Source organism: Cytobacillus sp. FSL R5-0569, from assembly GCF_038007265.1.
In the GTDB taxonomy this organism is placed as follows: Bacteria; Bacillota; Bacilli; order Bacillales; family Cytobacillaceae; genus Cytobacillus; species Cytobacillus kochii.
The window spans coordinates 3,748,642-3,863,146 of sequence record NZ_JBBOWW010000001.1 but is presented as its reverse complement, the minus strand read 5'-3'; the positions used below and the strand labels follow the sequence as shown (position 1 = coordinate 3,863,146).

129 protein-coding genes, 1 riboswitch and 1 other annotated feature (2 of these 131 running past the window's edge) are annotated in these 114,505 nt (G+C 36.4%); of the genes, 90 read left to right on the top strand and 39 right to left on the bottom strand.

Going from position 1 to position 114,505, the window contains the following annotated elements; genetic code table 11:
• The 8 genes from MKX78_RS19585 to MKX78_RS19550 form a co-directional block, all read left to right on the top strand.
• A protein-coding gene (locus MKX78_RS19585; RefSeq protein WP_341052018.1) for an HK97-gp10 family putative phage morphogenesis protein crosses the window boundary here: on the top strand, positions 1-65 show its end. Its footprint begins 292 nt before the window's first position; the window shows 65 of its 357 coding nt (coding positions 293-357); its start codon lies off the left edge, out of view; the stop codon is at positions 63-65.
• Positions 66-73: 8 nt separating this feature from the next.
• Positions 74-460, top strand: a complete 387-nt coding sequence (locus MKX78_RS19580; protein ID WP_341052016.1) for a hypothetical protein — start codon at positions 74-76, stop codon at positions 458-460.
• A gap of 11 nt (positions 461-471) precedes the next feature.
• Positions 472-975 carry a phage major tail protein, TP901-1 family gene (locus MKX78_RS19575; protein WP_341052014.1) on the top strand — a complete coding sequence of 168 codons (504 nt, stop codon included), beginning with the start codon at positions 472-474 and terminating at the stop codon, positions 973-975.
• Positions 976-1,005: 30 nt separating this feature from the next.
• The gene (locus tag MKX78_RS19570; protein ID WP_341052012.1) at positions 1,006-1,383 is read left to right on the top strand and encodes a tail assembly chaperone; all 378 of its coding nucleotides are present in this window, start codon (positions 1,006-1,008) and stop codon (positions 1,381-1,383) included.
• A gap of 62 nt (positions 1,384-1,445) precedes the next feature.
• Positions 1,446-1,736 carry a hypothetical protein gene (locus MKX78_RS19565; RefSeq protein ID WP_341052009.1) on the top strand — a complete coding sequence of 97 codons (291 nt, stop codon included), beginning with the start codon at positions 1,446-1,448 and terminating at the stop codon, positions 1,734-1,736.
• A gap of 209 nt (positions 1,737-1,945) precedes the next feature.
• Positions 1,946-4,330 carry a phage tail protein gene (locus MKX78_RS19560; protein ID WP_341052007.1) on the top strand — a complete coding sequence of 795 codons (2,385 nt, stop codon included), beginning with the start codon at positions 1,946-1,948 and terminating at the stop codon, positions 4,328-4,330.
• Positions 4,331-4,346: 16 nt separating this feature from the next.
• The gene (locus tag MKX78_RS19555; protein ID WP_341052005.1) at positions 4,347-5,132 is read left to right on the top strand and encodes a distal tail protein Dit; all 786 of its coding nucleotides are present in this window, start codon (positions 4,347-4,349) and stop codon (positions 5,130-5,132) included.
• Between the two features lie 11 nt (positions 5,133-5,143).
• On the top strand, positions 5,144-5,386 hold the full coding sequence (locus MKX78_RS19550) for a hypothetical protein (RefSeq protein ID WP_341052004.1): 243 nt from the start codon (positions 5,144-5,146) through the stop codon (positions 5,384-5,386).
• On the opposite strand, the gene MKX78_RS19545 is transcribed toward MKX78_RS19550, so the two are convergent.
• Positions 5,367-5,618, bottom strand: a complete 252-nt coding sequence (locus tag MKX78_RS19545; RefSeq protein ID WP_341052001.1) for a hypothetical protein — start codon at positions 5,616-5,618, stop codon at positions 5,367-5,369. The two genes, MKX78_RS19550 and MKX78_RS19545, sit on opposite strands and share 20 nt — an antisense overlap.
• Before the next feature lie 70 nt (positions 5,619-5,688).
• On the opposite strand from MKX78_RS19545, the gene MKX78_RS19540 reads away from it, so the two are divergent.
• The 8 genes from MKX78_RS19540 (at position 5,689) to MKX78_RS19505 (ending at position 13,064) form a co-directional block, all read left to right on the top strand.
• The gene (locus tag MKX78_RS19540; protein WP_341051999.1) at positions 5,689-9,792 is read left to right on the top strand and encodes a phage tail spike protein; all 4,104 of its coding nucleotides are present in this window, start codon (positions 5,689-5,691) and stop codon (positions 9,790-9,792) included.
• A complete protein-coding gene (locus MKX78_RS19535) occupies positions 9,789-10,196 on the top strand; it encodes a hypothetical protein (RefSeq protein WP_341051996.1) in 408 nt (135 codons plus the stop codon). The genes MKX78_RS19540 and MKX78_RS19535 overlap by 4 nt, the downstream gene beginning before the upstream one ends.
• On the top strand, positions 10,193-10,432 hold the full coding sequence (locus MKX78_RS19530; RefSeq protein ID WP_341051995.1) for a hypothetical protein: 240 nt from the start codon (positions 10,193-10,195) through the stop codon (positions 10,430-10,432). The genes MKX78_RS19535 and MKX78_RS19530 overlap by 4 nt, the downstream gene beginning before the upstream one ends.
• A 31-nt stretch (positions 10,433-10,463) precedes the next feature.
• Positions 10,464-10,736: a hypothetical protein gene (locus MKX78_RS19525; protein WP_191813058.1), complete on the top strand. Its 273-nt coding sequence runs from the start codon at positions 10,464-10,466 to the stop codon at positions 10,734-10,736.
• Entirely contained in the window at positions 10,729-10,968 is a 240-nt protein-coding gene (locus MKX78_RS19520) for a phage holin (RefSeq protein WP_341051992.1), read from the top strand. Before MKX78_RS19525 ends, MKX78_RS19520 begins: the two co-directional genes overlap by 8 nt.
• Positions 10,969-11,021: 53 nt before the next feature.
• Entirely contained in the window at positions 11,022-11,903 is an 882-nt protein-coding gene (locus MKX78_RS19515) for a M15 family metallopeptidase (RefSeq protein WP_341051990.1), read from the top strand.
• 255 nt (positions 11,904-12,158) lie between these two features.
• The gene (locus MKX78_RS19510; RefSeq protein ID WP_341051987.1) at positions 12,159-12,740 is read left to right on the top strand and encodes a hypothetical protein; all 582 of its coding nucleotides are present in this window, start codon (positions 12,159-12,161) and stop codon (positions 12,738-12,740) included.
• A gap of 24 nt (positions 12,741-12,764) precedes the next feature.
• Positions 12,765-13,064 (top strand): hypothetical protein, encoded by a 300-nt coding sequence (locus MKX78_RS19505; RefSeq protein WP_341051985.1) that lies wholly within the window; start codon positions 12,765-12,767, stop codon positions 13,062-13,064.
• A 48-nt stretch (positions 13,065-13,112) separates the two neighbouring features.
• Here MKX78_RS19505 and MKX78_RS19500 read toward each other — a convergent pair whose 3' ends face one another.
• Positions 13,113-13,304 carry a hypothetical protein gene (locus MKX78_RS19500; RefSeq protein WP_341051983.1) on the bottom strand — a complete coding sequence of 64 codons (192 nt, stop codon included), beginning with the start codon at positions 13,302-13,304 and terminating at the stop codon, positions 13,113-13,115.
• 141 nt (positions 13,305-13,445) lie between these two features.
• Between MKX78_RS19500 and MKX78_RS19495 the strand changes: the two genes are divergently transcribed.
• Complete coding sequence (locus tag MKX78_RS19495; protein ID WP_341051981.1) at positions 13,446-14,129, top strand: hypothetical protein; 684 nt, start codon at positions 13,446-13,448, stop codon at positions 14,127-14,129.
• A 329-nt stretch (positions 14,130-14,458) separates the two neighbouring features.
• Here the strand turns inward: MKX78_RS19495 and MKX78_RS19490 are convergent, their stop codons facing one another.
• Positions 14,459-14,788, bottom strand: coding sequence for a YolD-like family protein (locus MKX78_RS19490; protein ID WP_341051979.1), 330 nt, complete (start codon positions 14,786-14,788; stop codon positions 14,459-14,461).
• Between the two features lie 105 nt (positions 14,789-14,893).
• Between MKX78_RS19490 and MKX78_RS19485 the strand changes: the two genes are divergently transcribed.
• Together MKX78_RS19485 and MKX78_RS19480 are read left to right on the top strand one after the other, a co-directional pair.
• Complete coding sequence (locus tag MKX78_RS19485; RefSeq protein WP_341051977.1) at positions 14,894-15,118, top strand: hypothetical protein; 225 nt, start codon at positions 14,894-14,896, stop codon at positions 15,116-15,118.
• Entirely contained in the window at positions 15,111-15,332 is a 222-nt protein-coding gene (locus tag MKX78_RS19480) for a LexA family protein (RefSeq protein WP_341051975.1), read from the top strand. The genes MKX78_RS19485 and MKX78_RS19480 overlap by 8 nt, the downstream gene beginning before the upstream one ends.
• 10 nt (positions 15,333-15,342) lie before the next feature.
• Here the strand turns inward: MKX78_RS19480 and MKX78_RS19475 are convergent, their stop codons facing one another.
• Positions 15,343-15,552: a helix-turn-helix transcriptional regulator gene (locus MKX78_RS19475; protein WP_341051973.1), complete on the bottom strand. Its 210-nt coding sequence runs from the start codon at positions 15,550-15,552 to the stop codon at positions 15,343-15,345.
• A 169-nt stretch (positions 15,553-15,721) separates the two neighbouring features.
• Between MKX78_RS19475 and MKX78_RS19470 the strand changes: the two genes are divergently transcribed.
• The 4 genes from MKX78_RS19470 (at position 15,722) to MKX78_RS19455 (ending at position 19,781) form a co-directional block, all read left to right on the top strand.
• Complete coding sequence (locus tag MKX78_RS19470; protein ID WP_341051971.1) at positions 15,722-17,050, top strand: FtsK/SpoIIIE domain-containing protein; 1,329 nt, start codon at positions 15,722-15,724, stop codon at positions 17,048-17,050.
• Positions 16,998-17,567 (top strand): replication-relaxation family protein, encoded by a 570-nt coding sequence (locus MKX78_RS19465; protein ID WP_341051969.1) that lies wholly within the window; start codon positions 16,998-17,000, stop codon positions 17,565-17,567. Before MKX78_RS19470 ends, MKX78_RS19465 begins: the two co-directional genes overlap by 53 nt.
• Positions 17,564-17,980: a hypothetical protein gene (locus MKX78_RS19460; RefSeq protein WP_341051967.1), complete on the top strand. Its 417-nt coding sequence runs from the start codon at positions 17,564-17,566 to the stop codon at positions 17,978-17,980. Before MKX78_RS19465 ends, MKX78_RS19460 begins: the two co-directional genes overlap by 4 nt.
• A 712-nt stretch (positions 17,981-18,692) precedes the next feature.
• Positions 18,693-19,781, top strand: a complete 1,089-nt coding sequence (locus tag MKX78_RS19455) for an N-acetylmuramoyl-L-alanine amidase (RefSeq protein WP_341051965.1) — start codon at positions 18,693-18,695, stop codon at positions 19,779-19,781.
• A 124-nt stretch (positions 19,782-19,905) separates the two neighbouring features.
• On the opposite strand, the gene MKX78_RS19450 is transcribed toward MKX78_RS19455, so the two are convergent.
• Positions 19,906-20,460 carry a TetR/AcrR family transcriptional regulator gene (locus MKX78_RS19450; RefSeq protein ID WP_307318389.1) on the bottom strand — a complete coding sequence of 185 codons (555 nt, stop codon included), beginning with the start codon at positions 20,458-20,460 and terminating at the stop codon, positions 19,906-19,908.
• Positions 20,461-20,577: 117 nt separating this feature from the next.
• Here MKX78_RS19450 and MKX78_RS19445 point away from each other — a divergent pair, with 117 nt between their 5' ends.
• Positions 20,578-21,375 (top strand): SDR family oxidoreductase, encoded by a 798-nt coding sequence (locus tag MKX78_RS19445; RefSeq protein WP_322910431.1) that lies wholly within the window; start codon positions 20,578-20,580, stop codon positions 21,373-21,375.
• A 66-nt stretch (positions 21,376-21,441) separates the two neighbouring features.
• Here the strand turns inward: MKX78_RS19445 and MKX78_RS19440 are convergent, their stop codons facing one another.
• A complete protein-coding gene (locus tag MKX78_RS19440) occupies positions 21,442-22,746 on the bottom strand; it encodes a lysine N(6)-hydroxylase/L-ornithine N(5)-oxygenase family protein (protein ID WP_341051960.1) in 1,305 nt (434 codons plus the stop codon).
• A 159-nt stretch (positions 22,747-22,905) separates the two neighbouring features.
• Here MKX78_RS19440 and MKX78_RS19435 point away from each other — a divergent pair, with 159 nt between their 5' ends.
• The 11 genes from MKX78_RS19435 (at position 22,906) to MKX78_RS19385 (ending at position 35,165) form a co-directional block, all read left to right on the top strand.
• A complete protein-coding gene (locus MKX78_RS19435) occupies positions 22,906-23,052 on the top strand; it encodes a lmo0937 family membrane protein (RefSeq protein WP_157733904.1) in 147 nt (48 codons plus the stop codon).
• Positions 23,053-23,407: 355 nt separating this feature from the next.
• Positions 23,408-24,376 (top strand): ABC transporter substrate-binding protein, encoded by a 969-nt coding sequence (locus MKX78_RS19430; protein WP_095372003.1) that lies wholly within the window; start codon positions 23,408-23,410, stop codon positions 24,374-24,376.
• Between the two features lie 4 nt (positions 24,377-24,380).
• Entirely contained in the window at positions 24,381-26,366 is a 1,986-nt protein-coding gene (locus MKX78_RS19425; protein ID WP_307318385.1) for an iron ABC transporter permease, read from the top strand.
• Positions 26,367-26,688: 322 nt separating this feature from the next.
• Positions 26,689-27,534: a DUF72 domain-containing protein gene (locus tag MKX78_RS19420; protein WP_095372005.1), complete on the top strand. Its 846-nt coding sequence runs from the start codon at positions 26,689-26,691 to the stop codon at positions 27,532-27,534.
• Positions 27,535-27,595: 61 nt separating this feature from the next.
• Positions 27,596-27,898 carry a YunC family protein gene (locus MKX78_RS19415; RefSeq protein WP_095372006.1) on the top strand — a complete coding sequence of 101 codons (303 nt, stop codon included), beginning with the start codon at positions 27,596-27,598 and terminating at the stop codon, positions 27,896-27,898.
• A gap of 124 nt (positions 27,899-28,022) precedes the next feature.
• A riboswitch (Lysine riboswitch) is annotated at positions 28,023-28,207 on the top strand.
• 172 nt (positions 28,208-28,379) lie between these two features.
• The gene (locus MKX78_RS19410; RefSeq protein WP_095372007.1) at positions 28,380-29,951 is read left to right on the top strand and encodes a Na+/H+ antiporter NhaC family protein; all 1,572 of its coding nucleotides are present in this window, start codon (positions 28,380-28,382) and stop codon (positions 29,949-29,951) included.
• 478 nt (positions 29,952-30,429) lie between these two features.
• On the top strand, positions 30,430-31,617 hold the full coding sequence (locus tag MKX78_RS19405) for an ABC transporter substrate-binding protein (RefSeq protein WP_095373607.1): 1,188 nt from the start codon (positions 30,430-30,432) through the stop codon (positions 31,615-31,617).
• A gap of 241 nt (positions 31,618-31,858) precedes the next feature.
• Complete coding sequence (locus MKX78_RS19400; RefSeq protein WP_095372008.1) at positions 31,859-32,734, top strand: branched-chain amino acid ABC transporter permease; 876 nt, start codon at positions 31,859-31,861, stop codon at positions 32,732-32,734.
• A 5-nt stretch (positions 32,735-32,739) separates the two neighbouring features.
• Entirely contained in the window at positions 32,740-33,681 is a 942-nt protein-coding gene (locus MKX78_RS19395; protein ID WP_095372009.1) for a branched-chain amino acid ABC transporter permease, read from the top strand.
• 1 nt (position 33,682) lies between these two features.
• Positions 33,683-34,474 carry an ABC transporter ATP-binding protein gene (locus MKX78_RS19390; RefSeq protein ID WP_095372010.1) on the top strand — a complete coding sequence of 264 codons (792 nt, stop codon included), beginning with the start codon at positions 33,683-33,685 and terminating at the stop codon, positions 34,472-34,474.
• The gene (locus MKX78_RS19385) at positions 34,461-35,165 is read left to right on the top strand and encodes an ABC transporter ATP-binding protein (protein ID WP_095372011.1); all 705 of its coding nucleotides are present in this window, start codon (positions 34,461-34,463) and stop codon (positions 35,163-35,165) included. Before MKX78_RS19390 ends, MKX78_RS19385 begins: the two co-directional genes overlap by 14 nt.
• 108 nt (positions 35,166-35,273) lie before the next feature.
• On the opposite strand, the gene MKX78_RS19380 is transcribed toward MKX78_RS19385, so the two are convergent.
• Positions 35,274-36,206: a M23 family metallopeptidase gene (locus tag MKX78_RS19380; RefSeq protein WP_341052797.1), complete on the bottom strand. Its 933-nt coding sequence runs from the start codon at positions 36,204-36,206 to the stop codon at positions 35,274-35,276.
• A gap of 251 nt (positions 36,207-36,457) precedes the next feature.
• Between MKX78_RS19380 and lipA the strand changes: the two genes are divergently transcribed.
• On the top strand, positions 36,458-37,378 hold the full coding sequence (lipA, locus tag MKX78_RS19375; RefSeq protein WP_095372012.1) for a lipoyl synthase: 921 nt from the start codon (positions 36,458-36,460) through the stop codon (positions 37,376-37,378).
• A 55-nt stretch (positions 37,379-37,433) separates the two neighbouring features.
• Here lipA and MKX78_RS19370 read toward each other — a convergent pair whose 3' ends face one another.
• A complete protein-coding gene (locus tag MKX78_RS19370) occupies positions 37,434-38,018 on the bottom strand; it encodes a YhcN/YlaJ family sporulation lipoprotein (RefSeq protein WP_095372013.1) in 585 nt (194 codons plus the stop codon).
• 158 nt (positions 38,019-38,176) lie between these two features.
• Between MKX78_RS19370 and MKX78_RS19365 the strand changes: the two genes are divergently transcribed.
• Complete coding sequence (locus MKX78_RS19365) at positions 38,177-38,452, top strand: YutD family protein (protein ID WP_095372014.1); 276 nt, start codon at positions 38,177-38,179, stop codon at positions 38,450-38,452.
• A gap of 44 nt (positions 38,453-38,496) precedes the next feature.
• Here MKX78_RS19365 and MKX78_RS19360 read toward each other — a convergent pair whose 3' ends face one another.
• Together MKX78_RS19360 and MKX78_RS19355 are read right to left on the bottom strand one after the other, a co-directional pair.
• Positions 38,497-38,754: a hypothetical protein gene (locus tag MKX78_RS19360; RefSeq protein ID WP_251163570.1), complete on the bottom strand. Its 258-nt coding sequence runs from the start codon at positions 38,752-38,754 to the stop codon at positions 38,497-38,499.
• Positions 38,755-38,846: 92 nt separating this feature from the next.
• The gene (locus tag MKX78_RS19355) at positions 38,847-39,113 is read right to left on the bottom strand and encodes a DUF3055 domain-containing protein (RefSeq protein WP_095372016.1); all 267 of its coding nucleotides are present in this window, start codon (positions 39,111-39,113) and stop codon (positions 38,847-38,849) included.
• Between the two features lie 160 nt (positions 39,114-39,273).
• Between MKX78_RS19355 and MKX78_RS19350 the strand changes: the two genes are divergently transcribed.
• Positions 39,274-39,711, top strand: coding sequence for a DUF86 domain-containing protein (locus MKX78_RS19350; protein WP_341052795.1), 438 nt, complete (start codon positions 39,274-39,276; stop codon positions 39,709-39,711).
• A gap of 11 nt (positions 39,712-39,722) precedes the next feature.
• Entirely contained in the window at positions 39,723-40,490 is a 768-nt protein-coding gene (locus tag MKX78_RS19345) for a TIGR01457 family HAD-type hydrolase (protein ID WP_095372017.1), read from the top strand.
• A 214-nt stretch (positions 40,491-40,704) separates the two neighbouring features.
• Here MKX78_RS19345 and MKX78_RS19340 read toward each other — a convergent pair whose 3' ends face one another.
• Positions 40,705-41,205, bottom strand: a complete 501-nt coding sequence (locus MKX78_RS19340; RefSeq protein WP_095373610.1) for a phosphatidylglycerophosphatase A family protein — start codon at positions 41,203-41,205, stop codon at positions 40,705-40,707.
• A gap of 186 nt (positions 41,206-41,391) precedes the next feature.
• On the opposite strand from MKX78_RS19340, the gene yutH reads away from it, so the two are divergent.
• The 7 genes from yutH (at position 41,392) to thrB (ending at position 49,341) form a co-directional block, all read left to right on the top strand.
• Positions 41,392-42,411, top strand: a complete 1,020-nt coding sequence (yutH, locus tag MKX78_RS19335; protein ID WP_307318367.1) for a spore coat putative kinase YutH — start codon at positions 41,392-41,394, stop codon at positions 42,409-42,411.
• A 245-nt stretch (positions 42,412-42,656) separates the two neighbouring features.
• Positions 42,657-43,619 (top strand): 2-hydroxyacid dehydrogenase, encoded by a 963-nt coding sequence (locus MKX78_RS19330; protein WP_341051956.1) that lies wholly within the window; start codon positions 42,657-42,659, stop codon positions 43,617-43,619.
• A gap of 294 nt (positions 43,620-43,913) precedes the next feature.
• Complete coding sequence (locus MKX78_RS19325; protein WP_095372019.1) at positions 43,914-44,483, top strand: DeoR family transcriptional regulator; 570 nt, start codon at positions 43,914-43,916, stop codon at positions 44,481-44,483.
• 30 nt (positions 44,484-44,513) lie between these two features.
• Positions 44,514-45,845 (top strand): PepSY-associated TM helix domain-containing protein, encoded by a 1,332-nt coding sequence (locus tag MKX78_RS19320; RefSeq protein WP_307318366.1) that lies wholly within the window; start codon positions 44,514-44,516, stop codon positions 45,843-45,845.
• A 207-nt stretch (positions 45,846-46,052) separates the two neighbouring features.
• A complete protein-coding gene (locus tag MKX78_RS19315; protein WP_307318364.1) occupies positions 46,053-47,351 on the top strand; it encodes a homoserine dehydrogenase in 1,299 nt (432 codons plus the stop codon).
• Positions 47,348-48,412 carry a threonine synthase gene (thrC, locus tag MKX78_RS19310; RefSeq protein WP_095372022.1) on the top strand — a complete coding sequence of 355 codons (1,065 nt, stop codon included), beginning with the start codon at positions 47,348-47,350 and terminating at the stop codon, positions 48,410-48,412. Before MKX78_RS19315 ends, thrC begins: the two co-directional genes overlap by 4 nt.
• Positions 48,409-49,341 carry a homoserine kinase gene (gene thrB, locus MKX78_RS19305; RefSeq protein WP_341051952.1) on the top strand — a complete coding sequence of 311 codons (933 nt, stop codon included), beginning with the start codon at positions 48,409-48,411 and terminating at the stop codon, positions 49,339-49,341. Before thrC ends, thrB begins: the two co-directional genes overlap by 4 nt.
• A 25-nt stretch (positions 49,342-49,366) precedes the next feature.
• Here thrB and MKX78_RS19300 read toward each other — a convergent pair whose 3' ends face one another.
• On the bottom strand, positions 49,367-49,606 hold the full coding sequence (locus tag MKX78_RS19300; RefSeq protein WP_095372024.1) for a NifU family protein: 240 nt from the start codon (positions 49,604-49,606) through the stop codon (positions 49,367-49,369).
• Positions 49,607-49,760: 154 nt separating this feature from the next.
• Here MKX78_RS19300 and MKX78_RS19295 point away from each other — a divergent pair, with 154 nt between their 5' ends.
• A complete protein-coding gene (locus MKX78_RS19295; RefSeq protein ID WP_095372025.1) occupies positions 49,761-50,084 on the top strand; it encodes a YuzD family protein in 324 nt (107 codons plus the stop codon).
• Between the two features lie 70 nt (positions 50,085-50,154).
• On the opposite strand, the gene MKX78_RS19290 is transcribed toward MKX78_RS19295, so the two are convergent.
• Positions 50,155-51,681: an AbgT family transporter gene (locus tag MKX78_RS19290; RefSeq protein ID WP_307318358.1), complete on the bottom strand. Its 1,527-nt coding sequence runs from the start codon at positions 51,679-51,681 to the stop codon at positions 50,155-50,157.
• Positions 51,682-52,037: 356 nt separating this feature from the next.
• On the opposite strand from MKX78_RS19290, the gene MKX78_RS19285 reads away from it, so the two are divergent.
• Positions 52,038-52,646, top strand: a complete 609-nt coding sequence (locus MKX78_RS19285) for a hypothetical protein (protein WP_340976339.1) — start codon at positions 52,038-52,040, stop codon at positions 52,644-52,646.
• Between the two features lie 882 nt (positions 52,647-53,528).
• Here the strand turns inward: MKX78_RS19285 and MKX78_RS19280 are convergent.
• The 3 genes from MKX78_RS19280 to MKX78_RS19270 form a co-directional block, all read right to left on the bottom strand.
• Positions 53,529-54,701 carry a hypothetical protein gene (locus MKX78_RS19280; RefSeq protein WP_322910424.1) on the bottom strand — a complete coding sequence of 391 codons (1,173 nt, stop codon included), beginning with the start codon at positions 54,699-54,701 and terminating at the stop codon, positions 53,529-53,531.
• A 271-nt stretch (positions 54,702-54,972) separates the two neighbouring features.
• On the bottom strand, positions 54,973-55,716 hold the full coding sequence (locus MKX78_RS19275; RefSeq protein WP_322910423.1) for a GNAT family N-acetyltransferase: 744 nt from the start codon (positions 55,714-55,716) through the stop codon (positions 54,973-54,975).
• A gap of 533 nt (positions 55,717-56,249) precedes the next feature.
• A complete protein-coding gene (locus MKX78_RS19270) occupies positions 56,250-57,317 on the bottom strand; it encodes an NAD(P)/FAD-dependent oxidoreductase (RefSeq protein ID WP_095372031.1) in 1,068 nt (355 codons plus the stop codon).
• A gap of 262 nt (positions 57,318-57,579) precedes the next feature.
• On the opposite strand from MKX78_RS19270, the gene MKX78_RS19265 reads away from it, so the two are divergent.
• Positions 57,580-57,810, top strand: a complete 231-nt coding sequence (locus tag MKX78_RS19265; protein WP_224938063.1) for a DUF1450 domain-containing protein — start codon at positions 57,580-57,582, stop codon at positions 57,808-57,810.
• 122 nt (positions 57,811-57,932) lie between these two features.
• On the top strand, positions 57,933-58,295 hold the full coding sequence (locus MKX78_RS19260; protein ID WP_322910422.1) for a HesB/IscA family protein: 363 nt from the start codon (positions 57,933-57,935) through the stop codon (positions 58,293-58,295).
• A gap of 185 nt (positions 58,296-58,480) precedes the next feature.
• Here MKX78_RS19260 and MKX78_RS19255 read toward each other — a convergent pair whose 3' ends face one another.
• The gene (locus tag MKX78_RS19255) at positions 58,481-59,470 is read right to left on the bottom strand and encodes an NAD(P)/FAD-dependent oxidoreductase (RefSeq protein WP_322910421.1); all 990 of its coding nucleotides are present in this window, start codon (positions 59,468-59,470) and stop codon (positions 58,481-58,483) included.
• Positions 59,471-59,901: 431 nt separating this feature from the next.
• On the opposite strand from MKX78_RS19255, the gene MKX78_RS19250 reads away from it, so the two are divergent.
• The 13 genes from MKX78_RS19250 (at position 59,902) to MKX78_RS19190 (ending at position 72,462) form a co-directional block, all read left to right on the top strand.
• A complete protein-coding gene (locus MKX78_RS19250; RefSeq protein WP_095372035.1) occupies positions 59,902-61,116 on the top strand; it encodes an NAD(P)/FAD-dependent oxidoreductase in 1,215 nt (404 codons plus the stop codon).
• 74 nt (positions 61,117-61,190) lie between these two features.
• On the top strand, positions 61,191-61,679 hold the full coding sequence (locus tag MKX78_RS19245; RefSeq protein ID WP_095372036.1) for an NUDIX domain-containing protein: 489 nt from the start codon (positions 61,191-61,193) through the stop codon (positions 61,677-61,679).
• Between the two features lie 164 nt (positions 61,680-61,843).
• Positions 61,844-61,966 (top strand): YuiA family protein, encoded by a 123-nt coding sequence (locus tag MKX78_RS19240; RefSeq protein WP_233435202.1) that lies wholly within the window; start codon positions 61,844-61,846, stop codon positions 61,964-61,966.
• Positions 61,967-62,140: 174 nt separating this feature from the next.
• On the top strand, positions 62,141-62,797 hold the full coding sequence (locus tag MKX78_RS19235; protein WP_095372037.1) for a GntR family transcriptional regulator: 657 nt from the start codon (positions 62,141-62,143) through the stop codon (positions 62,795-62,797).
• A 704-nt stretch (positions 62,798-63,501) separates the two neighbouring features.
• Positions 63,502-63,897: a thioesterase family protein gene (locus tag MKX78_RS19230; RefSeq protein WP_095372039.1), complete on the top strand. Its 396-nt coding sequence runs from the start codon at positions 63,502-63,504 to the stop codon at positions 63,895-63,897.
• Between the two features lie 12 nt (positions 63,898-63,909).
• Entirely contained in the window at positions 63,910-65,046 is a 1,137-nt protein-coding gene (locus MKX78_RS19225; protein WP_322910420.1) for a Leu/Phe/Val dehydrogenase, read from the top strand.
• A 14-nt stretch (positions 65,047-65,060) separates the two neighbouring features.
• Positions 65,061-66,122 carry a pyruvate dehydrogenase (acetyl-transferring) E1 component subunit alpha gene (pdhA, locus tag MKX78_RS19220; protein ID WP_095372041.1) on the top strand — a complete coding sequence of 354 codons (1,062 nt, stop codon included), beginning with the start codon at positions 65,061-65,063 and terminating at the stop codon, positions 66,120-66,122.
• A gap of 2 nt (positions 66,123-66,124) precedes the next feature.
• Positions 66,125-67,141, top strand: coding sequence for an alpha-ketoacid dehydrogenase subunit beta (locus MKX78_RS19215; protein ID WP_233435203.1), 1,017 nt, complete (start codon positions 66,125-66,127; stop codon positions 67,139-67,141).
• 18 nt (positions 67,142-67,159) lie between these two features.
• The gene (locus MKX78_RS19210) at positions 67,160-68,368 is read left to right on the top strand and encodes a dihydrolipoamide acetyltransferase family protein (protein ID WP_322910419.1); all 1,209 of its coding nucleotides are present in this window, start codon (positions 67,160-67,162) and stop codon (positions 68,366-68,368) included.
• Positions 68,369-69,793 (top strand): dihydrolipoyl dehydrogenase family protein, encoded by a 1,425-nt coding sequence (locus MKX78_RS19205; RefSeq protein WP_322910418.1) that lies wholly within the window; start codon positions 68,369-68,371, stop codon positions 69,791-69,793.
• A gap of 200 nt (positions 69,794-69,993) precedes the next feature.
• Complete coding sequence (locus tag MKX78_RS19200) at positions 69,994-70,317, top strand: YuiB family protein (RefSeq protein WP_224938003.1); 324 nt, start codon at positions 69,994-69,996, stop codon at positions 70,315-70,317.
• A gap of 116 nt (positions 70,318-70,433) precedes the next feature.
• Entirely contained in the window at positions 70,434-71,339 is a 906-nt protein-coding gene (locus MKX78_RS19195) for a nuclease-related domain-containing protein (RefSeq protein ID WP_340976273.1), read from the top strand.
• Between the two features lie 424 nt (positions 71,340-71,763).
• Complete coding sequence (locus MKX78_RS19190; protein ID WP_224938001.1) at positions 71,764-72,462, top strand: 3D domain-containing protein; 699 nt, start codon at positions 71,764-71,766, stop codon at positions 72,460-72,462.
• 34 nt (positions 72,463-72,496) lie between these two features.
• Here MKX78_RS19190 and MKX78_RS19185 read toward each other — a convergent pair whose 3' ends face one another.
• Together MKX78_RS19185 and MKX78_RS19180 are read right to left on the bottom strand one after the other, a co-directional pair.
• Positions 72,497-73,291, bottom strand: a complete 795-nt coding sequence (locus MKX78_RS19185) for a cobalamin-binding protein (RefSeq protein WP_307318173.1) — start codon at positions 73,289-73,291, stop codon at positions 72,497-72,499.
• A 19-nt stretch (positions 73,292-73,310) separates the two neighbouring features.
• Positions 73,311-73,787, bottom strand: coding sequence for a divergent PAP2 family protein (locus MKX78_RS19180; protein WP_095372049.1), 477 nt, complete (start codon positions 73,785-73,787; stop codon positions 73,311-73,313).
• Between the two features lie 206 nt (positions 73,788-73,993).
• Between MKX78_RS19180 and MKX78_RS19175 the strand changes: the two genes are divergently transcribed.
• Positions 73,994-75,496, top strand: a complete 1,503-nt coding sequence (locus tag MKX78_RS19175) for a leucyl aminopeptidase (protein ID WP_095372050.1) — start codon at positions 73,994-73,996, stop codon at positions 75,494-75,496.
• Positions 75,497-75,735: 239 nt separating this feature from the next.
• A complete protein-coding gene (locus MKX78_RS19170) occupies positions 75,736-77,052 on the top strand; it encodes a Na+/H+ antiporter family protein (protein WP_322910415.1) in 1,317 nt (438 codons plus the stop codon).
• A gap of 430 nt (positions 77,053-77,482) precedes the next feature.
• Here MKX78_RS19170 and MKX78_RS19165 read toward each other — a convergent pair whose 3' ends face one another.
• Positions 77,483-77,998: a MerR family transcriptional regulator gene (locus MKX78_RS19165; RefSeq protein WP_341051939.1), complete on the bottom strand. Its 516-nt coding sequence runs from the start codon at positions 77,996-77,998 to the stop codon at positions 77,483-77,485.
• 179 nt (positions 77,999-78,177) lie between these two features.
• Here MKX78_RS19165 and MKX78_RS19160 point away from each other — a divergent pair, with 179 nt between their 5' ends.
• Complete coding sequence (locus MKX78_RS19160) at positions 78,178-78,411, top strand: hypothetical protein (protein WP_095372053.1); 234 nt, start codon at positions 78,178-78,180, stop codon at positions 78,409-78,411.
• Positions 78,412-78,487: 76 nt separating this feature from the next.
• On the opposite strand, the gene MKX78_RS19155 is transcribed toward MKX78_RS19160, so the two are convergent.
• The gene (locus MKX78_RS19155; RefSeq protein ID WP_328197467.1) at positions 78,488-79,873 is read right to left on the bottom strand and encodes an alanine/glycine:cation symporter family protein; all 1,386 of its coding nucleotides are present in this window, start codon (positions 79,871-79,873) and stop codon (positions 78,488-78,490) included.
• 291 nt (positions 79,874-80,164) lie between these two features.
• Between MKX78_RS19155 and MKX78_RS19150 the strand changes: the two genes are divergently transcribed.
• The 6 genes from MKX78_RS19150 (at position 80,165) to MKX78_RS19125 (ending at position 86,622) form a co-directional block, all read left to right on the top strand.
• Positions 80,165-81,424, top strand: a complete 1,260-nt coding sequence (locus MKX78_RS19150) for a PucR family transcriptional regulator (RefSeq protein WP_322910413.1) — start codon at positions 80,165-80,167, stop codon at positions 81,422-81,424.
• Positions 81,425-81,599: 175 nt separating this feature from the next.
• Positions 81,600-82,730 carry an alanine dehydrogenase gene (gene ald / locus MKX78_RS19145; RefSeq protein WP_307318163.1) on the top strand — a complete coding sequence of 377 codons (1,131 nt, stop codon included), beginning with the start codon at positions 81,600-81,602 and terminating at the stop codon, positions 82,728-82,730.
• A gap of 480 nt (positions 82,731-83,210) precedes the next feature.
• Positions 83,211-83,422 (top strand) — a binding site (T-box leader).
• A gap of 58 nt (positions 83,423-83,480) precedes the next feature.
• Positions 83,481-84,911, top strand: a complete 1,431-nt coding sequence (gene proS, locus MKX78_RS19140; protein ID WP_341051937.1) for a proline--tRNA ligase — start codon at positions 83,481-83,483, stop codon at positions 84,909-84,911.
• An 80-nt stretch (positions 84,912-84,991) separates the two neighbouring features.
• Complete coding sequence (locus MKX78_RS19135; protein ID WP_322910411.1) at positions 84,992-85,630, top strand: sigma-70 family RNA polymerase sigma factor; 639 nt, start codon at positions 84,992-84,994, stop codon at positions 85,628-85,630.
• Between the two features lie 24 nt (positions 85,631-85,654).
• On the top strand, positions 85,655-86,239 hold the full coding sequence (locus MKX78_RS19130; protein WP_095372058.1) for an ATP-dependent Clp protease proteolytic subunit: 585 nt from the start codon (positions 85,655-85,657) through the stop codon (positions 86,237-86,239).
• A 92-nt stretch (positions 86,240-86,331) separates the two neighbouring features.
• Positions 86,332-86,622 (top strand): hypothetical protein, encoded by a 291-nt coding sequence (locus tag MKX78_RS19125; protein ID WP_180316908.1) that lies wholly within the window; start codon positions 86,332-86,334, stop codon positions 86,620-86,622.
• Positions 86,623-86,782: 160 nt separating this feature from the next.
• Here MKX78_RS19125 and MKX78_RS19120 read toward each other — a convergent pair whose 3' ends face one another.
• Entirely contained in the window at positions 86,783-87,178 is a 396-nt protein-coding gene (locus MKX78_RS19120; protein WP_095372059.1) for a hypothetical protein, read from the bottom strand.
• A 125-nt stretch (positions 87,179-87,303) separates the two neighbouring features.
• Here MKX78_RS19120 and MKX78_RS19115 point away from each other — a divergent pair, with 125 nt between their 5' ends.
• Positions 87,304-87,690 carry a hotdog fold thioesterase gene (locus tag MKX78_RS19115; protein WP_095372060.1) on the top strand — a complete coding sequence of 129 codons (387 nt, stop codon included), beginning with the start codon at positions 87,304-87,306 and terminating at the stop codon, positions 87,688-87,690.
• Between the two features lie 239 nt (positions 87,691-87,929).
• On the opposite strand, the gene mnhG is transcribed toward MKX78_RS19115, so the two are convergent.
• From mnhG to MKX78_RS19080, 7 genes are read right to left on the bottom strand one after another with little or no spacing between them, the layout of a single operon-like run.
• Positions 87,930-88,331 carry a monovalent cation/H(+) antiporter subunit G gene (mnhG, locus tag MKX78_RS19110; RefSeq protein WP_095372061.1) on the bottom strand — a complete coding sequence of 134 codons (402 nt, stop codon included), beginning with the start codon at positions 88,329-88,331 and terminating at the stop codon, positions 87,930-87,932.
• A complete protein-coding gene (locus MKX78_RS19105) occupies positions 88,315-88,599 on the bottom strand; it encodes a Na(+)/H(+) antiporter subunit F1 (RefSeq protein ID WP_095372062.1) in 285 nt (94 codons plus the stop codon). The genes mnhG and MKX78_RS19105 overlap by 17 nt, the downstream gene beginning before the upstream one ends.
• Positions 88,596-89,075, bottom strand: a complete 480-nt coding sequence (locus MKX78_RS19100) for a Na+/H+ antiporter subunit E (protein ID WP_095372063.1) — start codon at positions 89,073-89,075, stop codon at positions 88,596-88,598. Before MKX78_RS19100 ends, MKX78_RS19105 begins: the two co-directional genes overlap by 4 nt.
• Before the next feature lie 5 nt (positions 89,076-89,080).
• The gene (locus tag MKX78_RS19095) at positions 89,081-90,571 is read right to left on the bottom strand and encodes a Na+/H+ antiporter subunit D (RefSeq protein WP_095373614.1); all 1,491 of its coding nucleotides are present in this window, start codon (positions 90,569-90,571) and stop codon (positions 89,081-89,083) included.
• Positions 90,564-90,905, bottom strand: coding sequence for a Na(+)/H(+) antiporter subunit C (locus MKX78_RS19090; protein ID WP_095372064.1), 342 nt, complete (start codon positions 90,903-90,905; stop codon positions 90,564-90,566). Before MKX78_RS19090 ends, MKX78_RS19095 begins: the two co-directional genes overlap by 8 nt.
• Positions 90,905-91,345: a Na(+)/H(+) antiporter subunit B gene (locus MKX78_RS19085; protein WP_180316937.1), complete on the bottom strand. Its 441-nt coding sequence runs from the start codon at positions 91,343-91,345 to the stop codon at positions 90,905-90,907. Before MKX78_RS19085 ends, MKX78_RS19090 begins: the two co-directional genes overlap by 1 nt.
• The gene (locus MKX78_RS19080) at positions 91,317-93,692 is read right to left on the bottom strand and encodes a Na+/H+ antiporter subunit A (RefSeq protein ID WP_095372066.1); all 2,376 of its coding nucleotides are present in this window, start codon (positions 93,690-93,692) and stop codon (positions 91,317-91,319) included. The genes MKX78_RS19085 and MKX78_RS19080 overlap by 29 nt, the downstream gene beginning before the upstream one ends.
• A gap of 258 nt (positions 93,693-93,950) precedes the next feature.
• On the opposite strand from MKX78_RS19080, the gene MKX78_RS19075 reads away from it, so the two are divergent.
• Positions 93,951-94,154: a hypothetical protein gene (locus MKX78_RS19075; RefSeq protein WP_095372067.1), complete on the top strand. Its 204-nt coding sequence runs from the start codon at positions 93,951-93,953 to the stop codon at positions 94,152-94,154.
• A gap of 379 nt (positions 94,155-94,533) precedes the next feature.
• A complete protein-coding gene (gene kapD / locus MKX78_RS19070; protein WP_095372068.1) occupies positions 94,534-95,148 on the top strand; it encodes a 3'-5' exonuclease KapD in 615 nt (204 codons plus the stop codon).
• A 416-nt stretch (positions 95,149-95,564) separates the two neighbouring features.
• Here the strand turns inward: kapD and MKX78_RS19065 are convergent, their stop codons facing one another.
• Positions 95,565-95,945 (bottom strand): kinase-associated lipoprotein B, encoded by a 381-nt coding sequence (locus MKX78_RS19065; RefSeq protein WP_095372069.1) that lies wholly within the window; start codon positions 95,943-95,945, stop codon positions 95,565-95,567.
• A gap of 147 nt (positions 95,946-96,092) precedes the next feature.
• Here MKX78_RS19065 and MKX78_RS19060 point away from each other — a divergent pair, with 147 nt between their 5' ends.
• From MKX78_RS19060 to MKX78_RS19045, 4 genes are all read left to right on the top strand, one after another.
• Complete coding sequence (locus MKX78_RS19060; protein WP_095372070.1) at positions 96,093-96,836, top strand: peptidylprolyl isomerase; 744 nt, start codon at positions 96,093-96,095, stop codon at positions 96,834-96,836.
• Positions 96,837-96,903: 67 nt separating this feature from the next.
• Positions 96,904-97,113, top strand: coding sequence for a hypothetical protein (locus MKX78_RS19055; protein WP_095372071.1), 210 nt, complete (start codon positions 96,904-96,906; stop codon positions 97,111-97,113).
• Between the two features lie 110 nt (positions 97,114-97,223).
• On the top strand, positions 97,224-97,784 hold the full coding sequence (locus MKX78_RS19050; RefSeq protein ID WP_095372072.1) for a superoxide dismutase family protein: 561 nt from the start codon (positions 97,224-97,226) through the stop codon (positions 97,782-97,784).
• A gap of 254 nt (positions 97,785-98,038) precedes the next feature.
• Positions 98,039-98,611: a GNAT family N-acetyltransferase gene (locus tag MKX78_RS19045; RefSeq protein ID WP_095372073.1), complete on the top strand. Its 573-nt coding sequence runs from the start codon at positions 98,039-98,041 to the stop codon at positions 98,609-98,611.
• Positions 98,612-98,657: 46 nt separating this feature from the next.
• Here the strand turns inward: MKX78_RS19045 and MKX78_RS19040 are convergent, their stop codons facing one another.
• Positions 98,658-99,827: a MalY/PatB family protein gene (locus tag MKX78_RS19040; RefSeq protein WP_095372074.1), complete on the bottom strand. Its 1,170-nt coding sequence runs from the start codon at positions 99,825-99,827 to the stop codon at positions 98,658-98,660.
• 88 nt (positions 99,828-99,915) lie between these two features.
• Between MKX78_RS19040 and MKX78_RS19035 the strand changes: the two genes are divergently transcribed.
• A complete protein-coding gene (locus tag MKX78_RS19035; RefSeq protein ID WP_095372075.1) occupies positions 99,916-100,179 on the top strand; it encodes a DUF1871 family protein in 264 nt (87 codons plus the stop codon).
• Between the two features lie 19 nt (positions 100,180-100,198).
• Here the strand turns inward: MKX78_RS19035 and MKX78_RS19030 are convergent, their stop codons facing one another.
• Entirely contained in the window at positions 100,199-101,035 is an 837-nt protein-coding gene (locus MKX78_RS19030; protein ID WP_233435204.1) for an alpha/beta fold hydrolase, read from the bottom strand.
• Between the two features lie 193 nt (positions 101,036-101,228).
• Positions 101,229-101,513 carry a helix-turn-helix domain-containing protein gene (locus tag MKX78_RS19025; protein ID WP_095372076.1) on the bottom strand — a complete coding sequence of 95 codons (285 nt, stop codon included), beginning with the start codon at positions 101,511-101,513 and terminating at the stop codon, positions 101,229-101,231.
• 191 nt (positions 101,514-101,704) lie between these two features.
• Between MKX78_RS19025 and yugI the strand changes: the two genes are divergently transcribed.
• The 3 genes from yugI (at position 101,705) to MKX78_RS19010 (ending at position 105,132) form a co-directional block, all read left to right on the top strand.
• Positions 101,705-102,109 carry a S1 domain-containing post-transcriptional regulator GSP13 gene (gene yugI, locus MKX78_RS19020; RefSeq protein WP_095372077.1) on the top strand — a complete coding sequence of 135 codons (405 nt, stop codon included), beginning with the start codon at positions 101,705-101,707 and terminating at the stop codon, positions 102,107-102,109.
• A gap of 195 nt (positions 102,110-102,304) precedes the next feature.
• Complete coding sequence (locus tag MKX78_RS19015; protein ID WP_095372078.1) at positions 102,305-103,468, top strand: iron-containing alcohol dehydrogenase; 1,164 nt, start codon at positions 102,305-102,307, stop codon at positions 103,466-103,468.
• A 314-nt stretch (positions 103,469-103,782) separates the two neighbouring features.
• Positions 103,783-105,132: a glucose-6-phosphate isomerase gene (locus MKX78_RS19010; protein WP_095372079.1), complete on the top strand. Its 1,350-nt coding sequence runs from the start codon at positions 103,783-103,785 to the stop codon at positions 105,130-105,132.
• Positions 105,133-105,664: 532 nt separating this feature from the next.
• On the opposite strand, the gene MKX78_RS19005 is transcribed toward MKX78_RS19010, so the two are convergent.
• Entirely contained in the window at positions 105,665-106,099 is a 435-nt protein-coding gene (locus tag MKX78_RS19005) for a ferritin family protein (protein ID WP_095372080.1), read from the bottom strand.
• Positions 106,100-106,824: 725 nt separating this feature from the next.
• Here MKX78_RS19005 and MKX78_RS19000 point away from each other — a divergent pair.
• From MKX78_RS19000 to MKX78_RS18985, 4 genes are all read left to right on the top strand, one after another.
• Positions 106,825-107,232: a hypothetical protein gene (locus MKX78_RS19000; RefSeq protein ID WP_095372081.1), complete on the top strand. Its 408-nt coding sequence runs from the start codon at positions 106,825-106,827 to the stop codon at positions 107,230-107,232.
• Between the two features lie 80 nt (positions 107,233-107,312).
• Positions 107,313-107,906: a DUF6944 family repetitive protein gene (locus tag MKX78_RS18995; RefSeq protein WP_095372082.1), complete on the top strand. Its 594-nt coding sequence runs from the start codon at positions 107,313-107,315 to the stop codon at positions 107,904-107,906.
• Positions 107,907-107,956: 50 nt separating this feature from the next.
• The gene (locus MKX78_RS18990) at positions 107,957-108,355 is read left to right on the top strand and encodes a hypothetical protein (RefSeq protein ID WP_095372083.1); all 399 of its coding nucleotides are present in this window, start codon (positions 107,957-107,959) and stop codon (positions 108,353-108,355) included.
• 535 nt (positions 108,356-108,890) lie between these two features.
• A complete protein-coding gene (locus MKX78_RS18985; protein WP_180316939.1) occupies positions 108,891-109,049 on the top strand; it encodes a hypothetical protein in 159 nt (52 codons plus the stop codon).
• Positions 109,050-109,112: 63 nt separating this feature from the next.
• Here the strand turns inward: MKX78_RS18985 and MKX78_RS18980 are convergent, their stop codons facing one another.
• The 4 genes from MKX78_RS18980 to MKX78_RS18965 form a co-directional block, all read right to left on the bottom strand.
• Positions 109,113-109,628 carry a DUF3189 family protein gene (locus tag MKX78_RS18980; RefSeq protein WP_180317064.1) on the bottom strand — a complete coding sequence of 172 codons (516 nt, stop codon included), beginning with the start codon at positions 109,626-109,628 and terminating at the stop codon, positions 109,113-109,115.
• A gap of 247 nt (positions 109,629-109,875) precedes the next feature.
• A complete protein-coding gene (locus tag MKX78_RS18975) occupies positions 109,876-110,112 on the bottom strand; it encodes a peptidase G2 autoproteolytic cleavage domain-containing protein (protein WP_322910408.1) in 237 nt (78 codons plus the stop codon).
• A gap of 5 nt (positions 110,113-110,117) precedes the next feature.
• Complete coding sequence (locus MKX78_RS18970) at positions 110,118-110,516, bottom strand: peptidase G2 autoproteolytic cleavage domain-containing protein (protein ID WP_322910407.1); 399 nt, start codon at positions 110,514-110,516, stop codon at positions 110,118-110,120.
• A 158-nt stretch (positions 110,517-110,674) separates the two neighbouring features.
• Entirely contained in the window at positions 110,675-111,718 is a 1,044-nt protein-coding gene (locus MKX78_RS18965; protein ID WP_322910406.1) for a hypothetical protein, read from the bottom strand.
• 259 nt (positions 111,719-111,977) lie between these two features.
• Here MKX78_RS18965 and MKX78_RS18960 point away from each other — a divergent pair, with 259 nt between their 5' ends.
• A complete protein-coding gene (locus tag MKX78_RS18960; protein WP_095373616.1) occupies positions 111,978-112,385 on the top strand; it encodes a YugN-like family protein in 408 nt (135 codons plus the stop codon).
• Here MKX78_RS18960 and MKX78_RS18955 read toward each other — a convergent pair.
• Entirely contained in the window at positions 112,382-113,401 is a 1,020-nt protein-coding gene (locus tag MKX78_RS18955; RefSeq protein WP_322910439.1) for a potassium channel family protein, read from the bottom strand. The genes MKX78_RS18960 and MKX78_RS18955 overlap by 4 nt on opposite strands.
• Positions 113,402-113,476: 75 nt before the next feature.
• On the opposite strand from MKX78_RS18955, the gene MKX78_RS18950 reads away from it, so the two are divergent.
• The gene (locus tag MKX78_RS18950) at positions 113,477-114,118 is read left to right on the top strand and encodes an SDR family oxidoreductase (RefSeq protein ID WP_322910405.1); all 642 of its coding nucleotides are present in this window, start codon (positions 113,477-113,479) and stop codon (positions 114,116-114,118) included.
• 375 nt (positions 114,119-114,493) lie between these two features.
• On the top strand, positions 114,494-114,505 hold the 5' end (the start) of the coding sequence (locus MKX78_RS18945; protein WP_095372088.1) for an endonuclease I family protein. 798 nt of this gene lie beyond the right edge of the window; only the first 12 of its 810 coding nucleotides appear in the window; it begins with the start codon at positions 114,494-114,496; its stop codon lies off the right edge, out of view.

The window sequence follows — 114,505 nt, the reverse complement described above, 5'->3', positions numbered from 1 at the left end:
TTTACCCTTCTTTTACCGTACAAAAAGTAAAATTCTTAAATGACTTAACAAGAGTGATGAGGTAGGTGGATAAATGGAACCCAAAAGTGTTGAACAACAATTATTTGATGCTGTTTTCTTAGCTTCGATGAATCTAGGATATAAAACAGTTGATTATTTACCACCTAGCGACTTTGCTTATCCCTTCGTTTTCATCGGAGAAACATTTAACCAGGATGGTAGAACAAAATCTGGTTTATATCACGATATCCAGCAACGTATACACGTATATCACACAATTAAAAAACGTAGAGAATTATCAACGATGGTTGAAGCGATCAAAAGAGAATGTCGGTTGTTAAAGAGAGCTGACACATATTACATCAATTGCAAGAGAGCACAAAGTCAAATCTTACCGGATAACACAGACGTGGAGCCATTGCTTCATGCAATTATCGAACTAGAGTTTAGACTTAATTAGGAGGTTATTACATGGAAATGATGCAAGGGAAAAATCGTATCCTACTCTTTAGGAAATTGTCACAACAAAATACAGTTGCTGCTAAGTTGGTATTCCAAACGGATCATACTTTTAGCTATTCTCGTGAATTAGATTCTATTGTTACAAAAGATGGTCGAGTAATCAAAGTGGGCGAATTAGAGTCTGAGGTGAGCATTGAAGCCATTCAAGCGAAAGATGATGCAGTTGGCCCGATGCTTCGTGACTCAGTAATTAAAGGTGAGAAACTGGAACTTTGGGAAGTATCAGTTGATGAAGGTTTGAAAAGTAGTGAAGGAAAGTATCCAGCAGTATATGCACAAGGGTACCTAGATTCTTGGGAAGATGCTGCAGGAGCAGAGGATGAAGCGACAATCTCAAGTAACTTTATCGTGGAACTTGAACCGCAATTCGGATTTGCAACATTAACAGCAGAGCAAGAAAGTGCAGCACAATACGCATTTACAGACACTATAGCAGATGGAGAGCAGGCATAAGCTTGCTCTTTCTTATTGGGAGGATAAAACATGGAATTTAAAATAGCAGACAAGGAATATCAACTTAAATTTGGCATCAAGTTCATTCGTGAGTTAGACAAAATCTACAAAGTAGATTACCAAGGTATGAAATTTGGTATGGGAGTTAATTTAGCTTTTATGAACCTTAATCAATACAATCCTACTGCGTTAGCTCAAGTTATTAGTGCGGCTGTTTCTCATGAGCAGAGTCCACCGAAAATCTATCAAGTTGATAATGCTATTGAGGACTATGCACTTGAAAATGATGGTTTGAGCAAATTATTTGAAGATTTACTTGATGAACTGGGAAAGTCACCAGTAGCCAAGGACACACTGAAGGTATTCAAGAAGAACGCAAAAGTTCAAATAGATCAGGAAGTACAATAAAATCAATAGAAACTTACGAAGAAATAATACTTAGTTGTTTCCGTTATCTAGGATTCACAAGCTTGTACGATGTTGAGGTTTTATCTCTTTATGAATATCGAATGAGGATGAAAGCCTATCAGCTATCATCCATAGACAAGGAATATGACATGCATAAACAAGCATGGCTTAATTTTGTTGTGCAATCGACAAAAGAACAGGGTAAAAAGCAAGTGCCCGTTTATACAAAATTCAAGGATTTCTTTGATTATGATGAGCGCATTAAAGAAATCAAAGGTACACAAAAAAAACGGTTATCAAAACGACAAAAAAGAATGGCCCATCTTGCAGCTGGGGTTAATGGAAGGGGGTAACGGATATAGCTGAATCATATAGCGTTGAAGCTTATCTCAGAGCCACTGGGGTCGAATCATTTAGTAGAGCTTTTAATAGTGCTGCTAGTGGCGTTAACGGATTAGAAAGATCAACTAGCAACTATTCACAAGCTACTCAAGATGCAATCAGGCGATCTGGAGGCTTCATCGATGCTCAAGGGCGTTTGCGTAACGCTCAAGGACAGTTCATGTCAAGTACAGAAAGAGCTAGACATGGATTACAAAATTTCGGGAATACAACCAGCGACATCAACAGAACCATGGATAGAGCAAGCTTTTCTATCAAAGGTTTCATCGGCTCCATTCTTGGAATATCTGCTGTTGTGGGTGTCATTAATACAGTAAGAAATGCGATAGATGGTGCAGTATCTCGATATGATACTCTAGGAACCTTTCCTACCGTGATGAAGCAAATGGGATTTTCGGCAGAGGAATCAGAAAAAGCCATAAACAAATTATCTGATGGTATTCAAGGATTACCAACCACCCTAGATGATGTAGCTAGCACTGCTCAACAAATAGCGACTATGACGAATGATTTAGAAGGAGCTACAGATACCACTTTAGCCCTTAATAATGCATTCATTACGTCTGGTTCTTCATCTGCGGATGCTTCTCGTGGTTTAAACCAATATGTGCAGATGTTATCTAAAGGTGAAGTTGATTTACAGTCATGGCGTACATTACAGGAAACGATGGGAGTAGCCCTAAATGATACTGCAAAAGCGTTTGGTTTTGCTGGTACCTCTGCTCAAAATGATCTATATGCTGCATTGCAAAGTGGTGAAATCACCTTTCAAGATTTCAATGATAAGATTATTGAATTAAATGAAGGTGTAAATGGATTTGCGGAACGAGCGAAGACGTCTACAAGTGGAATACGGACAGCTTGGACTAATATGCAAACTGCAGTTGTTAGAGGGGTTACCAATATCATTACTGCGATTGATGAAGTACTTAAAAACACTCCTTTAAAAAGTATTGAAAATATCATAACGACGACAGGGAAGGCCTTCTTTTCCTTCCTAGATTCCTTTGCTAAGGGGATAAGTACTGTGTTACCTGTAGTTATTGGGTACTTCCAATCGTTGTTTTCGTTATTACAACCGTATATTCCTATTCTAAAACAGATCGCTATGGGTGTAGCTGTTTTTATTGCAACTTTTGCTGGATTAAATACTCTTAAAAACATAATTTTAGGGGTTAGGACAGCGATGGTGTTGTTGAATACTGCTATTCTGATGAATCCGATAGCTTGGCTCGCTGCATTAGTAATTGGTGCAGTAGCAGCATTTATCTACTTCTGGAAGAACAGTGAGATATTTAGAGATAAAGTCACTTCTGCTTTCCAAACCTTAAAGACGATTGCTATGCAGGTTTTCTCAGTAGTAGCTAGTTTCATAGGCGAAAAAATCGATCAAATAAAGCAATTTTGGGATGAGAATGGCACTCAGTTTGTTGAGGCTGTTAAAAACGCATTTAAGATGATTCTATCGGTCGTTGAGTTTATTATGCCAGCGGTCTTATTTGTCGTTGAAATGGTTTGGACGGCTATAAAACAAGTAATAGATGGCGCCCTAAATATCATAATGGGACTAATTAAAATTTTCTCTGGATTATTTACTGGTGACTGGTCGAAAATGTGGGAAGGTATTAAACAGTTGTTTTTTGGAGCGATTGATCTAATTATAGGGTTATTTTCGCTTTCTTTTGTAGGTGGATTAAGGAAACTTCTAGTTAGCTTAGGGAAGAGTGCTTTAAGTCTAGTTAAATCCATGTGGACTGGAATAGTTAACTTTTTCAAGAGCTTTGGCTCTACTGCATCAAGTATTGCATCCAAAATGAGTAAGTCAATAGTTGATTATTTCAAGAGTCTTTATGACAGAGCTATTAGTATATGGTCTACTCTCCGTACTTTTGGAGCAAGCATCTGGAACGCTTTAAAAGAAACAGTTGTTGGTGTCGCTAAAACAATCTTTTCCACAGTTAAAGGTAGATTCCAAGATAAATTTAATGCAGTAAAAACGACAATGACAAACCTAAAAACCAAGGTGAGCGACATCTGGGGTGAGGTAGTCAAATTCTTCAAAAATATTGACCTTTACAAAATTGGTAAAGATATCATTCAAGGGTTGATCAATGGAGTAGGTGCAATGTCCTCCGCGGTGTGGGATAAAGCGAAATCAATTGCTAATGGAATCGGTGACTCTATTAGAGGAGCTTTAGATATACATTCCCCAAGCCGAGTAGCTATAGGTTTAATGGAGTACTTCGGTCAAGGTATGGTAAAAGGTCTCGATAATTCAGTTTCGTGGGTTGAAAAAGCATCTCAAGCACTTGGTGATGCGGTTGTTCCTGATGTCCCTCGTTTTAATCTGGCAGGCGAAGTTGCTGGTATAAACAAAATGGCACAATCAAAGATTTATAGTGATGTGCAAAGCGCAGTATCGGTTTCAAAAGAACCAGCTAATATCAATATCCGAATCGGACAAAGTGAATTTAATGCTTTTGTCGATGATATTTCTAATGCCCAAAATCGAAAAGCCTTTAGAAACAACAAACGACCAAGATAGGAGGGCGCTTACGTTTATGTATAACTTTATAGATACCATACCAAATGATAACGCAAAGAATGCCCTCTTATCGTTGCAAACTGTTTTTAATGGGTTTAACCTTGATGAACTATTAACAGATGCTACAGGGAGATTTGTCACGTTGTCAGTAGGTGGTAGAGGTGTTCTTTCCAGAAGAATGAATATCACGGAAACACCTTATCAACATGGCGCAAGAGAAAAGGGATTCACCTATGATATTAGAGAAATCCCAGTGAAGTTTTTGATTGAGGATAAGACTAGTAGTGGGTTAAGGAATCGGTTTAATAATTTGAATGCCTTCTTATTAGGCAGCAAAAAACGGTTAGAATTTACCGATGAAGAAGCTTATTTTATCGCTACATTGCAGAGTGCTGATATACCAGATGAAGAATCTAATTCATTGGTGGGTACTCTTATTTTTGTTTGCACTGATCCAGCAAAAAGAAAGAATTCTAAAGAAATCAATGTGACTGAGACAGATGCGACACATATAATTTCAACTCAAGGAGAGACACCTTGGTCTATAAACGTTGTTTTCAATGAAGCAAGCAATAAATTTGAATTTACAGCAAGCAGTGGTCTATACCTCTTACTAAACTATACATTTGTCGCAGGAGATAGATTGCAGATTGATTATGTTGGTCGCAAGGTGTTTTTAAACGGTAACGATTTAAGGTCAGGGGTCAGCATGTCATCGAACTATGTGTTGCTACAACCAGGTGAAATTACATTAAAAGCAAGTCATAATTGTGATTTGGTTTATGACGAGAGATATTATTAGGAGGGATAATGATGAGTGGAGCGAAGTATGAGCCAGTTAGGGCAAAAGGGTTTTTAGGTGTAGAAAAACCTAATGGTGAAGCAAGAATGACTACTGTATCTCAACTAGAGAGAATTGAAAAGAAAATGGACAGAATCCTTGAACTTTTAGAAGGTCAGGAGCTGCCCACTCCTGTAAAGGTTAATGGTAAAGCAATCGCTGAAATAATCAAATCCGACTTTGAGAAAAATAAACTTAATCGTCGTCATCTGTAAGTAAATCTAATTCAGATAAAATATCATGAATCATATACTCTGCATGAGTGTTTGCATTAACAAAAGTTTTACTAAGTAATTTTGGAAGTATCTCATCTGTAAACTCTTGTAATGGGACAATTCTTTCTTGCCCATAAGCTTCTTCAAGACCTTTAGCGAATTCTTTCCTAGTCACTTCTTGTACTTCTTTAATTATTTGTTCAAATCGCTGTTTTGATATTTTTTTCGCCATAGTTTCACCCCCTTCGATAGACCTATTTCGACAGGAGGTGACAATTCCCCTGTAGAAAGGATGTGAAATTTTGACAGAGTTATTCATTTTTAACCAAGACAATCAACCATTGACCATTATCTCTGAAGATAGTGGTCTTATTAGTGCTCCTTACCGTATTGAAATTAATAAGATACCAGAAACACCTTTTTCTTTTACTGTAGAAGCTGACAGCAAAAACGCTAAGTATGTACTTGAAGAAAATAAAGTTGTTTTTCGAGATCATGAAGGTGATTTAAGGATATTTGTTATTAAAGAGCTTGATGACTCTGACGGCATGGATGGACCATTAACTACAGCTACCTGTGAACCAGAGTTTTTAGAACTTGCAGAGCATATTATCTTAGATAAACGATTTTCTGATAAGACTGCACAAGTTGCTCTGGATGCAGCTTTAGAAGGTACTGGTTGGATAGGCGAAGTAGAAGTTGACTTAGGACTTGCCTCCACAAACTTTTACCGCATGCGGTCAGTCGATGCTGTTTGGGAGATTATCAAAGTTTGGGGCGGTGAAGTTAAAGATGTCGTTGAGTTTGACGAGGAAAATAATATTGTCGCTCGTAAGATAAAAATCATCCAACGACTTGGCAAAGATACAGGTCAACGCTTTGAAATCGACCACAATACAACCGAGATTGGTAGACAAGTTTTAAGCTATCCTGTAACTGCAATGTATGGTTGGGGAGCATCGCTTGAAACAGAAGGCGGCGGCAACACTCGTTACATTGATTTCGGCGATGTTGAAATGTCTATTGCTAATGGAGATCTATTCGATAAACCTAAAGGGCAAAAATGGGTTGGTGATCCAGAGGCGTTTGCAAGTTATCGCCGCATTCGTGATGGTGTAGCTTTACATCGTTTTGGTCAGTTTAGCAACCAAGACTATGAGGACCCCGAGGAACTATTGTGGGCAACATGGGATAATCTCCAAAATAATAATAAACCAGTAGTTAATTATCGCCTATCTGTTGATTTATTTGACGATAAAGTTAGTTTGGGTGATACAGCCATAGCAATAGACCGTAAGTTTGCTAGACCAATAGAAATACAATCTCGTATCATCGCCATGGAATATGACCTTTTAGACATTGATGGCACGATGGTTGTTGAGATGGGTCAATTTCTACAGTTAGATGATAATCGGCTTGAAGAATTAGAAAAGGAAGTTGAAAAAATCCGTGACCGCCCACAACAAGTAACTGAAGGTAGTTTCCCAGACATCAAGCCCACTACTCCAATAAATGTTGAAGCGATAAGTGGAATGGGAGCTATACAATTATATTGGGACTACGGCAGTTCGATTTATGTAAAACACTACGAAGTATATGGCTCACAATTAAAAGACTTTGTGCCAGATACACAGCATTTATTGTGGAGGGGAAATACTAGCGGCTTTCTACATTCCGTAGAAACAGACCAAGTGTGGTATTACAGAATAAGAGCAGTTAATCAGCATGGTACAGCTAGTGATTGGTCAGTGCAAGTTAGCGCCTCCGCACATCGAGTACGAACACCCGATATTCTATTTGGTCCTGAAATAGCTGAGGAATTAAGGAAACTTGAGATAATTGCTGATAATTCTATTGATATAAATAAACTAAGTAATGAAGCTAGAGAAAAAATCCAAGCACAGTCTAAACAATATACAGATGCCGAAATCAAAGCCACAGAAGTTAGCTTAATGTTAGAGTTAGCTAATAAGGCTGGGGTTGAATATGTGGACGGAAAGATATATCTCGTCAATGAGGAATTGCTTAATAAAGTTGATAACGGCGTTTATCAAAACAAGATGCTCGGTATTGATTCTTCCCTAGATGGGCTATCTGTAAGAGCTGAAAATGTTGAAGCTAATATTGATACACTTACTAATGAAGTCGATTCAGCAGTTGTGCAGATAGCTAATGTGGACATTAAAGCAAATCAAATCAGTCAAAATGTATCGTCGCTTTCGCAAACCGTTAATGAACAAGGCACCGCGTTATCAAGGGCGGAAACTTCGCTCGATTTACTATCTGATGAAATAGAGCTAAAAACCCAACAGATTGATACCCTCGGAACTCGCATGACGCAAAGTGAATCATCACTCAGGTTATTATCTGATGATATTCAGCTAAAAGTAGACCGTGATGGAATTATTGGTGCGATTAATGTACAACCTGGAGATGTGAAAATCCACACTAGATTACTTGATGTAGGTGATTTTACAAATCTCGTAGATAATGGAACATTCGAGGATGATGCTACCAACGTTACAAACAAAGTAAATGGATGGATAAACGAAAACCCAAGTAACTCAGTTTTTATGGTATATGATCAAACAACATGGGGCTTACAAAACGGCTCAACAAAGACCATGGTTTTATGGGCAAATTCTGTTCGCAATGTTGATGTCATGCAAGAAAGATATATCCAAGTAAGTGAGGGGGATGAGCTTTACTTTGAATGGGAGTATCGAAATCACAATACTGCAGGGACTGGAAGACAAACTTTTGGTGTACGTAATTACTCTCCTTCTAAAGAACATCATAGTTGGGGAACAGCTTTCACTACAACAACCAAGACCGTAAATTGGACTAAAATGAATGGTTCATATAAAGTGCCAGCTGGAGTTGGATATATTAGAATTCGCGTTACATTTGAAAACAATGGAGAAACTTCTAACCGCCTATATGTTGATAACCTTGTCGTTAGAAGAAAAAATAACGCAGCATTGATTGTAGATGGCTCAATCACAGCAAACTTAATGGCAGCCAATAGTATAACAGCTCAGAATGGCGCATTAGCAAATGCGTCTATTACGCGTGCAAAATTACAAGATGCCATTATCGGTACAGCGCAAATTGATGATTTAGCTGTTACAGCTGCGAAAATTGCAAGCGTGAACGCTGACCGTATCAATGTAGGTGCATTGAGAGGTATTGACGTATATGGAGCTAAGTTCCGTTCTTCTGACGGATTAACTAACTTAGAAATCATTGGAGGAAATGTCCGTCTTACGCAGTCTAATGGGCAATATGTAAATGTTAATCCTGACGGTTTGTTTGGATATAATTCAGGCGGTTCTCAACGATTTAGTGTTGATAGATCACTAGTAACAAGTGCAGCTCTAGGCACAAGTAATTCTAATGTCTATTTGGCTCCGGACTCAACTAATGAAGTCAGGGTGGTTAATATTTCAAGTATTCCATCAGATGGTGTTGCAGAGAATTACAGTTACAGACCTATCAGGGCTCAAGGATTACGTTTTGGACCGGGATATAATGGATATATCGGCACAGATCGAGAAGTAAGAATAACAAGTTCAGCGTTTACGCAAGCGGACGGATCAGTTGTATATCGTGATTTACGAGCTTCTGTTATTTATGGTTTTGGTTTCAGCACTAATTCAACCAATGCTTATATAGGGTCAGATGATGAAACAAGGTTTGTTAACAAGGGATATGTGGATGGTTCTTCTGGTAATCCAGTATACCGTAATGCGAGAGGATATAAGGGGTATTTTGCTGGAATTGCTACAAACACGTCAGCAGGAGGAACTCACTTATATCTGGGTGCTAACGGTGACATAAGAGCAACAGGTGTTGGAATGGCTGATGAAGGAAGTATTATTTGGCGCCAAGTGGTCGCAGCTGGATTTCAAGGTAATTATATTGAAGTAAATCCGAATACTGCTGGTCAAAATTTATTTGTAAGAGCTAATAACGAAGTGAGAGCAACAGCTAGTGGAACTACAGGAACGTATATCCCTGTTAGAGCAGCTAGTTTTCCCACAGGTTCATTAGCTTCATATAAGCAAGACATAAAAGAATGGACAGACAGTGCGTTAGATATCATTAACAGATCAACAATTTACCAATACCGCCTAAAAAGAGAAGTTGAAAGTGGGCATTCACGAGTAAGACAAGGGTTAGTTATAGGTGAGGGTTATCAAATTGCCGATGAATTAATTGATGGTGATGGTGTAGAGCAATATCTTATGAACAGTATCAATATGAAGGCTATTCAGGAATTGGATAAACGTACACTAGGTCATTCAGATGAGATAAGTTGGCTAAAAACCGAAAACCAACTGTTAAAAAACGAAATCATTATATTAAAAAATAAAGTAAAACAATTGGAGGATAAAGTAGCATGAAAATAAAAAATAAAGATTTAGTACACGTCATTAATTTCCTAGATGGATTAACTGTAAAAGGGTTAAAATCAATTCATCGTACAAGCATTTCAGAAAAGCTTAAATCAAAACTAGAGACATTTTCAAAAGCGCAAAAACAACTGCAAGAAGAATTTCAAAAAGACACCGGAACTAAGAAAGGAGAATGGCACCAAGAAGAATATAAAAAGTTACTAGAACAATTTAATTCGATTGATGACACAGACTCTAAGGTTGAGATTAGCTCGCTTAAATCTGTCATCAATCCACTTGTTGCAGAGGATTCAGAGCATGAATTTAAAGACGGTGATGCGATTGGAGTTGCAGCGCTTTATACTGCACTGGAATTAGGCAAAGAAAATAATACAGAGGAGGTAACAGCATGATGGAGCAATATAACTTTATAGAAACAAGTTCCCGAAATATCACTGAAAATGGGGAACAATTACGGGTTGTGAATTTCCGAGGTACAGATCAAACAAGTATACCAAACCAACAATTAAACGTTGATGGAAGCTTTACTATGCCTATGATGGATTATTTTATGGCAGGCGTGGAAGGGCGATTGTCGGAAGTGATTAGAAATAAAGTTATTGGTCGATTAGCACCGGAAGCCGAATAGGCTTTTTTATTTTGCATAAGGGGGAGAAATTTTGACTTTTATCGGATTAACATTACAAGAATGGGCTGCTTTGCTCGCCATACTAGGTACTCTCTTTGGGGGTATCTCTTTTATTTTTAAAGGAATTATTGTAAAGCCGTTGAGTGATGCCATTGCCAATCTACAAAAATCTATAGATGAGTTTCGCGAGCAAATGAAAGAGAGTGATGATGATCGTAAAGCCATCCACATGAGGATTAACAGATTAGATAAAAGGGTGCATGGTCTTGAAATTCAATTGAAGGGAGGTGATAGGCATGAATAAAGATGTTGTTGCTCAAGTAGTTGGTTTTTTATCAGCCATCATGATGTTTCTAGGCACTCTTAATGTTAAGTTTGAGTGGCTTACAGCTGCGAGTATTGACGCATTTGGTATTGTTCTGACGGGTGGTATTGCTCTAGGAATCACTTTATACACAATTTATAAGAATCATTTTGGGTTTACCAAAAAAGCTAAACAACAAAAGGCTTGGCTAGAGAAAGAAGATAAATTATAAGGCTGTCCAATCGGGCAGTCTTTTCTAATACAATAAATAAGGGAGTGTTTTAAGTGACATTATATTATCAAGAAAGAAACTTAAATAACATTGCAAAGCTTGCGGACAATACAAAGGCTCTAGCTCTAAAGTGGCATGAGTATTTAGTGAAAAATGATATTAATATTCTTATTTACGAAACTATCCGTACCGAAGCAAAACAGCGTGAATATGTAAATAGTGGAGCTTCTCAAACTATGCGTTCTTATCATTTGGTTGGACAGGCTTTGGATTTTGTTCCTGTAAATTCAAAAGGTGAAACACTTTGGAATGGATATGGTGCAGCCGATGTAAAAAAAGCTATTAAAGAAGCTAAGCGCCTTGGTTTTGAGTGGGGTGGAGATTGGAAAAGTTTTATTGATAAGCCACACCTTCAATTTATTTATAAAGGTTATGGAACAGATACGTTTAACGGTTCAAATGTGGATACTCCTTCTAAAGGTGAAGGTACTAAGCCATCTAATATTGCTACAAGTATTGTGGATTACCTTAAATCAAAAGGGATTGATTCTTCATTCTCTAATCGAAAGAAGTTAGCTAAACAATATGGAATCAATGATTATGAAGGAACACCAGAACAAAATATACTTTTATTAGAAAAATTACAAAGTGGCGCTAAGCCTGTAGAACCAAGTAAACCAAAGGAAAATAAGCCAAAACCGAAAAAAGAATACGTAACATTACCAGCATCAGCAAAGACATGGAGAACATACAAACTTAATGTAGCACCTGTTAAAAAGAACTCTGACTGGTCACTCACTCCTGCTGCGTTTGGCGGGTTAACGTACGAGATTCTTGATAAGCCTCAAGCAAATGTCGTGACGATTAAGACTTCTAGAGGTAAACGTAATATCTATGTTGGTTCTGATACAAGCGCTAAGATATTTAAAAAGTAATAACAAAAGCCCTTCTTAATTGAAGGGCTTTTATTTTGTTAGCAAAATGATTTACATATATAGATGTTTTATTAAAAAAATTAATAACTTAGGTTGTATTGTGTAGTTGTTGATTTAATAGTATCTATTATTAATATTTAATTTTTTTAAAAAATAAAAATAATATATTGACAATAATTACATTTTTCTGATATTTAAATTTTGTACAATAATTACAAGATTTGTACAAATCATACATAGAATGGAGAAATTAGGTTGAAGAAAACATTATTAACATCAGCAGCATTTATCTTAGGTTTATCAGCAGTAACACCAGCATTTGCAAATGGAGTAGAAAATCAGCAGACAGAAAATGCAGTTAATTATGAAGAATCTGTAGAAAATCAATTTACTTACGTGTATAATGGGGTTGAGTTTACTGGGAATACTGAATTAACTGAGGAACAGTTAGCAGGCATGTATAGTAATGTAGTATCACCAGAACCAAAAATCACACCATTTGCAAATGATTCCGGTGGTAGCTATGTTTCTGTTATTGCACCAACTTATAAAACTTATAATAATGCAGGAGTAAAAGCAGCTGCAGAAATACTAGTATCATCTATCGTAGCAAAGTCTGGTGGTAAATTAACAAAGTCAGTAATTTATACTTGGACTTTGGGAAGAGTTCAATCATGGGCGAGCTCAATTAATAAAACTTATGTTGGTGGTTGGGTTTCAAGTTCATATGTAAATGGTGAGAGAAGATACTATGAAACTATGACACGTTATAAAAATAGTAATTACACTTCCCCTTCATCAGTACAATATTATGATGTTACTTTGCATTGGAAGTAATATTTTTTAAAGGAGTTATGTAAAATGCAACAATCTATCAATAATACATCAGATTCTCAGCAAAAAAAGAAATACACCACGTTTGTAAATTTTGTGGTAATTACTCTATTAATAAGGGTTTTCCCTTTTTTTGAGAATGCTTTCGCTAATACTTATTTAATTTGGATAGTATTGTTGGGTTTAGTAGTAATAACTGTTGTCGAGAAACTTGATGTAGCAGATAAAGTTAAAAATCTGTTTGTAAAGTATAATTTAAACTTAGTCATTGTATATGTTATATATATAAGCCTTTATTTTATTTTATCGGTTTATATTTTTAATTAAATGAAAAATAATAAAAAGGTGCCTCATATTAAAGGGGCACCTTTTCGATTAATCAATTTTATTTGGACTTTTGATTACTTCAAATGCTTTCTGTAAGGTTTCTTTTATTGTACTACCTTCAACCTTTATTCCACCTTTGTCAGATGTTCCAACAATGGTAACTGGCCTACTTTGAGCAAGGATATAGTATTTATCACCTTTCTCATCAGTGACGGAAACATATATATCCTCTGGTTTCATGACAAACGTCTCCTTTAGATAGTTATTATACTAGGTATATAATACCTAATTTGGTAGATTTATATTTTTTTATTGAATAATTCTAAAAATTGTAATAATATTCGTTATGTAAAATATACCATATTAGGAAGAGAGAGAGAAATGAAAAAAGAAAAATTATCTAGAGTTTTAAAGGGGTTAATGGTTTTTGCTTTATTATTTTCTTTATTAGGAAACATACCAGTAAGAGTTAATGCAGAAGAGCAAGAGATCGATATTGATTTCGATAATATTGAATTAACTGCTGAAGAAGAATTACTTGCTGAAGAATTAGCTTCTGAGTTAGAATTTCTTGTTGAAGAGGGAGCAATAATTGATGAGAAGAATGATATTTTACTAGGATTTGACGAAGATGTACTTGATGAAAGATATTCTGGTAAGGAAGAATATCAAGATATCAAGAATACATTAATTGCCTCAGGAGCATTTATTGATAAGAATGATCCGGGAAATGGTGCAGGTAATGGAGGTGGTAATGGAGGAGATAATGATGTTGAGCCTCCTGAAATTGAAATAATGGCTCTTAAAAAGGAAAATCCTAAATTTACTGCAGCTGTTAATTCTTGTATTAAGGACAATTTAAAAAGTTCTTTTGGATTATGGGTTACTCAGTTTACTGCTGAGGGTGTTGTAGGTATGATTAAAAAAGGCCAATATAAAAAAGCTGCTAAAGCCATTATAAAACTTGGTGTTAAGGCCACAGCTCTGGGGACAGGAATAATGCTAGTTTGGATGGTTGCAAATTGTGAGGACAAAGCGTTAAAAAAACACAAAAAATGGCTTTGAAAAAATTAATTTAAAAGGCGAGGATTATGAAAAAATTTAGTACATTAATGGTTTCTTTTCCTATAGGTTACTTTGTACTAGCTACATCTTGGTGGTACTTTAAAGGAATGCCAGAAAAAATATATGATATAACATCGTATTTAGGGTTTTACTATATGTTTGCTTCAGTATCTATATATATAGATATAAAGATTGATCAAAGGAAACAAAAAAAAGCACAAATAGAATGCAAAAGTGAAGGGAATCATAATTGAAGAAATACTTTTGTATTAACTAAGGTAGCCAAGAAAATTTATTGGCTACCTAGTTTTATTATTTTAATAGACTATCTAGACCCTTTCGACTGATATCACTTCATCAATGTGAAATTTTAAGATTCTTAAATTGTTCGTTTCCAAGTGAATGTACATATTAATATGATCAATTTTATCGACAATTCCCTCATAAGTTTTCGTGATCCCATCAACCCAAATTGTCATTTTGATTGTAAGGGTGTAGTTTAATGATTCCATCGTTATTATCTGTATTTCCTGAAGTTCTTGCTCATCTAGTTGTGGCTTCTTTATCTTTTCATATTCACGTGGTATCTGTTTGAGTAATTCGGTGTGTTCACTCATGAAAAATCCTTGCCATTTCATCTTGCCGCGATCCTTTAACATATCCATTCACTCCTTATGAACTAATTTTATACAAACATTTGTTCGAAAACAAATTGAAATAGAACGAATGTTCCTGTAAAATTATGTTTAAAGGAGCTGGTAAGAATGAACCACTTGTTTAAATACTCATTAAACGAGCGTAAACCAATTGAACTGATTTATTTAAATAATTCTGGAGAAATCTCTTATAGGTTAGTCATCATACGGAGAATTAAAGTAGATAATGTTATGGTTTATGACTTGCAAAAGCAACAGATGAGGACATTTAGCATTGATGGAATCTTATCAGTAGCAAAACCAAAAAGACAAAGAGGGGTCAATTATGCGTAAACTAACAACTAGACAAAGAGAAGTGTTAGAAACATTAGAAAAATACGTTGCAAAAAATCATTATCCGCCTTCATATAGAGAGTTAAGCGCTTTGGTTGGACTAGCATCTTCATCCACTATAAGTGGGATTTTAAATAAATTACGAGAAAACGGTTATGTAGACTGGAAAGATGGAAGACCGAGAACATTAAAAGTAATTAAGACCGCCTCATAAAAAGGTGGTCTTAATTTTTGTTTTCTTCTGTAAGTTCGCCCCACAAGTCTTCAACAGTGGTATTGAGCGCTCGTGCAATTTTAATAGCGTTTTGTACATACGGTAATGTTTCCCCTTTTACTATTTTGCTATAAGTGCTTTCAGTAATTCCTACCTTTCTAGCTATAAAAGCTTGAGAAACTCCATGTTCTTTATGCCATTTTCCAAGTTTATTCTCCATTTATATCACCTAAGTGTAATATTCAACAACGAACATGATTGTCCTTTAAAGATTTATGGAATAGGACAAAAACGCATTATCATACGCTATATCATTCGGCAAGATATTCGTTTTCAAATTCGGCTGCCGCACATTAATGCGAACTCATGGACAATAGAAGGTAAAAAGGGTGACGCAGTCCTATCAAGTGACGTTTATCTTGCAACTATTACTACGTAATACAAAAGGAGATGGTGGTGTGATTTTTGAAATTGTATCGACCACTTTAATGGGGAGTTTAGCAGGTTACTCATACCTCAAAAAAGCCGGCCTAACTTACGATTCTGACAAGATACAGAAGATATTTAATAACGCTGGTCTTTCAATCAGGGAAGAAGGAAAGGTAAAAACGATTCGCCTACAAAAGAAAAGGAAAATCGAAGGAGGAATGGAGTACATCTACCAGTTACCTCTAGGTATGTCATCAAAGGATGTAATGGATAAGGCACATGTATTGGAGGATGGTTTAAATATTAAAGACAACTCGATTGATTACTCCTATACTGATTTGTTATCTCTCAAGCTCAATAAAGACATTATTAAACAGATCAAAAATTTAGGTGAAAAACCAAAAAAGAAAAAGGAAATCGAAATATCGTTTGATGGCATGTTGCGTATTAAAGTTTACAATCAGGGATTTGCAGAAAAGTATATATGGGATGATAGCCTATTAAAGAAAGATACCTGGTCCATACCAGTCGGCCATACAAGGACATCAATCATACATCATAATTTTGACAAAGATAAACACCTTATCATCGCTGGCGCCACTGGTTTTGGGAAGAGTGTGTTTCTAAAGTTGGCAGTCACAACACTTATAGCACAACAACCAGCACACACACATTTACATCTTATAGATTTAAAAGGTGGCTCAGCATTTCAACGATTCAAAAATCTGAAACAAACAGATAATTTTGCACGTGATCCAGAAGAAGCTAAACAGATATTACTAACCATTGATGAACAGATGACTAAGGAGTACCAATCTATTGTAGATAAAGGATACGAGGATGTAACAGAGGCAGACATCAAGGAGCGACACTTTATCTTCATTGATGAAGCAGCAGACTTAACTGATCATCCGGTTGCTATGGATGCAATAACAAGTATAGCTCGTAAGGGGAGGGGAGCAGGATATTATTTGATTTATGCCACACAATATCCTAGTGCTCAATCTATTCCACAACAAACAAAACGTAATATACCTATTCGACTTTGCTATGTACTAGATGATGCTACAGCATCGAATACTGCACTTGGTCAGACAGGTGCGGAACAATTACCGATGATACCAGGTAGAGGCCTATATAAAAATGTAAAGACTAATACCATTCAAACACCATTCATCAGTAATGATGAGATAACTAGACAGGTTTCGCCATATCTGGCGAAGGAGGTTATTAAATTTGAAGAATCAACAACGAATCGAACAGATACTTTTAAGCTTGAAGAAATGTGATTATCTCACTCGGGAGCAATTGCAACGAATGCATAAGCTTGGCAAAGATCGCAACGCTCAAAAAATTTTAAGAAATATGAACCAATACTTATCTCATTTTTCGGAAGATAGAAAGAAAGTTTATTATTTAAATACATCAGGTCGTGAGTTTGTTCAAGCTGATAAAGTAAGAAAGAAAACAGCACAAGTCAATCACTTTCTAATGCGTAATGACCTATACATTTCACTCGGTAGACCTACCACATGGCGCAATGAAGTCAAAATAACCCTCAACAACATTTCCCTCATATCTGACGCAGCTTTTATACTTAATAAAATTCACCACTTTGTAGAAATAGATAATAAACAATCCATGCAAAAGAATGTACAAAAGATAAAAAAATACAGAAAGTTATCTACATTTAATCCACAATTTCAATTAGTTTGGGTGACGACTACTTTATATAGAAGAAACCGGTTAGAAAAGCTATGCGAAGGTATGAATTTTAAAATCTACTTATGGGAGGATTTAAAATGAAAACTCAAACGATGTCCGTTAACGAATTTATGTCTGGTTCTTATAAAAATAAAGAGAAAAAGAGAAACTGGAAAGGTGTTAGAAGAATAGGCACATCAATTGCCGTTCCCTTAATTATGGCAAAACCAGCGTTTGCTGCATCATCCGAAGCCATACCAGTAGGAGCTACTGAGTATCTTGGTGATAAGTCACTTGAGATATTGGCACACGCATTAGATCCGTTAGTTGGTTTGATGGTTGCATTGAGTTTCCCTATTTCTTCGGTTGTTGTAATTGGTTCGTGTTTTTTCTTCATGTTAGGGAAAAGTGATAGAGCATGGACTGGTATTCAGAATGGAGCGCTTGGATATGTGCTTATACAAATTATGCCGATGCTGCTTAAGGTATTAAAAGAAGTTGGCAGTGCAATTTAATATATAATAGAAGAAACTAATTATTTTATTTTAGAAAGAGTGTTCAAACGTGCCGATTTCGTGCCGATTCGAATTGAAAAAGTATGAATTCTATTAAAAGGTATAACTTATTTATTCAGATAAACTCCTATTTTTAAAATGATATGAAAAGGATAGAAATCCATTTTTAATCAAGTTCGAGATGGAAGGTTCAATTGGATAAATGCTTAAAACCCTTATTATTTAAGGGTTTTTTGTTTGGAGTAATAGAGGGAAAATACGTTCGTGCCGATTCAGATTATTTTCTCGTTTATTTTTAGTATATGAGGCGAACTTTTTTAGTTCGTCTTCTTTTTTTGAGTTTAAGTCAGAGGTTATTTAGTTTAATCAGTCATGCTACTTTTTCATAATTGTCTACAGAGTGAGATGCATGCAAGGAATTTCCCCACCCAAAAACAGCAAGTCGTTCGTTTATTGTCATAATTTTTGAATGTCGATTATGTTTTTAGGTTACTACGCTATTTTGGGAAGCCAAATGCATTTGCATTAACAACACGGTTGAAACAATAGAGTAGCAAATGCGTCTTATATACCTAGACCAGTAATTTGCTCATTATATTTTTACTCCTCCATTCTATAGAAAAAATAGGCTTTCTATATGTATTTTTATGAAGGGCTGTCCACACGGGCAGTCCTTTTTACTTATATATTATAGAAAGGAGAGTGTTTTTATATGGTTAATGTGATAAAGCAGCTGGTATCTCAGGAAGTGGTTAATCAACGCTCTTATGGTAAAGGGAACAAAATTCAATATATAACACCACATCAAACAGGAAATATGGGAATCGGAGCAAATGCACAGATGCACGCTAATTTACAGTCGAACTTAAATGCAAGACAAGCTAGTTGGCACTACCAAGTGGATGATCGCATGGTAATTCAGTCATTTGAAGATGATGTGATGTGCTGGGCAGCAGGAGATGGGCGAGGTCCGGGGAATACGGCGTCGATTCATATTGAAATGTGCATCAATGCCGATGGAGATTATGAACAGACAATCAATAATGGAGCAGCATTAGTCAAAATGTTGATGGACAAGTATGGGTTGGATCGGAGTAGAATTAAACAACATCACGATTGGTCAGGGAAAAACTGCCCCGCACAATTGCGCGCGGGTTATAAGGGCATTACATGGGAGGATTTTTTGAATAAAGTAGATGGGGTGCAGGAAGAGGAAAATTTCGGATCCCCTTCCCCCGGTCCTAATCAGCCGAAACCAAAACCAAAACCGGTTGAGAATGGAAATAGTATTGTCGACTATCTTAACGCACAAGGGATCGACTCATCTTTCAAGAATCGAGCAATATTAGCAAAGCAATATGGGATGAATAATTATCAAGGTACGGCGGCGCAAAACATTGCTTTATTAGAAAAAATCAAAAAAGGAGTGCCGAAGAAGCCACAAATAGCCCCGAAAGCGAATCTGAATGTGGACGGAAAATGGGGAAAATCAACAACGAGAGCACTACAAAAAGCACTTGGTACTCCTGTTGATGGTATCATCAGTAATCAGCCGAAAAATAGTGTAACGAATGCCTTCTATGATGGAACGATTCACTTTGCTAGTGGAAAACAAGGAAGTCCGATGGTAAAAGCATTACAACGAATGATTGGTGCAAATCCTGATGGTTTTATGGGTCCTCATACAGTAAGAGCGTTACAAATATATTTGGGGACGGTTGTTGATGGTGTACTAAGTCGTCCATCCCTCGTTGTAAAAGAAATGCAACGACGACTAAATGCAGGAACTTTTGTTAAATAAATGAAGATAAAATAAAAAGCAAGGTTACTTTAATGGAAGTATTCACCTTGCTTTTTTTATATTATTGCATAGAGAAATTCAATTGACTTGTATATCCAAAGAATAAAGATCCTTAATGGAATAATCATTTTTCCTTAGAGTTCGCCGTTTTCATGTTTGTATGTGAAGCTGACCAATCTGTCGTCCCTATCTTTCTTAATTCAATAGCAGCTTCCTCAGGTGTCATTTGAAAAGAGTCATATACCCATTCAGCCAGAAAGCCAACTGTGCCATAGCTAGAAAAGGAGGCGTAACTTTTATGGTTATAGACATGCATTAATGCTGCAGATAGTTCTCGTGATAATTGGTGAATGAATTGTGGGTTTTTTAACTGTTCTTTATAAAAAGATTGATAAGAAAAGACATGATTACATATATCCTTGGTTGTTTCTTCAACCTTTAAATGGGGATGGTGCATTTTTTTAGCTTGAGGATAAAAGGCTAAAAATTCGTTGATAATGTCCTTTGAGAGTTGCTCAAGCAAATCATATTTATCATAGTAATAGACATAGAAGGTAGAGCGACTAATGCCTGCTCTTTTTACAATCTCTTTTACTGTTATAGAAGAGAATGTCTTTTGATGTAATAGCTCTAGTAGTGCTGTGATGATATAAGCTTTCGCAGATGTATTTTGTAGCATTGCTTCCTCATCTCCTTAAATTGGACATTTAGTGTGAAAATGTCGTTTGTTTGTATTGGCTTGTTTTTTTACAATTATAAGTGATAGTAAATTGAAGTATAACGGAGGGGAACATAAGTGACAAATGTTCATGTAATAACTGGTGGTACAGGTGGCATGGGAAAAGCGATTGCAGAAGCGTTAAACAAGGAAGATATCTATTTGCTCGCCGATGTGAATGAAGAGAGATTAAAACAGACCCAACAAGAGTTAAATGACAAAGGAATCGCTCAAGTACATTATCAAACAGTAGATATAACAGATCAAGAAAATGTTCGAGCATTGGTGCAAAAGGCTGATTCATTAGGTGAGTTAAAGTCCATCATCAATACAGCTGGATTATCACCGACGATGGCTGATGCGAAAAGAATTGTTGATGTAAATTTAAAAGGAACAAGTATCATTTTAGATGCCTTCTATGAAATCGCACAAAAAGGGACAGTTGCCGTCTGTATTTCCTCAATGAGTGGACATATGGTGCCAAAGGAAGGGCCGTATAGCGAAATACTAAAGGCGCCGTTAGCTGAAGATTTACACAAGAAGATGGAGCCTTTCTATCAAACGAATTCTGGTGCTGCCTATAGCTTTTCGAAATTAGGTGTTTTATTAATTGTAGAAGACCAAGCATGGAAGTGGGGACAGAAAGGGGCGCGAATTGTTTCTGTTTCTCCAGGTACGATAAATACACCAATGGGTAGACAGGAAGCTAGTCAATCTGAGCAAATGAAGATGTTACTAGAAAAAACACCTTTGCAGCGTGAAGGAGAATCAACTGAAATTGCTTCAGCCGTTGCGTTTCTAGTGAGTGATGCTGCAAGCTATATTACTGGAACTGATTTAAGAGTCGATGGTGGCACTGTCGCTAACCTAAAATAATAAAGAAAAACCCTGCTGAATAGACTTTCATCAGCAGGGTTTCTTTATTGACTGTATCAACATTGACTAGTGTTTCGGTGAAAATTGCTGAAAAACCGTTTTTGTTGGTTCAGGGTATATTTCTTTTCCAGCAATTGAATTGATGATTTTTTGATTTCTTAGAACAGATAGGCCTAGATTTGTTGCACTAGCCCCGTGGGAATGCTCGATATTGGTTAAGGTATAGATATGATTTGTTTTCTTTTTCTTAAAGTCAATTTGATAATTTTCCGTTACTTTGAATCGTTTATTGTCTTCCCAAATGATTTCATCGGCAAATTGCGATAACCAATTCGGTAGGGCAGGTTTATAACCAGTTGCTAAGACGACCTTTTCCGTTTGATGAATAAATTTTTTCTCCTGCTGCCATTGTTGACAATGTAGATGGTACGTCTTCTCTATTTTCTCTATTTTCTGCGCTTCTGTTAAGGGTTGGATAGTTACATTGAGTTTTTCCCCACTAATAGAACGGTGGTAAAGCAGATTATAAATTTTCTTTAAAGTTTCGGGGTCAATGCCATTCCGTAGTTGATTTAAAGAATCTAATGCTTCAAGACGATGGTCAAAATCAAGTTGATGGAAATAATGAATATATTCAGGTGAGAAAAATTCTTTCCCTAATTTGGCATCTTCTTTTTGAAAAAGTCCTGAAGATCTTGTAAACCATGTTAGTTCATAATCGTGGTTTTTCTGATCTAACAATAAGTCGTAAAAAATCTCAGATGCACTTTGACCAGAACCGATTACAGTGACTGAATGACCACTTTTCAATTGCTTCTCATGAAACAAATACTCACTTGAGTGAGTAATATCATTGTTTGGCCAATCTCCATCTAATCCCTTTGGCACCATTGGTATACTGCCAGTTCCGATAATGAGATTCTTTGTTAAATAGTTGGATACTTCTTTTTTTAGTAGATTCTCTACAGTTACTTGATAAAGATGATCCTTTGTTTCTATCACATTTGTTACACGATGGCTGAAATAACAATGTGATAATTGATGGGCTACCCAACTACAATAGTCACTATATTCTTTGCGCGGAATGTTGAATTGGTTGAAAAAGTAGAACGCATATAAGCGCTCATGAGTATGTAAATAATTGATAAATGTATATGGACTGGTTGGATCGGCAAATGTTACTAAATCAGCTAAAAAGGGTGTCTGTAAATCTGTGCCCTCTATAAGCATACCTGGATGCCATACAAACTCCTCTTCTTGTTCAAAAAATAATCCATCTAAATCTTTGACTCGATCAGTTAAAGCTGCAAGACTTAAATTAAAAGGCCCTAAGCCAATGCCAATAAAGTCATAAACGACAGGTGTGCCCAATAGTATCCCTTCTTCCGTTAATAGGTGAAATATCTATTCTGTATTTTCCCTTCCTCTCATATATTCTAAACATAGAGAAATGTTCTGTAGGTTTAAGTGTTTTTTTTCTGGGGTATGTAAGAGTATCGAACAAATACACAACAGAAAGGACAATGTAAAATGCTCTGGACGATTATCGGTATTTTAATTATTTTATGGATTTTGGGATTTAGCTTTGATGTCGCAGGAGGACTTGTCCACCTATTATTAGTTATTGCACTCGTCGTTTTATTATTCCAATTAATTACTGGAAGACGTAGACCTTAACGGGACATCTGAGGGTAAATAATATAAGAACGAACGCCCACCTTAATGAAGGTGGGCGTTTTCATTGTGTCGTTTGATTGAAGAAATGTTCATTCAAGATATGATATCGATTATATACGATTTTATTAAAGATAAGAGCATTTAAAATGATTAAAGAATGAATAGTAGTGTGAGCAATAAAAATAGTGTATTGCCAAACGCTATTTTTTACATTAAAATGAGAATGATTATCATTGTTGAAAGGTTAAAATCAAATTAAATTCTCAAATGATTAGCTTTTAATATTTCGGAATTTTCTTCACTTTGAATGAGATTGCTATGATAATTAATTTTTTTGGAAATGGAGCTTTGATTAATGAAGAAATTATATTTTATTATGCTTTTATTTGTACTCATTTTAGCTGGTTGTATGCAAAAGGAAGAAGAGAGTAATAGTGGAGAAGAGAATAATAGCAATCAAACGATTGTCATTGAAGATGCGTCAGGTGAACGCAGCTTTGAAGGAGTTCAGGAGAAAGTAGTTGCTCTTGAATGGAGCGTGGCTGAAGAGTTATTAGCTGTTGGTGTACAACCAGCTGCAGTAGCTGATGTAGAGGGGTTTAATAAGTGGGTAACAATTGACGCTAAATTAGATGATAGTGTTGTGGATATTGGTTTAAGAACAGAACCAAATATTGAAGAAATAGCAAAGTTAGAGCCCGATGTGATTATTGGTATGGAATATCAAGAACAGTTTAAAGCGGACCTTGAAAAAATAGCTCCTGTAGTGATTTTTGATAGTTCTACAGAGGAAGCTCAAAAAGACTTATATGCTTACATGTTACATACATTAAAGCAGACAGGTAAGCTAGTAGGTAAAGAACAAGAGGCTGACGAGGCAGTTGCTCATTTAGAGGAAAAAATGGCAGAAGCGAAAGAGAATATATCTGCAGCTCAATTAAAGACAAATGAATTTGTTTTTACACAAGCTTATTCTGCGAATCAAGCCCCGACCTTTCGATTATTTACAGAAAACTCAACGGTGAGCCATACACTTGAAGGTATAGGATTGACGAATAAAATACAGGACCAAGATCCTCAGCCGAGTGGTTTTATTACAACAAATGTAGAGGGTGTATCTAAGTACGAAGAAGCTATATTTCTTCATACTGTACAAAAAGATGATCCGTTATTTAATAATTTAGAAGGAAACAAAGCTTGGAATTCTTTATACTTTGTAGAAAATGATTTGATGTACGATGTAGGCGCAGGTGTGTGGACGTTTGGTAGTGTTCTTTCTATGGAAACTTTAGTTGATCATGTTGAAGAGACATTAGTGAAGTAATGTTATGAGAGTTAAACCCTTTCTATTATTTGCGGTATGTGTGCTCTTGTTTATTATTCTTGGTCTCATCCACTTGAGCCAAGGACAAGCTTCAACAGGCTTACTCAGCTTTTGGATGGAAGTATGGGATAATGAGCAGGAACTGAATTTTCTCCTTTATAGTAGAATGCCGAGGTTTTTAATTGGTTGTTTAGTTGGAGCTGCACTTGCCGTAGCAGGGATGTTATTACAAACAATGACAAGAAACCCACTCGCAAGTGCAAGTACACTAGGCATTCATGCAGGAGCATTTTTCTTTGTTGTTCTTTTTTCCATTTTCTTTCCTTCTATAAAGGGTGCCTTTCCATTTTTGGTGACGATGCTTGGAGGAATCATAGCAGCTTTAATTGTTAGTTTTTTAGTAGGTAGAGCATTGGATCCTATTAGAATCGCATTAACTGGATTGATAGTAACAATGTTGTTTTCTTCATTTACTAGTGCCCTGCAGCTTTTATATGAAAATGAAGTGTCCGGGTTGTTTTTATGGGGAGCGGGAACATTGTTACAGCTTGATTGGAGTGGCGTTCAATTTGCTTTGCCATGGGTTCTCTTCACTCTTCTTTTTGCCTTTATAATAGGTCATCGTTTTGACGCTTTACTGTTGGGGGAAGATGTAGCTGTAGGATTAGGACAAAATGTGATGATAAGTAAATTAATAGGTTGGGGCATTGCAATTATATTAGCTGCTGTCTCTGTTACAGTAGTAGGCCCAATTGGCTTTGTTGGTATTATGGCTCCACATATTGTTCGTTTAATGGGATTTAGAAAGCATCGATCCATGCTAATAGGAAATATAGTGGTCGGTGCAGGCTTACTCATATGTGCTGACATCTTTGTTCGTATGATATCTAGTATGTCTGAGTTACCTGTAGGAGCAATGACGGCCATTATAGGAGCACCTTGGTTAGTCTATTTAGCCTTAAAGATAAGTAGGAAAACGAGAACTGCTGGAGGAGCATTAGAGGGGAAAGTGCGAATTAAGCATGTTAAAAGATTTTATGTCCTCATATCTCTCGCCGTTCTTGGATTAGTAGGGTTTAGCCTTTCGTTTGGGGGAACAAGTTTCACTAGTCTTTTAGAATTGCCAAGAGAATTGATGTATAATACCTTCGTTTGGGATTTTCGCTTGCCTCGAGTGGTTGTCAGCTTCGGAATTGGTATGATGATGGCGGCTAGCGGTTTAATGATGCAGACTGTTTTACGTAACCCACTTGCTGACGCTTCTGTTTTAGGTGTGACTTCAGGTGCAAGTGTAGTGGCGATGTTGGTTCTCATTGTTTTTCCACAAGCCCCCTTTGTCCTTATTCCAATTGGTGCATTAATTGGTGCACTTGTCACAATGGGAATTGTATTGTTTATTAGTGCGCGGAGCGGTTATCAACCGATGATTCTATTATTAATGGGTGTTGCTGTATCCGCGGTAGGTTCTGCTATTATACAGATTTTATTAGTACGTGCGAACCTTCATGCATCACAAGCTTTAACATGGCTTGCTGGTAGCACCTATGGGACAAGCTGGAGTGATCTAGTAATTGTGATGATAACATCGTTACTACTATTTCCGGTTATTCTCTATATGGCCAATACATTCGAGATCTTATCATTGAGTGATGAACTATCCATTGGTTTAGGTGTGAAAACAAGTAAAATGCGTATGTTTATGATTATACTAGCTGTTATGTTGTCAAGCATCAGTGTATCAGTGGTTGGAGCAATTGGGTTTATCGGTTTACTAGCTCCACATATTGCTAGACAACTGGTCGGTCCGAAGCTACTACAATTACTGCCATTAACCATAGTAATTGGCGGGATTTTACTTATTTCAGCTGATTTTCTTGGAAGAGTCGTTTTAGCTCCGAAAGAAATACCTGCTGGAATAATTGTTTCTTTAATTGGTGCACCATACTTACTTTATTTATTGAAAAAAACGAACAAAATCAAAGCGAGTTAACCTGTTTAATAAAAAATAATCTGAACAATGGTTCGGGTTATTTTTTTTCTTTTTAACTCATAGTAAAAAACGAATATTTGATTTATACCATTTCCATAAGTTACTTTTTCTATATGCTTATCCTTATTACTGTGTAAGGGTTCCTTTTTCGATACCGATGAACAATCACAAAATAAGAAAATGGGCCAATGAAATGTTCTAAGAATCTTCTTTTCTGTTTTGACTGATTCTTTTTCACTTATTTCATTGCCCTTCTTGTTTATGGTTATATCCTTTAGGTAAAATAATCAGTATGAAGATTATTGGTAGATGAGGTGATGGAATGATTAGGATTGGTTTAACTGGATGGGGAGATCATGACAGCCTATATACGGAGCGTATATCTAACCGAGATAAACTATTAGAATATGGCGCTCATTTTCCAACAGTTGAGGTAGACGCTTCCTTTTATGCCGTACAGCCAGAAAGGAACGGGGAAAAGTGGGTGAGGGAAACGCCTGCTTCATTTAAATTTGTTGTGAAAGCTTATCAGGGGATGACGGGGCATCAAAGGGGGGAGATTCCTTTTGAGACAAAGGAAGAAATGTTTGCTGCTTTTAAAGCGTCGCTTGCCCCTTATATAAGAGAAAATAAGTTAGCGATGGTCCTATTTCAATTTCCACCGTGGTTTAATTGTAAAAAGGAAAACGTGCAATATTTACGCTGGTGTAAACAGCAAATGGGAGAAATACCATGTGCTGTTGAATTTCGTCATCAGTCTTGGTATCAAGATGCGTTTATAGAAGGTACTTTAAATTTTATCAAGGAAGAGAAATGGATACATACCGTTTGTGATGAACCACAAGCAGGGGAGGGGTCTGTTCCAATTGTGATGCATACTTGCGGTAATCCAATTGTACTAGTCCGCTTGCACGGTCGTAATGTTCATGGATGGCAAAATAAAAAACAACCAAATTGGCGTGAAGTTCGCTATCTATACCGTTATAATCACCAGGAATTATTGGAGTGGGCAGAGCGATTAAAGCAATTACAAAAAGAGGCGAAGGAGGTCTATGTACTATTTAATAATAATTCTGGTGGTGACGCAGCGGATAATGCGAAGGAAATTCTAGAAATATTAGGAATTGAATATGAGGGATTAGCTCCAAAACAACTCGGTTTATTTTAACTAATGAGTACACCGAATCTCTACCTATAACATAAATTGTTAAAGGGAAGGGGGGACGGTCATGGTTGAATTAAAGCCTGTTATTTTGGATGGTCATACGTTTATGACTGTATCCGTGGAGCTGCCAAAAACTAATTTGTTAGTCGTATCAAATGATAAAGGATATATCATGTGTGGTGCATTAGACGTTGCGTTATTAAATGAAAAATTAAAAGATCGCCATGTCATTGCTGGTAGAGCAGTAGGGGTAAAAACGATTCAACAGCTAATAGATGCACCACTTGAATCAGTCACTTTTGCTGCAGAGGAATTAGGCATTAAAAAAGGGATGATCGGTAGAGAAGCGCTATTAAGAATGGTATAGGTTATAGTATCCTACTATATCTTAAAAATAATAAATTTATGAATATTTTAGGTTTTGATAGAGTTTTGCATAAATAATTATATTTTGATATAATGTATAACAATTGAATAATGCCTTATCAATCCGATGGGGTAGAGGCGCAAATCATCATTAGTAATCAATGTGAGGATGACAACAGTGAACTTTGATAAAAGGGAGATTTGCCGAAGCAAATAGGTACGTCAATATTTATTTGTTGGGGTTGCTCTTAATAGGAGTAACACTGTCATTATGGAGGTATATTAACCATAATGGGGAGCTACAGTCGTGATGGAGAATAACGTTACTTCTTGAAGGGTAATGATAGAATCTCTATCGTTACTCTTTTTTTATTATCAATTAAGGATCAAAGAAAAGTGGAGGATACCTTTCTCTGATCGTTAATTGATATGAGACGCATTCGTTCATGTCTATAGCTCCTATACTAATAGGAGGTCTTTTTATGACAGGTACATTTATTTCTGTGCTGCCACCTTTGGTAGCGATGCTTTTGGTTATACTAACAAAAAGGGTGATTCTCTCCCTTGGTTTAGGGGCGTTAACAGCAGCTATCATAATTGGAGGATATCAACCGCTAGATACGCTACAAATATTTTTCTCGTCGTTTATAGCACTTTTTATAACAGATGAAGGGTTAAATACTTGGAATATATTCATTCTATTATTCTTACTTATTCTTGGTAGCATTACTGCATTTATTTCACTATCGGGTGGTAGTCGTGCCTTTGGTGAATGGGCAATGAAGCGTGTGAAAACGAGAGTGGGTGCACAGTTATTAACCGTAGTTTTAGGTATGATTTTGTTTATAGATGATTATTTTAATGCGCTAACAGTTGGACAGGTATCTCGACCTGTTACCGATCGACAAAAAGTATCACGTGTAAAGCTTGCTTATTTAATTGATTCAACATCCGCACCTTTATGTGTTATTTCGCCTATATCAAGTTGGGGAGCATCAATTATCGCCTTAATTGGCTCGATTTTAGTGTCTCATAAAATAACTGATTATAGTGCTTTCTCTGCTTTCATGCAAATCATTCCGTTAAATTTTTATGTGTGGGCGGCAATCATAATGGTGTTTATCATTGTTGTTGGGCAAATTGACTTTGGTCCGATGAAGAAACATGAGAAACAAGCTATTGAACAAGGAATTCTATTTGATAAGAAGAAACAGTTGAAAGACGAAGTTCAAGAAGAATTACCTATTAGTACGAAAGGGACTGTTGGTCATCTTGTTTGGCCAATCATTGTTTTATTTATTGGAACAGTGAGTATGATGGCTTGGACAGGCATTAATGGTGCAGAGGGGAATGTGTCGTTAGTATCCTTATTAGAAAACACAGATGTGGCCTTATCATTAATTGTCGGAGGATTATTGAGTTTAGCTGTTGCTTACGTACAATTTGCTCAAGTATTAAAGAAAGATGATAAACTAACGAGTAATTTTTATTTGAAAGCTACATGGGTTGGGATGAAATCTATGTTTGGATCAGTATTGATCTTAATTTTTGCCTGGTTACTCGGAGATTTGATTAGTCAACTAGGTACAGGGGAGTACTTGGCTAGCGTTATTAATCAATCGAATCTGAGTCATGATTTTATCCCTGTTATCCTATTTATTATTGCGGCACTTATGGCATTTAGTACAGGTACATCTTGGGGATCATTTGGCATTCTTCTTCCAATAGCTGGTGATATTGCTGTAGCTACAGATATATCCTTGCTGATTCCTGCAATGGCAGCTGTACTTGGAGGTGCAGTATTCGGAGATCATGCTTCACCGATTTCTGATACTTCTATTTTATCCGCCACAGGTGCAGGGAGTAATTTGATTGACCATGTCATTACACAGTTTCCTTATGCCTTTACAGCAGCTGTTGCTGCGGCCATCTCTTATATCATTTTGGGTGTAAGTGGAAGTGTAATCATTGCATTAGCTGCTTTGATTGTTATGATGGCGGGGATTTTCCTTGTTGTTAAAATGTTCGGTACAAAAACCGAGAAGATGATATAATAATTCTTTTGAACAATATAGGAAGGAGGAATGAACTCGTCGGTTCATTCCTCTTTTTCTATCCTACAAGTCTAAAATCACTACATAAGCAAAGTTATTTTACTTTATATAAAAGTAGCTAGTTATTTTTAATTGCTAATTATTAACAATTAACTGAACTACATTATACCTATCTACTATTAATTATTTTATGAATATAATGATAGAGTTTTACAAACAAAACATAGTAAAGAGAAACCCTTTAACGCTCTAAACTATTAATAGATTTCTAAATATTAATATTATTCACAAAGATTGTTTTGACAGATGAATAAAATGATACTATACTATTTTTAGATTTATAGCAATTATCAGAAAAATATTACATTTTGGTTATTTTAGTCTACTTTTTTTGTGTGGTATCTTTTCTTGTGGGGTTTATATGGGGGATTTGAACCATGCTCTTAGTTGTTGGAATAATCAAAAAAGGGGGATCATTATGTTATTTAAAAAGAGAATGACCGCTGTTCTTTTAGCTTCTACCATAGGAGCTGCAGGTTTCCTTGCTGGCTGTGGTAGTGATAGTGCAGGTGGTGGTGAGTCTGGTGATACTGTCAAGATAGGTGCCAACCTAGAACTTTCTGGTGCAGTTGCCTCATATGGTGAAGGAATTGCTGAAGGAATCGAATTGGCTGTGGATGAAATTAATAAAGATGGTGGAATCGACGGTAAAGAGATAGAAATTGTAAAAGTAGATAATAAATCGGATGCAGCAGAAGCAACCAATGCAGCTATTAAATTAACGGAAAATGATGATGTCGTAGCTATTATTGGGTCTGCTACAAGTGGAAATACAGTTGCTCAAGCACAAGTGGCTAATAATTCAGAGACGGTATTGCTTTCTCCTTCAGGTACGAGTCCGAATGTAACAGTGAATGATGATGGAAGCTTAAATGATTTTGTATTCCGTACATCGTTTATTGATCCTTTCCAAGGAACAGTGGCAGCTAATTTTGCTGCCAATGAATTAGGAGTTAAAAATGTAGCTATCTATGCTGATAATGCAAGTGATTACGCAAAAGGTTTAGCAGCTTCCTTTAAAGAAACTTTCGAAGCAGCAGGTGGGAAAATAGTTGCCGAAGAATCTTATGTGGCGAAGGATACTGATTTCAGGTCCACACTTACAAGAATTAAATCAGCTAATCCCGAATTTATTTTTATCCCTGGTTATTATGAAGAAGTAGGACTTATTGTCAAACAAGGACGTGAAATGGGTATTGACGTACCGCTAATGGGTGCTGACGGTTGGGATTCACCAAAGCTAGTTGAATTAGCCGGAGGGGATTCCTTAAATAACACATTTATAACAAACCATTATTCTTCGGGTGATCCAGACGAGACAATTCAATCCTTTGTAACAAAGTTTGGTGAAAAATATAATGGCTCATCCCCGGATGCTTTTAATGCATTAGGTTATGACTCTGTATATATGTTGAAAGATGCCATGGAGCGTGCTGAAAGTACAAGTGATGCGAAGAAAATCAAAGATGCCTTATCTGAGACGAAAGATTTAACTCTTGTAACGGGTATCATTTCAGTTGATGAAGATCATAACCCAATTAAATCAGCTACTGTATTGGAATATAAGGATGGGGAGCAAGTCTTCAAAACGAAAGTAAATCCTTAAAATGAGGCTGTATTAAAATGGGAGGAGCGATTGGGCCTTCCATTTTTTTTATCAGATATGAAAGGGTAATTCCTGTTGTGATAGCTAATAATCTCATAGTCCAAGATTGCTCAGGGGCAATAGTTTTTTGAAATTAGCGTGTCAAAAATTACCTTATGAGGAGATATTCAGCATAGCGTTTTCGCTAGCTGTCACTCTCTATCTGAAGCTATTCGGGTTATTTGAAGAGGAGTGGGGATTCATGGATTGGATTCAACAGTTAGTAAATGGGATATCGTTAGGAAGTATTTATGCACTGATTGCTTTAGGCTATACAATGGTTTATGGAATTATCAAATTGATCAACTTTGCCCATGGTGAAGTATTTATGATTGGGGCGTTTGTTGGTTTTTACGCGATTGCTGGTTGGGGGTTAGGATTCTTTCCTGCCTTAATTATTGCAATGGCTGTCTGTGCAGGGATGGGTATGTTAATTGAGCGAGTAGCATATCGAAGGTTGAGAGGTTCTACGCGAATTGCTGCCCTCATTACAGCGATAGGGATTTCTTTATTTATACAGTACTTATTTATTTACTTTAGAGGTGCACAACCAGAAGCTTATCCTGAAGTCATTAGCAATCAAACCTTTAATATTTTGGGTGCACAAATCAGTAGTCAATCACTTATGATTTTAGGCACTTCGATTGTGCTAATGATTGTTCTACAATTTATTGTTCATAAAACCAAAATCGGTAAAGCAATGCGGGCTGTGTCACATGATATGGATGCTGCAAGGTTGATGGGGATTAATGTAAACACAACCATTTCCGCCACATTTGCTATTGGCTCTTCCTTGGCCGGGGCAGCAGGTGTTTTCTTTGGTGTGTATTATACAAAAATAGAACCGTTAATGGGCGTGATTCCAGGATTAAAGGCTTTTGTTGCAGCTGTACTAGGTGGCATCGGTATTATTCCTGGAGCGATGGTTGGTGGCCTTGTGTTAGGCGTAGTTGAAACGGTTGTTAGTGGCCTTGGTTACTCTTTATGGAGAGACGCGGCAGCATTTGTCATTCTCATTTTAATCCTTTTATTCAAGCCATCAGGTATCTTTGGTAAAAATGCAAGAGAGAAGGTGTAAAAAGGATGAATACGAAGAAGATCAAAGGTTTCTGGTTGTTTGTTATTCTCTCCATTATTGTTTATTTTGCAGTTCAGATGGCTGCAAATACTGGAATGATTAATAATTATCATGTGAATACACTTGTTTATATTTGTATTAATATTATTTTGGCCGTCAGTTTACATTTAGTTATTGGTATTACAGGACAATTTTCAATCGGACATGCTGGTTTTTTAGCTGTTGGGGCTTACATTTCAGCAATTGTAACGATGAAACTTTCACTTCCATTTCCTATTGCACTTATTATTGGTGGGATTGTTGCCGCTTTAACTGGCTTAATTGTTGGGATACCTTCTTTAAGGTTACGTGGTGATTATTTAGCGATTGCAACATTAGGATTTGCAGAGATTATCCGCATCATTTTCTTAAATATTGATGCAGTAGGTGGAGCAGCAGGTATGCAGGTCACAAAGATGACAACTTGGACTTCGGCCTTCATCTGCTTATTTATTACCGTATTAGTGATTGTGAATTTTACAAATTCAAGGCATGGTCGCGCATGTATATCGATTAGAGAAAATGAAATTGCTGCCGATGCGATGGGTATTAATACGACCTACTATAAAGTAGCGGCATTTGCCATTGGGTCTTTTTTCGCAGGAATCGCAGGGGGGTTATATGCTCATAATTTTTATATTATTCAACCCGTTCAATTTGGTTTTTTGAAATCATTTGATATCCTCATTTTCGTCGTATTAGGGGGATTAGGCAGTCTATCTGGGGCGGTTATCTCGGCTATTTTGTTAACGATTGTCTCCACATTTTTACAAAGTTATCCTGAAACACGAATGATTATCTATAGTGCCGTGCTTATTCTAGTTATGCTTTACCGTCCGCAAGGTTTATTGGGGACAAAGGAAATTACGGACCTCTTTAAACGTAAAAGCGTGAAAGGAGGAAGCTAAAATGGAGAATCAACCATTATTAAAAGTCAATCAAGCTGGTATTTCTTTTGGCGGTTTAAAAGCTGTTTCAGGATTCGATTTGGAAATTCACCAAGGGGAACTGATCGGTTTAATTGGTCCAAACGGAGCAGGGAAAACGACCAGCTTCAACCTATTAACTGGTGTCTACGTGCCGACTGAAGGAGATATTTTCTTAGAAGGTGTACGTTTAAACGGACTCCCTCCCTATCAGGTGACAAGGAAAGGTATCAGTCGGACGTTTCAAAATATTCGTTTATTCAATGACCTTTCTGTGTTAGATAATGTAAAAGTAGCGAATCATTCGCGTGCGAAACATTCGATGTTAAGCTCGATTCTCCGGTTGCCTTCCCATTTTAACGGAGAAAAAGAAATGGAAGACAAATCAATAGAACTATTACGTATTTTTCAGCTTGAACATGTTAAGGATGAATTGGCTAAAAACTTGCCATATGGACAACAAAGGCGATTAGAAATCGCAAGAGCATTAGCAGCTGGACCAAAGCTTTTGCTGTTGGATGAGCCGGCTGCCGGTATGAACCCACAAGAAACACATGACCTTATGGAGCTCATTCGCTTTATTAGAGAGAAGTTTGATTTAACAATACTCTTAATTGAGCACGATATGAATTTAGTTATGGGGATATGTGAAAGAATTTATGTGCTTGACCATGGGCAATTAATTGCCGAAGGGTTGCCAGAAGAAATTAGAAGCAACCCAAAAGTAATCGAGGCTTATCTCGGAGAGGAGGTTTCTTCGGATGCTCAAGGTTGATGGAATAGATGTTTACTATGGGAATATTCATGCATTAAAGGGCGTCTCGTTAGAGGTATTAGAAGGAGAGATTGTCACTTTAATTGGTGCAAACGGAGCAGGGAAAAGCACGCTATTAAAAACGTTATCAGGGTTATTAAAGCCGAAGCAAGGCGTGATTCAATATGAGAATCAATCGATTGTTGGTAAACAAGCACAAACGATTGTGAAGGCTGGGATATCGCATGTACCAGAGGGAAGACGCGTGTTCTCGAATATGACTGTAGAAGAAAATTTAGAACTAGGCGCTTTTGTAAGAAAAGATAAAGAAGTACAAAAAGATATCCAGAAAGTATATGAACTTTTCCCGCGATTATTCGAAAGAAAAGGACAGCTTTCCGGAACTTTATCAGGCGGAGAACAACAAATGTTAGCGATGGGCAGAGCCATTATGGCTAGACCTAAGTTGCTTTTGTTAGATGAACCATCCATGGGCCTTGCCCCTATTATGGTTAAGACCATCTTCAGTATTATAGAAGAAATTAATGAAACAAATGGAACAACGATTTTACTTGTTGAACAAAATGCGCATATGGCCCTCTCTATTGCGAAAAGAGGGTATGTCCTTGAAACTGGAAAAGTGGTGCTCACCGGATCAGCAAAAGATTTACAAGAAAGTGATGAAATCCGTATGGCTTATTTGGGCGGATAAAAAGAACCCGTTAACAAAATATTGGGTAATGGATCATTGCTCAAGCGAAATTCAAAAAACGAGGAGTTAGATGCCGCTTCTAACAAGAAGGCGCCATCTCTTCCTCGTTTACTTTGCTCTTTCTTGTCTTTCCCAAAGATTCAAATGAGGATATGGGTCGTACGACCATTCAGTATAGCCATTATCCTTATACATACCATAATGGAGGTGGGGAGGGAATTTTCCCGAAGTCCCTTTTGGTCCATAGCCAGAACTACCGACACCACCAATGACTTTTCCAGGTTCAACAATTTGACCAACTTTTAAATCATCAGAAAATCCACTTAGGTGAGCGTAATAGTGATAGTTATTGTTGATATCGCGAATACCAATTCGCCAACCACCATATTTATTCCAGCCTTTCATTTCGACAATACCATAACTGGTAGCTCTAACTGGTAAGCCGTAATCAGCAAAAATATCTGTTCCTTCATGGATTCTTCTACCACCCCAACCTCTTGCACTTCCCCATGTACTTCGATAGCTATAATGAGTACCAATTGGGACAGGAAAAACATGTTCATCTAAATTAAGTCTCCCATAGTTTTGATAAAGCTTTGCTTTTCCCATAATAATTCTGACCGATTTATCACGTTTATAATAGTTCCAAATACCAATTTTAATGTTCTCATAATCCGTACCATAACGAAGTAGAAAGTTAGCAAATGCGTACAATACATCGTCATCACTATCTAAACTTGCTTTTCCGTCACCATCACCATCAAAGCCAATACCATTAAAAAACTCTATCGTCTTTGGGTCTTCGTCATTTATGTTTGGGTTTGTGAAACCAACCCATTCCTCCGGTTTAAAGTAAATGCCAGTAATCCCTTCAGCTTTAGGTAAGTCTCTTCTTGATTGTCTTACATTTCTTTCATATTGATCGATGGCAGCAAGATAATACCAAGGAATGGTCGTGACTGTTTCAATTCTTTCATAAAGCGCCATTCTTTTTGCGTAAATATCATCTATTTCGGAGGTTACTGCCGTTTCTGGTTGCATTAAGGATAAGACCGTTGTTAAGGTGATAAGTAATGTGAAAACTCGCACCAATAAACCTCCCTTCTCTTCTAATTACTGTTATAGTTTGTGATAAAATAGAAAAACGATAAATATAAAATATTGGAAGGTTTTTGATGAACGAGGTTGTTCTATCTACTTCCATGTGTTAAAGTTGCTTCTGTAAGACTCTCTAGATAAAAATGATGATAAAAAAAGCGTCTTTTTGAAATTCTGGGATGGAGTGAAGAAGAATGACGACTAAGAAAGATGAACATTTACGTAAGCCGGATTGGTTAAAAATAAAGTTAAACACTAATAAAAACTACACCGGATTAAAGAAAATGATGAGAGAAAAGAATCTTCATACTGTATGCGAAGAGGCAAAATGCCCAAATATTCATGAATGTTGGGCGGTAAGAAGGACAGCAACATTTATGATCTTAGGTTCTGTTTGTACAAGAGCCTGTCGTTTTTGTGCGGTCAAAACAGGGCTGCCAACTGAGCTAGATTGGGAAGAACCGGAACGCGTAGCTGATTCAGTTGCTTTAATGAATTTAAAACATGCAGTTATTACAGTGGTTGCGCGAGATGATTTAAAAGATGGTGGATCAGCTATTTTAGCGGAAACGATTCGTGCCATTAGAAGAAAAAGTCCATTTACAACTGTAGAGGTTTTACCTTCTGATATGGGCGGGGTATATGATAATCTTAAAACAGTAATGGATGCAAAACCAGATATCTTAAATCATAATATTGAAACAGTAGAAAGACTGACGCCAAGAGTAAGAGCGCGTGCTACATATAAACGATCACTTGAATTTTTACAACGTTCTAAAGAAATGCAACCTGAAATTCCAACCAAATCAAGTTTAATGGTTGGGTTAGGGGAAACAAAAGAAGAAATCATTCAAACGATGGATGATTTGCGAGCACATGACGTAGATATTATGACGATTGGTCAATATCTACAACCATCTAAAAAACATATAAAAGTTGTAAAATACTATCACCCAGATGAGTTTAATGAATTAAGGGAAATTGCAATGTCCAAAGGGTTTAGCCATTGTGAAGCAGGTCCAATGGTTCGTTCTTCCTATCATGCAGATGAACAAGTAAATGCAGCAGCTAAGCAAAGACAACAAATGGGTGAAGTAGACGCGAAAGAAGCGTAAACACAAGAAAGGGGATTAGCTAAAGGAGCTAATCCTCTTTTGATATTTCATAGCGTTACTTATTTGACATCTTTTCAGACTTGTTAATATCGGCTTTTTTCATTTGACTCGTTAATTGATCAATACCATAATGTGTGTGCTCACTATCTGCATCCATCGTAGAATAACTTTCTATTTCTTTGCGGAGATTGGTATTGTCAGTGGTATAAATATCAAACCATCCGGGAACAACTGATTCTGCCATTTTTTGTACTTGTGTAGCAGTTGATTCACGATTATCTGAATCCGTATTGTAAACAATTAACACTTCATTGTCAGTCACTAATGTAGATACATCATCCACATTAGGAAGTTCAGTACAATATTTTCCGATAATATCAGCCACTTTTTCACGATTAATGGCAGCATAATGTTCATTGGATACCTTTTCTCCATAAATAGGACTTTTTTGATGACGAACGTATCCGAAATCTTCACTATTTTGCTGACTAGTATTGTAAATATCTGTTCGCTGATCATTCACATTAACCGTATTGCCACTTTCGGGATAAATATCTCCTTTAGCGGAATGATCGGCTGCTTGACATCCAGTGAGAGCAACCATACTGGATATCCCGATGAACATTATCATTTTTTTCATCAGAAACACCCCCTTAACAATATCTTTTCCGATTCTTTCGTTTTTTTCCTTAGTAATTGATGGTGAATCAGTTATAATTTAAAATAGGACTATTGTACATAAACGTTAACTTTCTTTATAATTTAATTAGTGAGCCAATGAAAAAGAGGTGAGATCAATTGGTTTGTATACAAAACGCTTGTTATGAAGTAATTGAAGATATTAGAGACGGATTTAATGAAGAAGCTTTTCGGGGTCGATATAGTGAAATATTAAATCGTTATGATTATATTGTAGGTGACTGGGGATACGGCCAACTAAGACTAAGAGGTTTTTTTGACGATCAGAATCAAAAAGCGACGTATGATACGAAAATTAGCACTTTGACAGAGTATTTATACGAATATTGTAATTTTGGTTGTCCTTATTTCGTTGTAAAAAGAGTGAAGCAATAGAAAAAGCTGAACGAATTATTCGTCCAGCTTTTTTTCTGTTAAAATTACTCATCTGAAGCTTCTGAATGGGGATCGTGTGCTCCAGGCATTTCTCTAGGAATGTCAGCATGAAGTTCCCGATTTTCATAAACAAATGCACTAGATTGGTGTTGACCTTCTTCCCACTCTGAACTTTTATTCTCAACAGGTGTATGCTTCCCTCTTGGTGCACCATACGGGCCCTCAGGTAAATCTTCCACTGCGAGGTTTTCCTTTTGTGATTCAACATTGTCAAAATCCGAGTAATTCTTTTTTTGATCCATTGATATCACTCCTAATAATATGAGAAAAAATGAGAGCCTTGCTACGCTCCCATTTATACTATTTGCAGGAGCAATCAATATTATCCAATCGGTTAAATGACCTCATATAAAAAGGCTCTTAACTCTTCTGCATCTTCGCTCTCCAATTGAAAAGCATGTTCTAAATAACCCTCTTCTTCAAGGTCATCGGTACCAATAATAGCAAAACGACTTCCTTGAATATCAAGAACAAGTTGTTTTCCATAATACCGATCTGAACGAACAAGCGCTAAATCAAAGCGTTGATTTTCACCCATAAAACTAACAAAGCGTGTTTTTGTATCTTCTAAATCATCATATAAAAAGAATCTTTCGGTCATTTAACGTATAGACCCCTTTCTAACTATCCATGCTACATTTATCATAACAAAATCTTAGCAGACAGGAAATTGATTTTATACTCACATAAGGGAGAACTTTCTTCATTGTTATGAATGAGATACAATAGATAGGAAGTATGGGATGAGAAAGGTGAGAGACATGTATTTTGTTGATCGAGAAAAAATTGAGGAAATCCTCGTTTATTTGGAAAAACAACTATCACTATTAGGGAAACATACAGCACTTCATTCGGATATAGAGAAACTTGCGCTTGAAAGACTGAGCCATATGGTTATTGAGGCGGTCTTAGATGTAGGTAATGCAATGATTGATGGCTTTATTATGAGAGACCCAGGTAGTTATGAAGATATTATTGATATTCTGGAAGATGAAAAAGTCATTGACCATGAAATGGCTATCAGCTATAAAAAGGTTATTGCTTACCGTAAGCCATTAGTGCAAAGTTATACAGGCATTCAACATGATGAATTAAACAGGAGCTTCCAATTAGAATTAGCTCAATTAAAAAAATTCCCTACAGCTGTTAGAGACTATTTAATGAAAGAACTTGGTCCTGTATCAGCTTTTAGAAATTAGGGGGAAAGTAAATGACAAAATATAAAGGTTATTTAATTGATTTAGATGGGACGATGTACAAAGGAAAACAATTAATTCATGAAGCCGTTTCCTTTATTCAAGGGTTAAAAGAAAGAGGCATTCCCTACCTTTTTGTCACAAACAATTCATCTAGAACACCGAAACAAGTTGCTGAAAAACTTCAAAATTTTGGCATTGAGGCGACTGAAGATAAAGTATTTACAACTAGTATGGCAACGGCGAATTATATTTTTCAAAGAAGTCCCGAAGCGTCTATATTTGTGATCGGAGAAGAAGGGATTAGACAGGCATTAGAAGAAAAGGGCTTTCACTTTGCAGGTGAGCACGCCGATTATGTTGTTTCAGGAATCGATCGTGACATCAACTACGAGAAACTTGCAACGGCTTGTTTGGCTGTAAGAAATGGAGCTACCTTTATCTCTACAAACGGTGATATAGCCATTCCAACTGAAAGAGGACTTTTACCTGGAAATGGCTCATTAACCTCAGTCATTAGTGTATCGACGCAAACTATTCCAACTTTTATTGGCAAGCCAGAAGCGATTATTATGGAGCAAGCGTTAAAAGTATTAGGCACAGATAAAGCTCATACATTGATGGTTGGAGATAACTATGATACAGATATCAAGGCAGGAATGAATGCTGGTTTAGACACATTATTGGTTCATACAGGCGTAACAACGAAGGAACTTTTAAAAGGCTACGACAAGCAACCAACCTTTGTTGTGGATACACTAAATCAGTGGGAATACTTATAAGAAATGAAGAACAGCAGTACGAAAGATGTACTTGCTGTTTTTTATATTGTTGGAATAGATGTTGATGCAGAAGACGATTATAGACAGTCATGCGAGTGAACATGAACGCTTTTTATAACAACAAATTTATCTAAAACTCTGCAGTAATATAAAGGCGAGTAAAATAAAAATAGCAGGCTCACTATAAAGTGATGTCCTACTATTTTTCTTCTATCTATTCCACATGATGCGCACGGTGGGCAAGGCGACTAGAAGCCGCAGCAGCAATGGCACCAACAATATCATCTAAAAAAGTATGGCATCTTTCAGAGTTTTTATCATTTAATGGACCTAAGATACCGGGTTTTAATTTATCTACATAACCAAAATTGGTCATTCCGATTGAACCATACACATTTACAATTGATAGCGCTAAAACTTCGTCAACACCATATAATCCTTCATCTGTTTCAATAATGGATTGCAGTGGTTCCATTAATTTCTTTTCTTCTGCAAGCATATCTAATTGAATACCGGTGAGAATGGCGTTTTGCACTTCACGTTTGGATAATACTCTTTCTACATTGTCGATACATGTTTCTATTTTCAAGTTTTGATGATATTTCTCTTGAAGAAAATACACTAACTCAGCAATATCAACAATCTCTACTCCTCGTTCTTTGAGCCATTTTCTTGCTGTTTTCTCTGTTAAAGTAATTGCTTTTTCTTCACTCATGAGTTCACCTTTTTCTATAATTTTATTCGCTTTATGCTGCTCTTTACTAATATATGATAGTAATGATAGCTTGCGAACTTTCAAACCATCATATCCCCTAAAAATAAATCAACAAGTTTTAGCTATTTTTTCATATATTTGAATAAAATGCATCTATTTAGCTTGATTAAAAGGGGGTTATGACGAATGTTAAGACGTTTACTCAAGGAAAAATATAATATTCAGGCGGAAGAAGAGTTTCGATTTGATCATTATAATGCTTGTAAATCACAAAATGAAGTGTATATATTAGTCCCTGCGAATCATTTAAAAGAAGAGGCGCTAACTGAACTGGATCAAATTGCAGAGCATTTAAGAATGAGTGGGGATAAGAATATTGCTGGATTTAAAAAAACAACAGAAGGAAAGCCTTATACTGAGTGGGAGGAAGCGAGATATGCAGTTTTAAGTAATCAACGTTTACAGCCAAGAAAAGAAGGACATTTCGGCAGGAAGTTGGCAAAATTCCACTTTCGAGGGAGAACGGTTAATTTTGCAGTGGAACAAACAAGTCGAATCGGTCAATGGAAAACACTGTGGGAAACAAGACTCGATCAAATGGAAAAGGTATGGAATGATATGGTATTTCAATTTGATGGAGAAAGTGAATTTGACCGCCTATTTTTAGAATCATTTCCTTATTACATGGGAATGGCTGAAAATGCGATTCAATATATTGTTGATACGGAATTTGATGATGAACCGATGATGACTGATACTGGCACTGTCTGCCATGAGAGATTTTCTAATCGTACATGGGGAGAACAATATTATGTGAAAAACCCTTTTGATTGGGTATTTGACCATGCCACAAGAGATTTAGCCGAATGGACGAGAGAGAAGTACTTCAAGAATATAAAAACCTATCAACCAGATGTAAGAAAGTTTGTTGAAGAATATGAATCGATCAGTCCATTGTCAAGTTTTTCATGGCGTTTATATTATGCGAGAATGATGTTCCCACTTCATTATTTTGAATGCGTCGAAAGCTATTACGGTGCACAAACAGAACAAGAACGAAATATTCTGAAGGAAAAATTAGAAAAGTATTTGCACCAATCGCCAGAATATGAACAATTCATATCGCGTTTTTTTGAAATCGTAAACCATCAGGAAGTATCTAAACAATGGTATATTCCTATGCCTGAATGGTTGGTATCGAAATAAAATATATTTATTTCCACTTCATCAGTCAACAAAGTTGGAAAGTGTGGGGAAATCTGAAATAAGCACACCTTCATTCCAATAATGTAGCAATTAATTAAGATGAGTCTTCACCTGAAGCTAAAGATCAACCATTTTATAAGCACGAGCCAAGTTCAAGCTGGATCGTGCTTTCTCACTAAGCAAAATCACTTCCACCAAATGAAAAATTTGCCTATAATGAAAAGAAAATGGGAAGTGGTGAAAGAATGGGTAAGAAATTGTTTATTACAAGGAAACTTCCAAATGAGGTCATTGAGCCATTACAAGCAAAATACGATGTTGAGATGTGGGACAAGGAGGATGTAGTAATCCCTCGTCATGTGTTACTCGAAAAGGTGAAAGATGCAGAAGGCTTAATGACAATGTTATCAGAAAAAGTAGATGAGGAATTATTTCAACATGCCCCGAAATTAAAGGTTGTGGCCAATATGGCAGTTGGTTATGACAACATAGATATACAAGCGGCAGAGCGCGCGAATGTAACAATCACTAATACACCTGATGTCCTAACAGAATCAACAGCTGATCTGACTTTTTCATTATTATTAGCTACGGCAAGGAGAATGATTGAAGCGGCAGAATATGTGAAAAATAATCAGTGGAAAAGCTGGAGTCCACTGCTATTAGCTGGACATGACGTCCATAGAAAAACCATTGGAATTGTTGGAATGGGGAGTATTGGTGAGGTGGTTGCTAAACGTGCAAAAGGATTTGATATGCATATCCTTTATTATAATCGTTCGAGGAAAAAGAGAGCGGAAGAAGAACTTCATGCTCAGTATGTTTCATTTGAAGAACTTGTCAGTCAATCTGATTTTATCGTCTGTTTAACGCCTTTAACAACTGAAACAAAAAATCTTTTTACAAAAGAAGTCTTTCAGCAAATGAAACCTTCAGCTATTTTTGTGAATGCCTCACGTGGACCAGTAGTCAATGAAGATGATCTCTACTCTGCCTTAGTAGAGGGTGAAATTGCCGGAGCTGGATTAGATGTGTTCGCAGAAGAACCAATCTCAGGAGAGCATCCTCTATTGCAATTAAAACAAGTAGTCGCATTACCTCATATTGGAAGTGCAACTACTGAAACAAGATATAAAATGATGGAATTATGCGTACAGAACATTGACCGAGTATTTTCAGATGGGACTCCACTTACACCAGTAAAATAATAAACCATCTTTGTAAATTAAACGAGTAGGTTAAAACCCGTGGGCGTTATAGCACACGGGTTTTTGACATTTCATTTATCTTTATGCTCCTAAAAAATAATCCACAAGTACATTTCTTTTTCATCATGGTGTTTTTTGAAATGTGAAAAAAACCCAATATATATGAAAAGAGTGTGTATAGATAGCAAACCTTTTAGTAATTGTTTAGAGTAACTAATGAAAATATGTGATTTTATGTTATTATTCGTTATGAATTCACTTTTACTAACAAGAATATTTTTGAGGAGGGATTTCATGTTGCCAATTGAAAGAAGAGAAAAAATGATAGATTGGCTAGAGAAAGAAGGATCATTAAAAGTTTCGACAATTAGTAAGAGACTAGGCGTATCAGAAATGACAGTTTATCGAGATATAAAACCATTATTGAAACAGGATAAAATCATTAAAACATCTAACGGGATTGCACTCATTCCAAGAAATATAACGAAAGAGAACCAATGTACTTATTGTTTGAAACCATTGCAAGCAAGATTATCAGTGCAAATCATCAGAGAGAATGATGTGATTGAGCAAACATGTTGTCCTCATTGTGGATTATTACGTTATGAAGATATTAAGGAAGATGTGACACAAATTATTTGTAGAGACTTCTTAAAAGATACGACGATGAGCGCAAAAGCAGCATTGTATTTAATTAATGCTGACCTTGATTTAAATTGCTGCCACCCTCAAGTGATTTGTTTCAATTCTTATAAACATGCCAAACAATTCCAACAAGGGTTTGGCGGAGAAATCTTACCGTTTGAAGAAGCGATAAAAGAAATTGTGAAGCAAATGTCTGGTGGCTGTTGTCATTCGAACTAATTTTATGATTATAGAGTAGGAGCATACAAGATGAAAAAGGGATTTTATAATCGTTTTTGGAGATGGCATTTTTTTGCGGGGATTTTTATTGCTCCCTTACTTATTACATTAACTCTTTCAGGAATTGGTTATTTGTTTTTTCCAGAAGTCGAAAATCAATTATATGATGATTTATTCTTTGGAGATAGTGAAAGCAATGAACAATTAACGATAGAAGAAGGAATTGAGAAAGTTGAAAAAGACTTTCATGGGTTTGCTGTTACAAAGATTAGTATCATGGAGGAGCCATATAATACTCGTTTAACTTTAACAGATGAGGCTGGGGAGCAAAAGTATGTTTTCCTTGATGAACAAAACCAAATTGTTGGGAGTCAGAATGCAGCCAATACATACTCAAATGTGATGCGTAGCATACATAGCTCCCTATTTGTAGGAGGAACACCGGTCAATTATTTAGTTGAACTAGCGGCCTGTTGGGCCATCTTTCTACTAATCAGTGGGTTGTATATGACTTTTAAAGGGAAGATCTTAACGAGAAAAGCAAATGGTTCTAAGAACTTTCGTAATAAAAAATTACATGCACTTATAGGTGTAATCATTACCATTCCAATGGTAGTTATTATTTTCACGGGCTTACCGTGGTCTGCGGTTATGGGGAATATAATCTATACAACTGCCAGTAATAATGCACCTGAACTGGAATTAAATCCACCAACATCTGATATTAATGAGATCCCGTGGGCGACAAGGCAAGAGGAAACCCCAGCATCTGATGATCCTCATGCCCATCATCACGGAGGATCCTCTCAGAGTGAACATAATGAGTTTATGATTTCAGTAGGGCAATTAATAGATGAAGTGGAAAGTGAAAATATTAGTAAACCTTATTCTATTGTTTATCCTTCTGCTGATGACGGTGTTTATATCGTTTCTAAAGGAAGCAATTCCGGTGTGACGGGTTTGGATGTGAGTCCGTCAGAAGAAATGACTACTTACTTTGACCAATATTCCGGTGAATACATCGCCGCTGTTAATTATGAGGATTATAATCTTTTGCAAAAATGGTTTACATGGGGGATTCCATTACATGAAGGTCATTTATTTGGCTGGCCAAATAAGGTTTTAAACTTAGTAGTTTGTCTTGCTTTTCTTTTTGTTATTTTTTGGGGTTTTAAAACATGGCTTTCGCGGAAGAAAAAAGACAAGTTTTCTGCACCACCGAAAAATTTCAAAGGACTATCCATTGGTTTTATAGTGTTAATGGTCCTTTTAGGTATACTGATGCCTTTATTTGGTATATCCCTCATTATCGTGGCACTTATTGAATGTATAGTTATTTTTGTGAAAAAAAATAAAGAATAAGCAGGATGAAGACATTTTCAGTTTTTATGAAAATGTCTTTTTTTATTTTCAAGAGTCGGATTCTATAAATTTTTATAAGATAAAGCGTTAATAGAAAAATAGAAAAAACTACGTTCTCCTATTGTCAAAGACAAGAAACAGGTCTATAATGTCTACTATACAAATACAAATGTACTTTCTATAAGAACAATCTAAGGGGGAACGGAAATGGAAGCAATCTCGATCGGTTTATTAGGTTTGGGCACAGTAGGTTCAGGTGTAGTAAAAATCATTGAAAGAAACCAGGATAAGCTTATGCATCAAATTGGATGCCCGGTAAAGGTGAGTAAAATTCTGGTGAGAGAGTTAGATAAAGAGCGAGAGGTAGAAATAAACCCAGAGCTACTTACAGCGAACCCTGATGATATCTTAAAGAACGATAATATAGATGTAGTCATCGAAGTGATGGGTGGACTGGAGAAAACGAAGGATTATCTCCAAGAAGCAATCAATCACCATAAGCATATTGTGACAGCTAATAAGGATTTAATGGCGGTTTATGGGCCGGAATTATTACAATCTGCTTCGGAAAATCAATGTGACTTATTTTATGAAGCAAGTGTAGCTGGTGGTATTCCTATTTTAAGAGGGCTAGTAGATGGTTTAGCATCTGACCGCATTACGAAAATGATGGGCATTGTTAACGGCACGACAAACTTTATTTTGACAAAAATGAGTAAAGAGGGCAGTGCTTACGAAGAGGTTCTAAAAGAGGCACAAGCACTTGGTTATGCAGAAAGTGACCCTACTGCTGATGTAGAAGGGTTAGATGCAGCTAGAAAAATGGCCATTCTATCAACATTAGGCTTCTCTATGAATATTGATTTAGATGATGTGAAGGTTAACGGGATTACGGAAATCACGGAAGAAGATTTACAATATGCGAAGCAACTCGGCTATTCAATGAAATTAATTGGGATCGCTCACCGAGAAGGCGAAAAAGTAGAAGTGAGTGTACAACCGACGATGTTAGCAGAAACCCATCCACTTGCGGGTGTACAGGATGAATATAACGCCGTATATGTGTATGGTGAGGCAGTGGGTGAAACAATGTTTTATGGTCCAGGAGCGGGAAGCTTACCTACAGCAACAGCTGTTGTTTCAGACTTGGTTGCAGTCATGAAGAATATGAGATTAGGAGTTAATGGAAGAAGTGCGGCAGTTCCACAGTTTGAGAAGAAATTAAAAGACGATAATGAAATTTTCGCCAAATACTTCCTGCGCTTACATGTAAGTGATGAAGTCGGTGTTTTCGCTAATATCACAAATATCTTCTCGCAAAGAGGTGTGAGTTTCGAGAAGATTCTACAAGTACCTGTCAAAGAGAAAGAACTAGCTGAAATTGTAGTGGTTACACACCAAGCATCGTTAGAAGACTATGAAAATATTATGCTTCATTTAAGAGACTTAGAGGCAGTAAAAGAGATTAAAAGTTCGTATCGTGTAGAAGGAGGAGCCAAACGATGAGATGGGAAGGCTTATTACAATCATATAAAGATTTTTTACCAATAACTGAAAATACTCCGATGCTAACACTAAATGAAGGCAACACTCCTTTAATTCGGTTAGATAACCTTTCAAGAGATTGGGGCATTGATTTATATGTGAAAACAGAAGGAGCAAACCCAACAGGTTCATTTAAAGACCGCGGTATGGTTATGGCTGTAGCTAAAGCGAAAGAAGCTGGAAGTGAAGCAATTATTTGTGCATCTACAGGTAATACTTCAGCAGCGGCAGCAGCCTATGCAGCGAGATCTGGTCTAAGATGTATTGTCGTGATTCCTGAAGGAAAAATCGCTATGGGAAAATTAGCACAGGCAGTCATGTACGGGGCAGAAGTGGTTTCAATTGAAGGGAATTTTGATCAAGCTTTATCAATGGTTAGAAAAATTAGTGAAACAGAAGCTGTTACATTGGTAAACTCTGTAAACCCTTATCGTCTTGAGGGGCAAAAAACAGCAGCATTTGAAATTTGTGATCAGTTAGGTGGGAAGGCGCCAGATATTCTCTCCTTACCAGTTGGAAACGCGGGCAATATTAGCGCTTACTGGAAAGGGTTTAAAGAATATCATCAAGCTAAACAAACAGGCCTACCAAAAATGCATGGATTTGAAGCAGAGGGTGCAGCAGCTATTGTTCATAATCGTGTTTTTGAAAACCCTGAAACAGTTGCTACAGCTATCCGTATCGGTAATCCAGCAAGCTGGGATTTAGCTGTGAATGCAGCGAAAGAATCGCAAGGGAAAATTGATGAAGTCAGTGACGAAGAGATTCTTTGTATGTATAGAAAATTAGCTTCATCAGAGGGGATTTTCGCTGAACCGGCATCATGTGCCTCTCTTGCAGGAGTATATAAGCAATTACGTAATGGAGAAATTAAGCATCAAACAAAAGTAGTAGCAGTTTTAACTGGAAATGGATTGAAAGATCCGAATACGGCGATTGATGCGAGTCCCGTTCAACCTGTGAAATTGCCAAATGATGAGCAAGCTGTGGCAGCGCATATAAAGGGAGTTGTCCACGTATGATGGCAGGTGAAATGCTAGTCATTGAAGTACCTGCTAGTACAGCAAATTTAGGGCCAGGCTTTGATTCCATTGGTTTGGCTCTCAATTTGTATTTGCGACTTGAGGTAACAACCCATGATCAATGGGAAGTCATTCCTCTTTCGGAAGGATTGATGACGTTTCCAACAGATGAGCGGAATTACATTATTCAAGTGGCTATGCAAACAGCAAAGAAATACAATCAGGAATGCCCACCTTGTCGATTAACGGTGAGCAGTGATATCCCCATTGCTAGAGGGTTAGGTTCAAGTGCGGCAGCGATTGTTGCTGGAATCGAACTTGCTGATACATTATGTGATTTACGATTAACAAAACAACAAAAGCTCGAATGGGCAACTGAAATAGAAGGACATCCCGATAATGTCGGTGCTTCCCTGCTTGGAGGATTGCTAATCGGTAGTCAAACAGATGATGGTGTAGACGCTTTATCGCTATACCACCTTCAAGTTGATTTTGTCGTTTGTATCCCAACATCTGAATTATTAACGAAGAAATCGCGCCAAGTATTGCCAACGGAACTTTCTTATAAACAGGCTGTTCACGCAGGGGCAATTGGCAATGTATTTATTGCTTCACTTATTAGTGGGAATTATGAACAAGCGGGTAAAATGATGATGAAAGATCTTTATCATCAACCTTATCGTAAAGAAATTGTACCAGAGCTTGAAGGAGTAGAAAAAGTTGCAATGGCGAATGGTGCACTTGGTGTAGCACTAAGTGGCGCAGGACCGACTATATTATGCTTAGCTCGTGATGGGGAAGGACAAAAACTGGCAACGCTCTTGAGTGCAGGTTTACATGGAATGAAAGTAGTTCCATTGCAAATGGATTTAATCGGTAGTCGTATTTATAAAGAAAATAGTTCAAAAATAAAAAGCGATGTCATGTGACATCGCTTTTTTAATTAAGTAGGCATTAGAAAACTTGTTCTACTTCCACAACACCAGGAACTTCTTCTAAAAGAGCACGTTCAATACCTGCTTTAAGAGTAATTGTAGAACTTGGGCAACTACCACATGCGCCTAAAAGACGTAATTTTACAATCCCGTCTTCTACATCTACTAATTCACAATCTCCTCCATCACGAAGAAGGAACGGTCTTAATTTATCTAGTACTTCTTGGACTTGACCTGTCATTTCTGCTTGTTCTGCCATTTAAAATCGACTCCTTTCATATCTATATTATAATCAAGATAACCATAAAAATCTATGATAAGGAAACATTTACTTATGTCTGTTATTATACTATATTGTAAAATAGAATGAAGAGTGAAATTATTTTTTTTATTGAAAAAGGGGGAAGCATTTCATGGCTGACCAATTAGAGATTATTGTATATGGAGCAGATGTTCTATGTGCAAGCTGTGTGAATTTACCGTCATCTAAAGAGACATACGAATGGCTTGAAGCGGCACTGGCAAGAAAGTTTGAAAACCAAAAATTTAAAGTATCATATGTCGATATATTCAACCCACCATTAGATGAAGAAAAAAAAGCTTTTGCCTCTCGTGTAATTGAAGAAGATATGTTTTATCCCGTAGTTAAAATCAAAGATCAAATTGTTGGAGAAGGTAATCCTAGGTTGAAAGTGATTTATGCGGAGATGGAGAAATACGGATTTACAGCGGTGTGAATGAAAAAAAGATGCAACCTCTGACCTCAGATGAATGAGATAGAGGCTGCATTTTTTGTTAAAAAAGCATTTATTCATACATAATCGGTGCACCTGGTCCAAGCTCTATACCAAGTAACATCCACACAATCAACATAAGTGTCCATCCGACTAAGAAGAACATTGAATAAGGAATCATTGTTGATACAAGCGTACCAATTCCCATCTTTTTATCATATTTCTGTGCAAAAGCAATAATAATGGCAAAATACGTCATCAACGGAGAAATGATATTTGTTGATGAATCTGCAATTCGATAGGCCATCTGAGTAAGTTCAGGTGAATAACCTAATTGCATCATAATTGGAACAAATACCGGAGCCATCATTGCCCACTTTGCAGAAGCACTGCCGATAAATATGTTAATAAATGCAGCAATAAGAATAAAGACGATAATTAATGGAATGCCTGTGAGGTTAATGTTTTGTAAGAATTCAGCACCATAAACCCCTAGAACTAATCCAATATTAGATTCATTAAAGTAAGCGACAAATTGTCCCGCTGTAAAAGCTAGTACAATAAACATTCCCATTGACGCCATTGTATCAGAGAGTTGATTTGCCACATCTTTATCATTTTTAATCTCTCTAGTAACCATGCCATAGACTAAACCTGGAATAAAGAAAAGAATCGCAATAATTGGTACTAAAGAACTCATGAATGGAGAGGAGATAATTGGTTGATCACCAGTACCACGCATTGGAGCACCTTCCGGTAAAACGAGTAATGCTGCTAAAATAGCCCCTACTACAATTGAAACACTTGACCAGATTAACCCCTTCTTTTCGATAGCTGTTAACTTTTCAACTTTTTCCCTGTAGTCGCCTTTATATTCCCCAAGTCGTGGTTCAACAATTTTTTCTGTTACCCACGCTCCTATAACTGTCAATAAAAACACAGAAACAATAATGAACCAATAATTCATGGCAATGCTCATACCTTCTGCATAAACAGGATCTATAATTGCAGCACCTGCAATGGTTAGCTCCCCTAATAATGCATCTGTACCTGAAAGTAAAAGGTTTGCACTAAATCCTCCTGATACCCCGGCAAAGGCTGCAGCTAATCCTGCCAATGGATGTCTACCTACTGCTGCAAAAAGAAGTGCACCAAGTGGCGGTAATACAACATATCCTGCATCGGAAGCGACACTAGACATGATTCCTGCGAACACTAATCCTAGTGTAATAAATCGCTTAGGTACTGATAAGACAAACCCACGTAATAAGGCACTAATAAGTCCTGAGCGCTCAGCAATACCTATCCCTAACATCGTCACTAAAACGACACCTAGAGGGGCAAACCCAATAAAGTTATCTGTCATACTAGAAAATATATATTGGATACCTTCTGCACTTAAAAGGTTAGTAATTTCAACCATTTTGCCTTCTTCGCCCGGGTGCTCTACCCTAATTCCTAGTTGTGATAGACCAGCAGATAATAGCAAAACAATTAATGACAATATTGCGAATAAAGTGACGGGATGAGGCAATTTGTTACCAATTGTTTCAACACTATCTAATGAACGCTGCAAGTAACCTTTTCTCTTTTTCTTCATTTATATTTTCTCCCTTCTTTCTATTTAGGAAATATTTTGAATATAACCTAACTATTTTGTAAGCGCTTCTTTGCCATTATAAAGGGCAAGTCTCTATAAGAAAATAGAAAGAGAGAAAGTAAGAAAACTGTTATTTTTGTAAAAATTCATATCATTATAAAGGAATTTGGTTTTTATGTAAAAAAACAACCATTATAGCAAGAGAATACTGTGGTGATACTTAATTTTGTCCTGAAGAGAATACGTATTGATAAAAGGATATTTTATGAAATGCCCTTTATTAGTTGAAACTTTTGAAAGCTAAATGAGTCTAATTTTTAAAAGTGATAGAAAAAAAGTAAAAAAGGAGAAACGGAATGAAAGGTTTTATTGTCATTTTTTTGTTGCTTATGGGATTGAATTATTTCGTTTATATGCATTTGTCCTCCCCTTCTTTTGAATCTCGAGAAAGATCAAAAATAGGGTTTCTTCTATTAGATAAGCATATGTTAATTGGTGATGAAGATTTTCAACAGGCAGACCTTCATCTTGATGTAAATCGTTTAAAAGAAAAGTACGACACTATCTACTATCTATCATATAAAGCACCTCAGCTTCCAGAGGGTATAAAGAACGGCGATAAAGTGAAAGTAAGCTATAGTAAGATATCTCAAACACAAATTCCTCAAATCGCTGTAAAAGCTATGGAACTGTATACATCATCTTGTGAAAAAAAGAGTGTACTGGTAGGACATATTTATATAGAAGAAAAAATCTTAATAGAAGATGGAAATTTCCATGCCAAAGACATCCATTTAGATATGGATGAATTACAAGCAAAATACCAAATTGTATTATTACATATAGAGTCACCACTTCTTTTAGAGGGGATTGTTAGTGGTGATCAAGTAGCTATCGGATATAGTCGCATGCTTGAATCTTATCCACCAAAAGCATTGGTCACCTGTATAGAAAAATTGAATTAAGTACGTTTGTTTCATAAGTGAAATAATGGTAATACCCGAGGGTGTTTTATAGTTATGATAGTCGTTTGTTCAAGCGAAGTATAACCATCATAGTTTAAATTTTGGTTCAATTCTATATATCCTTCTGGAGACCAAAAACCTCCATTATTTCTGAAGTACCAATTATTACTTTCTGTAAAAACATTGTATTTATGCTCAGTAAAGACATCTAAAAAGAAACTTCCGCCTTTCTTTAAAACTTCTAAAAATATGTTGTAATAATTTTTTTCGGTCAATAGGTGCAAGAGCGCCATAATCACTGTATATATAAGTGTCGCAAAGTCATATTGATTTTCGTCAGTTATATTTAAGTAATTTTCATTACGATCATATATTAATTCCTTCTCTAATTTTAAACACAAAAAACCGTAGAGATTTTACTCTACGGTCTAAAAAGAAGAATCCATCCGGAGAGCAAAATATCAATTTCGAGCATAACAAATAAGCATTTATTCATACCTATTTATTTTGCTTCAAATTGATTGTTTCACCTTTCTCCAGTCATAATAAAGTTCACGAAAATTAAACTTCTTCTATGCCGAACCTCTTCACCTAACCTTCTTGTGTTTTCATAAATAAAATTAACTACTATATTTTTAATTTCAATTATTAATATTAAGATGTGTATCACAACTACTGTGTATTATAAAATAAACGAATCGCTTTAATGCTTAAACCTTTAAAGCTAGTGGCAAGGGGGGTGAAAAAAATGTATTCCGAACCCCTGTTTAACTATTTCCCTCCTTATCGGAGCAGAAAACTTTCATTTGTAATCCAAATCAATGATTCTATAAAAGGCGAGTAAGTGGGAATGTTCGTTGTTGACTTACTCCTGTGGAAACCCTATCCAACCCTTTGTATAATAATTGCTGAACGATTTATGGCTTGATTGTCTACCCCTGTTCCAGCTAGCAAATTGATAGTTGCACTAAAGTTTCTAATGGTTACTATTCCTCCAGCAGGGATAGAAACGATTGTAAAACCGTTAAATTGACTTCTATCAGTATCTGGGAAAGTGACATATTCTTCACCAAAGAAGGAAAGGGGTTGGGCAGCACCGTTAATGGTTACTGCAAACGCAGAATTAATTGTGCCTCCCCCTGTTTCAGAACGTAATGATAAGGCATAGTCAATACGATAAACACCAGATACATTTACTACTATATTTGATGATACTGGTGTGAATGTGAAACCAGAAGTTGACGCTGGACTAGATAGATCGAAAATCACATCTTCATTTGTAGCAACTACTTGGTTTCCTCCAATTCCTGCAGCATTAAAGTACTGCGGTACAAAGGCTTCACCAGTTGGACCTGTTACTCCCGTTATTCCAGTTAACCCAGTAACCCCCGTTAAACCAATAGGCCCAGTCACACCGGTGAGTCCGGTAACCCCTGTCAAACCAATAGGTCCAGTTATACCGGTGGGTCCGGTAACCCCTGTCAAACCAATGGGTCCAGTTATACCGGTGGGACCGGTAACCCCTGTCAAACCAATGGGTCCAGTTATACCGGTGGGTCCGGTAACCCCTGTCAAACCAATGGGTCCAGTTACACCGGTGGGGCCAGTAGCTCCTGTCAAACCAATAGGTCCAGTTATACCGGTGGGCCCAGTAACTCCTGTCAAACCAATAGGTCCAGTTATACCGGTGGGTCCGGTAACTCCTGTCAAACCAATAGGTCCAGTCACACCGGTGGGCCCAGTAACTCCAGTTAAACCAATGGGTCCAGTTATACCGGTGGGCCCAGTAACTCCTGTTAAACCAATGGGTCCAGTTATACCGGTAGGCCCAGTAACTCCAGTTAAACCAATGGGTCCAGTTATACCGGTGGGCCCAGTAACTCCAGTTAAACCAATGGGTCCGGCCACACCGGTGGGACCAGTATCTCCCGTCAAACCAATGGGACCAGTTACACCGGTGGGACCAGTATCTCCTCTAATATAATAAGGTTTACACTTATATATATTGCATTCATTACAATTTTCATGTGAATGATAGTTAAATCCTAACAGCATTATCTTCCCCCCCTTTTTTTGCTTTTACATATATTATTAAAATTAAGAGGAAAGAGATTGTATTTATACCTATTACTTACTAAACATATAGAGAAACTCGACTAATCATGTGCAATCTGATTCTTCTCATATTCCGTTTTCTCATCTTATCAAGGCAATCTAATTAAATGGTTTATACAATTGCCACGACTAAATTTCGCTCAACAAAAGCGCTCTATAATGGAGTAGTTGAGGATCTATAATTATCTGATATAGTTGAATTAGGATTGGGTCAAACATTTTTTTTAACTCTGTACCAATACTTGTAAATTTCCGAATAACCAATTTTAGAATAAAGCCTTAATGCAGGTTTATTATTCAAAAGAACAGCTAGGTAACTGTATTTAGCTCCATTTTCTTTCCCCCATTTTAGTAAATTCAATATCAACTGTTCGCCAAACCCTTGATTCCTATATTTAATGTCAGTGACAATATCATAAAGTCCTATGTAGTCCCTTTCTATAACCCCAAGACCACAGGCAATCACATCTGCTTTATAATATAGTGATATAAAGCACTTTTGAGTTGTAATATTGGACAACATTTGTACCATCGTATCCTTGTTTTTTTCTTCAACATTATTCAGTCTACAAAAATTATCTAGCCACTCAATATTAATATTTCTATCTAGTTTTACAGAATGGTAGGTTGGTTCTATGATGCCATTTAGCGCCATGGTTTGAACACTTGTACAATCAATTAAAGAATAAGCTTTTTCCTCCAAAATCTCATCTAAATTTTCTGGTTTAACAAAAGGCGTAATTTTAAATGTAGTACTTAGTTCATTATTAGAGTAGTTTTTCTCGCATTCTCTAATTTTTTGATTTAAATCATAAGTTGAATAATGGATAGGATTAATTGAATTAGCACGTTTCGTATAACCATTTGAAAATCGTAGTACCCACCCATCGTAAAGTAACGTAGATAATGGCTGCCAATTGTTCAAAGATAGTTCTTCAATAATTTTATAATTCATTTTTCCCTCCAGATAACTTTTGAATAATAATACATTACTTTGAATTAATATTCAATGATTAAAAACAATCCTTTTTGGGAGGAAAAGAGCAACAAAAGAGGAATTAGAAGAATAGGTACAACAATGCATTACGGATTATGCTTGCTGTTTCACCAGAAGCAATCCCAGTTGGGAGCCACTGAGTATCTTGGAGGTGAATCACCTAAGGTATTGGCCTAGGCATTAAACCCGTTAGTTGATTTGATAGTTGCGAGTTTTCCTCTTTCATCCGTTGTTGTTGTTGTTGGTTCATGTTTTTTCATGTTAGAGAAAAGTGATAGAGCATGAACTGGAATTCAGTATGGAGCACTTGGATATGGATTATCAAATTATGCCAATGTTGTTGAAAGTTTTGAAGGCAATTGAAAGAGCAATATAAAAACCCAACAAAAAAAGTACAATCTCTAAAAGAAATTGTACTTCCTGTATTTAAAAGGATTGAAAAAACCTCTTAAATCAATAAATTATAAAACTGTAGATAATCAAGAGTTTTATTAACCGTTATGATATTTGTACATCCAAAGAATGCCTGATTTAATAAGGCGTGCTACTCGTCCTGTAATTGGACGTTCGGCAACTAAACCAAAGCCGTGTTTTTTACCTAAAGAACCCATGATTCCTTTTAGTTTTATTACTGGAAGGGTTTCGGGTAGTTCTTCATTTTTCCAACGTTTTAAAAGGACTTGTACAATTTGTTCTGCTTGTCCTTCAGCTAGTTGCGCACTTGGTGCGTGAGGAAGGCTTGCGCAGTCACCTACTACATATACATGCTCGTCATCAGGGATATTGTGATACTTGGTTAATACGACTCTACCCTGTTTGTCTTTTTCAACATCCATCGCACGTACAACATGTGTCGGCTGAATACCTGCAGTCCATACAACGACATCACTTTCAATCCGCTCATCATGGTTGTATAGAGCGCCTTCTTCGACTTTAGTGATATTAGAGTTGTTAATGACTTGTACGCTTCGAGAGTTAAACCAGTTTTGTACATATTTACTTAGTCTCTCTGGGAAGGCAGATAAGATGCGATTCCCCCGATCAAACAACTTGACCGTTAAATCAGGTCTGCTTTCATTTAGTTCAGATGCTAACTCGATACCACTGAGACCAGCACCAACAATCGAAACAATGGCACCGGCTGGCAAATTATTCAGCGTTTCATATGTTTTTCGTGACTTGGCAATAGATTGAATACTGTGAGTATATACATCTGCCCCAGGAACATTATGGTATTTATCTTCACAACCAAGTCCAACAATTAGATCGTCATATGAAATTGGTTGTTGATCGTTTAAATGAACCATCTTTTCTTTTGTGTCAATTTTTGTAATATCTCCATATTGAATGTTCAAGCGAGGGTGTTCTGGAAAAGCAACACGTACATGTTGATCGGAAATCGTTCCAGCGGCAAGTGCATAGTATTCTGTTTTTAAACAATGATAAGGTACCCGGTCGACGAGAGTAATCGAAACATCATCCGGCAGTTGATTCGGTAAAAGGCGAGCAAGCACTCGCATTCCTCCGTATCCTCCCCCTAGAATAACAAGATTTTTCATTTGCTGATATCCCCTTTATTTTGTCCGTTCTCATACAAGAAGATAATCTGATACAATGGAAAAAACACAAGTGTCCAAATTATCTTAAAAAAATAAATATAACCATCCATATTGCATAATCCCATAAAAAGTATAACGAAATTATCTCTAAATCACAACAGAAAACAAAAGGAAACTTATGTAGAAAGGACGGAGTAAAAATATTCTGATATTTATAGTTTCTTGAAAAGAAGGAAAAGGAAGCGAATAAGGAGTTAATATTATGAGGAAGATTGTTGTAGAATTTTGTATAACAAATATGGCCAATGGTTCTCACCATGCCTTTGCAAAGTTAAAAAAAGATTATGATTTAGATGTCATTGAATATGGCTGTTTAGGATATTGTGGGAAGTGCCGGCATTTATTATTCGCTTTAGTTGACAATGACATCATTCATGGGGAAAATGCGGAGGAATTGGTTTATAACATTTATCAACATTTAGATGAAGAATAATGTTCCTTTACTCTTTTGTTGCCATATAATAAGGTATAGGTACGTTAATGAAGGCAGTAAGTTTGTGAAACACTGTAAAGAAGTATATACTAAGCCTATAATATAAACTTGGAGGGATTATGATGAATCAAGTTGTTGAGATTACAGAAGCGGCAGCCCTTCACATTAAAGAAATGATGAAACAAAATGAAGAAGAGAACGCCAAGCTACGTGTAGCAGTAAAGGGCGGTGGCTGTAGCGGATTATCTTACGGAATGGGCTTTGCTCAAGAAGTAGAAGAAGACGACATTCCTTTTGAATTACATGGCCTTAAAATCGTTGTAAGTAAAGAAGATGCACCGATTCTACAAGGGACAAAAATAGACTATAAAGAATCCATGATGGGCGGCGGTTTCACTATCGACAACCCAAATGCGATTGCCAATTGCGGCTGTGGATCTTCTTTTAGAACCGCAACAAAGGTTGGTACCCCAGAAGAGTGCTAATCTTAGTGAAGAGATCTTTCCTTTATAAAGGGAAGGTCTTTTTTTACTTTGCATAATAATTTGAAGTCAGAAAGTCAATGTTTAATCCACCAGAAGTGTGGTTGGTAGGTATTATGTGAAAATGGTCAAAACTTCCTCCAGTTTAAGGGTGTAAAAAAACCCGGAATCACATCCGGGCCTTTCTTTTAAAACATTGAAGTACTATGTTTAGGCTGTACTCTTGCTTTAGGGTCAATATATGTTTTAGCGTGACTAACTGCGACTGGTGCTTCACCAAATCCACATGCAATTAATTTTACTTTTCCATCGTAAGTACAAATATCTCCAGCAGCATAAACACCTTCAATGTTAGTTTCCATCTTTTGATTTACAACGATAGAGTTCTTCTGAATGTCAAAGCCCCATTCTTTAATTGGACCTAATGAAGAGACAAAACCATAGTTAACAATAACGGCATCGACGTCGATAACTTCTTTTTCTTCTTCGCCTACTTTTTCAAGGATTACTTGGCTTACACCGCTTTCATCACCAACTAATTCAGCTGGAATATATGGTGTTTTGATATCAACTTTAGAATTTTCAAGGTTTTCTACACTATGTTCATGTGCACGGAATTTATCTCTGCGGTGAACGATTGTAACTTTTTCTGCGATAGGTTCAAGCATTAAAGCCCAGTCCACTGCTGAATCTCCTCCACCAAATATAACGACTCTTTTTCCAGCAAAATGATTGAGGTCGTTAATAAAATAATGAAGGTTTTTTCCTTCGTATTCTTTCGCACTTTCCAATTCTAAACGACGGGGTTGGAATGCGCCGTTACCAGCAGTAATAATGACAGATTTTGAAAAGTGGACATCTTTATCTGTCGTAATTTTGAATGTTCCATCTGCTAGTTTTTCCAATGTTTGTACAGATTGTTCTAAAGATATAGTCGGATCAAATTTGTCCATCTGTACAACAAGATTATCTATTAACTCTTGTGCGCGGATTTTCGGAAATCCAGCAACATCGTAGATATATTTCTCTGGATAAAGGGCAGAAAGCTGTCCACCTAGTTGAGGTAAGCTTTCAATAATGTTAACAGATGCTTGTCTCATCCCACCGTAAAAAGCGGTGAATAGCCCAGTTGGACCCCCGCCGATAATCGTGATGTCGTAAATCTTCTGTTCAGTCAAAGTGATTCCCCCTAAGTATATTTATGGTGTTTTAATTAGTTTACCATAATATTAGACTATTCTGTATCATTAGGTGTTGCATGAGGAAAAGATGTACCATCAAATGATCTTTTAAGAATAAGCGTTGACTAGAAAAATACGGTTAAATTTCCTTTAGAAAGGTAAAATTTGAAAGCGGTACCAATGTTGATTTTATAGTATTGATAATCATTATCAAATTAAAAAATCTTAAAATTCTTAAAGTGTCAATTTAGCTTGAAAATAAGATAGAAAAGGAATACTATGTAATAGAAGATATATTTATTAATTTTTTGTGACATTTTTCGAACATTTTTTTGTCCGTATTAGTGAAGAATATCACAATCTTTTATTTTATGAAAAATAGGAGATAAGAAGTACTATAAAATATATTAAAGGTGGAAGTGATACACTTGAAAAAGCCAAAAATCGTTATTTTAGGTGCAGGTTACGGTGGATTAATGACTGCAACTCGTTTGCAGAAACAAATCGGAGCAAATGATGCTGAAATTATTCTTGTGAATAAAAATGATTACCATTATGAAACAACTTGGTTACATGAAGCATCTGCTGGTACATTACATCACGACCGAGTACGTTATGATATAAGTAAAGTAATTGACAACGGTAAAGTTGAATTTGTAAAAGGTACTGCTGTTGAAATTAAAACAGATGAGAAGAAAGTTCTACTTGAAAAAGGTGAGCTTGAATATGACTATCTAGTAGTTGCACTAGGTGGAGAATCTGAAACATTCGGTATTAAAGGATTGAAAGAATACGCTTTCTCTATCTCTAATATCAATTCTGCGCGCCAAATTCGTGAGCATATCGAGTATCAATTTGCTACTTATAATACAGAAGAAGTAAAAGATGATACGCGCCTATCAATCGTTGTTGGTGGTGCTGGTTTCACAGGTATCGAGTTCCTTGGTGAATTAGGTAACCGTATTCCTGAATTATGCAAAGAATATGATGTACCTTTTGAAAAGGTGAAGATTGTATGTGTTGAGGCAGCTCCAATGGTATTACCAGGATTTGATCCTGAATTAGTTGAATATGCTGTTGCTCATCTTGAGAAGAAAGGTGTTCAATTCCGTATTGGCACAGCGATTAAAGAAGGTACGCCAGATGGTATTATCGTAGCAAAAGGCGAAGATGATGTAGAAGAAATTAAAGCTGGTACTGTAATCTGGGCTGCTGGTATTCGTGGGAATGCCATTATTGAAAAATCAGGATTCGAAGCTATGCGTGGACGCATAAAAGTGGATGAGAATTTAAGAGCACCTGGACATGACAATATCTTTGTTATTGGTGATAGTTCATTAGTAATTAATGAAGAAATTAATCGTCCTTATCCGCCAACTGCACAAATTGCTATGCAACAAGGTGAATTAGTTGCAAAAAATATTGCTGCACTTATTCAAAATAAAGAACTAGGGTCATTTACTTTTGATAACAAAGGTACAGTATGTTCTTTAGGTGAAGATGATGCGATTGGTGTTGTATTTGGTAAAAAAGTGGTTGGTAAAAAAGCTTCATTTATGAAGAAAATGGTTGATAACCGTGCATTATTAATGATCGGTGGCGCTTCATTAGTTGCAAAAAAAGGTAAATTCAACGTTCTTTAATGCGTTAAATATAAGAGGGCAAACGATATGTTTGCTCTTTTTTTTATAGATTAATTCATCTAAGGAGGGATAAAATGGGAAAAGTCGATAGAGGTAAAGTATGGCTTGGGGTTAGTGGTCTTTTAATCAATGAAAAGAATGAATGGTTAGTTGTAAACAAGAAATACGGTGGTTTAAAAGGGAAATGGTCATTACCTGCTGGTTTTGTAGAGCAAGATGAAACAGCAGATGAGGCAATAATTAGAGAAGTGAAGGAAGAAACTGGGCTAGCTTGTCGTGTGAAAGAGATGATAGGTCTTCGTACGGGTGTAATCAAAAGTGAAATTAGCGATAATATGATCATTTTTCTTTTGGAAGCTGATACAAATCAGGCAATTGTAATAGAAGACAAAGAATTAGATGATGTCCAATTTATGGATCCACTGGAACTTATTCATCATCAACCAACTTCAGTCATGATTCAGTATATATGGGAGAGCCTCAATCATAACAACAAAACATTAATTGATGGCATTAATCCTGGAGATCAATTTGGTTACACTTCTTATAAATTATTTTTGTAACCTCGTGATATATTGCATAATTTAAAGCATAAGAAAGATAATAATGCTTGTATGCGTTTACATAAAGGGTTTTTACTGTTTTTTGAACCTTTCCATTTTTGATATTTTTCTGTATTATTTAGTTATTATCAGAAAATTCAATTATTCCAAGGGAGATGAACAACATGACAGTAAAAAATGAATCTAAAGTTTGTATCTATTGTGCAGGTCAAGGGTATTTCCAACTGATCCTTGGAGGATCGGAAACATGTGCTTGTTGCGGTGGTTCTGGTAAACATGAAAAATAAATATAGCAACTGAATAAGGTGTAATGATAGCGCTCTAAGTTCTAGAGCGCTTTTAATTTTGTTAAAATACAGTAGAATTATCTCATCATGCTATCAAATATCAAAATTTTTAAATAAAATTCTGCTATAATAAAGTTTAGTAATTGGCGAAGTTTGTAATGGAGGTTGCAATTTATGCGTATCGTTAAACCTGAATCTCTGCATCAACAAGCATATCATATAATTAAGAGCGAAATTCTTGAAGGGGTATATCAACCTTCTGAGAGAATTGTAGAAGCAAAAGCGGCAAGTAAATTAGGCATAAGTAGAGGACCCGTTAGAGAAGCGATTCGAATGCTCATTCAAGATGGTCTCCTTGTATATAATGATGGCTATGTAAAGGTTTATACACCGACGGTTCAAGATGTAATAGATCTTTTCCAATGTAGAGAAAGTTTAGAAGCTCTTGCGATCAGCTTAGCTATTCATAATATTTCAGAGAATGAGAAAGAAAAGTTACAGGAGAATTTAATAGCTAGTTATCAGGCAAATGAAAAGAAAGATATAATCGAACTCGGTAAGCTCGACCAAGCCTTTCATGATATTATCATTTATGCCTCAAAGAATAAACAGTTAACAGAGTTATTAGAAATGATTCGGGCAAAGATTCATTATATGCGTAGTAATATGGTAAAGGAAAACTTCTATCCTACGTTAGTAGAAGAACATGAAAGAATTATAGACTTATTATTTAGCGGTGATGAAAAAGGAGCACAAGAATATATCAGGCAGCATATCAGAAAAGGGCTTGATGGTGTCCTTATGCATATTGATAAAAGCGTGTCTAAATAAAGATCAGCTACTCTAAGTAGAGCCCTACATAGAGTAGCTTTGTTTGATTATTAAGGCAGATTCTAAGTTTAAAGGTTTGATTGTAACACTGGTGAGACAAGTCAGCTTGTTTATTTTATCTGTAAAGTCTCCCGTATGGTGTGCTCTTCTTTGTAGTGACGACCATATATTTCTTTTGAGAGAAGGTCATTATAGAGAATTCAATGGTAATTTCCCATTCCTTTTACTAACTTAGTTAGGTTATTCATTCATAAAAATAGTGTACACATGATCCCGCCTATAGCTAAATTCATCCCCGCATTCGAGCTGGCTAATATTTGTTCTAGCAACAAACGCATATATACCTCCTCTGTAACTGAAAGTGATGAAGTTTTCTACTACTTCTTCTTCCTGTTGTTGCGTTATCCTTACTTGTTTAAATGCACAAAGTGAGTATGTCTTTTTCACCCTTTTTTTACATAAACTATGTATGAGGTAGAGCAATTTCAGCTTCATTTCATATCGCTCTTTCAAGTCAAACAAGGCGAATATTAAATTAAGAGGTATGTTGGTTAACTGTTTTCCGTTGACTAAAAATAGAAAATGTTGTAATATCCGAAATATAAAGAAAATTCAGAAGTGTGGTGTGGTGTAAATATTTTAACATGGGTAATTTTCTTTTGTTACTACAATGAAAGCGCATACAAAAAGGGTGGTGTGTAGCAATGAAGGATGGATTACATATTGGTCTATCAGAAGTAATGACAATAAATATCACAAAGGATATGTTTGCGCAGTTCGATGGAGAAGTTGTTCATCCCGTCTATTCAACTGCATCCATGGTGTATCACATGGAGTGGGTTTCTAGAAAAATCCTTCTTCCATTTCTTGAGGATCATGAAGAGGGAATGGGGGCAGCTGTCCACATGCAACATGTTGCTCCATCTGGGGAAAATTCTAAAGTGACTTTAACAGCGACCGTTACGACAATTACTGAACGTTCTTTAGTAACGGAGGTTATTGTGATGAATGAACTTGGACTAATTGGTAGAGGAGAAGTCAAACAAGCAGTTCTTCCGAAAGAAGTAATTGCGAAGAAAGTTTTAGCTACCAACAATTAAGGGGGAGCAAGGATGGAAAAGCTTAATCAGTCTCAAGAAGTAGGAAACGATATTTTTAAGAAGATGGCTAATCATGAACAAGTAGTCTTTTGTAATGACCCGAGTACAGGTTTACGAGCAATTATAGCCATTCATAATACCACATTAGGTCCAGCTCTTGGTGGAACGCGGATGTACCCTTATGAAAATATGGATGCCGCCTTAGAAGACGCTTTACGTTTAGCTGAAGGCATGACAGCAAAATGTGCAGCAGCAGATGTTGATTTTGGAGGAGGTAAGGCAGTCATTATTGGTGATCCGAAAAAGGATAAATCACCTGCCTTATTTCGTGCTTTTGGTCAATTTGTAGATTCATTGAATGGTAGATTTTATACAGGAACGGATATGGGAACAACGATGGAGGACTTTGTCCATGCTTCAAAAGAAACGCGATTCATTAATGGGATACCTGAAGCATATGGAGGTGGAGGAGATTCGTCCATCCCTACTGCTCAAGGGGTTGTTTATGCTATACAGGCAACTAATCATTATTTACATGGTACAGACCTTTTGGAAGGGCGCACATACAGTATTCAAGGATTAGGCAAAGTTGGGATGAAGATTGCAGAATCACTGCTTGAAGCTGGTGGTGATGTGTTTGTTACAGATATTAATCAAGAGGCAATAGCAGAACTTGTAGAAAAGGCAGAAACGTTAAGAGGTAATGTGCAAGTAGTTGATCATCTAGAGATTTACCGCGTATCGGCCGATATTTTCATTCCATGTGCAATGGGTGGAGTGTTAAACGAAAGAACCATCAGCGAATTAAGAGTCCATGCCATTGTCGGATCTGCTAATAACCAACTGGCACATTCTTCTGACGCCGCTCTTTTACATGATAAGGGTATCCTATACGCTCCTGATTATATTGTGAATGCTGGGGGGCTCATTCAAGTAGCAGATGAATTATATGGACCAAGTAAAGAGCGAGTATTGCAAAAAACAAGAACGATTTATCATACCTTACTACAATTATATCGAGAATCTGCTACAACTGGAAAGAACACAGTAGAAGCCGCCCAAGATCGTCTACAAAGACAGATGAAAGAACAGCAACATAGAAGCAACTTTTTCTCTCGGAATGTAAGACCTAAATGGGATTTTAAATGATGGGAGGCATTACTATGGAAAGTTATCCACTATATCAAATGATCGATGAGAACGGGGAATGGGTTAACAAGTCACATGAAGAAGAATTCAATGAGGAAAAAGTAAAGGAATTTTATTATCACATGTTGCGTATACGCACCTATGACCAGAAGGGGGTTGCATTGCAGCGTCAAGGGAGGATTGGTACGTATGTGCCTTTTCCAGGTCATGAAGGAGCACAAGTAGGAAGCGCACTGGCACTATCAGAAAATGATTGGATGTTTCCTACTTATCGTGATCACGGTGCCTCTCTCACATTTGGTGCAGATTTAGATCGGATGCTCCTTCATTGGAATGGTAGAATTGAAGGTTGTTTACCATCAAAAGAAAAGCGAATTATGCCAGCTTCCATACCAATAGCTACCCATTTACCACATGCTACAGGCGCTGCAATAGCGGAGGTGTATAAAGGAACTGACAACGCTGCCATTGCTTATTTTGGAGATGGTGCTACCTCTGAAGGTGATTTTCACGAGGGTTTAAATATAGCAAGTGTATTTAAGGCACCAGTCGTTTTCTTTAATCAAAATAATGGTTACGCTATTTCGTTACCTATTGAAAAACAGATGAATTCAGAAACGATTGCACAGAAAGCTGTTGCTTATGGGATACCGGGTGTGCGGGTAGATGGTATGGATGTTTTTGCTGTACATTATGCAGTGAAAGAAGCTTTAGAACGGGCGCGAAAAGGGGAGGGACCAACGCTTATTGAAGCAGTTGTTATTCGTTTTGGGGCACATACAACAGCAGATGACCCTTCGAAATATCGTGATCAGGAAGAAATCAATCGTCAAAAAGAGGCGAAGGATCCTCTTCTTCGGCTGGAAAAGCATTTGCAATTTCGCGGATTTTGGAGTGAAGAGTGGGTAGAGAGTATTCAATCTGATATACGTAAGGAGATAGAGGCAGCTGTAGAGAAAATGGAAAATGCACCTGCTGCTAACACAGACGACATGTTTGATCATGTCTTTAGAGAACCTACTTGGACGATATCAAGGCAAAAAGAACAATTAGGCTTGATTGGGGGGAATCGATAATCATGGTCATGTCAAATGAAATAATAAAAACGAAAGCAACAAGTCAGTCGTTGACGATGATCCAAGCAATCACGGATGGATTAAAGACGATGCTAGACAGTGATCAAAACACGATTATTATGGGTGAAGATGTTGGACGCAATGGGGGTGTGTTTAGAGCAACTGATGGTTTACAGGAGACTTTTGGCGAAAAAAGAGTCATCGATACACCACTAAGTGAAGCAGGGTTCGTCGGAACAGCTGTAGGGATGGCGTTAGCGGGACTAAAACCAGTCGTCGAAATTCAATTTCTCGGTTTTATCTATCCAGCATTTGAACAAATTGCGACTCATGTGACAAGAATGCGTATGCGTACACTCGGTCAATATCATATTCCCATGGTGATTCGCGCTCCATACGGTGCAGGAGTCCGCTCACCAGAAATCCATTCGGAAAGTGTCGAAGCATTATTTACACATTTACCAGGAATAAAAGTCGTGTGCCCATCTAACGCTTATGATGCAAAAGGTTTATTGTTAGCAGCAGTAGATGACCCAGATCCCGTCCTTTTTTTAGAACCGATGCGTCTATACCGTGGAAGTAGAGAAGAAGTACCTACGGGTGATTATCGAATTGAAATAGGCAAAGGCACTCGTGTGCAAGAAGGCAATGATGTCACCATTTTTGCTTGGGGTGCAATGATTCCATTAGTCATGAAAGTTAGTGAAAAAATGAAAAAAGACGGTATTTCCTGTGATGTGATTGATCTAAGAAGCCTTTACCCACTAGACCGTGACTTGATTGCTGATTCTGTGCAAAAAACAGGGAGAGTTGTCATTGTTCATGAAGGGCATGAGACAGGCGGGTTAGGTAGCGAAATTATTTCTATAATAAATGATACTTCTTTTCTATATTTGAAAGCACCAGTGGAGAAAGTGACTGGCTTCGATGTACCTGTGCCATTATTTTCTTTGGAGAATGATTATTTACCATCAACAGAACGAGTAGAGACAGCAATTCGTAAAGCTTACACATTTTAGAGGGGAGGGTGAGATGATATGACTGATGTGAAATTTAGCGATATAGGTGAAGGAATGACAGAAGGAGAGATTATCCATTACTTTGTCAAAGAAGGAGATACAGTAGAGATAGATCAGCCATTGGTTGAACTACAAACAGATAAAATGGTGGCTGAAATCCCTGCTCCCTCAGCTGGTGTCATCACCTCCATTCCTTTTCAAACAGGAGAAGTCGTTACGGTTGGAACGGTGATTATGACAATCGATAATGGACAGAGCCTTGCAAAGAGAGAAGAAGTAGTGATTGAAACCGTTCCACCGCGTAAGGAAAAAGAAGTTATTGCTGAAGCGAATGGGAATCGCTATCAACGTATACTTGCAGCACCTTATACAAGAAAAATTGCAAGAGATCTAAATATAGATATAGAAAGAATTGTTGGTACAGGACCAGCGGGAAGAGTAATGGATGATGATGTGTATCAATTTGTGGAAGGATATCGTGCTAAAGAAACGAAAAAAGAGAGAACAGAGCCACAAGTAGAAACAACAAAATTAGAGGAGACTATTCCTTTTACAGGAATTAGAAAAGTCATCGCTCAACGAATGAGTCATTCTCTACAAACAATTCCTCATGTTACGCATTATGATGAGGTCGATGTCACCCAATTATTAGAAGCAAGAAATGAATTAAAGGATTTAGGTGATCGCCTCTCTCCAGCCGCATTTTTCTTGAAAGCAGTTGTTATCTGCTTAAAAGAACACCCATTATTTAATGCAAGATTAGATGAAGAAGCAGGTGTCATTCGGTTGTTAAAGGATTATCATATAGGTGTGGCGACACAAGGAAAAGAAGGTTTAATGGTACCGGTCATTCACCAAGCTAATCAAAAGTCAGTCCGGGCGATCCATGAGGAGATGAAATCGTTAACGAAAAAAGCACAAGAAGGTAAGCTAACTCCTGGTGATATGAAGGGTGGAACTTTTACAGTTAATAATGTTGGCCCCCTTGGCCGCGGGACAGGGGCAACGCCAATTATCAATCATCCTGAAACAAGTATTATTACCTTCCATGCAGTGAAGAAAAAACCGGTAGTAAATGCTAAAAATGAAATCGTTATTCGTTCTATCATGAATATTTCTATCTCTTTTGATCATCGCGTCATAGATGGTGCGCAATCAATTGCTTTTTCTAACCGTTTCATTGAACTAATTGAACAACCAACAAAACTATTAGTGGAGCTGATTTAAATGGTTGTAGGCGAATTCGCTGAAAAGCGGGATTTAATCATTATTGGAGGCGGTCCTGGAGGATACAACGCGGCGATTCGAGCAGCTCAATTAGGGTTGAAGGTAACTTTAGTTGAACAGAATGAATTGGGCGGTGTTTGCCTGAACTCAGGTTGTATACCCTCAAAGGTTTACGCGCAAGCTGCAAAGAAGTTAGAAGCGCTAGGGCATTATGCTTCTTTTGGTATTGCTATTGATGAACCTACTTTTGCTATTGAATCGTTAAATGATTATAAGAATATGACAATTGAACGGTTGCGTAAAGGGGTAGAAGAACTTTGTAAAGCAAACCAAATTGAGTTAATTCGTGGCAAGGCTCAATTTATAAATCAAAAGCGTTTAGGTATTGAAATGTCTCATCATTTTGATTTATATGATTTTGAGAAAGTCATTATAGCGACCGGAAGCACTGCTGAAATACCAACAGAGTATCGCTCTGCCAAAATCCTAACAGAAGCTGAACTTTATCGGTTAACGGAGATTCCTCCTCATCTTATCATTTATGGTCATAGTTATATTGCATTAGAAGCGGCCTTTACTTATCGTCAACTTGGTGCAGATGTGACCCTCATTTTAAATAAAGAAAATTTCTCATTTGATGAAAGTATTAATAGGGAGTTACAGCGATTATTAAAGAAGCAAAAAATCAAAGTATACCGTGATTATCAATTAATAGATATAAAAGAAAGTCATACTCTCTTGCAGCTGAAGTTATCTAAATCAGACCAGGAGATCACATGTGAAGGTAGTCATGTATTTATGGAAGGAACGCATCATGGGAATATCAAGACCCTCGATTTACAAAGAATAGGTGTGGAATGTACAACTGATGGTTTTATTAAAGTAAACCAGCAATTACAAACAAATATACCGACAATATACGCTATTGGTGATGTCACGGGTGGCGGGCAATCGGCTGTTAAGTCAATTAAAGAAGGAAAAGTGGTCGCTGAGAGGATAGCTGGCTTGAATAGTGAAGTGGATTTAAGCTTAATGCCATCAGTTGCCCATACAATACCACCTCTTGCAACAGTGGGGATGACAGAACAAGAAGCAAAAGAAAAAGGGTTAAACATTGCTGTTAGTCAATTCAATTATAGCGGCAATGGCTATGCGATGGTGACTAGTGAAAAAAGTGGCATCATGAAAATTATTAAAGATGCAGATAATGATGTGCTACTCGGCTTTCATGCCATTGGTTCTTCAGCTATTGAATTAATTAGTACAGCAGTCACAGCCATGGAACTCGTTGGTCGTGACGAAGACTTAAATTTCCCACTGTACCCTCACCCGAGTTTTAACGAAACCATTTTAGAAGCTATTGAGGGCTTGAATAACCGTGCGATTCATATGAAACCGAATGAGAAAAAATCCGTTAAGGTGTGAACAGTAATCATAATGAAGCTAGGCGTGCGTACTTGATGGGCACTTCTAGCTTTTTTACATTTTCAATGCTATTTAAAGGTAAATTTAACTTTAAAGTAGAAAAATCTTTATTTTTTGTCATTTCTATTGTAAGAACATGTTGACGCATAGAGAGAAGTTTCAGTAAACTTAATATTGATGTGCAAGGGAGGACAAGCTGAATGCAAATGACCATTTTCGTATTGCCGATTTCTATGTTACTCTTTTTTGTTTTGTTTTTCGGAATTGGTTTTATATTAAATATGCTTTTAAGAATGTCATGGATCATGGCAATTGTTTATCCAATTGTCGTTATTAGGATTATTGATAAGGTTCGACTCATTGAATACTTTAATGACACTCGTGCTGCCTTTTCTAGTCTTTGGACGGAAATCACGAGCCTCCAATTAGCTGATATTCTCATCTTGAGCAGTGGCTTTGTTGGTGCCATTGTTGCTGGCATAGTCATTAACATGCTCCGCAAAAGAGGATATCGTATGTTTTAATCTATACATAGGGAAAGAAACTCTACTATATATTAAAGTAGAGTTTTTTGTATTTTAAAATAATGTCGTTTATTGTGATGGAATCTTTTATAATGTAAAAAGAAAGGCGGTACATCATGGCCATTATTAACCCCCTGAATCCCTCACATCAGCTCCAATTTTTACGTGCACTGAGTGTGCGAAAGGAATTTTCACTCGATGAAAAACAATACTTTCACTTATTGCTTAAAGGTTACGAAGGAGAAAAAAGGTGGCGAGAATATTTAAACGGCTTTCCTTCTGAGATTCCTATTCTATTTGACCTCACGCTAAAAAGTAATCATACGATTTTTCAGGTAGATGCACTCATGGTTCACCAGCATCATATTACTTTTTTTGAGACTAAAAATTTTAGCGGTAACTTTACGATAAAAGATGGGCATTGGTATCATTCAAATAAAGAAATAAAAAATCCATTGATTCAAATAGAACGGAATCAAACACTGATTCGACAATTTGTAGATCAACATCATTTACAACTAACCTTTGATTATTTGTTGGTTTTTGTAAACCCTGAATTTATGCTGTATGATTCTAAGCCAAGAAAGAATCTCATTCTTCCCCCACAAATCCCAAATCTAATAAGAAATTTAAGCCAAATGCGTCACACCCCCACAACCCATCATACAAAGATTATTCAAACTTTATTAACCCATCAAACCGAGTCTTCATTGTTCGTCATCCCGAAGTATACATATCAGGAATTAGCCAAAGGGCTATTTTGTAACAAATGTAGGAATAAGATGGAAAGGAAAGCTAATCGGGTCATCTGCCCTACGTGTAAAAGTCAGTGTTCCTTAGAAAATGCATTGTTAGATCTGATTCATGATTTTTCCATTCTTTTTCCTGCTTTGAAAGTAACGAACCAAGTCATATTTAATTGGTGTAATGGGATCATAAGCAAATCAACTATTCGAAGAGTCCTCCTAAACAATTATTCCTTAAAAGGAAGTGGCCGAGGTATTTATTATGAAAGAAAATAGAACAATGCAAGGATTGCTTCAACATGCGTGGTTGATGAGTAATTTGGTAGGATTCAGGCGAAAACGCGTCAAAAATCTGTGACCGAAGAAAAAAATGATAGGATTCAGGCGAAAACGCGCCAAAAATTCGTAATCGAAGAAAAAAATGGTAGGATTCATGCATAAACACGTCAAAAACCCCCATGATCAAAGAAAAAGTAGAAGGATTCGAGCAGAAAGCTATTGGACCAAGAGAGTGAATCTCTTGGTTTTTTTGATATGAAAGTCCAAGCGGTTATTAGTTAGCTATCAAATGATGAAGAATATTGAATTTTCATAAGGGTTTTATTTGGTTATAGGACGGTATGTTTAGCTTCTTTCTAAAAAAAATGAATATTACCTTGAATTAAGGGAAATGACTATTGTTGGGAGGAGTGATTAACTGATGTATGATATAAAAAAATGGGCGAAAAGAATGGTGATAGCTGTAGCGTTTTCTTTCGCTTTATTATCCACATTCCAAACGATTTCAGGTGTAGAAGCAAAGCAAGTGATTGATTATATGAGTGAACAAGCTAATGAAGGAGAGGGATCTACCCTATCTTTCAAACATGCTTTAAAATCGATTGGACTGGCCTTTAAAGATTTAAATAAGACTTTGGAAGCAGATCACTTGAAATTATCAGCAAGCACAGTTGCTGAGGAACCACCTTCTTTGAATGATTGGGATTGGTCACAATACGACACTAAGGAAGTTATCGCAACCGGATATACGGCCTATTATGAGTCGACAGGTAAAAATCCTGGTCATCCTGAATTTGGTATTACATATTCTGGTGTAAAGGTGAAAAGGGATTTATATTCTACGATTGCTGCAGATTTAACTGTTTTCCCCATTGGTACGATACTGTGGATTCCTGATTATGGGTTTGGCGTAGTTGCTGACAAAGGTGGCGCCATTAAAGGAAATAAATTGGACTTATATTATGAAACAGTAGATGATGTATATAATTCTTGGGGGAAGAAAACTTTGGATGTTTATGTAATATCAATCGGTGATGGTACGTTAACTGAAGAAGATTTACAAGAGTTAAATGAAACGGAATCACTACAAGTATTTAGACAGCAGTATACAAAAGAATAACTAAACTAAAAAAGTAATGGGGGATGAGTACCCATTACTTTTTTAGTGGAGAAGAATATATTTTCGGATGTAATAACTGCCCCAATTTGATTGCCCCTTCGATTAATCTTGGTGAAGGACGGCAAAACAATTCTTCCTCTAGGACATAAACGTTATTGTTTTTCATTGCATCCATATTTGACCAACCTGGACGTTTCTGTAAAATGACTGGATTCACTTTTTCTTGTCTTACACCTACCCAGGCTAAACAAATGACATCAGGATTTTGCGAACGGATGGTGTCCCAGTCTGTCTGGATATTTGCTTGTTCTTTAAATGCGAAAAGGTTTTTGCCGCCCACAAGTTCACTAATTTCAGTTAGCCAGTTTGTACCTCCAGGTGTAAAAACTGGCTTTGGCCACCATTCCCAATAAATAGAGAGAGGGTTTTTCACCTGTTTAGCTAACTTTTTTAAGTTCATTACTTCTTCATGAAAGCTTGCTGCGGCCTGCATGCCGACTTCTTTTTCACCTAGGGCTGTGGCTACAGTGATTAAGTCATTTTCTATATCTGTTAAGCTTTGTGGATTTAATGTTATGTAGGGAATGCCTCGTTCATCCAATGCTAGAATATTTTTTTCCATTCCCGGTACACTTAAGGATGCCAGCACAAGGTCTGGTTTAGCCTTTTCTACAGCGTTCATATCTATAGAGAGGTCTGGCCCCAGCTTTGGTAGAGTATTTACTGCTGCTGGCCAATCAGAGTAATCATCAACAGCAACAAGTTGATCGGTTAACCCTAAGTAGGCGAGAATTTCTGTATTACTAGGGCAAAGAGAGGCGACTCGCATGATTGAAACCTCCAATATCTTAAAATATCAATGCATATAAGAGTAATGTTAATAAAATACCTGTTAATCCTCCAAAAAACACTTCTACTGGTTTATGGCCTAATAATTCTTTCAGTTCTTTACGTTTTACTTGGTCTGGCTTTTTGGGCCATGATTTCGCTTCATCGACAAAACGGTTAAAGTCATTGACAAGCTGATTAAGCACAATGGCTTGTTCACCCGCTTGCCTTCGAACTCCGGTTGCATCAAACATAGTAATGATAGCAAACATGGCTGATATTGCGAAGGGAACTGAATCTAATCCTGCCTCGATGGCCACCCCTGTCGATAAAGCTGTAACGGCAGCAGAGTGAGAGCTTGGCATCCCTCCTGTACTTGTTAACAGTGACCAATCTAGCTTTCTTGTAGCAAAAAAGGTAATAGGGACTTTTACAAATTGTGCAAAGAGAATGGCAGCTAATGCTGACCAAAGAGGAAAGTTCAAAAATAATTCCATTATTTAACCACCTTATCGATGTTTGTATTCTTTGTTCGTGTTTAATTTTAATTAATTATTACTATAAGGAAGGATTTTCTATTAGTAACAGATTAGCACAAAACATTTTGATTTGAAAATCAGATCTTCTTAGACGATAAAGTTAGCTAGTCGAAATAATGTGAAAGATTAGATATAATGATTATATATCTTATGGAGGTGTTAACATGTTTACAGTTAAAAAAGAAAATCTTTATGACTCAGCTCATGAAGTTTTAATCATCGGTTTGTTCGATGAACCGAATATAATAAAAGATGCATTATCTTCTCTGGACGAAAAATTTGAAGGACAAATGAATGATTTTCTTAAGCAAGGTGATATATCAGGGAAGTTAAAATCAGTAAGTAAAGTACATACCTTCAATAAAATTGGTGCAAAGAGATTATTATTTGTGGGGCTAGGTAAGAAAAAGACATTACAATTCAATCAATTAAAAGAAGCGATAGGATTAGCCTTTAAAGAAATTCAAAAAAGTAAACTTTCGGAAGTAGCTGTTTTTTTAGACACATTTACGGTTGCCGATCAGCTTGATGCCCTCGATGTTGGTCATGCAGTTAGTGAAGCATATACCCTTGCTACCTATCGTTTTGAGGGATATAAACAAAAGTCAAATGAACCTGAAAAGACAATTGATAAAATCACAGCCTATACGACTGAAAATAGAGAAGATGTTTTATCTGCTTTAACAGTTGGTTATGCCTATGGTAAGGGAACAAACTCTGCAAGAACTTTAGTGAATATGCCTGGGAATATGTTAACAGCAACAACAATGGCAGAGTATGCGATTGAGTTAGCTAATAAATATGATTTTGAAATAGAAATACTAGATAAGAAAGAAATGTTAGAGCTTGGGATGGGTGCGCTGTTAGCTGTCAATCAAGGTTCGACAGAGCCACCGAAAATGATTGTTCTAAAATATCAAGGGAAAGATCAGTGGGAAGATGTCATTAGTTTAGTTGGAAAAGGAATTACCTTCGATACTGGTGGTTACTCGATAAAACCGAAAACAGGGATTGTTGGAATGAAAACAGATATGGGCGGAGCAGCAGCCGTTCTGGGTGCGATGGAAATCATCGGGGAGTTAAGACCAGAACAGAATGTATTAGCCGTTATTCCATCAACAGATAATATGATAAGTGGATCTGCCTTTAAACCAGATGATGTTATTACTTCATTAAGTGGAAAAACAATAGAGATCTTAAATACAGATGCAGAAGGGCGTCTCGTTTTAGCTGATGCCATTACGTACGCAAAACAGCATGGTGCCAATTATTTAGTCGATGTTGCTACTTTAACGGGAGGTGTTATTGTTGCCTTAGGAGAAGACACAACAGGTGCGATTACTAATCATGAAACCTTCTTTGAACAAGTATTAGAAGCCTCATTCGAAGCAGGTGAAGCGATGTGGAGACTCCCATTATTTGAAAAAGATAAACAAAGAATTCGCAATAGCCCAGTGGCAGATTTAAACAATTCACCAGGAAGAGAAGGCCATGCGATCATGGCAGGCGGCTTTATTGGAGAATTTGCGGAAGATACACCATGGGTGCATTTGGATATAGCTGGTACATCTACAACAAATAAACCTTACGAATTAGGTCCTGCTGGTGCCACAGGTGTAATGACACGTACACTAGCTCTACTTGTAGAAAGATTTGAAGTAAAGTAATCAACCATTCATTAAAAGCATCTTAAAGGATGAGAAGCTCCTTAAGATGCTTTTTTGTTCCTCCTTAGAACTCACATTTGCAAAGGTGAAACCTTCGATAACATGATGAATAAGAATGGGAATTATGACACTTTTCTTAAAAATCCATTATTTGACGAACTTGAATGAGTATGTTAATTTATTACTCTAACACTTTACTAAAATAAAGCAAATAATAAATAGAAAGAAAGGTTTTAATCATGAATGCTGTTTTACTTGCTGTATTAGTCATGTTAATACTAAGTCTATTACGTGTAAATGTCGTGTTATCCCTTATTATAGGTGCATTGGTGGGAGGATTAACAGGTGGACTTGGTATAACAAACACAATTGAAGTCTTTACAAATGGTTTAGGTGGCAGTGCAGAAGTAGCGCTTAGTTATGCTTTATTAGGAGGCTTTGCTATTGCTATTTCTCGTACAGGTCTACCTAATCTCCTTGTTGATAAAATTATTCAAAAGGTAGGGAAAGAAGGAGAGACAAGGAAGAAAGGATTATCTAAAACATTAGTCATTTTATCATTGTTAATTATGGCGTGTTTCTCACAAAATCTAATTCCTATTCATATTGCATTTATCCCTATCTTAGTCCCACCATTATTAAAAGTGATGAATGAATTGAAGATAGACAGAAGACTGATTGCTTCCGTTCTTACATTTGGTTTAGTTACTCCTTATATGCTTATCCCTGCAGGGTTTGGCCAAATATTTCACCAAATCTTAGCAGACAATATGACAAGTAGTGGTTTGAATGTTGATATGCAACAAATACCACTAGCTATGCTACTGCCAGCTTTAGGTATGGTTGTTGGATTAATAATAGCCGTATTTATATCTTATCGAAAACCGCGAGACTATCATCAATCATCAGAAATCATAGAAACTGAAACGGTATCTTATAGTAGGCGCGGTGTCTTATTTGCTGTATTATCAATCATTATTGCGTTAGTTGTACAAATACAACTAGATTCAATGATTATGGGAGCAGTGGCCGGTATTATAACTGTCTATTTAAGTGGGACCATAAAGGGCGCTGAAGCAGATAGCTTATTAACAGATGGAATGAAAATGATGGCATTTATCGGATTTGTTATGCTCGCGGCATTTGGTTTCGGTGATGTACTGAAAGAAACAGGGGATGTTGAAGTCCTTGTGTCGAATGTAGCTGAGATGATAGGTAATAATCAAGCTCTTGGTGCATTACTAATGCTTTTAGTCGGCTTGTTGGTTACGATTGGTATTGGTTCATCCTTTTCAACCATCCCAATTATTACGACCATTTTTGTGCCATTGTGTTTAGAGCTAGGATTTAGTCCAATGGCTACGATTGCGTTAATTGGTGCATCTGCTGCTTTAGGTGATGCTGGTTCTCCTGCTTCAGATAGTACACTTGGACCGACATCGGGCTTGAATGTGGATGGTAATCATAATCATATTTGGGATACATGTGTACCAACATTTATCCATTATAATATCCCTGTCATTATATTTGGCTGGATTGCTGCAATGGTATTATAAAAAGAATAAACGAGTATTATTTAAACCCGATCATATTTGATTGGGTTTATTTTTGTGAACTCGACCTGAGGCAATGGCAATGGATATAGGTCAAGTTTTCTGATTCATGAATGAACACTAAGAATGTTTGTAAATCTGACCGTCAAAGCAGAACCAAGTAAAAAATAAAAAAGTAATAAAGTCTAAGTCACATAAAGCTAAATGTAGTCGAACATTGCATATGTCACTATATACACCTAAAGGAAGCTAGGATTTAACAAAAAGATATGAATAGTAACTATTAAAGGATATTGACATAATATCAGTACCCTCAGTCAAAATTCTTTTAGTTTTCCAGCGCGATCTTTAGAACCAGATATTCGTTTTAAGCATAACCGCATAAAGGATAACAAGATGGTTCCAACCAAATCTGAGGAGGAACCAATTTTGTTTAAAATTTAATGCCGAAAAGCATTGTAAGGATATTACGCTTTTTTATTCTTTTTTTGGGTAAGATACTAGCAGTAGGGCTGTCAGAGGGAATAGGAGACACTTGCATGAAATTCTTCTTTTCAAGTATGTGTATACGTTCATGTAAACGTTCAATTTCTGCGTGTAATTCTTCTAACTCCTGCCGATGATGTAGCAACTGATAAGAAGTCACATCATCTGCTTTTGCATTTAAGCGTTGTTCTAACATATCCATTCTTGCGCTTAGTTCATCATTGGATATCTTTGGACTAGATATAGTGGCGTGCCGAATTTTTTTGCTAGTTACTTTTACGTCTTGAAGAAGGACACCTGTATTTAATTGATCATGAACTCTTTTTAATAATTGAATATCTTCTTCTGAGTAAGCATAATGGCCATGCTCATTTTTTGTCATATTTAAATTTAGCTGTTTTATCCATCGCTGAATAGTACTTTGGGATACACCGAGTAGTTTCGCTACAGCGCCTGTATTCAAAAGTAATCTCCTCCTTATCATTACTTTATTAAGAAGCATTCGCTTAAAGAAATATATTTTCCTTTACGTTTGACAAAACAAGTGTTGCTTCGTCAAAGATAGTGAATATTTTACAACCTTTTGAGTAATAATCGTTCTTAGTGGGGACAATGAAGAAAACAGATGGGAGGACAGGTAAAATGACAGAATACGAATTAGAAGACATCTTCCATGAGTCAGGGCATTACCACTTATATGAACAATTAAAGTATAAATTATGGATTGCTTATCAATGGCTAGAGGCAGATCGAAATATACTTTCCGAGTTTCTAAATATTTATGATTTTGACCACAACGAAGAATTATATTGTAAGGAATTCTTATTTCATTATAAGATTTTTAAAAACATAAAGAAGAAGAATGCCTTTTATTAAATGAACAAGTAAATAATAAAAAAGCCCCCAAATCATTCAATTTGTGAGGCTCTTATTTCTTGAGTAATGAAGGCAATTATTTTATTTTATAATGTTGTGTGAAGAATTCGTCTGTTTCTTGTACAACAACTTTCCTCAACAGGAGTAGACCAACTAAGTTCGGAATCATCATTAATGCGTTAGCCATATCAGCAAATGCCCAAACGGTAGCTAAGTTAACCATTGCACCAGCTGCACAAGCAATAATATAAATCGCGCGGTAGCCTGCAATTCCTTTTGTCCCAGCTATATATTCAAAGCATTTCTCACCGTATACATACCAGCCTACAATTGTTGTAAATCCGAAAAAGATAACAGAAAAAGCGACGATATATTCTCCTGCTGTTCCTAATACTGATGCGAACGCTGCACTCGTTAATGCACCACCATCGAGATTAGGGTCATGGGTTACGCCAGAAAGTAATCCTCCTGTATAATCCCAAAAACCAGTAATGATTAATACAAGTCCAGTCATTGTACAAACGATGATGGTAACAATGAAAGTGCCTGTCATAGCAACAAGTGCTTGCTTCACAGGATGGTCTGTTTTGGCATTACCGGCGATTAAAGCAGCAGTACCTAAACCAGCTTCATTAGAAAAGATTCCTTTTGAGACACCATTTTTAATTGCCTCTGATACGACAACTCCTACAAAACCACCGGTTGCTGCGATCGGATTAAAAGCATAATGAAAAATTAATTGAAATGACGGAATAATCATTTCATAATTAACCGCAATGATGATTAAGGCGCCACCAATATAAAGAAAAGCCATAATGGGAACAAAGTATCCAGCGACGGTACTAATTCTTTGAATGCCTCCAAAAATAATGAGTGAAGCAAAAACAGCTAAAACGATGCCAGTAATAACACTGTTGATACCAAAGGATTCACTAGCTACTTGAGCAATCGTATTAGATTGCACGCTATTCCCTATACCTAAAGCGGCAAAAGCACCAAAAATGGCAAAGGCAATGGCTAACCATTTAAACTTAGCTCCTAATCCTCTCTCAATATAGTACATGGGTCCACTTGAATATTCACCATTGCTATTCTTTACACGATATTTCATTGCTAGTAAGGCTTCCGCGTATTTAGTAGCCATCCCGAAAAGCCCAACAATCCACATCCAAAAAATGGCGCCTGGTCCACCTAAAGTGATAGCTGTGGCGACTCCAGCAATGTTTCCATTCCCTATTGTTGCTGCCAATGCAGTCATTAACGCTTTGAAATTACTTACATCGCCTTCATCATTTGTATCCTTAGCGTTCCCTTCCTTTGTAAATGCTAATTTAAAAGCATAATAGAGTTTCGTAAATGTACGACCTTTAAGCATGATTGTTAGAAGTAGGCCCGTCCCAAACAATAAGATTAAACTGGGGGTTCCCCACAAAAAGGAATTAACTTTTTCAAGTATGTTCATAATGTCCACAGATGAATCTTCCTCTCTATAGTTGAATATCATACCATACTATATTTTTTTAGATGTAATCGCTTTCTTAAACATAAACCAAAATCATACTATCTTAATAAAATGATTGAAGTGCACGGAAAATTATAAGAATACTTATTATTGTAAAATTATACAAGGATAACTTCAATCAATTTTAAAAAAGTTTAACTATTTATAATAATCAATAAGTTTAAAAAGAGCTTTTCGACAGCATGTAAAGGTTTAGATATAATAAAAAAAAGAGGCAGTTGGAGGTTTGAAATGGGGAGAGAAAAACAGTACGGGAAAGATCCATTTAAACGATCATTTGATAACTTAGAAACATTTGTGGATAAAATTAGAGATGTTCTTGAATGTCCAGTTACTATTGAAGATGCTAATCATCGGTTATTAGCTTATAGTACGCATGATGACCAAACCGATCAGGCTAGAATTGCAACGATTATTAGCAGAAAAGTTCCCGAAAAGGTAATAAATAGTTTATGGAAAGCAGATGCTATACCTCAATTATTAAGGAGTGCTGAACCATTAAAGATTCCAGAAATTAAAGAAATTGGGCTGGGGAATAGGGTAGCAATCTCTATCAGGCATCAAGAAGAGGTGCTTGGCTATATTTGGGTGGTCGAACGAGATAAGTCTCTTACAGCAGAAGATATGTATTTACTAAAACTGGCTGCTCAATCGGCAAGAATTGAATTGTTGAAGCTTTATCGTCAAAAAAAGAAAAGAGAAGAAAGCTATCAGGATTTTTTCTGGCAGTTGTTAACTGGCAGATATCCCAAGCATGCAGAAGTAGTAGACAAGTTAGATGATTTTCATATCAAACCATCTCTACACTCTGCTGTCATTATTTTTCGTTTTATTGACGATATAGACATGCAAACAGAACAAAGCATGATTTATCTTATTTCAACGAGCCAAAAAATCCATATGACTTTTTATGCAACGATGGGTAATGATTTTATCTTACTAGCATCTCCGCCATCTACACAGGCAAATGAAACAGATTTATCTGAGTTTGTACAGTTTGTTATCAATCAAATGTATGTAAGGTTTGAAATTGATCATATCATTAGTGGCAGCAGTAGTTTGAAATTGACCTATGACCATGTTGAAGATCGCTATTCAGAATGCTTAGAAGTACTTCGTTTAAAATCACAATATCCGAAAGAAATGCAAGAAATCTATACTTATCACCAATTAGGTGTCTTTAAATATTTGGATGCCATTCTTGATATAAGAAGCCGTGATGCATATGAACATCCCGTCATCCAACGTTTAATTGATTATGACCATGCTCATCGAACGGAGCTATTAATGACGCTAGAGGCCTTTATTTTAAATGATAGCAATGTAAATGACGCTGCTAAAGTCCTGCATGTTCACGTTAATACATTAAATTATCGTTTGAAGAGAATTACAGAACTCACTCATGTGAACTTTAAAAGTACACATGAGAAATTTTCCTTGTATTTAGAACTGCAAATCCGCAAATACATAGAAAAAAAGCATCGTTTGTGAAATTACACAAATGATGCTTTTTCATTTTTCAAATATAAACAAAGTCATTTCAACATTCTATTATTATACTGACAATAGGGAAACATAAAATTGTCATTTATTATTTGACAATTTATTCTATGCAATTTATTCATACTTAAAAATTAATATAATAAATGGAAGGGGCCAAAAGGATATGATTATCGGCGTACCTAAAGAGATTAAAAACAACGAGAACCGTGTAGCAATGACACCAGCGGGGGTAGATGCATTAGTAAAAGCTGGACATGAAGTACTTATTGAAACGACTGCAGGACTCGGAAGTGGATTTCAAGATCAAGATTACGAGTTAACAGGCGCGAAAATCGTAGGCACGGCAAAAGAAGCATGGGCAGCGGAGATGGTAATGAAGGTAAAAGAACCGCTACCAACTGAATATGACTATTTCCGTAAAGGCCTAGTATTGTTTACTTATTTGCATTTAGCAGCAGAACCAGAATTGGCAGATGCGCTAGTGAAAAGTGGAGTAACGGCTATTGCATATGAAACAGTTGAAGTGAACCGTACACTTCCATTATTAACACCAATGAGTGAAGTTGCCGGTAGAATGGCTACACAAGTTGGAGCGCAATTCTTACAAAAAACAAACGGTGGCCAAGGAATATTACTTGCAGGTGTGCCAGGTGTATCTCGAGGAAAAGTGACGATTATTGGTGGGGGCGTTGTGGGTATTAATGCTGCGAAAATGGCCATTGGTCTTGGTGCAGATGTAACAATCATTGATTTAAGCCCTGAAAGACTTCGTCAACTTGATGATATTTTCGGTAATAGCATTCAAACATTAATGTCTAATCCATTAAATATTGCTGAATCTGTAAAAGAAGCTGACCTTGTAATTGGTGCTGTACTCATTCCAGGAGCAAAAGCGCCAAAATTAGTAACAGAAGAAATGATTCAAACGATGAAACCTGGTGCAGTCGTTATCGACGTTGCGGTTGACCAAGGTGGTATTCTTGAAACGGTTGATCATGTAACTACACATGATGATCCAACATATATTAAACATGGTGTTGTGCATTATGCTGTGGCAAACATGCCAGGTGCCGTGCCAAGAACATCAACAATCGCATTAACGAATGTAACAATTCCTTATGCATTACAAATAGCGACTAAAGGTGCACATCTAGCTGTTGAACAAAACCCAGCATTGAAATTAGGGGTAAACGTAGTAAATGGGCATGTAACGTATGAAGCAGTCGCAAGGGACTTAGGTTATGATTATGTTCAAGTCGATGCAGCATTCGCAAATGAAGAAATAACAAACTAATGATACTTTCTCCTACCTCTTAATAGGGGTAGGTTTTTTTACTTTTTGGATGATATATTAGACGATGTATGAATTTGTAGGAGTAGTTCAGTTGATACTAAATCATGTTGAACGCGATTTTCTTATAGCCTTCATTTAGTATTCTTTGCTATGATGGTTAACGTATCTTCAGGAGCCCCTTTACCATTCAAGGATTTAATAGGGCTGTATTTTTCTAGTTACACATATAGGGGATAATCGAATTCCTTCAAAATATTAAAATAGAAAAATGGATTGTATTCTTTGTACGGAAAGGTTTATCTTTTCACATTCTGTTATTGATCATCTTATTTTTTTGCCTCTTCTTGTGTACCAATTAGTCTAGTAATAGAAAAAAGGTCACTTGAGAGGGCTAAAAAGAGAAGTAAAAAGCCATTAGACCAAGAGCCTTCAATCAAAATTTGACATTTTTCATTAAACTCTATATAATCTTCAAAAAATAGTTAATCGTTGATGAGGAATAGTAAGTTTTCATCATTATTTTCAGAGAAGGTATCCGTTTGTGCTGTAAGATATCTATTAATGAAAAGCTGAACCTGCCCTCTGAGTACATATTCTTTAGAATATGCGGTTTACTTGTTGAACCGTTATCAATAAGAGTGCAAAGCTTTGCTTTGAAATAGGGTGGTACCACCAGTCATTGGGTCCCTATTTGAAAGCAGGGCTTTTTTGTGTCTTTGAAAGAATAAAAATTAAAAATGAGGTGTCAATATGGGTAAGCAGTTTGTGAAAGAAATAACATCAATGAATGAAGATTTTCCACAATGGTATACAGATGTCGTAAAGAAAGCTGATTTAGTCGATTATTCGAGTGTGAGAGGTTCAATGATTATTCGTCCATATGGTTACGCCCTTTGGGAGAACATTAAATCAGCACTTGATCAAAAGATAAAAGAAACTGGGCATGAAAATGTTTATATGCCTCTATTTATACCTGAGAGCCTTCTTCAGAAAGAAAAAGATCATATTGAAGGATTTGCCCCAGAAGTCGCTTGGGTAACTCATGGTGGGGAAGATGAGCTTGCTGAGAGACTTTGTGTGCGCCCGACATCAGAAGTACTATTCGGAGAACATTATAAAAATATTATTCACTCTTATCGTGATTTACCAAAGCTTTATAATCAATGGTCAAATGTTGTTCGATGGGAGAAAACAACAAGACCATTTTTACGAACGTTGGAGTTTTTATGGCAAGAGGGCCATACTTGTCATGCGACGGATGAAGAAGCGTTAGAAGAAACAGTAAAGATGCTAGAAGTCTATGCAGATATTTGTGAAAATCTTTTAGCTATCCCTGTTGTTAAAGGCAAGAAAACGGAAAAAGAAAAGTTTGCTGGCGCTAAATTAACTTATACAATTGAAAGTTTAATGCATGATGGTAAAGCGCTACAATCAGGGACATCTCATCATTTAGGAGATGGCTTTGCAAAGGCATTTGGGATTCAATTTACCGACCAAGATGGAAAAGAGCAGTATGTGCAGCAAACTTCTTGGGGATTCACAACCAGAATTATCGGTGCGATGATTATGGTCCACGGTGATGACAGAGGTTTAGTAATTCCGCCAAAGGTTGCCCCAAAGCAGGTAATGATTGTTCCTATTGCGCAACATAAGGGTTGCGTATTAGATTTTGCCTATGATTTAAAAGAAAGACTAAGTAAAGTAGCGCGCGTAGATATTGATGCAAGTGATAAAAAGCCAGGTTGGAAATTTAATGAATATGAAATGAAGGGTGTGCCCATTCGCTTAGAAGTAGGTCCTAAAGATATTGAAAAGGGCCAAGTCGTACTTGCAAGAAGAGATACAGGGGAGAAAATGGTCACTCCATTAGAAAATCTAGAAGAAACAATTGTTCAACTCTTAGAAAAGGTTCAAACTTCACTTTATCATAAGGCAAAAGAACATCGCAACGAACATACGTATGAAGCATATACTTATGAAGAGTTTAAGCAGATATTTAATGAAAAACAAGGATTCGTCAAAGCGATGTGGTGTGGCAATCAAGCATGCGAAGAGAAAATAAAAGAAGACACAAGTGTGACTTCCCGATGTATGCCATTTGATGAAACGGCGATTGCTAAAGCGTGTATTTGCTGTAAAGAAGAAGCACAGCATCTTGTCTATTGGGCTAAAGCTTATTAAGAAAAAAATTTTATTGACCCATATCTTTTTTTCACTTATAGCCGTTTAAGTAATAGAAAGTGTGAAGGGGTGAAGGAACAATGCAGAAGGAGCAGATGGTAAGCAGGTCAGCAACGTTAGATTTGATTGCGAAAAAGTATTATCGAGACTTAGTAAGCTATTGCACCTTTCTTTGCCAAAATGAGTGGGATGGAGAGGACATAGCGCAAGAAACCATCTTGAAGGCAATGAAGTATAACGAGGCTAAATTAACACGAGCTTTGTTAAAGAAAATTGCTTATCATCAATGGATCGATGTGGTTAGAAAAAAGAAAAAAGAGCAATTAACAGAAAATCATGTTGATATCGAAACAAGAAATCATCATTTGACAGAAACAATTGAATTATTATTAGAGAAATTAACTGTGCAACAGGCGCTAGCTTTTTCATTAAAAGAAGCGTTTTTATTTAAGAATAGTGAAATTGCAGAGATGTTAAATATGAAAGAAGCCTCTGTTAAGAGTTTATTGCATCGAGCAAGAAGACGTTTAGGAACAGATATGAAAGAATTAAATCAGCAATGGGATGAGCCGGTCGAGAGAAAAATCTTTCAAGTTTTCCATCGTGCATTTGAGCATCAACATCCCACTGAGCTTATCAAATTACTGCCAATAATTAATCATTATAGTACTTCCAAGCAAAGCACCCCTTCAAATGCTTTCAATATGATGGCAGCTTAATGCTTGCCTTTTGGAGGTTTCCTAATGAGTACAATACCTTATGTAATTGAACAAACGGCTAAAGGTGAACGGTCCTATGACATTTATTCAAGACTATTGAGAGATCGGATTATTATGATTGGTGAAGAAATCAATGATCATATGGCGAATAATATTGTTGCTCAAATACTATTTTTAGCTGCAGAAGATGAGAAAAAAGATATTTCACTCTATATTAATAGTCCTGGAGGATCAACAACAGCGGGCTTTGCTATTTTAGATACACTCGACTATGTTAGGTGTGATATTCGCACTATCTGTACAGGGATGGCTGCCTCATTTGGTGCACTACTGCTTCTATCTGGCACGAAAGGAAAACGATTTGTGCTTCCTCATAGCGAAGTAATGATTCATCAGCCCTTAGGTGGTGCAAGAGGGCAAGCGACAGATATTGAGATCTCTGCAAGGAGGATATTAAAGCTAAAAGACGTAACCAACCAAATGATTGCCGAGAAAACAAATCAACCATTAGACAAGGTGAAGTTGGATACAGAACGTGATTATTTTATGAGCGCACAAGAAGCGGTGGATTATGGAATCGCGGATGCTATTTTAACGAAGAGTGAATGATAATAACTCACATTAAGCCCACGCTTAATTGATGATAGATGCATATGTAATAGGGAAGGTACCCAGCTTTTAATTAAAGGAGGTAATCCCTAGTGCATTATTATTATCGACATCCTGGTGTTGCGGATGAACGCTTTTTTCCCTTTTTGGCGGCGCCATTTGTTGGCGGTTTTCTTGGAGGATTAGCGGGAGGGGCGTTAGCCGCACCGCTGTTCTTTAGACCTAGGCCGTGTTTTGGAGGACCTTGTCCACCATATGGATACGGTTACGGCCCCGGCCCTGTTCCATATGGCAATCAAGGTTTTGGTGGCTACCAAAATCCCTATGCTGGCAATCCCAATCTTTATGGACCAAATATTAATATAAATAATGAGATTAACTAGATAAAAATGATACCACGGAGAGATGCTGTGGTATTTTTTTGTAAGCTTAAATTTATATATTGAAGGATAGTACAGCAAAATCATAACCAAGATTATAAAAATAAAAAGCAGTCGTAAATTGACTGCTCTTCTATATTAGGTTTGAAAATATGGCTTAACCCTACATTTGCATCGTAGTCCATTTTAATTTTAATGACAAATTCGCACTTTGATCACCGGCAGATTGAAAATTTAATGTTAATCCATCTGGTGTATAAGTAACTTTCGGATGATTGTTCAGATTAGCAGAATCAATTAATTGATTAACTTTTGTTTGATTTGATTCCTGGGCAGCAGTCATAATATTATAGGAGTATTCTCTGGACTTCGCCATTTTATCAAGTAATTTACTAGCACTATTCATTAATACTTCCATTGCTTTTGCTGATTGAATGAACTGATCCGGATTAACTGGAGGGAATGAACGTATAGGTATTGGTGGATAAGGGTGGCAATATATAGGATAGGTATAAGGATACGGACAAATAGGAGAGGGATTAAAACGTGTAGGATACATCATAGATCTCCTTTCAATATCGCATTAGCATAAATATATGTGCCTAAGGCTTATTCTATGATTAAACAGAATATTCCCATAAAATATATGTTCGGTTATAATGGTAGTTGAGGGGAGGCGTACATATGTATCCAAAAACAATGATAGAAACGTTAGGTATTGAAATTACAAGCCTTGAAAAGGGAAAGGTTGTTGCCACTATGCCTGTAGACGGCAGAACGAGACAGCCATTTGGTATCCTTCATGGAGGGGCTTCTGTAGCGCTTGCTGAAACTGTAGCGAGCTTAGGTGCTTATGAACTCGTTGATAAAGAAACAGAGGGTGTAGCAGGACTAGAGATTAATGCTAACCATATTAAGTCAAAGAAAGACGGCGTTGTGACAGCAATTGCAACAGTTCTACATCAAGGAAAAACAACGATGGTTTGGGAAATAAAGATCGTCGATGAACAAGAAAAATTAATATGTGCATCAAGGTGTACAATGGCTGTTTTAAAATTGAAAAAGTCTTAATGAAATGCGGGTGGAAAGGTAATTTCTACCCTGTTTTTTTTTGGTTTTATATGTGGCATTGTATGATATGAAAGTTAAACCTTCGCATGGTGTCCAGTATCCACACAACAATCATTTTTAATAAACCGCACTTAGTTACGTTTCATTCATTTGATTAGTCACGATTGGAAAATTTGTTTATTAAAATAAAAAAAACGCCACCTACATGCAGTTTAGATTGCATATGGTAGCGTTTTTTTTTATAGATTCTTCCCTAATTTCTTTTTAAATTCTTCATATTTTTGTTGTTCATTAGATTTCTTTATCTCGAGGTATTCTTGGTAATCATCAACCTTACTACCTTCCATTTTTACGCCATGATGATAGGCTGCTCTTCCAAGTAAATGGCCAGCAACTGGAGCTGTTAAAAACATAAAGACGATGCAGAGAAGTACTCTTGTATTAAACTCACTCTCATGAAAATAAAAGTAAAAGAATGCAGCTAATAATATACAAAGGACACCAAGTGTAGCAGCTTTTGAAGCAGCATGGTTTCTCGTATATACATCAGGTAATCTGATTACACCTAGCGCAGCTATTAAGTGAAAGAACGCTCCGAGAATAATAAATATGACGATGATAATATTAGCGATCTCTATCATGATCAATGATGACTCCCTTCTCTAGATATTTGGAGAAGGCTACTGTCCCGATAAACGCTAATATCCCAAATAGTAAAATGAACTCTACATAGGCAGTTGTATCTACTTTGATACATATTAACGCGACAATACCAACAATGTTTACACCAACGGCGTCTAAAGCAACGATACGATCCGGCAATGTTGGACCTTTAATGATTCGGTAGACTAATGCAAGCATGGATAGAGCTAAACAAATGATTGCAATTGTAACGGCAGTTTGTATCATTTTCGGCTCACCTCCATAATCGCCTTTTCGAAGCTTGTTTGAATCGCTTCTATTTCATCCTGGACATCATTCATATCTACAGCATGTACAAAAAGGATTTTCTTATCTTCTGATATATCTACTACTAACGTACCTGGTGTTAGGGTAATTAAGTTAGATAGCGTGGTAATTTCCCAGTCCTTTTCTAAACTTGTTGGATAGGCAAATATCCCAGGCGTGTTGTGTAGCTTAGGTGTTAACACAATCTTAACGACAGCAATGTTGGCTAAAATTAGCTCTCGTATAAAGATAAAGAGCAATTTAACCACTGCATAAACACGGTACAAATAAAAACGGCTGCTGAAGAAATTTCTAAATACAAACAAAATGAGTAGGCCAAAAAAGTATCCTTTGATAAATGCCACTAGATCATACGTTGTTGTTAGAAACATCCACATAAACCCAAGACAAACATTTAATAAAATTTGAACTGCCATACTCACTACTCCTTTAGAACTGCATCGATATATAAATTGGTGTTGATTAAACTTTCAGCAGCTTGAGAGATATACGGATAAACAAAATCTGCACCTACACCATAGCAGATAGAAAGAATGACTAAGATCACTGGAGCGATTAATAACTGCTTATAAGGAACTGTCTTTTCATTTGCAAATGTTTTTGGTTCGCCCCAAATGCCATTAATAAAGATTTTCATAATAGAGATGAGCACGAATAAGCTAGATGCTAACACAATTGCAGCGCCAATGAAGTGTTCAGATGAAAATCCACCTTGAACAATAAGGACTTTTCCAACGAAACCACTTAATGGTGGAATACCAGCTAATGCAAGTGCTGCAAGGAAGAATGTCCAGCTGAACCCTGGATAATTCTTTATTAATCCGCCCATTTGCTTTAAGTTATTTGTACCCGTAATGGTTGCCATTAACCCAACAAGTAAGAATAACCCTGCTTTGATAATCATGTCATGAATAAGATAGAATATTGAACCTGTTAAGGCATTTTCATTCATTGTACTTACACCGAACAGAATGATACCGACAGCAACAATAATGTTGTATATGATAATCTTTTTAACATCCCAATAAGCCAGTGCACCGATAATCCCAGTAATAATAGTTAAAATCGCTAAGATCATGATCACTTGTTGAACATATCCACCTTCTTCGTAAAAGAATAGGGAGTAAGTTCTAATAATAGAATATACACCGACTTTTGTGAGGAGTGCTCCAAAAATAGCCATTACAGGTGCTGGAGGTGCATAATAAGAGCCCGGTAACCAGAAGTATAACGGGAATATTGCCCCTTTCAAACCAAAGACGATGAGGAATATGATTCCAATAATCGTAATCACACCAGGTTGAGAAACCCCGCTTATTTCACTCACTCTCTCAGCAATATGGGCCATATTCAAAGTTCCTACGACCGAATAAAGGTAACCAACTGCAATGACGAATAAACCGGAAGAAATAACGTTAACTAAAATATACTTGATGGATTCTCTTAATTGAATTTTTGTTCCACCGAGTAGAATTAAAGCATAAGAAGACATTAACATGACTTCAAAAAATACAAAAAGGTTAAAAATATCGCCTGTCGTAAAAGCACCATTTACACCAACAATTAAAAATTGTAAAGCGGCATAAAAATGATATTTTTCACGATCTTCGCCAATTCCTTTAAATGAATAAATAATACATGCAAATGCGACGATACTCGTTGTTAATACAAGTAAAGATGATAACATATCAGAAACTAGGGTTATACCAAAAGGGGCATCCCAGTTCGATAAGTTTAATGTTTGTATACCGTCATTTTTTACCTGATTCACTAATAGTGCAGATAGAATGACTGTAGCAAAGGCTGATAGACCAGCAACCCACCTTTGAGCAATAACTGATTTATTTAAAAAGATCAGAATGACGGCGGTAATTAACGGAACTAGAATAGGGAGTATCAAAAAATTAATCATTGCCATCATTTCCTCTCAATTTCTCCATATTATCTGTGCCAAGTTCTTTGTATGAGCGATACCCTAATACTAGGAATAGAGCAGTAACTCCAAAAGCAATAACGATTGCTGTCAAAATGAGTGCTTGAGGAAGAGGGTCTGTATATGCGCTTGCTTCTTCACCCACTAAAGGTGGTGCACCTCTCTTCAAGCCTCCCATAGTTAATAAGAGAAGATGTACGCCATGACTTAATACAGTTGTCCCTAAAATGATTCGCACAACACTTCGTGAAAGCATCAAATAGGTTGCAGACATGAAAAGAATGCCGGCAATAAAAATCATTAGTATTTCCATTATTCATCATCTCCTCCTATCGTTTGAATAATGGACATCGTTACACCTACAACAACAAGATATACCCCTAGATCAAACAATGTCGCTGTATGCAAGTGAAGCTCACCTAAAATAGGTACATGAAGGTCTCCAAATGCATGTGTTAAAAAAGGTTTGTTGTAAATAAATGCACCTGCACCTGTTCCAATAGCAAAAACTAAACCAAGTGCAACCATATATAAGAAGTTGAATGGTAAAATATTTCTTACTGTTTGAAGGTCATAGGCTAAGAGTAGAAGCAGGATGGCGCCTGACGTTAATAAGCCGCCTACAAATCCGCCTCCAGGTGTATAATGTCCAGCAAAAAAGATATAAATGGAGAAAATCATGATGAGAAATAATAACACTTTCGTCATCGATTGCAAGATAACGTTACTTGTTTTCAATTTTCTTTCCTCCATTTCTCCTTAGCTTAATCAGACCGAAAATAGCTAATGCAGCAATACCTAACACGGCGATTTCAAACATCGTATCAAAGCCCCTAAAGTCAACTAAGATTACATTAACCATGTTCTTCCCAGCAGCTTCACTATACGTATTCTCAATATAATATTGTGAAATAGAATCAAATAGTTTCGTACTATGCGCTGTTAATCCAACTAAAATGACGAATAAGCCAACCCCTACTGAAATAATGGCATTTCGCACTTTCACTGGTACAGGATCGTCTGTCAATTTCTTCGGTAAGTGATAGAAGCAAAGTAAGAATAGTGATACAGAAATTGTCTCAATCACCAATTGAGTGAGCGCTAAATCTGGCGCTCTAAAAACGATGAATAGCAAGGCAACCATATATCCTATTGTTCCAGTTAGTAGAATAGAAACAATACGAGACTTAGTAAACAATAGAGCGATAGATGCAGCAGCCACAATAAATGTTAGTATTACTTCGTAGAATTCAATTGGCGCTAAATTATCAGTGCTAAAGGCGAAAGCGTCTAGCCCAAATAATGAACCAATAATAAGCACAACCATGAAAATAAACATATAGCTTAAATAATGGTTAATGGATCCTGACATTACATTGCGATTTAAGCTGTAAGAGCCTTTATACATTGAATCAAGTAACCCATCATAGAAGCGGTTAAGTGTAATTTTCTCCGGGAAAATACCATAAATGCCACGCCATTTATTTAATCCAAGGTACATTAGAATCCCAACAATAATAACACCGATTGTCATAAATAATTCTGTATTAAAACCGTGCCACATAGAAATATGAACATCAAACTCATACATAGGCATAATCGTTTCTATAGCAGGTACTAACAAAGGTTTTACGAGATTAGGGAAAAAGCCGATTACAATAACTAATGATGCTAAAATAATTGGAGAAATAAGCATACCAATAGGGGCTTCATGCGGTTTTTTCTCTAATTTCTCTGGTTGATATTTCCCTGTAAATGTTTTGAAAACAAGGATCATACTGTATATGAAAGTAAACACACTCGCAATCCAAGCAATAACTGGAATAATAATGCTCCAATCAAAATCCATATGAAGTGCATTAATCATACCAGTAAAGAACATCTCTTTGCTAAGGAAGCCATTGAATGGTGGTAACCCAGCCATAGCAAAGGTGCCAATTATAGCAATCGTAAATGTAATTGGCATGAGGTTCATCAAACCACCTAGCTTACGAATATCCCTTGTACCTGTTTCATGGTCGACTATCCCTACGACCATAAATAAACTTCCTTTAAAGGTAGCATGGTTCATCAAATGGAAAATTGCAGCAGTAGTTGCTACCATAAAATATTCAGGTTGTTCGTAATGCAGCGCAGCTGCTCCTACGCCTAATAAAGACATAATTAATCCAAGTTGACTTATGGTCGAAAAGGCTAGGATAGATTTTAGATCTGTTTGTTTGACCGCTGAGAAGGATCCCCAGAATAATGTGAACAATCCAAAAGCAATGATGAGCCCCATCCATAAAGTGTCTTCGGCAAAAACTGGACTCATTCTAGCTACTAGATAGATCCCCGCTTTAACCATTGTAGCTGAGTGAAGGTAAGCACTAACAGGGGTTGGTGCTTCCATCGCATCTGGTAACCAGATATGGAATGGAAATTGTGCCGATTTCGTGAATGCACCTAATAGAATACATAAAAGAGCGGCAACAAAAAGTGGGTGATCAATAATTGTGTCAGCTTGTGCGACAATTTCGGTAATACTGAACGTTCCGGTCATGTTATAGAGAAGGATGATTCCTCCCAACATAGCTAGTCCACCTAAAACGGTGATAATCATTGATTTTTGTGCACCATAACGTGATTTCTCTCGATTGTACCAATAGCCAATTAAGAGAAAAGATGAAAAGCTAGTTAATTCCCAAAACGCATAAAGGACAATTAAATTGTCTGATAAAACAACACCAAGCATTGCCCCCATGAACAGCAATAAATAAACATAGAATGTATTTAATTTCTCTTTCTGTTTAGAAAGATAGTAAATAGAATACAGAATAACTAACGAACCAATCCCAGTAATTAATAAAGCGAATAATAAACCTAGTCCATCCACTTTAACTGTGAAGTCAATTCCTAAAGAAGAGATCCATGAAAACGATTCCATTGTTACTTGTTTATTTGTTGTTTTAGAAATAAAACTACTGAAATAAATGAACAGCAGAATAGGAAGTGGTAGTATAAACCACCCTGTGTGTACTGACTTAATATTTTTATATATTAGCGGTACAAACACTGCGATAATAAATGGCGCAATAATCGCCAAATGTAACAGTGACAAGAAATTACCCCCTTTTGAAGAAAAAATCTGTGAATTGCAAGATAATGCAGAGAAATATGCTATTCATACTAAAGTTCAACAGCTACGGTAGTAATTATAACGTAAAAAGTTATCAGTTGCATTGAAGAAATCCTCTAGCAGTAGGTTTCCCCATAAACTTTATAAATAAGTAGAAACACGTCGATTTTTGGCAAAAATTTTTTAAATGAATAAAAAAACGAATAATTATACAAACTATTTTTAGGTGGTGGTTTGTAAATGTTTGGGAAAATAATAACTGCTATAGGCATATTTGCCATTATTTTCTGCAGTGCTTGGTTCGTTGAATCTCAGGAAATGTCAAATAAACTGAAGGCAGATCAATCTAAAAAGTATGAAAGTGAATGGAGTAATCTGGAAATAGAAGCGGATGTATCTGATTTTGCTCCGAGAGAGTACGTGAAAATTAGAGAAGTGTCTTGAGAAAATTTTCAAAAATACGTGGTAAATATGACTAATGAGACTTGGAAGGTCCGGGCAAATTTGACTTTGCTCGGATCTTTTTTATTTGAAATGATTACGAGATTATAATGAATAATGCAATCCTAATACGATGCATAACTTCTTTGGTTTATTTAGGTAAGGGGTTTTGGGGTTTTTCTGAAATGAGCGTACATCACATGAGAAATAAAAAGGTACATATTTGGGACAGTCAGGAATATGATGGAGTATATTTAGGTTTTAATTCAAATAACTGAAAAATAAAAAAATAGCATGCTATAATAACAATAAAGAGTACACGGAAAAATCCGTTTAAAGAAAGGATCTTTTCTTATTATTTACGTAAAAAGGGGGATCTCAGCTGATGGAAGGAGCAAGGTATTTATTTATTGATTTTGAATTTACAATGCCAGAACGGAATTGGAAAGGGTTTTATCCTGAAATCATTGAAGTGGGCTATATTTTGGTAGAGGGTGGAAACATCGTTGACCAGTTTTCATCTTATGTGAAACCAATTAAGTACCCTCATTTATCTAAAAGGTGTAGCTCGTTTTTGAAAATTTCTCAACAACAGGTTGATACAGGCATCACTTTTAAACAAATGCTAGACCAGTTTTCGAAAATACCAACTGTCTCCTCCTTAAAAATCGTTACATGGGGAAATATGGATATGAAGGTGCTGCGAAATAATTGTTTACATACGGAGTTACCGTTTCCCTTTGATGGTAAAGAAATAGATTTATCAATGGAATATAAACGATTCTTCGGTAATCAGAATCAGACAGGTTTATGGAGAGCTGTGCAAGAGTATGGAAAAGAAGGCACGGGGAAGCACCATAAAGCATTGGATGATGCCTTAACGACTTATCAGATCTTTAAGCTTGTGGAAAAAGATAAGCGCTATCTAAAGAAACCAAAGCCTGCTACAATCGGGGATGTCATAGATTTTTCTAAGCTGTTGAAGCAACATGTGTAAGGACTCAAAGTGAAATTGGGTCTTATTTTTTTGCATGTAAACCTGTTTTTAATATCAAACCTTATGCAAAAAAAGTGGTCAAGGTGCTGCTAAACTACGAATGAAAAAAGTCGCTGTTTTTACAGTACTGTTGCTAATCTACTCCACTTAATCCAGTACTAGCTTGCATTGGATTCATGGTGTGAGAGAAGGAATGACGGTTAGCAAGCCGAAGCGCACACATACTATTGAGAAAGCAAATATCAGAAAAGCAAAGGAGCTAACTAGAAATATGGAGTACAAAGAAATGCCCACATAAATGATTTCAAAATCAGCCAGAACTGTAGGCAAAAGAGATGGACTGTTAAGGGGTGTTTAAGTCCTAAATTACTCAATGTGATTTAGGACTCAATCTGTGACAGTTCGTTTAAAAACAATTATTTAAAATAGTCTTTTTCTAATGATTTTAAGTTCATTAAGCTTTTTTCTGCCCATTGCGTGTTTTTGCTAAGTAATTCTGCACGCATTTTTTCAATGGCTTCTTGAAGTGAATCTTGATAGTCGGGAATATCTTCGGTAAAAGGTTTCACCATTTTTAAAGGGACATTCGTTTGTTCCCTATATGCCAAGGCTCTTCTTTCTTGAAAGAAAACGCCGTCTACTTCTTTAGGATGGTGAAGATCACCTTGTGTAGGATGCTTCAGCACTGCTAAGACCCTTACCAAATAACTTTGCGGACGGATGTCTGTGATTTCTCCAATATATTTCCCTGTTTTGTATATCCCGGTAACTTTATCTCCAATATTTAATTCACTCATTGATGTACCTCCTAACAATTGATCTTGCCTATATTATGAATGAGAAAGAAATGAAAGACAATCCATAAAACAGATAGATAGGCTCTTTACAAAGCGGTACAATATTAAAATAATGGTAGTATAATACATATGCTTGGGAGTGAGAAAATGAGAAAAAAATGGTTTGTTTTATTTGCCACGCTTCTTTTATTACTTGCTGGTTGTGGTGAGAATAACGATACAACTGATGCAGACAAAGAGGACAAGTCAACAGCAGAGGAAAAAACACAAGAAGATGATACAGGCGAAGCTGCTAAAGTAAAAGGTTTCCCACAGCTTTCCAATGAAGTAGGGGAAAATGAGCAAGTCGTTAAGTTGGTAACATCATTAGGCGAAATTACGATTAAACTTTTTCCCGATATTGCACCAAAGACAGTAGAAAACTTTATCACTCATAGTAAAGAAGGCTATTATGATGGCGTTATCTTTCATCGTGTTATGAAAGAGTTTATGGTCCAAGGTGGAGACCCTGAAGGCACAGGACTTGGTGGAGAAAGTATTTACGGGGAATACTTTGAGGATGAATTCTCTAATCAATTATTTAATATTCGCGGTGCCTTATCGATGGCTAACAAAGGTGCTGATACAAATGGTAGTCAATTTTTCATTGTTCAGAATACAACATTAGGGGATGGCCTAGAACAACAGATGAAAGATAATGAATATCCAGCTGAAATTATTGAGAAATATGTGGAAAGTGGTGGAACGCCATGGCTAGATGGGCGTCATACTGTTTTTGGACAGGTGATAGATGGAATGGATATTGTTGATGATATTGCACAAGTAGAAGTAAATGAAAACGATAAACCAGTAGAAGACGTGATTATTGAGAAAATACAAGTCATCGAATAAAGGTTGGTATAGATTACATCGACTGTTATAATAAGGATATCAACGAAAGTAAGAAAGGAACATAGCCGTGCTTCAAACTTATGTGTTTTCTTTATTTCTTTATTTTCCAGAAGACAAGACAGAATATATTCCGGCCGTTATATGGTTAGTTGCCTTTATGATTCTCGCAGCATTTGTAATGAGATGGTTTATTCACCACTCAAAAAAAGAGAGTGAAAAAACACGCGAACTCGAAGACCAATTAAAACAAAAAAGTAAAAACTCTTCTGTTGATTGAAGACAACTTTCATGTTTGTAAACTTTTCGACAACCACTTTGAGTAGTGGTTGTATTTTTTTTGGATTGGGAAAAGCTAAGTGCATGATTTTCTTTTTGGAGGCTTTCTTTATGAATAAGAAGATAGTTTATTTATTATTTAGTCTATCTGTTTTATTAATGGGTTGTACAGAACAGGAAGTAAAAAAGGTAGATGTAGAGATGTTTAACGCAGTTGGGGATTCTCTTGGTAAGGTTAAATTAGAAGAGCAAGCCAGTGGGGTCAAGTTAGGGTTAGATTTAAAAGGTCTGCCACCTGGGGATCATGCTATTCATATCCATGAGAAAGGTGAGTGTGAGGCTCCTGACTTTAAATCGGCTGGTAATCACTTTAATCCCGAAGATAAAGATCATGGTTTACTGAATCAAGATGGTCATCATGCGGGTGATTTACCTAATATTATTGTGGAAGATGATGGGAAAGTGAAGACAGACTTAGTTGCAGCTGAAGTTACAATGAAAGATGAAAAGTCTTCATTATTAACAAAAGATGGTACATCTATTGTCATTGATGAAAAAACAGATGATGGAATGACACAGCCTTCTGGCGACTCCGGGGAAAGAATTGCCTGTGGAGTGATTTCGAAAGACAAAGAACCAAAGCAGAAAGAAGCACAAAATAGTAAGAGTTAACCAATATTATATGAATGGAAGAAAGAACAAATTCTGGAAGGAATTTGTTCTTTTTTATTGCTTAGGAAACGAAAAAAAACTAGGCTGGTTTATCGATGGAAGAGAGTAAACCATTAAGTGAGCGAAGTGAGTCATAAGTTTTTTAAAATAAAATTTATGAAAATCATTGCGTGAATAAAAGTAAGAATATTATGTAAAAAAGCATATTTATTTTATAGTAAATATGCTTTAATAGGTTAAAGGGAGGGACCTTTATGAAGCTACTAGAAAATAATGTAGTACAACTGATTCCAATGGAAACTTGTCATATTGAAGGGATAAGCAAGGCAGCGAAAGACGAGTCAATTTGGACACATATGTCAGTGGATTTAACCCAATATAGTGACGTCGTTACATATGTTGAAGCGGGTATCAAAAAGCGTGAAGAAGGAAGAGAGTTCCCTTTTGTTATTTTTAATAAAAAGGAGCAGCAAATTATTGGCTGTACCTGGTTTTTAGATGTGGATCTTACCCATAAAAGGTTAGAAATCGGTTCAACATGGCTTCATCCTCATTATTGGCGAAGTGCAATCAATACAAATTGTAAATACCTTTTATTGTCTTATTGTTTTGAAGAACTGAAATTTAATCGAGTACAAATAAAAACAGGCCATGAGAACCTCCAATCACAAAAGGCAATTGAGAGAATAGGTGCTAAGAAGGAGGGAATATTACGTAATCATATGATTCGTAGGAATGGAGAAATTCGTCACACAGTGATGTATAGTGTGACAATAGAAGATTGGCTAGAAATAAAAAAGCATATAGAAGAGAATTTATTGAAATAAAAAAACATGTCGGAAATAGTTTTTCGGACATGTTTTTACAGAATCCTTATGAAAATGCTGTTTTTAAACGGTGAAGTCCATCCATAAGTATATCATGAGGGCAGGCGATGTTCATACGGACAAACCCTTCACCACCTGGGCCATATTTTGGTCCTGGCTCTAATCCAAGTTTTCCTTTCTTTACAAGCTTTTGCTGAATGTCATCATCAGTTAAGCCGAGTTTACGACAATCTAGCCAGATTAAATACGTCCCTTCTGGATCAACGACATCAATATCAGGCAATTCTTTATCAATAAAACTTTTTACACTCTGGATATTTTGTTGTAAATATGAGAGTAAAGCTTCTAACCATTCTGCTCCATGGGTATAAGCAGCTTCCATGCCGACCATTCCAAAGATGGATAATTGATGGAAGCCTTGTCTTGCTTGAAAATCTTCAAATTTTTTCCTTAATGTCTCATTTGGAATAATAAGGGCGGATGCTTGCAACCCAGCAATATTAAAAGTTTTCGTTGGTGCAATGCATGTAATCGTCTGGCCTCTCAGTTCCTCGCTTAAGCTAGCGATAGCGACATGTTTTTTTGGCTTATAGACGAGGTCTGCATGAATTTCATCTGATAGGATTAAGCAATCATAAGCGATACATAAGTCACCGATCTTCTGTAAATCTTCTTTTGACCACACATTTCCTCCTGGATTATGAGGATTACAGAGAATAAACATTTTCGCCCCTTTTTTGAGTTGCTGTTCAAAGTCATCAAAATCAATTTTGTAATGTCCATTAACAAGCTTAAGTGGAGAACGTAAAACTTTACGATGATTACTTTCAATGACATTTGTGAATGGTGGATAAACAGGGGTATGTATTAATATATTGTCCCCTTCTTCTGTATAGGTCTGTACGACCGCTGCCAAAGATGGAACCACACCGGTATTGTATAATATGGACTGCAGGGGAATATCCCAGCCGTGATGAACACTTACCCAATCCTTGATTGCTTTTGGTAAGGATGGGGACGCAAATGTATAACCATAAATTCCGTGATCTAAACGTTTTTGTAGTGCATTTGTTACCTCTTTAGGCGGTTTGAAATCCATATCTGCGACCCACATTGGAAGGACGTCTTCTTCTCCAAAAACCGTTTTGGTCAATTCCCACTTCACTGATGACGTATTTTTACGATCAAAAATTTCATGAAAATATTGATTTTCCACTTCTATCCCACCATTTCTTTATTTATCGATTTCTATCTATATGATAAGATATGTAAACATAAATGAAAAATAATAAGGTGAATGTATAATGAATACACAACAAATGAATCTATTGTTAGTAGATTGTTTAAATGATTGGGACCCATTTCAAATCGGTACAGGCAATTACGATACGGAAATAGCTGATATCCTCCAAATAGTACAAACTGTTGACGATACTAATGAATTGGCCCATAACATCCAAGCTATATATGAATTCTCTTTTGATGAAGTAATTCCTCTTGCTCAATGTAAAAAATACGCGAAGAAACTCCTGGTTATAAAAAATAATAGTTCTTGCGAGATTGAATGAATGGGTGAAGGAATAAAAATTATCTCACCCCACCATTCTCTTTTTTCTGTAAATATTGTTCGATAATTGCTACAATCTCCTCAGGCTTTTCTTCGGGTATAAGATGTCCTGCCTGCTTAAGGATATGTAATTCGCTATGCGGTAGGTCTCCCTGTAACCTTTGACCGATAGAGAGAGGGACCACCTTGTCTGCCTCCCCCCATATGAGTAAACAAGGAGTGTTAATTGTTTTTAATAAGGTCTCATCCAAATCTCCCTCCCGGTCACGTATCATTCTCGCTAAGGAATAGAAGATATCCTTGTTTAAAAATGGTTCTAGATAACCATCCCTCATGGCATCATCAATCATTTCTTTTTCATATACAACGTTGTTTAAGTTTTTTTCTACACCTGATTTCTCAAGATATCTTTTTACAAAATGAGAAAAGAAAGGTAGGTGACTTGCGTAAACATACTTTGCTGGCATTTTCGGTAGATAAGAAGAGCTACATAATAAGACTACAGCCTCGAGCAAGTCTGGTCTTTGATGAGCAATGTTTAGGCAAATTTGTCCTCCCATTGAATGCCCAACCATCACGATTTGTTGAATAGATAATTTTTCAAGAAGTAAAATAATAGTTGAAGCAATATTTTCATAAGAGTAGATAAACTTTTTTGCTTTTCCGCTCTTCCCAAATGGTGGGAGGTCAATTGTGAGTACTGTATTTTCTTTTTGTAGCAATGGTATGAGCTTTCGAAAACTAAAACTGGAAGAAAGAAACCCATGCAATAATACAAATGATTGTTTAGGGGTTGGGTGTGGGTAATATTCATAATAAAAGTCATTTCCATTTAGAAGCATTTTATCGTTTGGCAATGGTTGTCCTCATTTCTTTACAGTGATGTAAGGTGTTACTATAAGTCATATCATTCGTGGCCATTACTTACAAGGAGAAACATTGTATTTTCGGCATAAAATAAAAAATAGGCAATCCTATAACAGATTGCCTTCAACAAAGGGGGAATTCTAGAAAGACTTACAATACAAGCCTTTCCGAATACCTACATGTTTATACGTAAAAATTGGAAATAGTTTCATTCGTATCCTGTTGATGAAGCATAGGATGGTTCAACTCGTTCTGATTTTGAAGGTCAACTTGTGGATTTGTAATAGTTGATACTGGGATGTCCAATATTGTACATAGCTTGAGGATTGTTAGCGTATCTGGGGTGGAAATACCTGACTCATATCTTTCGATTACTGCACTACCTACCCGCGCTCTTTTTGCAAGTTCAAATCTTGTTAACCCATGTTGTTCACGGACTAAGCGAATGTTTTCACCAATGTGATTCATTTTTATCCCCCCTTCTATATTTTATTTTACCACCAATAAACTTTTTTAATGGATAATTGTATGAACATTTCGTTAATTAATTGTGACTATTTATTGACTATCCATTTTACTTTTGATATTAGCTACAGAGTATGATATAATTTTTTATTGCGTATATAAACGATAAAATATTAATAATTAGGAGTGTTCCCATGTCAGAGAAAATTGAAGTAGGCAGCGTGATTACTGGTAAAGTAACAGGTATTCAACCTTATGGTGCCTTTGTTGCATTAGATGAAAATACACAAGGACTTGTTCACATTTCAGAAGTTACTCATGGCTTCGTTAAAGATATTAATGAACATTTAAGTGTTGGAGATGAAGTACAAGTAAAAGTACTTTCTATTGATGAAAATGCCGGAAAAATCGGTCTTTCTATTCGTGCAACACAAGAAGCACCAGCTCCAACAGAAAAAGAGAAAAAACCTCGTAAGCGTCCAAATAATCCTGTAGCTCAAAAAGTAGAGGATAATGGTAGCCAAGGTTTCAATACACTAAAAGATAAGTTGCAAGAGTGGATTGCACAATCTGAGCGTGAAGATTTAATCAAAAAATAAGCTAGTTCAGCTTCATAGAAGACACCGGGAAATCTCGGTGTCTTTTTTTTTGTTGAATGAAAGAATCATTTAGTTTCTTGGGAGAAACAATTACAGAGAGGCATTTATTTTATTTTTTAAAATAAATAAAAAAAGATGTATTCTTTGCAATCCTTAGTAAAAAAAATGATAATAACAAAAAAGGAAGGTGATAGAATGGAGAATTTTACATTTTGGAATCCAACGAGATTGATTTTTGGTAAAGGTGAACTTAGTAAATTAAGTGAAGAGATTTCTCCTTTTGGCCGTAAGGTGCTGGTAGTTTATGGTGGTGGAAGTATTAAAAGGAATGGTCTATATGATAAGGTAATGAATGAGCTTGAGAAAATGGATGCAGAAGTGTATGAACTAGGTGGGGTTGATCCAAATCCTCGTGTCTCTTCTGTTCGTGAAGGTGTGAATATTTGCCGCGAGAAAGAAATTGATTTCATTCTAGCTGTTGGTGGTGGGAGTGTTATCGATTGTACAAAAGCTATTGCGGGGGCAACGAAATTTGCTGGTGATGCTTGGGATATGGTGACAAATAAAGTAAGAATGGAAGAAGCGATTCCCTTTGGTACTGTCCTTACATTAGCTGCAACGGGTTCTGAAATGAATTCTGGAGCGGTCATTACTAATTGGGAAACACATGAAAAATTGTCTTGGGGAAGCCCAGCTGTATTCCCTCAATTTTCAATTTTAGATCCAGAACATACATATTCAGTGCCAAGAGACCAAACGATTTATGGCATAGTCGATATGATGTCTCATGTACTTGAGCATTATTTCCATTTGGAAGAAAATACGGACTTTCAAGATCGTATGTGCGAATCTCTCTTAACAACGATAATGGATACAGCTCCAAAACTAATAGATGACTTAGAAAATTATGAGCATCGTGCGACCATTTTATATAGCGGTACAATGGCGTTAAACGGTATTCTCAATATGGGTTATAAAGGAGACTGGGCAACGCATAATATTGAACATGCCGTTTCGGCAGTCTATGATATCCCTCATGGTGGCGGTTTGGCCATTTTATTCCCTCATTGGATTAAGCATACATTACATGCCAAGCCTGAGAGAATGAAACAATTAGCAATAAGAGTGTTTGAAGTCGATCCAACAGGTAAAACAGATGAGGAAGTCGCATTAGAAGGGATTGCTCGTTTAAGACTGTTTTGGAACAGTATTGATGCACCAGAACAATTATCAGATTATGGTATAGACGATAGCAAACTAGAAGATATGGCAAATAAAGCCGTTCATAATGGTCCTTTTGGTCGTTTTCAAGTATTAGATAAAGAGGATGTTCTTTCAATCTATCGTTCAGCATTATAAGGAAGAAGCTCTCGTGTGAAACGGGAGCTTTCTTTATAGGTTCTTATCATATTTGGGTTTAATGGAAATGTGATCACCTGGTATGAGTTTGCTTTATACAAGCATAGTAAAAAATGTGAAGGATAATTTGGCTTATGCACGAGTGATGGGTTATAAACCTTATTTTTGGAAATGATGTAATCATGAACTATATAACGGTTAAACTGGTTGTGCAAACCGTCGGTGGCGAAGACTGATTCTTGAAAAATTCCTTGTCTTTCGATAAAGTGATAGAGGACTATTGATTCATGAAATACATAAGCGGAGGAATAACGATGACTCATATACAGTTTGATTATACGAAAGCGTTTAGCTTTTTTAGTGAGCATGAATTATCATACTTAAAAGGAGCGGTAACAGCAGCGCATACCGCTATAGAAAATAAAACAGGAGCAGGTCATGAATTCTTAGGGTGGGTAGATTTACCGAAAAATTATGATCGCGAGGAATTTGCAAGAATTCAACAGGCAGCAACAAAAGTCAAGCAAGATTCTGATGTTCTTTTAGTAATCGGAATTGGTGGTTCTTACCTTGGCGCAAGAGCTGCTATTGAGATGTTACAACATAGTTTTTATAATGCTCTTTCAAAAGAAAAAAGGAAAACACCTCAAATCGTTTTTGTAGGCAATAATATTAGCTCAAGTTATATACATGATGTCATCGATTTATTGGAAGGTAAAGACTTTTCTATTAATGTCATTTCTAAATCTGGAACAACGACAGAACCAGCAATTGCCTTTCGTTTATTTCGAAAAATATTAGAAGAGAAATATGGCGTAGAGGAAGCTAGAAAACGAATTTACGCTACCACTGATAAAGAAAAGGGCGCGTTAAAAACATTAGCGAATGAAGAAGGCTATGAGTCATTTATTATTCCGGATGATATTGGTGGAAGATACTCTGTGTTAACAGCCGTTGGATTATTACCAGTTGCCGTTGCGAATATTGATATTAATCAAGTAATGGAGGGGGCTGAAGCCGCTCGTAAAGAGTTAAGTTCTGCCGATATAGAAGAGAATATCGCATATCAATATGCAGCAGTAAGGAATGTCCTTTATAATAAGGGCAAAACAATTGAAATGCTTGTTAATTATGAGCCGGGGTTACAATACTTTTCAGAATGGTGGAAGCAATTATTTGGTGAAAGTGAAGGAAAAGATCAAAAAGGAATTTATCCTTCATCTGCCAATTTTTCTACTGATCTTCATTCACTTGGTCAATATGTGCAAGAAGGTAGAAGAGATTTATTTGAAACAGTTATTAAAGTGAAGAAACCACGACATGAAGTGAAAATTGAAAACCTTGAAAATGACTTAGATGGTTTAAACTATTTAGCTAATCAATCGATTGATTTTGTGAATCATAAAGCATTTCAAGGAACAATGCTTGCCCACACAGATGGAGATGTACCTAACCTCATTGTAACGATTCCAGCAATGGATGCATTCACTTTTGGTTATCTTGTCTATTTCTTTGAAAAAGCTTGCGCTATTAGCGGGTATTTACTTGGGGTGAATCCATTTGACCAACCTGGTGTGGAAGAATATAAAGTGAATATGTTTGCATTGCTAGGTAAACCAGGTTATGAAGAGAAGAAAAAAGAGCTTGAAGAACGCTTGAAATAAAAGCCTTCAACTCTTAATGGTCTAATAAGTAAACATAAAACAATTGTATATGGCTGATTGACCACAATTCATGCATAAAGTCTATAGATCAGCCATATATTTTTGAGATTTTATCAATCATAAGGTTTCTATGTCCAAGATTAACTTGTATTTCTTCAAATGATACCCAGCCTCTTTTCATATAACCTTCAATATCTCCTTTTAGGTATGTTAATCAACAATTTTTACATTCTCCTCTAAAATATATGCTCTTATTTTTAAAAAAATAAGACCTGGTTGGTCTTAGATGCTACTTTCCATCCACCGAGCACTTCCTTGCTTCGATACTGAAAGTCCGAATAGGTCATAGATAGAGAAATGCCCTAGGTTGTTTTCGTTTACTAGATAAGCGTACCGAAACATAAGATCAGTAAATGAAGATCAGTAAATGAAATACATATTGGCTATGGGTTTGTTTATCCCGGTATCGGTATTTATAGCGTGAAGGGTTTATATTACTACTTTTTTGTTATGTTTTGAAGAATAATGAAAATTAATATCCTCTATTCATTAAATAGACAAACCAAACAGCATGATTTTGCTCATCTTTAGCTGCTCTAATAAATTGTTCTTTAATATATGGGTCACTGGTTTTATCGGCAATTTCTAAATAGAAATCCACAGTTTGTTGCTCATCGTTAAATGAATAATCTAAACCAGTTTGATAAGAATTTGGACATTGATCAGTTAATTGAGGCGAATGCTCATGCCCTGTTAGTTGTCTGTATATTTCGTTAAAAATCCTAAAATGTTTTTTCTCATCTTGTCTTATTTCTTTAATAATAGTCCTAGTTTTCTCATTAGGTGCTAATTGCTGAAGTTTCTTATAACAATTAATTGCAGAGTACTCACCATTAATGGCTTTAGAAATATCCATTATAAGTTCGTGATTGTCTCTGAATTGTATTGGCTTACTCATATAGTACATTTAATCAACTCCTTAATCTAAATCAGTTTAGAATATGCAATTTGAAAAATTAAGGAATTTGTCCACAAGAATTATTAAGACTACTAGTACTGAGAATAATGGTGATGAACAAACTCAACGGTTTCACCCATGCTCTAAACAGAGGGTGGAAGGCCGCTATAGGGAATAAGGTGAAAATTGGTGAAAAACAATTCTCATTCCTCCCCATTAAGTAAAAGAATTTATAGCTGAGGCTTGTCTTTGGTACATAGTGATTTGAAGACCCTATGACGAAAGAATTTCTTTTTAAAAGAGCTACCGAAGAAAAAATGATTAAGCTCTTTTTTTAATTAGGGTATCTATTCAAAGGGTAACGGGGAACGAGCACCTTTAATACAGGTCAAGGCATGTGGTAAATAATGTTTAATCGTTTAGGAGATACACCGCCCATGGTTCTTTAAAAGCTTTGTGTAAAATTTCTTTCATTTGTTCTACCTTCAATTTTATCTCTTCACATTCAGAACTTTCAATAATGGTAACTCATGGACTTTAGGTGAAATTATAGTTTTTTTAGAGAAGTTATATGGCGGTTACAAATTATGAGGAAACTTTGATTTAAACAAGTAACATTTGTAGGCTGATATCATAATGTATAAAAGGTGAGTAACAGTGAAAAAGAAAAAGTATGGATGAACGAAAAGCAAGAGAAAGAAGGAAAATAATAAAGAGCCGGAGTGACATTATTTATGCCAATTAATTCTACTGATAAATCTGAGAAATCTGTTGAAGAAAAAATTAAGAACATCGAAAGCAATATTGTAATTACACAGTGGATACAAGTAGTTGGCGTTTTATCCGAAGCTGTTCTTCTTACTAAACTATATCTCTTAAAAGATAACGACAATATAAACTTAACTGGGGAGGGTAAAATATTATCTGGCATATGGGTACAAACAATAGGACAATTAGTAGAGGCTACTGGAGTAACTAAACAATTAGAAACTTTAGACGATCTAACATTGCTTAAATTTCAAGAAATTGCGGTTGCCGGAGATTTACTTCAATCCATAGGAGCAGGGCTACAAGCAATTGGAGGAGAACAGATTTTAGCTGAAGATGGTATAGGGAACATTTATGAAAATATAATACCTTAAAATGAAAACAACGGCACATAACTCTTTAATAAGTAAGAGTATCAATTACCCCTTTAGTTGTCGAAAGGATTATTAAGTTAATGATTATTTCAGGAGAAAAGCTTGTAATTTCTGGAGCCATTATACTTGCTATAGGTGCCGTTGTTGAGGGCATAGGTCAAACAGAATCATCTTTTACGGGCACAGATTTAGGTAAGGATCTTATTGTAGAAGGAAATTCAGTTGAAGCATTTGGGAATTCTTTGCAGGCTGTGGGGAGAACGCTACTACTAAATGACAAAAGAGAGGTCACACCTTCAGAGCTTTATACTATTACAGGAGCATGGCTAGAAGCTGCAGGAAATACAGGGAATGCGGTAGGAATAAGTATTGAACTGTCAGGGTTAGAAGAAGATGGAATTCTCATTGATACTCTTGGTAGTGAAGTTCAAGGTCTAGGTGCAGGACTTGAAGCATATGGTGCATATATTTCGGAGGATTCAAACTTTAGAGCTCTAGGCATTTTAGGTAATGGACTTATATCTTTCGGATCCTTTGTTGTAGCAATTGGGAATATCTTTATATTAAATAATTTTAGAGATAAAGGAGATTTAATACTTTTCATTGGAAGTTGGTTACAAGTGATCGGATCTTTTATTTTAATATTCGCAATAAATAAAGAGTTTGTCACTTAGTTCTTTTACAAACTTTTTTTAAGGAGAAATGTTAGTAAGGGGGTGTTATTATGAGTAAACAATATGCACAAACAATACAACTAATTGGTGGGAATATCATTAATATTTCTCAAGTGATATCTCCAAAAATAAATAAGAATAGACTTATATTAAATAAAATTGAATATATTGATAATATTACTAAATGCATTAATTCAGGCTATAATTGTTTATTTTCGATAGAAAATACTGAAAAATCAACAATAATGAACAGTGAGCTTAAATCTTTAGTAAAAGCATATAGGAAACTAATAATATGTTTAGAAGATTTATTACAGGAAATAAAGGGATCACCAAATATCAAAATTGAAAATTTAAGTACCCATTTTGTTAATCTAGAAAAAATAGAAACAGAACTATATTTAGCTACAATGCAAATGATAGAAAAAATAAATAAAAAAAACAAGTAAAACTTATATGCTAATAAGGAATGGTTTATATTATTTTAGGTGTAATTATATAAAGAGTTTTAATAAGGGGATTTGATCTCTAGTTAAAATACCTGTCGCATTTACTGCATTATTTAATTTTGTTAAAGCATCCTGGAGAATTTTTTTACTTGTTCTTAATCTAGGATTAGAAATAATTATTCAATTATCATGCTCAATTTGTTTAACTCCTTATTTCTTAGCTCAATTATTAAATATGATAAGCAGAAAAAATCAGGTGAAATGATGATATTAGCCAAGAAACATTTCTAGGCTAATATCATAATGCTAAAAGACGAACTGTACCATAAATTTATTAGATGAAAAATATTGCATTTGATATCGTCATTGTGTGGTTTTAGAAGTTGTTGGTATTTTATGCATTTAAAGCTGTTCTTCTTTTTAATTATATAATTTAAGTATATTCAAAAATAACAACTCTGGGCGTTTAGGTATAGGATTTATATTATTCAGATCCTTCATATCTTAGATTATTTAGATGGAGGTATAGTTCAATATGAATAAAAATAGTAATAGTTCAATTGAAATCGAAGAAGCTAAAAATATTTATATAGGAAGATTATTTACATTGGGTGGGTCAGTTTTATTTTTAATTGGATCATTAATAGCAGCAATTGTAGGTTACCAAGCTTATATGAGACTTTTAAATGGTTAAACCCCTCTATATAGAAGGGTTTTTTTGTATAAGTGACAACCTTATTATATACTTTAAAGAACATCAAGCCTGGTATTTTTTGTTTTCGATTTTAACGATTAATTGATTCGATTCTTTAGCCACTTTTTTTGTCTCCATTACAAGTTGAAAGATGTTTTCGCTACAACGCTGTGCCCCTTTAATTAAAAGTGGCACCCCTATGGAATCAATTCCAAGACCTCGTGAAAAAAAGCCTCCGAGTGTCATAGCTAACGGTACAACAGGAGAGGTATTAGAAAATATTATTTTTTTATTCATAGTTTGATGCTGTAGAGATAAAAGTTCACTAAAATTATATAGTGATTTTACAGTTAGTTTGGATGATCTTCTCCCGATAGTATAAACCGTATTACCATCACTATCAATTCCATGATAAATAAACTCCCCAGCGTCCTTCTTTTTTAGCTTGTTAAAGTACGGAACAGATAAAATCTCTTCTTTACTTGGTATTAAATTAGTATCACTCAAAATATTTAGGTGATAGGCAGCGGCTAAAGAGGTGGTATGGGTACCTCCAAAATCGTGATATATATAGATGATTTTTTCTTTCATATCCATCCATCCTCTCTTTTATAATTAGGGTAATCCTACTTCATTCTTTCCATAAAAGTAGCCTATTATAATTCCTTGGAGATTCTTGAGAGGAGCCAAAAGGTGGAAATGATAATCGAAAAATAGGAGAACCGGCTTAAGAGTGGTAATTATAAGTTAACCAGCTCTCGATAATAGCTATGAGAAACGTCTCTGTGCTCAGTTAACTTTGATCCTTCCATAGTACTTGCCAACTCTATTTAAACATGACTAGTATCTGATTAGAACTTATTCTATCCAACACACGGTAACCTGTTTCTGAATATGTGGCGATTCCTTCATCATTCGGTAAACAGTAACCATTAATTGAGCAACTACCATCATCAGTCACTAGCAATTGACCGAGTAATCCAACTGTTACCCACTCTTTACGTTTACTTCTTGGTATATAAGATTGCTGTGAATCGTATGCGGGGGTTAATTTTGGTGCCACTCGCGTTACTTTGCGAGGTACTCATCATTAGAGTCACTTGGAATTTGTTCATATTGAGTACGGCCCCATTGATTCTTTAGATACTTATGATGCCAATGCAGTTCAGCGGCATTCCCCTTAATGGCGGAGGCAGCACTTGTAATGCCTAAAATATAGCTGTCTGCGCTGGTTGCTATTTTCACCTTTTTACCTTGTAATGTGATAAATCTACCTGGTGTAATGCTGTTTCCATCAATCGTTTCAAACATTTCAGCATAGTCAGCGCCATTTTCATGAAGTGTACCATCGATAAATAAATCTCCTGTACATCCTTGGAGTAGCGCAGCTGAACCTCTGTTGCTAGCACTTGTTCCATTACCGACATGCCAAGAATAATTGTCTGTTGTTTCTCCATATATTCCCATTATATGTGAACCGATATTTGTAGCTATATTTTGAAACCCTTCAGCATGAGAAAAAACACCTTGGGCTACATTATTTTGTCCTTCTACATGAGCGGCTTGACCAGTCGCGTTATTGTTGACACCCTCCGCATGTGAGGCATTCGCTGTAGATAGGGTATTTAAACCTTCTGCATGAGCACCTGTGCCGCTTGCGGTGGTTCCGTAACCTTCAGTATGCGAACTATTACCAGAAGCAGTATTGGGTAAAGAAGCGTTATTTGCATTCGCTCCCCTTCCACATGGGCCCCATTTCCAGAGGCGATATTATTGAACCCTTCTGCATGTGCATAGTTTCCACTAGCGGTGGTTCCTCTTCCTTCTGCATGAGAATAATCCCCACTTGCTAGTGTTGTATTTCCTTCAGCGTGAGCGTTTATACCTTCTCTTCTTGTACGAGATCCTTCGGTGTGCGACGCGTATCCTGCTGCTGTCATTTCTATTCCCTCGGCATGGGTAAAAGCATTTGAAGCAACAGTTGAACTTCCTTCAGCGTGAGAAACATAACCGCTTGCTTGGGTGAAAAGACCTTCTGCATGAGCAAAGCTATCAGATGCTACGCTGGTACCACCTTCTGCATGTGAAGTGGAGCCAGATGCAGTCGTTAAATATCCTTCTGCATGAGAGTTAGTACCAGAAGCGATAGACCCTTGCCCTTCTGCATGATAAATACTCCCAGAAGCATTTGGCTGAAAGCCTTCCGCATGAGCATAAGAATTATTTGCAACTGTACTTCTTCCTTCTGTATGAGCAACAAAACCACTTGCTTCAGTGTCCATTCCTTCCGCATGCGTGTAGTCACCACTAGCTGTTGTTGTATTCCCTTCTGCATGGGCACTAAGACCACTGGCTAAGGTGAGTGTTCCTTCCGCATGAGCTGACTCACCTTCAGCAGTTGTTAAACTCCCTTCCGCATGAGAAGCGTCACTAACAGAAGTGGTTTGAAACCCCTCTGTGTGAGCAGCTGTGCCAATAGCATTTGTTTGGCTCCCTTCCACATGAGAAGCGACTCCAGTAGCTAATGTTTCAAACCCCTCCGCATGAGAAGCATTACCATCAGCAGTCGTTGAATTCCCCTCCGCGTGAGCAGCTTCACCGTTTGCATTTGTATTTATTCCACCTGCATCAGAACAGGCACCATTTGCATTGCGATTACATTCTGCCATTACATAATTCTCTCCTTTCATACGGGTTAATAAAATTATATAGATGTATTTTTAAAAGAGGTTAACTGAAGGCACTCTGTATACATTTACCCTTCATCTGCTTTAACTTATGAGTTGAGCACTTATCACGATTGTATGTTTGTCCATTAAGGTTAGCTATTTTTGCGAAGAAGCCTAAAGAGAAGTGAAAAGCGCTAGTATTAGTGAGAGGGAATAGGGTAAAACTAAGCAAAATATGATGTTGAAAGGAATGAAAGCAATGAGAGAAATTCATTCTAATATCGAGGGAAAGCAATATCACTTGTTTAAACTGGAGCAGTTATTAAAACCAATGGGTTATACAATTGGAGGGAATTGGGATTATGACCATGGTGCGTTTGATTACAAGATTGATACGAACAATGGTTATCATTTCTTACGTATACCCTTCAAATCCATAGATGGTCAATTAGATACAAGCAATTGTACAGTAGAACTGGGAACACCTTACCTCTTGTCACATATTTACGAGAGCAATATTGATGAAAATAACGCAAATATCGGTAATTTCTCTGCTTCATTTAATCAATTTCAGGCACCAGTTGATAAGGACGGAGAAGTTACCGAAAGATATGTAGCTATAGGTCACGAGCTTGTTAAAGAACTAGAGGGGATTTTGCAATATTAATTTTTTATCGTGATAAGCAAATCCTCTGCTTGAAGTGAAAACGGGTGAGGGGGATGAATAATCATCTCTTCTCCTCGTTTGATGCCAAGAATCAATATATCTTCATTCATTAAGCTAATACTTACATCACGAAAATTAGCCCCAATATGGTCAGTCAATATGGGCTCAATACCTAGTCTTCTTTGATCAATTTGCCTTAGTAAACTGAGAAATGCCGTAACCATTTCTCTTGAAGTAAGGCTACTAATCATGACAAAGCTTGTTAATAAGTTCGTTTGCACGATTTCATCTGCGCCTGCTCGCTTCGCATTTTTCATCTGTTCAGTTGTTAGGATTTCTACAATACAAGGTAAGGATGGATTCATTCCTTTAACAGCAATTAACGTCAAGATACTGTGCATATCTGCTTGGTGTTCGTCTTTGTTTTGATCAGCGGTAATAATCAATTGTCTAGCGTCCATTACACTTGCTTTCATGAGCACATCATCTCTTTGTGGATTGCCTTTGACGAAATGAAGGTTTTGGTGGGGCAATGGATTTTCCTCCAATGTTTCATCAATTAATGTGACGGGTACGCTATTAACATAGCTACATATCGTTTTCAAAATTTCTCTCGAACGAGCATTCCAACCGATGACAATAATATGATCACGGTCTTTAAACTTGAAATTTCCTTGAATATAGTCATTTTGCTTAGCGACAGCGGCAGTAGACAATGCAACGAAATAAGAAGCAATAAAACCTGCTCCTGTCAAAACAAGGACAATTCCTGCTAGTCTTCCGACAACAGAGTGAGGCACAAAGTCACCATACCCGACAGTTGAAGCAGTTATGACAGCCCACCAGATACCATCAAACCAAGTAGGAAAACTATTTGGCTCTAATAAGTGAACAAAACCGCCAAATAGGATAATTGTCATCAGTGCCATGATGAGTATACGAAAGACCAATGGTAAGCGAGTGAAATAAGAATACAGATAATGTGGCATTTTATAAACTCCCCTAGAAAATAGTATTATTTAGTATAGGTGAAAATCCATTTTCATAAACGATTTTCACCGATAAATGAAAAGGAAGAGAGGAGAAAGAGAATGAAAGTATTAGTAATAGGAGCGAACGGGCAAATTGGTAAACAAGTGATGGATAAATTAAGTGAAACAACCGGTGATATACCTGTAGCAATGGTAAGAAAAGAAGAACAATTAACTGATTTTAAAAACCGTGGGATGGAAGCGGTCCATGCATCATTAACTGGTACGGTTGAAGATTTGGCTAAGGCTATGCAAGGATGTGATGCTGTTGTCTTCACAGCAGGATCAGGAGGCCATACAGGATATGACCAAACATTGCTCATCGATTTAGACGGCGCAGGTAAAGCAATCGAAGCAGCGGAAAAAGCCGACGTTTCTAGATTTGTGATGGTTAGTGCCATACATGCGAATGACCGAGAAAAATGGTCAGCGATTGAGCCATATATGGCAGCTAAACATTATGCTGATAAAATGCTGATGAATAGCTCATTAGACTACACGATCGTACGTCCTGGTGGCTTATTAAATGAACCAGGAATAGGGAAAGTGAAGGCTGCTGCTTCTCTTGAAAGAAATACAATTCCACGTGAAGATGTGGCTGCAACAATCGTTGAGGTGCTTCATAATGATCAGACCATTCATAAATCATTCGACCTCGTTACAGGGGAGGAAACGATAGGTGAGGCGCTAAAAGGGATTTAGTAAAAAAAATACAGAGACATGGAAATAAATAGAAAGAAACTAGAGCAAATTCTAATAGAGAATTTGCTCTAGTTTCATTTGGAAACAATCTGTTTATAATTTCGTTGCCGACATACTCATGAATTTTTCTTCATATAAGGAATCCCTCCAATTCAAATTAAAAAACGACGAAGAGTACTCAGCTGCCTAAAATGATATTTCCAATTCATTGCTGCAGTTTTTAGATAGATATTACTTTCAGCATTCATTGCATAAAAAATAGTCATATGAGGGGAGGAAAACTTCTATTAAATAAAACCTTCCTGTTGGTGCTGTTCAAATATTTATTTTTCATAGATAATATTCTTTTAAGTACTTTATGAAGGAGAGGAAACAATGGGCATACGT

Excerpts from the sequence above, each read along its gene's own strand:
- MKX78_RS19275 (WP_322910423.1), bottom strand. The coding sequence starts at position 55,716 with ATGAATTATAAAATTATTGAAGAACTATCTTTGAACAATTGGCAGCCA.
- MKX78_RS19450 (WP_307318389.1), bottom strand. The coding sequence starts at position 20,460 with ATGCTACAAAATACATCTGCGAAAGCTTATATCATCACAGCACTACTA.
- MKX78_RS19580 (WP_341052016.1), top strand. The coding sequence starts at position 74 with ATGGAACCCAAAAGTGTTGAACAACAATTATTTGATGCTGTTTTCTTA.
- MKX78_RS19210 (WP_322910419.1), top strand. The coding sequence starts at position 67,160 with ATGACTGATGTGAAATTTAGCGATATAGGTGAAGGAATGACAGAAGGA.
- MKX78_RS19400 (WP_095372008.1), top strand. The coding sequence starts at position 31,859 with ATGGATTGGATTCAACAGTTAGTAAATGGGATATCGTTAGGAAGTATT.
- MKX78_RS19315 (WP_307318364.1), top strand. The coding sequence starts at position 46,053 with ATGGAAGCAATCTCGATCGGTTTATTAGGTTTGGGCACAGTAGGTTCA.
- MKX78_RS19345 (WP_095372017.1), top strand. The coding sequence starts at position 39,723 with ATGACAAAATATAAAGGTTATTTAATTGATTTAGATGGGACGATGTAC.
- MKX78_RS19260 (WP_322910422.1), top strand. The coding sequence starts at position 57,933 with ATGAATCAAGTTGTTGAGATTACAGAAGCGGCAGCCCTTCACATTAAA.
- MKX78_RS19425 (WP_307318385.1), top strand. The coding sequence starts at position 24,381 with ATGAGAGTTAAACCCTTTCTATTATTTGCGGTATGTGTGCTCTTGTTT.
- MKX78_RS19245 (WP_095372036.1), top strand. The coding sequence starts at position 61,191 with ATGGGAAAAGTCGATAGAGGTAAAGTATGGCTTGGGGTTAGTGGTCTT.
- MKX78_RS19550 (WP_341052004.1), top strand. The coding sequence starts at position 5,144 with ATGAGTGGAGCGAAGTATGAGCCAGTTAGGGCAAAAGGGTTTTTAGGT.
- MKX78_RS19200 (WP_224938003.1), top strand. The coding sequence starts at position 69,994 with ATGCAAATGACCATTTTCGTATTGCCGATTTCTATGTTACTCTTTTTT.
- MKX78_RS19555 (WP_341052005.1), top strand. The coding sequence starts at position 4,347 with ATGTATAACTTTATAGATACCATACCAAATGATAACGCAAAGAATGCC.
- MKX78_RS19130 (WP_095372058.1), top strand. The coding sequence starts at position 85,655 with ATGAGTACAATACCTTATGTAATTGAACAAACGGCTAAAGGTGAACGG.
- MKX78_RS19430 (WP_095372003.1), top strand. The coding sequence starts at position 23,408 with ATGAAGAAATTATATTTTATTATGCTTTTATTTGTACTCATTTTAGCT.
- MKX78_RS19000 (WP_095372081.1), top strand. The coding sequence starts at position 106,825 with ATGCCAATTAATTCTACTGATAAATCTGAGAAATCTGTTGAAGAAAAA.
- MKX78_RS19395 (WP_095372009.1), top strand. The coding sequence starts at position 32,740 with ATGAATACGAAGAAGATCAAAGGTTTCTGGTTGTTTGTTATTCTCTCC.
- MKX78_RS19330 (WP_341051956.1), top strand. The coding sequence starts at position 42,657 with ATGGGTAAGAAATTGTTTATTACAAGGAAACTTCCAAATGAGGTCATT.
- MKX78_RS19085 (WP_180316937.1), bottom strand. The coding sequence starts at position 91,345 with ATGGAGGAAAGAAAATTGAAAACAAGTAACGTTATCTTGCAATCGATG.
- MKX78_RS19570 (WP_341052012.1), top strand. The coding sequence starts at position 1,006 with ATGGAATTTAAAATAGCAGACAAGGAATATCAACTTAAATTTGGCATC.
- MKX78_RS19215 (WP_233435203.1), top strand. The coding sequence starts at position 66,125 with ATGGTCATGTCAAATGAAATAATAAAAACGAAAGCAACAAGTCAGTCG.
- MKX78_RS19075 (WP_095372067.1), top strand. The coding sequence starts at position 93,951 with ATGTTTGGGAAAATAATAACTGCTATAGGCATATTTGCCATTATTTTC.
- MKX78_RS19380 (WP_341052797.1), bottom strand. The coding sequence starts at position 36,206 with ATGCAACCAGAAACGGCAGTAACCTCCGAAATAGATGATATTTACGCA.
- MKX78_RS19485 (WP_341051977.1), top strand. The coding sequence starts at position 14,894 with ATGAACCACTTGTTTAAATACTCATTAAACGAGCGTAAACCAATTGAA.
- thrC (WP_095372022.1), top strand. The coding sequence starts at position 47,348 with ATGAGATGGGAAGGCTTATTACAATCATATAAAGATTTTTTACCAATA.
- MKX78_RS18990 (WP_095372083.1), top strand. The coding sequence starts at position 107,957 with ATGAGTAAACAATATGCACAAACAATACAACTAATTGGTGGGAATATC.
- MKX78_RS19100 (WP_095372063.1), bottom strand. The coding sequence starts at position 89,075 with ATGGCAGTTCAAATTTTATTAAATGTTTGTCTTGGGTTTATGTGGATG.
- MKX78_RS19120 (WP_095372059.1), bottom strand. The coding sequence starts at position 87,178 with ATGTATCCTACACGTTTTAATCCCTCTCCTATTTGTCCGTATCCTTAT.
- MKX78_RS19455 (WP_341051965.1), top strand. The coding sequence starts at position 18,693 with ATGGTTAATGTGATAAAGCAGCTGGTATCTCAGGAAGTGGTTAATCAA.
- MKX78_RS19090 (WP_095372064.1), bottom strand. The coding sequence starts at position 90,905 with ATGGAAATACTAATGATTTTTATTGCCGGCATTCTTTTCATGTCTGCA.
- lipA (WP_095372012.1), top strand. The coding sequence starts at position 36,458 with ATGACGACTAAGAAAGATGAACATTTACGTAAGCCGGATTGGTTAAAA.
- MKX78_RS19235 (WP_095372037.1), top strand. The coding sequence starts at position 62,141 with ATGCGTATCGTTAAACCTGAATCTCTGCATCAACAAGCATATCATATA.
- MKX78_RS19115 (WP_095372060.1), top strand. The coding sequence starts at position 87,304 with ATGTATCCAAAAACAATGATAGAAACGTTAGGTATTGAAATTACAAGC.
- MKX78_RS19010 (WP_095372079.1), top strand. The coding sequence starts at position 103,783 with ATGACTCATATACAGTTTGATTATACGAAAGCGTTTAGCTTTTTTAGT.
- MKX78_RS19155 (WP_328197467.1), bottom strand. The coding sequence starts at position 79,873 with ATGAACATACTTGAAAAAGTTAATTCCTTTTTGTGGGGAACCCCCAGT.
- MKX78_RS18960 (WP_095373616.1), top strand. The coding sequence starts at position 111,978 with ATGAGAGAAATTCATTCTAATATCGAGGGAAAGCAATATCACTTGTTT.
- MKX78_RS19410 (WP_095372007.1), top strand. The coding sequence starts at position 28,380 with ATGACAGGTACATTTATTTCTGTGCTGCCACCTTTGGTAGCGATGCTT.
- MKX78_RS19135 (WP_322910411.1), top strand. The coding sequence starts at position 84,992 with ATGCAGAAGGAGCAGATGGTAAGCAGGTCAGCAACGTTAGATTTGATT.
- MKX78_RS19460 (WP_341051967.1), top strand. The coding sequence starts at position 17,564 with ATGAAAACTCAAACGATGTCCGTTAACGAATTTATGTCTGGTTCTTAT.
- MKX78_RS18985 (WP_180316939.1), top strand. The coding sequence starts at position 108,891 with ATGAATAAAAATAGTAATAGTTCAATTGAAATCGAAGAAGCTAAAAAT.
- yugI (WP_095372077.1), top strand. The coding sequence starts at position 101,705 with ATGTCAGAGAAAATTGAAGTAGGCAGCGTGATTACTGGTAAAGTAACA.
- MKX78_RS19420 (WP_095372005.1), top strand. The coding sequence starts at position 26,689 with ATGATTAGGATTGGTTTAACTGGATGGGGAGATCATGACAGCCTATAT.
- MKX78_RS19270 (WP_095372031.1), bottom strand. The coding sequence starts at position 57,317 with ATGAAAAATCTTGTTATTCTAGGGGGAGGATACGGAGGAATGCGAGTG.
- MKX78_RS19280 (WP_322910424.1), bottom strand. The coding sequence starts at position 54,701 with ATGCTGTTAGGATTTAACTATCATTCACATGAAAATTGTAATGAATGC.
- MKX78_RS19360 (WP_251163570.1), bottom strand. The coding sequence starts at position 38,754 with ATGGATCAAAAAAAGAATTACTCGGATTTTGACAATGTTGAATCACAA.
- MKX78_RS19015 (WP_095372078.1), top strand. The coding sequence starts at position 102,305 with ATGGAGAATTTTACATTTTGGAATCCAACGAGATTGATTTTTGGTAAA.
- MKX78_RS19050 (WP_095372072.1), top strand. The coding sequence starts at position 97,224 with ATGAATAAGAAGATAGTTTATTTATTATTTAGTCTATCTGTTTTATTA.
- MKX78_RS19530 (WP_341051995.1), top strand. The coding sequence starts at position 10,193 with ATGATGGAGCAATATAACTTTATAGAAACAAGTTCCCGAAATATCACT.
- MKX78_RS19160 (WP_095372053.1), top strand. The coding sequence starts at position 78,178 with ATGACAGAATACGAATTAGAAGACATCTTCCATGAGTCAGGGCATTAC.
- MKX78_RS19385 (WP_095372011.1), top strand. The coding sequence starts at position 34,461 with ATGCTCAAGGTTGATGGAATAGATGTTTACTATGGGAATATTCATGCA.
- MKX78_RS19175 (WP_095372050.1), top strand. The coding sequence starts at position 73,994 with ATGTTTACAGTTAAAAAAGAAAATCTTTATGACTCAGCTCATGAAGTT.
- MKX78_RS18970 (WP_322910407.1), bottom strand. The coding sequence starts at position 110,516 with ATGGGAATATATGGAGAAACAACAGACAATTATTCTTGGCATGTCGGT.
- MKX78_RS19500 (WP_341051983.1), bottom strand. The coding sequence starts at position 13,304 with ATGAAACCAGAGGATATATATGTTTCCGTCACTGATGAGAAAGGTGAT.
- MKX78_RS19415 (WP_095372006.1), top strand. The coding sequence starts at position 27,596 with ATGGTTGAATTAAAGCCTGTTATTTTGGATGGTCATACGTTTATGACT.
- MKX78_RS19065 (WP_095372069.1), bottom strand. The coding sequence starts at position 95,945 with ATGAGTGAATTAAATATTGGAGATAAAGTTACCGGGATATACAAAACA.
- MKX78_RS19035 (WP_095372075.1), top strand. The coding sequence starts at position 99,916 with ATGAATACACAACAAATGAATCTATTGTTAGTAGATTGTTTAAATGAT.
- MKX78_RS18995 (WP_095372082.1), top strand. The coding sequence starts at position 107,313 with ATGATTATTTCAGGAGAAAAGCTTGTAATTTCTGGAGCCATTATACTT.
- MKX78_RS19095 (WP_095373614.1), bottom strand. The coding sequence starts at position 90,571 with ATGATTAATTTTTTGATACTCCCTATTCTAGTTCCGTTAATTACCGCC.
- MKX78_RS19195 (WP_340976273.1), top strand. The coding sequence starts at position 70,434 with ATGGCCATTATTAACCCCCTGAATCCCTCACATCAGCTCCAATTTTTA.
- ald (WP_307318163.1), top strand. The coding sequence starts at position 81,600 with ATGATTATCGGCGTACCTAAAGAGATTAAAAACAACGAGAACCGTGTA.
- MKX78_RS19170 (WP_322910415.1), top strand. The coding sequence starts at position 75,736 with ATGAATGCTGTTTTACTTGCTGTATTAGTCATGTTAATACTAAGTCTA.
- MKX78_RS19505 (WP_341051985.1), top strand. The coding sequence starts at position 12,765 with ATGCAACAATCTATCAATAATACATCAGATTCTCAGCAAAAAAAGAAA.
- MKX78_RS19285 (WP_340976339.1), top strand. The coding sequence starts at position 52,038 with ATGAAAGGTTTTATTGTCATTTTTTTGTTGCTTATGGGATTGAATTAT.
- MKX78_RS19320 (WP_307318366.1), top strand. The coding sequence starts at position 44,514 with ATGAAAAAGGGATTTTATAATCGTTTTTGGAGATGGCATTTTTTTGCG.
- MKX78_RS19295 (WP_095372025.1), top strand. The coding sequence starts at position 49,761 with ATGGCTGACCAATTAGAGATTATTGTATATGGAGCAGATGTTCTATGT.
- MKX78_RS19480 (WP_341051975.1), top strand. The coding sequence starts at position 15,111 with ATGCGTAAACTAACAACTAGACAAAGAGAAGTGTTAGAAACATTAGAA.
- MKX78_RS19325 (WP_095372019.1), top strand. The coding sequence starts at position 43,914 with ATGTTGCCAATTGAAAGAAGAGAAAAAATGATAGATTGGCTAGAGAAA.
- MKX78_RS19045 (WP_095372073.1), top strand. The coding sequence starts at position 98,039 with ATGAAGCTACTAGAAAATAATGTAGTACAACTGATTCCAATGGAAACT.
- MKX78_RS19490 (WP_341051979.1), bottom strand. The coding sequence starts at position 14,788 with ATGTTAAAGGATCGCGGCAAGATGAAATGGCAAGGATTTTTCATGAGT.
- MKX78_RS19060 (WP_095372070.1), top strand. The coding sequence starts at position 96,093 with ATGAGAAAAAAATGGTTTGTTTTATTTGCCACGCTTCTTTTATTACTT.
- MKX78_RS19150 (WP_322910413.1), top strand. The coding sequence starts at position 80,165 with ATGGGGAGAGAAAAACAGTACGGGAAAGATCCATTTAAACGATCATTT.
- MKX78_RS19520 (WP_341051992.1), top strand. The coding sequence starts at position 10,729 with ATGAATAAAGATGTTGTTGCTCAAGTAGTTGGTTTTTTATCAGCCATC.
- thrB (WP_341051952.1), top strand. The coding sequence starts at position 48,409 with ATGATGGCAGGTGAAATGCTAGTCATTGAAGTACCTGCTAGTACAGCA.
- MKX78_RS19105 (WP_095372062.1), bottom strand. The coding sequence starts at position 88,599 with ATGATACAAACTGCCGTTACAATTGCAATCATTTGTTTAGCTCTATCC.
- MKX78_RS19300 (WP_095372024.1), bottom strand. The coding sequence starts at position 49,606 with ATGGCAGAACAAGCAGAAATGACAGGTCAAGTCCAAGAAGTACTAGAT.
- MKX78_RS19225 (WP_322910420.1), top strand. The coding sequence starts at position 63,910 with ATGGAAAAGCTTAATCAGTCTCAAGAAGTAGGAAACGATATTTTTAAG.
- mnhG (WP_095372061.1), bottom strand. The coding sequence starts at position 88,331 with ATGATAGAGATCGCTAATATTATCATCGTCATATTTATTATTCTCGGA.
- proS (WP_341051937.1), top strand. The coding sequence starts at position 83,481 with ATGGGTAAGCAGTTTGTGAAAGAAATAACATCAATGAATGAAGATTTT.
- MKX78_RS19290 (WP_307318358.1), bottom strand. The coding sequence starts at position 51,681 with ATGAAGAAAAAGAGAAAAGGTTACTTGCAGCGTTCATTAGATAGTGTT.
- MKX78_RS19340 (WP_095373610.1), bottom strand. The coding sequence starts at position 41,205 with ATGAGTGAAGAAAAAGCAATTACTTTAACAGAGAAAACAGCAAGAAAA.
- MKX78_RS19405 (WP_095373607.1), top strand. The coding sequence starts at position 30,430 with ATGTTATTTAAAAAGAGAATGACCGCTGTTCTTTTAGCTTCTACCATA.
- MKX78_RS19350 (WP_341052795.1), top strand. The coding sequence starts at position 39,274 with ATGTATTTTGTTGATCGAGAAAAAATTGAGGAAATCCTCGTTTATTTG.
- MKX78_RS19475 (WP_341051973.1), bottom strand. The coding sequence starts at position 15,552 with ATGGAGAATAAACTTGGAAAATGGCATAAAGAACATGGAGTTTCTCAA.
- MKX78_RS19355 (WP_095372016.1), bottom strand. The coding sequence starts at position 39,113 with ATGACCGAAAGATTCTTTTTATATGATGATTTAGAAGATACAAAAACA.
- MKX78_RS19190 (WP_224938001.1), top strand. The coding sequence starts at position 71,764 with ATGTATGATATAAAAAAATGGGCGAAAAGAATGGTGATAGCTGTAGCG.
- pdhA (WP_095372041.1), top strand. The coding sequence starts at position 65,061 with ATGGAAAGTTATCCACTATATCAAATGATCGATGAGAACGGGGAATGG.
- yutH (WP_307318367.1), top strand. The coding sequence starts at position 41,392 with ATGTTAAGACGTTTACTCAAGGAAAAATATAATATTCAGGCGGAAGAA.
- MKX78_RS18950 (WP_322910405.1), top strand. The coding sequence starts at position 113,477 with ATGAAAGTATTAGTAATAGGAGCGAACGGGCAAATTGGTAAACAAGTG.
- MKX78_RS19495 (WP_341051981.1), top strand. The coding sequence starts at position 13,446 with ATGAAAAAAGAAAAATTATCTAGAGTTTTAAAGGGGTTAATGGTTTTT.
- MKX78_RS19575 (WP_341052014.1), top strand. The coding sequence starts at position 472 with ATGGAAATGATGCAAGGGAAAAATCGTATCCTACTCTTTAGGAAATTG.
- MKX78_RS19370 (WP_095372013.1), bottom strand. The coding sequence starts at position 38,018 with ATGAAAAAAATGATAATGTTCATCGGGATATCCAGTATGGTTGCTCTC.
- MKX78_RS19180 (WP_095372049.1), bottom strand. The coding sequence starts at position 73,787 with ATGGAATTATTTTTGAACTTTCCTCTTTGGTCAGCATTAGCTGCCATT.
- MKX78_RS19005 (WP_095372080.1), bottom strand. The coding sequence starts at position 106,099 with ATGTACTATATGAGTAAGCCAATACAATTCAGAGACAATCACGAACTT.
- MKX78_RS19240 (WP_233435202.1), top strand. The coding sequence starts at position 61,844 with ATGACAGTAAAAAATGAATCTAAAGTTTGTATCTATTGTGCAGGTCAA.
- MKX78_RS19265 (WP_224938063.1), top strand. The coding sequence starts at position 57,580 with ATGAGGAAGATTGTTGTAGAATTTTGTATAACAAATATGGCCAATGGT.
- MKX78_RS19205 (WP_322910418.1), top strand. The coding sequence starts at position 68,369 with ATGGTTGTAGGCGAATTCGCTGAAAAGCGGGATTTAATCATTATTGGA.
- MKX78_RS19560 (WP_341052007.1), top strand. The coding sequence starts at position 1,946 with ATGTCAAGTACAGAAAGAGCTAGACATGGATTACAAAATTTCGGGAAT.
- MKX78_RS19230 (WP_095372039.1), top strand. The coding sequence starts at position 63,502 with ATGAAGGATGGATTACATATTGGTCTATCAGAAGTAATGACAATAAAT.
- MKX78_RS19185 (WP_307318173.1), bottom strand. The coding sequence starts at position 73,291 with ATGCGAGTCGCCTCTCTTTGCCCTAGTAATACAGAAATTCTCGCCTAC.
- MKX78_RS18965 (WP_322910406.1), bottom strand. The coding sequence starts at position 111,718 with ATGGCAGAATGTAATCGCAATGCAAATGGTGCCTGTTCTGATGCAGGT.
- MKX78_RS19435 (WP_157733904.1), top strand. The coding sequence starts at position 22,906 with ATGCTCTGGACGATTATCGGTATTTTAATTATTTTATGGATTTTGGGA.
- MKX78_RS19390 (WP_095372010.1), top strand. The coding sequence starts at position 33,683 with ATGGAGAATCAACCATTATTAAAAGTCAATCAAGCTGGTATTTCTTTT.
- MKX78_RS19545 (WP_341052001.1), bottom strand. The coding sequence starts at position 5,618 with ATGGCGAAAAAAATATCAAAACAGCGATTTGAACAAATAATTAAAGAA.
- MKX78_RS19535 (WP_341051996.1), top strand. The coding sequence starts at position 9,789 with ATGAAAATAAAAAATAAAGATTTAGTACACGTCATTAATTTCCTAGAT.
- MKX78_RS19025 (WP_095372076.1), bottom strand. The coding sequence starts at position 101,513 with ATGAATCACATTGGTGAAAACATTCGCTTAGTCCGTGAACAACATGGG.